General features: G+C 58.6%; 108 protein-coding genes (1 of these 108 cut by a window edge). 48 read left to right on the top strand and 60 right to left on the bottom strand.

Annotated features, from left to right (window positions below):
• The 4 genes in view from dnaA to gyrB are tightly spaced (at most 39 nt apart) and all read left to right on the top strand, a layout consistent with a single transcriptional unit that may run on beyond the window.
• On the top strand, positions 1 to 748 hold the final stretch of the coding sequence (gene dnaA / locus FHW68_RS12200) for a chromosomal replication initiator protein DnaA (protein ID WP_095632764.1). Its footprint begins 773 nt before the window's first position; only the last 748 of its 1,521 coding nucleotides appear in the window; its start codon lies off the left edge, out of view; its stop codon occupies positions 746 to 748.
• Positions 749 to 787: 39 nt separating this feature from the next.
• Positions 788 to 1,891, top strand: a complete 1,104-nt coding sequence (dnaN, locus tag FHW68_RS12195) for a DNA polymerase III subunit beta (RefSeq protein ID WP_183680559.1) — start codon at positions 788 to 790, stop codon at positions 1,889 to 1,891.
• A gap of 20 nt (positions 1,892 to 1,911) precedes the next feature.
• The gene (gene recF, locus FHW68_RS12190) at positions 1,912 to 3,015 is read left to right on the top strand and encodes a DNA replication/repair protein RecF (RefSeq protein WP_095632763.1); all 1,104 of its coding nucleotides are present in this window, start codon (positions 1,912 to 1,914) and stop codon (positions 3,013 to 3,015) included.
• Positions 3,016 to 3,020: 5 nt separating this feature from the next.
• Positions 3,021 to 5,438 (top strand): DNA topoisomerase (ATP-hydrolyzing) subunit B, encoded by a 2,418-nt coding sequence (gyrB, locus tag FHW68_RS12185; RefSeq protein ID WP_095632869.1) that lies wholly within the window; start codon positions 3,021 to 3,023, stop codon positions 5,436 to 5,438.
• A 71-nt stretch (positions 5,439 to 5,509) separates the two neighbouring features.
• Here the strand turns inward: gyrB and FHW68_RS12180 are convergent, their stop codons facing one another.
• Positions 5,510 to 6,229 carry a response regulator transcription factor gene (locus tag FHW68_RS12180; RefSeq protein WP_095632762.1) on the bottom strand — a complete coding sequence of 240 codons (720 nt, stop codon included), beginning with the start codon at positions 6,227 to 6,229 and terminating at the stop codon, positions 5,510 to 5,512.
• Positions 6,230 to 6,671: 442 nt separating this feature from the next.
• On the opposite strand from FHW68_RS12180, the gene FHW68_RS12175 reads away from it, so the two are divergent.
• Both FHW68_RS12175 and FHW68_RS12170 read left to right on the top strand, forming a co-directional pair.
• Positions 6,672 to 7,613, top strand: coding sequence for a FecR domain-containing protein (locus FHW68_RS12175; RefSeq protein WP_256582846.1), 942 nt, complete (start codon positions 6,672 to 6,674; stop codon positions 7,611 to 7,613).
• Positions 7,614 to 7,631: 18 nt separating this feature from the next.
• Positions 7,632 to 9,944: a CHASE2 domain-containing protein gene (locus tag FHW68_RS12170; RefSeq protein ID WP_095632760.1), complete on the top strand. Its 2,313-nt coding sequence runs from the start codon at positions 7,632 to 7,634 to the stop codon at positions 9,942 to 9,944.
• 181 nt (positions 9,945 to 10,125) lie between these two features.
• On the opposite strand, the gene FHW68_RS12165 is transcribed toward FHW68_RS12170, so the two are convergent.
• From FHW68_RS12165 to glyQ, 4 genes are all read right to left on the bottom strand, one after another.
• Entirely contained in the window at positions 10,126 to 10,905 is a 780-nt protein-coding gene (locus tag FHW68_RS12165) for a 1-acyl-sn-glycerol-3-phosphate acyltransferase (RefSeq protein WP_095632759.1), read from the bottom strand.
• Positions 10,906 to 10,986: 81 nt separating this feature from the next.
• Entirely contained in the window at positions 10,987 to 11,526 is a 540-nt protein-coding gene (gene gmhB, locus FHW68_RS12160) for a D-glycero-beta-D-manno-heptose 1,7-bisphosphate 7-phosphatase (RefSeq protein WP_168185091.1), read from the bottom strand.
• Positions 11,527 to 11,530: 4 nt separating this feature from the next.
• A complete protein-coding gene (gene glyS / locus FHW68_RS12155) occupies positions 11,531 to 13,585 on the bottom strand; it encodes a glycine--tRNA ligase subunit beta (RefSeq protein WP_095632758.1) in 2,055 nt (684 codons plus the stop codon).
• Complete coding sequence (gene glyQ, locus FHW68_RS12150; RefSeq protein WP_003213601.1) at positions 13,582 to 14,535, bottom strand: glycine--tRNA ligase subunit alpha; 954 nt, start codon at positions 14,533 to 14,535, stop codon at positions 13,582 to 13,584. Before glyQ ends, glyS begins: the two co-directional genes overlap by 4 nt.
• An 81-nt stretch (positions 14,536 to 14,616) precedes the next feature.
• Between glyQ and tag the strand changes: the two genes are divergently transcribed.
• Both tag and FHW68_RS12140 read left to right on the top strand, forming a co-directional pair.
• The gene (tag, locus tag FHW68_RS12145; protein WP_183680557.1) at positions 14,617 to 15,174 is read left to right on the top strand and encodes a DNA-3-methyladenine glycosylase I; all 558 of its coding nucleotides are present in this window, start codon (positions 14,617 to 14,619) and stop codon (positions 15,172 to 15,174) included.
• Positions 15,175 to 15,214: 40 nt separating this feature from the next.
• The gene (locus tag FHW68_RS12140; RefSeq protein WP_095632756.1) at positions 15,215 to 16,102 is read left to right on the top strand and encodes a lysophospholipid acyltransferase; all 888 of its coding nucleotides are present in this window, start codon (positions 15,215 to 15,217) and stop codon (positions 16,100 to 16,102) included.
• Positions 16,103 to 16,237: 135 nt separating this feature from the next.
• Here FHW68_RS12140 and FHW68_RS12135 read toward each other — a convergent pair whose 3' ends face one another.
• The 5 genes from FHW68_RS12135 to def all read right to left on the bottom strand — a co-directional run bounded on the left by FHW68_RS12135 (position 16,238) and on the right by def (position 20,927).
• Entirely contained in the window at positions 16,238 to 16,552 is a 315-nt protein-coding gene (locus tag FHW68_RS12135) for a tetratricopeptide repeat protein (protein WP_095632755.1), read from the bottom strand.
• A 136-nt stretch (positions 16,553 to 16,688) separates the two neighbouring features.
• A complete protein-coding gene (gene trkA / locus FHW68_RS12130; RefSeq protein ID WP_095632754.1) occupies positions 16,689 to 18,062 on the bottom strand; it encodes a Trk system potassium transporter TrkA in 1,374 nt (457 codons plus the stop codon).
• A 21-nt stretch (positions 18,063 to 18,083) separates the two neighbouring features.
• Positions 18,084 to 19,394 (bottom strand): 16S rRNA (cytosine(967)-C(5))-methyltransferase RsmB, encoded by a 1,311-nt coding sequence (gene rsmB / locus FHW68_RS12125; protein ID WP_095632753.1) that lies wholly within the window; start codon positions 19,392 to 19,394, stop codon positions 18,084 to 18,086.
• Positions 19,391 to 20,350, bottom strand: a complete 960-nt coding sequence (gene fmt / locus FHW68_RS12120; RefSeq protein WP_183680556.1) for a methionyl-tRNA formyltransferase — start codon at positions 20,348 to 20,350, stop codon at positions 19,391 to 19,393. The genes rsmB and fmt overlap by 4 nt, the downstream gene beginning before the upstream one ends.
• A 70-nt stretch (positions 20,351 to 20,420) precedes the next feature.
• Complete coding sequence (gene def / locus FHW68_RS12115) at positions 20,421 to 20,927, bottom strand: peptide deformylase (RefSeq protein WP_095632751.1); 507 nt, start codon at positions 20,925 to 20,927, stop codon at positions 20,421 to 20,423.
• Positions 20,928 to 21,096: 169 nt separating this feature from the next.
• On the opposite strand from def, the gene FHW68_RS12110 reads away from it, so the two are divergent.
• From FHW68_RS12110 to FHW68_RS12100, 3 genes are all read left to right on the top strand, one after another.
• Positions 21,097 to 22,122, top strand: coding sequence for a LysM peptidoglycan-binding domain-containing protein (locus tag FHW68_RS12110; RefSeq protein WP_095632750.1), 1,026 nt, complete (start codon positions 21,097 to 21,099; stop codon positions 22,120 to 22,122).
• 80 nt (positions 22,123 to 22,202) lie between these two features.
• Positions 22,203 to 23,309 (top strand): DNA-processing protein DprA, encoded by a 1,107-nt coding sequence (gene dprA / locus FHW68_RS12105; protein ID WP_183680554.1) that lies wholly within the window; start codon positions 22,203 to 22,205, stop codon positions 23,307 to 23,309.
• Between the two features lie 54 nt (positions 23,310 to 23,363).
• Positions 23,364 to 23,921 (top strand): L-threonylcarbamoyladenylate synthase, encoded by a 558-nt coding sequence (locus FHW68_RS12100; RefSeq protein WP_095632748.1) that lies wholly within the window; start codon positions 23,364 to 23,366, stop codon positions 23,919 to 23,921.
• Positions 23,922 to 24,053: 132 nt separating this feature from the next.
• On the opposite strand, the gene FHW68_RS12095 is transcribed toward FHW68_RS12100, so the two are convergent.
• Positions 24,054 to 25,031 (bottom strand): NADPH:quinone reductase, encoded by a 978-nt coding sequence (locus FHW68_RS12095; RefSeq protein WP_183680552.1) that lies wholly within the window; start codon positions 25,029 to 25,031, stop codon positions 24,054 to 24,056.
• A 158-nt stretch (positions 25,032 to 25,189) separates the two neighbouring features.
• On the opposite strand from FHW68_RS12095, the gene hemF reads away from it, so the two are divergent.
• Positions 25,190 to 26,104 carry an oxygen-dependent coproporphyrinogen oxidase gene (hemF, locus tag FHW68_RS12090; protein WP_183680550.1) on the top strand — a complete coding sequence of 305 codons (915 nt, stop codon included), beginning with the start codon at positions 25,190 to 25,192 and terminating at the stop codon, positions 26,102 to 26,104.
• A gap of 77 nt (positions 26,105 to 26,181) precedes the next feature.
• Complete coding sequence (gene aroE, locus FHW68_RS12085) at positions 26,182 to 27,003, top strand: shikimate dehydrogenase (RefSeq protein WP_183680548.1); 822 nt, start codon at positions 26,182 to 26,184, stop codon at positions 27,001 to 27,003.
• A 126-nt stretch (positions 27,004 to 27,129) separates the two neighbouring features.
• Here aroE and FHW68_RS12080 read toward each other — a convergent pair whose 3' ends face one another.
• From FHW68_RS12080 to betC, 3 genes are all read right to left on the bottom strand, one after another.
• Positions 27,130 to 28,698 carry a SulP family inorganic anion transporter gene (locus FHW68_RS12080; protein ID WP_095632744.1) on the bottom strand — a complete coding sequence of 523 codons (1,569 nt, stop codon included), beginning with the start codon at positions 28,696 to 28,698 and terminating at the stop codon, positions 27,130 to 27,132.
• Positions 28,699 to 28,795: 97 nt separating this feature from the next.
• The gene (choX, locus tag FHW68_RS12075; protein ID WP_183680546.1) at positions 28,796 to 29,716 is read right to left on the bottom strand and encodes a choline ABC transporter substrate-binding protein; all 921 of its coding nucleotides are present in this window, start codon (positions 29,714 to 29,716) and stop codon (positions 28,796 to 28,798) included.
• Between the two features lie 15 nt (positions 29,717 to 29,731).
• Positions 29,732 to 31,246: a choline-sulfatase gene (betC, locus tag FHW68_RS12070; RefSeq protein WP_183680544.1), complete on the bottom strand. Its 1,515-nt coding sequence runs from the start codon at positions 31,244 to 31,246 to the stop codon at positions 29,732 to 29,734.
• Positions 31,247 to 31,360: 114 nt separating this feature from the next.
• Here betC and FHW68_RS12065 point away from each other — a divergent pair, with 114 nt between their 5' ends.
• Positions 31,361 to 32,311 (top strand): choline sulfate utilization transcriptional regulator, encoded by a 951-nt coding sequence (locus tag FHW68_RS12065; protein ID WP_095632741.1) that lies wholly within the window; start codon positions 31,361 to 31,363, stop codon positions 32,309 to 32,311.
• A 20-nt stretch (positions 32,312 to 32,331) separates the two neighbouring features.
• On the opposite strand, the gene FHW68_RS12060 is transcribed toward FHW68_RS12065, so the two are convergent.
• Positions 32,332 to 32,994 carry an NAD(P)-dependent oxidoreductase gene (locus tag FHW68_RS12060; RefSeq protein WP_095632740.1) on the bottom strand — a complete coding sequence of 221 codons (663 nt, stop codon included), beginning with the start codon at positions 32,992 to 32,994 and terminating at the stop codon, positions 32,332 to 32,334.
• Positions 32,995 to 33,117: 123 nt separating this feature from the next.
• Positions 33,118 to 33,519, bottom strand: coding sequence for a GFA family protein (locus FHW68_RS12055; protein WP_095632739.1), 402 nt, complete (start codon positions 33,517 to 33,519; stop codon positions 33,118 to 33,120).
• A gap of 320 nt (positions 33,520 to 33,839) precedes the next feature.
• Between FHW68_RS12055 and FHW68_RS12050 the strand changes: the two genes are divergently transcribed.
• The 9 genes from FHW68_RS12050 to FHW68_RS12010 all read left to right on the top strand — a co-directional run bounded on the left by FHW68_RS12050 (position 33,840) and on the right by FHW68_RS12010 (position 44,273).
• On the top strand, positions 33,840 to 35,147 hold the full coding sequence (locus FHW68_RS12050; protein ID WP_095632738.1) for a CitMHS family transporter: 1,308 nt from the start codon (positions 33,840 to 33,842) through the stop codon (positions 35,145 to 35,147).
• A gap of 86 nt (positions 35,148 to 35,233) precedes the next feature.
• Complete coding sequence (locus FHW68_RS12045; RefSeq protein WP_095632737.1) at positions 35,234 to 36,001, top strand: TerC family protein; 768 nt, start codon at positions 35,234 to 35,236, stop codon at positions 35,999 to 36,001.
• Between the two features lie 369 nt (positions 36,002 to 36,370).
• Positions 36,371 to 38,029, top strand: coding sequence for a Na/Pi cotransporter family protein (locus FHW68_RS12040; RefSeq protein WP_183680542.1), 1,659 nt, complete (start codon positions 36,371 to 36,373; stop codon positions 38,027 to 38,029).
• A 56-nt stretch (positions 38,030 to 38,085) separates the two neighbouring features.
• On the top strand, positions 38,086 to 39,465 hold the full coding sequence (locus FHW68_RS12035) for a pitrilysin family protein (protein WP_183680540.1): 1,380 nt from the start codon (positions 38,086 to 38,088) through the stop codon (positions 39,463 to 39,465).
• 213 nt (positions 39,466 to 39,678) lie between these two features.
• On the top strand, positions 39,679 to 40,707 hold the full coding sequence (locus tag FHW68_RS12030; RefSeq protein ID WP_095632734.1) for a DUF5924 family protein: 1,029 nt from the start codon (positions 39,679 to 39,681) through the stop codon (positions 40,705 to 40,707).
• Between the two features lie 54 nt (positions 40,708 to 40,761).
• Positions 40,762 to 41,910: an ABC transporter permease gene (locus tag FHW68_RS12025; RefSeq protein ID WP_183680537.1), complete on the top strand. Its 1,149-nt coding sequence runs from the start codon at positions 40,762 to 40,764 to the stop codon at positions 41,908 to 41,910.
• Positions 41,907 to 42,710, top strand: coding sequence for an ABC transporter ATP-binding protein (locus tag FHW68_RS12020; protein WP_095632732.1), 804 nt, complete (start codon positions 41,907 to 41,909; stop codon positions 42,708 to 42,710). The genes FHW68_RS12025 and FHW68_RS12020 overlap by 4 nt, the downstream gene beginning before the upstream one ends.
• 1 nt (position 42,711) lies before the next feature.
• Positions 42,712 to 43,650, top strand: a complete 939-nt coding sequence (locus tag FHW68_RS12015; protein ID WP_183680535.1) for an MlaD family protein — start codon at positions 42,712 to 42,714, stop codon at positions 43,648 to 43,650.
• Complete coding sequence (locus tag FHW68_RS12010; RefSeq protein ID WP_183680533.1) at positions 43,647 to 44,273, top strand: ABC-type transport auxiliary lipoprotein family protein; 627 nt, start codon at positions 43,647 to 43,649, stop codon at positions 44,271 to 44,273. The genes FHW68_RS12015 and FHW68_RS12010 overlap by 4 nt, the downstream gene beginning before the upstream one ends.
• 117 nt (positions 44,274 to 44,390) lie before the next feature.
• Here FHW68_RS12010 and FHW68_RS12005 read toward each other — a convergent pair whose 3' ends face one another.
• The 4 genes from FHW68_RS12005 to FHW68_RS11990 form a co-directional block, all read right to left on the bottom strand.
• Positions 44,391 to 45,620 (bottom strand): nucleoside recognition domain-containing protein, encoded by a 1,230-nt coding sequence (locus tag FHW68_RS12005; protein ID WP_095632729.1) that lies wholly within the window; start codon positions 45,618 to 45,620, stop codon positions 44,391 to 44,393.
• Between the two features lie 221 nt (positions 45,621 to 45,841).
• The gene (gltP, locus tag FHW68_RS12000; protein WP_095632728.1) at positions 45,842 to 47,173 is read right to left on the bottom strand and encodes a glutamate/aspartate:proton symporter GltP; all 1,332 of its coding nucleotides are present in this window, start codon (positions 47,171 to 47,173) and stop codon (positions 45,842 to 45,844) included.
• Between the two features lie 754 nt (positions 47,174 to 47,927).
• The gene (locus FHW68_RS11995; protein ID WP_003177151.1) at positions 47,928 to 48,092 is read right to left on the bottom strand and encodes a DUF1328 domain-containing protein; all 165 of its coding nucleotides are present in this window, start codon (positions 48,090 to 48,092) and stop codon (positions 47,928 to 47,930) included.
• A gap of 81 nt (positions 48,093 to 48,173) precedes the next feature.
• Entirely contained in the window at positions 48,174 to 48,458 is a 285-nt protein-coding gene (locus FHW68_RS11990; RefSeq protein ID WP_095632727.1) for a hypothetical protein, read from the bottom strand.
• 430 nt (positions 48,459 to 48,888) lie between these two features.
• Here FHW68_RS11990 and algB point away from each other — a divergent pair, with 430 nt between their 5' ends.
• Positions 48,889 to 50,235, top strand: coding sequence for a sigma-54-dependent response regulator transcription factor AlgB (gene algB, locus FHW68_RS11985; protein ID WP_095632726.1), 1,347 nt, complete (start codon positions 48,889 to 48,891; stop codon positions 50,233 to 50,235).
• A gap of 10 nt (positions 50,236 to 50,245) precedes the next feature.
• Positions 50,246 to 52,036, top strand: a complete 1,791-nt coding sequence (locus tag FHW68_RS11980) for an ATP-binding protein (protein ID WP_183680531.1) — start codon at positions 50,246 to 50,248, stop codon at positions 52,034 to 52,036.
• Positions 52,037 to 52,048: 12 nt separating this feature from the next.
• On the opposite strand, the gene FHW68_RS11975 is transcribed toward FHW68_RS11980, so the two are convergent.
• From FHW68_RS11975 to FHW68_RS11945, 7 genes are all read right to left on the bottom strand, one after another.
• Positions 52,049 to 53,665 (bottom strand): EAL domain-containing protein, encoded by a 1,617-nt coding sequence (locus FHW68_RS11975; RefSeq protein ID WP_095632724.1) that lies wholly within the window; start codon positions 53,663 to 53,665, stop codon positions 52,049 to 52,051.
• Between the two features lie 73 nt (positions 53,666 to 53,738).
• Complete coding sequence (locus FHW68_RS11970; protein ID WP_095632723.1) at positions 53,739 to 54,518, bottom strand: N-acetylmuramoyl-L-alanine amidase; 780 nt, start codon at positions 54,516 to 54,518, stop codon at positions 53,739 to 53,741.
• Between the two features lie 105 nt (positions 54,519 to 54,623).
• Positions 54,624 to 56,657, bottom strand: a complete 2,034-nt coding sequence (locus FHW68_RS11965) for a GGDEF domain-containing protein (protein ID WP_183680529.1) — start codon at positions 56,655 to 56,657, stop codon at positions 54,624 to 54,626.
• On the bottom strand, positions 56,658 to 57,518 hold the full coding sequence (locus tag FHW68_RS11960; protein ID WP_095632721.1) for an endonuclease/exonuclease/phosphatase family protein: 861 nt from the start codon (positions 57,516 to 57,518) through the stop codon (positions 56,658 to 56,660). It abuts the gene before it with no gap.
• A 14-nt stretch (positions 57,519 to 57,532) separates the two neighbouring features.
• Entirely contained in the window at positions 57,533 to 58,174 is a 642-nt protein-coding gene (gene dsbA, locus FHW68_RS11955; RefSeq protein ID WP_095632720.1) for a thiol:disulfide interchange protein DsbA, read from the bottom strand.
• A gap of 197 nt (positions 58,175 to 58,371) precedes the next feature.
• Complete coding sequence (locus FHW68_RS11950) at positions 58,372 to 58,983, bottom strand: cytochrome c (RefSeq protein ID WP_095632719.1); 612 nt, start codon at positions 58,981 to 58,983, stop codon at positions 58,372 to 58,374.
• Positions 58,984 to 59,029: 46 nt separating this feature from the next.
• A complete protein-coding gene (locus FHW68_RS11945; RefSeq protein WP_038980343.1) occupies positions 59,030 to 59,320 on the bottom strand; it encodes a cytochrome c5 family protein in 291 nt (96 codons plus the stop codon).
• 191 nt (positions 59,321 to 59,511) lie between these two features.
• Here FHW68_RS11945 and yihA point away from each other — a divergent pair, with 191 nt between their 5' ends.
• Positions 59,512 to 60,153 carry a ribosome biogenesis GTP-binding protein YihA/YsxC gene (yihA, locus tag FHW68_RS11940; protein WP_095632718.1) on the top strand — a complete coding sequence of 214 codons (642 nt, stop codon included), beginning with the start codon at positions 59,512 to 59,514 and terminating at the stop codon, positions 60,151 to 60,153.
• 301 nt (positions 60,154 to 60,454) lie between these two features.
• Here yihA and polA read toward each other — a convergent pair whose 3' ends face one another.
• Positions 60,455 to 63,223, bottom strand: a complete 2,769-nt coding sequence (gene polA, locus FHW68_RS11935) for a DNA polymerase I (protein ID WP_183680527.1) — start codon at positions 63,221 to 63,223, stop codon at positions 60,455 to 60,457.
• 74 nt (positions 63,224 to 63,297) lie between these two features.
• On the opposite strand from polA, the gene FHW68_RS11930 reads away from it, so the two are divergent.
• Both FHW68_RS11930 and FHW68_RS11925 read left to right on the top strand, forming a co-directional pair.
• Positions 63,298 to 63,585: a DUF2782 domain-containing protein gene (locus tag FHW68_RS11930; protein WP_008076254.1), complete on the top strand. Its 288-nt coding sequence runs from the start codon at positions 63,298 to 63,300 to the stop codon at positions 63,583 to 63,585.
• A gap of 59 nt (positions 63,586 to 63,644) precedes the next feature.
• On the top strand, positions 63,645 to 64,595 hold the full coding sequence (locus FHW68_RS11925) for a homoserine kinase (protein ID WP_095632716.1): 951 nt from the start codon (positions 63,645 to 63,647) through the stop codon (positions 64,593 to 64,595).
• A gap of 130 nt (positions 64,596 to 64,725) precedes the next feature.
• On the opposite strand, the gene FHW68_RS11920 is transcribed toward FHW68_RS11925, so the two are convergent.
• The gene (locus FHW68_RS11920; protein ID WP_183680525.1) at positions 64,726 to 65,646 is read right to left on the bottom strand and encodes a metal ABC transporter solute-binding protein, Zn/Mn family; all 921 of its coding nucleotides are present in this window, start codon (positions 65,644 to 65,646) and stop codon (positions 64,726 to 64,728) included.
• A gap of 66 nt (positions 65,647 to 65,712) precedes the next feature.
• On the opposite strand from FHW68_RS11920, the gene zur reads away from it, so the two are divergent.
• The 4 genes from zur to FHW68_RS11900 are packed head-to-tail and all read left to right on the top strand — an operon-like array spanning position 65,713 to position 68,509.
• Positions 65,713 to 66,195 carry a zinc uptake transcriptional repressor Zur gene (gene zur, locus FHW68_RS11915; protein WP_095632715.1) on the top strand — a complete coding sequence of 161 codons (483 nt, stop codon included), beginning with the start codon at positions 65,713 to 65,715 and terminating at the stop codon, positions 66,193 to 66,195.
• Positions 66,195 to 66,974, top strand: coding sequence for a zinc ABC transporter ATP-binding protein ZnuC (gene znuC, locus FHW68_RS11910; RefSeq protein ID WP_095632714.1), 780 nt, complete (start codon positions 66,195 to 66,197; stop codon positions 66,972 to 66,974). Before zur ends, znuC begins: the two co-directional genes overlap by 1 nt.
• A complete protein-coding gene (gene znuB, locus FHW68_RS11905; protein WP_095632713.1) occupies positions 66,967 to 67,755 on the top strand; it encodes a zinc ABC transporter permease subunit ZnuB in 789 nt (262 codons plus the stop codon). Before znuC ends, znuB begins: the two co-directional genes overlap by 8 nt.
• A 37-nt stretch (positions 67,756 to 67,792) precedes the next feature.
• Positions 67,793 to 68,509: a PA5502 family lipoprotein gene (locus FHW68_RS11900; RefSeq protein WP_095632712.1), complete on the top strand. Its 717-nt coding sequence runs from the start codon at positions 67,793 to 67,795 to the stop codon at positions 68,507 to 68,509.
• A 121-nt stretch (positions 68,510 to 68,630) separates the two neighbouring features.
• On the opposite strand, the gene katE is transcribed toward FHW68_RS11900, so the two are convergent.
• A complete protein-coding gene (katE, locus tag FHW68_RS11895) occupies positions 68,631 to 70,769 on the bottom strand; it encodes a catalase HPII (RefSeq protein WP_183680523.1) in 2,139 nt (712 codons plus the stop codon).
• Between the two features lie 265 nt (positions 70,770 to 71,034).
• Here katE and FHW68_RS11890 point away from each other — a divergent pair, with 265 nt between their 5' ends.
• The 3 genes from FHW68_RS11890 (at position 71,035) to FHW68_RS11880 (ending at position 73,566) form a co-directional block, all read left to right on the top strand.
• Positions 71,035 to 72,042, top strand: coding sequence for a methionine ABC transporter ATP-binding protein (locus FHW68_RS11890; RefSeq protein ID WP_095632710.1), 1,008 nt, complete (start codon positions 71,035 to 71,037; stop codon positions 72,040 to 72,042).
• The gene (locus tag FHW68_RS11885; RefSeq protein ID WP_095632709.1) at positions 72,042 to 72,716 is read left to right on the top strand and encodes a methionine ABC transporter permease; all 675 of its coding nucleotides are present in this window, start codon (positions 72,042 to 72,044) and stop codon (positions 72,714 to 72,716) included. Before FHW68_RS11890 ends, FHW68_RS11885 begins: the two co-directional genes overlap by 1 nt.
• 76 nt (positions 72,717 to 72,792) lie before the next feature.
• Positions 72,793 to 73,566: a MetQ/NlpA family ABC transporter substrate-binding protein gene (locus tag FHW68_RS11880; RefSeq protein WP_183680521.1), complete on the top strand. Its 774-nt coding sequence runs from the start codon at positions 72,793 to 72,795 to the stop codon at positions 73,564 to 73,566.
• Positions 73,567 to 73,706: 140 nt separating this feature from the next.
• Here FHW68_RS11880 and FHW68_RS11875 read toward each other — a convergent pair whose 3' ends face one another.
• The 5 genes from FHW68_RS11875 to FHW68_RS11855 are packed head-to-tail and all read right to left on the bottom strand — an operon-like array spanning position 73,707 to position 77,615.
• Positions 73,707 to 74,342 carry an SCO family protein gene (locus FHW68_RS11875; RefSeq protein WP_095632707.1) on the bottom strand — a complete coding sequence of 212 codons (636 nt, stop codon included), beginning with the start codon at positions 74,340 to 74,342 and terminating at the stop codon, positions 73,707 to 73,709.
• Positions 74,339 to 75,238, bottom strand: coding sequence for a heme o synthase (gene cyoE, locus FHW68_RS11870; RefSeq protein ID WP_095632706.1), 900 nt, complete (start codon positions 75,236 to 75,238; stop codon positions 74,339 to 74,341). Before cyoE ends, FHW68_RS11875 begins: the two co-directional genes overlap by 4 nt.
• The gene (locus tag FHW68_RS11865) at positions 75,226 to 76,305 is read right to left on the bottom strand and encodes a heme A synthase (protein WP_095632705.1); all 1,080 of its coding nucleotides are present in this window, start codon (positions 76,303 to 76,305) and stop codon (positions 75,226 to 75,228) included. The genes cyoE and FHW68_RS11865 overlap by 13 nt, the downstream gene beginning before the upstream one ends.
• Positions 76,306 to 76,315: 10 nt before the next feature.
• Positions 76,316 to 76,909: a hypothetical protein gene (locus tag FHW68_RS11860; protein WP_183680519.1), complete on the bottom strand. Its 594-nt coding sequence runs from the start codon at positions 76,907 to 76,909 to the stop codon at positions 76,316 to 76,318.
• Positions 76,875 to 77,615, bottom strand: a complete 741-nt coding sequence (locus FHW68_RS11855) for an SURF1 family protein (RefSeq protein WP_095632703.1) — start codon at positions 77,613 to 77,615, stop codon at positions 76,875 to 76,877. The genes FHW68_RS11860 and FHW68_RS11855 overlap by 35 nt, the downstream gene beginning before the upstream one ends.
• 70 nt (positions 77,616 to 77,685) lie before the next feature.
• Between FHW68_RS11855 and FHW68_RS11850 the strand changes: the two genes are divergently transcribed.
• A complete protein-coding gene (locus tag FHW68_RS11850) occupies positions 77,686 to 77,889 on the top strand; it encodes a twin transmembrane helix small protein (RefSeq protein ID WP_095632702.1) in 204 nt (67 codons plus the stop codon).
• A 38-nt stretch (positions 77,890 to 77,927) separates the two neighbouring features.
• Here FHW68_RS11850 and FHW68_RS11845 read toward each other — a convergent pair whose 3' ends face one another.
• From FHW68_RS11845 to coxB, 4 genes are all read right to left on the bottom strand, one after another.
• Positions 77,928 to 78,815 carry a cytochrome c oxidase subunit 3 gene (locus FHW68_RS11845; protein ID WP_095632701.1) on the bottom strand — a complete coding sequence of 296 codons (888 nt, stop codon included), beginning with the start codon at positions 78,813 to 78,815 and terminating at the stop codon, positions 77,928 to 77,930.
• A gap of 33 nt (positions 78,816 to 78,848) precedes the next feature.
• Positions 78,849 to 79,406, bottom strand: coding sequence for a cytochrome c oxidase assembly protein (locus FHW68_RS11840; protein WP_183680517.1), 558 nt, complete (start codon positions 79,404 to 79,406; stop codon positions 78,849 to 78,851).
• 177 nt (positions 79,407 to 79,583) lie between these two features.
• Complete coding sequence (gene ctaD, locus FHW68_RS11835; protein WP_095632698.1) at positions 79,584 to 81,176, bottom strand: cytochrome c oxidase subunit I; 1,593 nt, start codon at positions 81,174 to 81,176, stop codon at positions 79,584 to 79,586.
• Positions 81,177 to 81,258: 82 nt separating this feature from the next.
• On the bottom strand, positions 81,259 to 82,386 hold the full coding sequence (coxB, locus tag FHW68_RS11830) for a cytochrome c oxidase subunit II (protein ID WP_183680514.1): 1,128 nt from the start codon (positions 82,384 to 82,386) through the stop codon (positions 81,259 to 81,261).
• A 370-nt stretch (positions 82,387 to 82,756) separates the two neighbouring features.
• Here coxB and FHW68_RS11825 point away from each other — a divergent pair, with 370 nt between their 5' ends.
• Positions 82,757 to 83,407 carry a hypothetical protein gene (locus tag FHW68_RS11825; RefSeq protein WP_095632696.1) on the top strand — a complete coding sequence of 217 codons (651 nt, stop codon included), beginning with the start codon at positions 82,757 to 82,759 and terminating at the stop codon, positions 83,405 to 83,407.
• A 122-nt stretch (positions 83,408 to 83,529) separates the two neighbouring features.
• Here FHW68_RS11825 and FHW68_RS11820 read toward each other — a convergent pair whose 3' ends face one another.
• The 3 genes from FHW68_RS11820 to FHW68_RS11810 all read right to left on the bottom strand — a co-directional run bounded on the left by FHW68_RS11820 (position 83,530) and on the right by FHW68_RS11810 (position 87,177).
• Positions 83,530 to 85,059 (bottom strand): SulP family inorganic anion transporter, encoded by a 1,530-nt coding sequence (locus FHW68_RS11820; protein WP_095632695.1) that lies wholly within the window; start codon positions 85,057 to 85,059, stop codon positions 83,530 to 83,532.
• An 84-nt stretch (positions 85,060 to 85,143) separates the two neighbouring features.
• Complete coding sequence (locus FHW68_RS11815) at positions 85,144 to 85,875, bottom strand: carbonic anhydrase (protein ID WP_095632694.1); 732 nt, start codon at positions 85,873 to 85,875, stop codon at positions 85,144 to 85,146.
• Positions 85,876 to 86,118: 243 nt separating this feature from the next.
• Positions 86,119 to 87,177 carry a PA0069 family radical SAM protein gene (locus FHW68_RS11810; RefSeq protein WP_183680512.1) on the bottom strand — a complete coding sequence of 353 codons (1,059 nt, stop codon included), beginning with the start codon at positions 87,175 to 87,177 and terminating at the stop codon, positions 86,119 to 86,121.
• Between the two features lie 208 nt (positions 87,178 to 87,385).
• Here FHW68_RS11810 and FHW68_RS11805 point away from each other — a divergent pair, with 208 nt between their 5' ends.
• The gene (locus FHW68_RS11805; RefSeq protein ID WP_095632692.1) at positions 87,386 to 87,691 is read left to right on the top strand and encodes a hypothetical protein; all 306 of its coding nucleotides are present in this window, start codon (positions 87,386 to 87,388) and stop codon (positions 87,689 to 87,691) included.
• A 163-nt stretch (positions 87,692 to 87,854) separates the two neighbouring features.
• On the opposite strand, the gene FHW68_RS11800 is transcribed toward FHW68_RS11805, so the two are convergent.
• Both FHW68_RS11800 and prlC read right to left on the bottom strand, forming a co-directional pair.
• The gene (locus tag FHW68_RS11800; RefSeq protein WP_095632691.1) at positions 87,855 to 88,142 is read right to left on the bottom strand and encodes a YheV family putative zinc ribbon protein; all 288 of its coding nucleotides are present in this window, start codon (positions 88,140 to 88,142) and stop codon (positions 87,855 to 87,857) included.
• Positions 88,139 to 90,229, bottom strand: a complete 2,091-nt coding sequence (prlC, locus tag FHW68_RS11795) for an oligopeptidase A (protein ID WP_183680510.1) — start codon at positions 90,227 to 90,229, stop codon at positions 88,139 to 88,141. The genes FHW68_RS11800 and prlC overlap by 4 nt, the downstream gene beginning before the upstream one ends.
• A gap of 62 nt (positions 90,230 to 90,291) precedes the next feature.
• Between prlC and FHW68_RS11790 the strand changes: the two genes are divergently transcribed.
• Positions 90,292 to 90,837, top strand: a complete 546-nt coding sequence (locus FHW68_RS11790) for a gamma carbonic anhydrase family protein (protein ID WP_095632689.1) — start codon at positions 90,292 to 90,294, stop codon at positions 90,835 to 90,837.
• Between the two features lie 45 nt (positions 90,838 to 90,882).
• Positions 90,883 to 91,533, top strand: a complete 651-nt coding sequence (locus tag FHW68_RS11785; RefSeq protein ID WP_095632688.1) for an HAD family hydrolase — start codon at positions 90,883 to 90,885, stop codon at positions 91,531 to 91,533.
• Between the two features lie 102 nt (positions 91,534 to 91,635).
• On the opposite strand, the gene FHW68_RS11780 is transcribed toward FHW68_RS11785, so the two are convergent.
• Positions 91,636 to 92,727, bottom strand: coding sequence for an aminopeptidase (locus FHW68_RS11780; protein ID WP_095632686.1), 1,092 nt, complete (start codon positions 92,725 to 92,727; stop codon positions 91,636 to 91,638).
• Between the two features lie 58 nt (positions 92,728 to 92,785).
• On the opposite strand from FHW68_RS11780, the gene FHW68_RS11775 reads away from it, so the two are divergent.
• Positions 92,786 to 93,202 carry a hypothetical protein gene (locus tag FHW68_RS11775; RefSeq protein ID WP_095632685.1) on the top strand — a complete coding sequence of 139 codons (417 nt, stop codon included), beginning with the start codon at positions 92,786 to 92,788 and terminating at the stop codon, positions 93,200 to 93,202.
• A gap of 40 nt (positions 93,203 to 93,242) precedes the next feature.
• Positions 93,243 to 93,662 carry a hypothetical protein gene (locus FHW68_RS11770; protein ID WP_095632684.1) on the top strand — a complete coding sequence of 140 codons (420 nt, stop codon included), beginning with the start codon at positions 93,243 to 93,245 and terminating at the stop codon, positions 93,660 to 93,662.
• Positions 93,663 to 93,668: 6 nt separating this feature from the next.
• Here FHW68_RS11770 and FHW68_RS11765 read toward each other — a convergent pair whose 3' ends face one another.
• Together FHW68_RS11765 and FHW68_RS11760 are read right to left on the bottom strand one after the other, a co-directional pair.
• On the bottom strand, positions 93,669 to 93,902 hold the full coding sequence (locus FHW68_RS11765) for a DUF1161 domain-containing protein (protein ID WP_095632683.1): 234 nt from the start codon (positions 93,900 to 93,902) through the stop codon (positions 93,669 to 93,671).
• Between the two features lie 166 nt (positions 93,903 to 94,068).
• Complete coding sequence (locus tag FHW68_RS11760) at positions 94,069 to 94,500, bottom strand: OsmC family protein (protein WP_095632682.1); 432 nt, start codon at positions 94,498 to 94,500, stop codon at positions 94,069 to 94,071.
• A 240-nt stretch (positions 94,501 to 94,740) separates the two neighbouring features.
• On the opposite strand from FHW68_RS11760, the gene FHW68_RS11755 reads away from it, so the two are divergent.
• On the top strand, positions 94,741 to 95,742 hold the full coding sequence (locus tag FHW68_RS11755) for an LLM class flavin-dependent oxidoreductase (RefSeq protein WP_095632681.1): 1,002 nt from the start codon (positions 94,741 to 94,743) through the stop codon (positions 95,740 to 95,742).
• A 63-nt stretch (positions 95,743 to 95,805) separates the two neighbouring features.
• Here the strand turns inward: FHW68_RS11755 and FHW68_RS11750 are convergent, their stop codons facing one another.
• Positions 95,806 to 96,030, bottom strand: coding sequence for a DUF1161 domain-containing protein (locus tag FHW68_RS11750; protein WP_095632680.1), 225 nt, complete (start codon positions 96,028 to 96,030; stop codon positions 95,806 to 95,808).
• Between the two features lie 129 nt (positions 96,031 to 96,159).
• On the bottom strand, positions 96,160 to 96,375 hold the full coding sequence (locus tag FHW68_RS11745; RefSeq protein ID WP_007902773.1) for a dodecin: 216 nt from the start codon (positions 96,373 to 96,375) through the stop codon (positions 96,160 to 96,162).
• Between the two features lie 153 nt (positions 96,376 to 96,528).
• On the opposite strand from FHW68_RS11745, the gene FHW68_RS11740 reads away from it, so the two are divergent.
• Positions 96,529 to 96,855 carry a YqjD family protein gene (locus FHW68_RS11740; protein ID WP_095632679.1) on the top strand — a complete coding sequence of 109 codons (327 nt, stop codon included), beginning with the start codon at positions 96,529 to 96,531 and terminating at the stop codon, positions 96,853 to 96,855.
• Here the strand turns inward: FHW68_RS11740 and FHW68_RS11735 are convergent.
• Positions 96,852 to 97,745 (bottom strand): LysR family transcriptional regulator, encoded by an 894-nt coding sequence (locus FHW68_RS11735; RefSeq protein ID WP_183680508.1) that lies wholly within the window; start codon positions 97,743 to 97,745, stop codon positions 96,852 to 96,854. The two genes, FHW68_RS11740 and FHW68_RS11735, sit on opposite strands and share 4 nt — an antisense overlap.
• 112 nt (positions 97,746 to 97,857) lie before the next feature.
• Between FHW68_RS11735 and trpB the strand changes: the two genes are divergently transcribed.
• Both trpB and trpA read left to right on the top strand, forming a co-directional pair.
• The gene (trpB, locus tag FHW68_RS11730; RefSeq protein ID WP_183680506.1) at positions 97,858 to 99,093 is read left to right on the top strand and encodes a tryptophan synthase subunit beta; all 1,236 of its coding nucleotides are present in this window, start codon (positions 97,858 to 97,860) and stop codon (positions 99,091 to 99,093) included.
• Positions 99,093 to 99,905 carry a tryptophan synthase subunit alpha gene (trpA, locus tag FHW68_RS11725; protein ID WP_183680504.1) on the top strand — a complete coding sequence of 271 codons (813 nt, stop codon included), beginning with the start codon at positions 99,093 to 99,095 and terminating at the stop codon, positions 99,903 to 99,905. Before trpB ends, trpA begins: the two co-directional genes overlap by 1 nt.
• A 173-nt stretch (positions 99,906 to 100,078) precedes the next feature.
• Here the strand turns inward: trpA and FHW68_RS11720 are convergent, their stop codons facing one another.
• The 10 genes from FHW68_RS11720 to FHW68_RS11675 all read right to left on the bottom strand — a co-directional run bounded on the left by FHW68_RS11720 (position 100,079) and on the right by FHW68_RS11675 (position 109,899).
• Positions 100,079 to 102,040, bottom strand: a complete 1,962-nt coding sequence (locus FHW68_RS11720) for a DUF4105 domain-containing protein (protein ID WP_183680502.1) — start codon at positions 102,038 to 102,040, stop codon at positions 100,079 to 100,081.
• Positions 102,037 to 102,357 (bottom strand): DUF2388 domain-containing protein, encoded by a 321-nt coding sequence (locus FHW68_RS11715; protein WP_095632674.1) that lies wholly within the window; start codon positions 102,355 to 102,357, stop codon positions 102,037 to 102,039. The genes FHW68_RS11720 and FHW68_RS11715 overlap by 4 nt, the downstream gene beginning before the upstream one ends.
• 28 nt (positions 102,358 to 102,385) lie before the next feature.
• Positions 102,386 to 102,703 carry a DUF2388 domain-containing protein gene (locus FHW68_RS11710; RefSeq protein ID WP_095632673.1) on the bottom strand — a complete coding sequence of 106 codons (318 nt, stop codon included), beginning with the start codon at positions 102,701 to 102,703 and terminating at the stop codon, positions 102,386 to 102,388.
• 108 nt (positions 102,704 to 102,811) lie between these two features.
• The gene (locus FHW68_RS11705; protein WP_008067730.1) at positions 102,812 to 103,129 is read right to left on the bottom strand and encodes a DUF2388 domain-containing protein; all 318 of its coding nucleotides are present in this window, start codon (positions 103,127 to 103,129) and stop codon (positions 102,812 to 102,814) included.
• A gap of 325 nt (positions 103,130 to 103,454) precedes the next feature.
• Entirely contained in the window at positions 103,455 to 103,670 is a 216-nt protein-coding gene (locus tag FHW68_RS11700) for a DUF1127 domain-containing protein (RefSeq protein ID WP_018927231.1), read from the bottom strand.
• A 319-nt stretch (positions 103,671 to 103,989) separates the two neighbouring features.
• Positions 103,990 to 105,483: an acetyl-CoA hydrolase/transferase family protein gene (locus FHW68_RS11695; protein ID WP_183680500.1), complete on the bottom strand. Its 1,494-nt coding sequence runs from the start codon at positions 105,481 to 105,483 to the stop codon at positions 103,990 to 103,992.
• A gap of 186 nt (positions 105,484 to 105,669) precedes the next feature.
• Positions 105,670 to 107,103 (bottom strand): NAD(P)(+) transhydrogenase (Re/Si-specific) subunit beta, encoded by a 1,434-nt coding sequence (locus tag FHW68_RS11690; protein WP_095632671.1) that lies wholly within the window; start codon positions 107,101 to 107,103, stop codon positions 105,670 to 105,672.
• Positions 107,103 to 107,426, bottom strand: coding sequence for an NAD(P) transhydrogenase subunit alpha (locus FHW68_RS11685; protein ID WP_007902743.1), 324 nt, complete (start codon positions 107,424 to 107,426; stop codon positions 107,103 to 107,105). The genes FHW68_RS11690 and FHW68_RS11685 overlap by 1 nt, the downstream gene beginning before the upstream one ends.
• Before the next feature lie 15 nt (positions 107,427 to 107,441).
• A complete protein-coding gene (locus FHW68_RS11680) occupies positions 107,442 to 108,563 on the bottom strand; it encodes a Re/Si-specific NAD(P)(+) transhydrogenase subunit alpha (protein WP_095632670.1) in 1,122 nt (373 codons plus the stop codon).
• A 436-nt stretch (positions 108,564 to 108,999) separates the two neighbouring features.
• Entirely contained in the window at positions 109,000 to 109,899 is a 900-nt protein-coding gene (locus FHW68_RS11675) for a LysR family transcriptional regulator (protein ID WP_095632669.1), read from the bottom strand.
• 157 nt (positions 109,900 to 110,056) lie between these two features.
• Between FHW68_RS11675 and FHW68_RS11670 the strand changes: the two genes are divergently transcribed.
• A complete protein-coding gene (locus FHW68_RS11670) occupies positions 110,057 to 111,238 on the top strand; it encodes an acyl-CoA dehydrogenase (RefSeq protein WP_095632668.1) in 1,182 nt (393 codons plus the stop codon).
• 13 nt (positions 111,239 to 111,251) lie between these two features.
• Complete coding sequence (locus tag FHW68_RS11665) at positions 111,252 to 112,472, top strand: CaiB/BaiF CoA-transferase family protein (protein WP_095632667.1); 1,221 nt, start codon at positions 111,252 to 111,254, stop codon at positions 112,470 to 112,472.
• Positions 112,473 to 113,029: the final 557 nt, after the last annotated feature.

Below are 113,029 nucleotides of genomic sequence, written 5' to 3'. Positions count from 1 at the left end.
CAACGAGTTCAAGCGTTTCTACCGCTCGGTGGATGCATTGCTGATCGATGACATTCAATTCTTCGCTCGCAAGGAGCGTTCCCAGGAAGAATTTTTCCACACCTTCAATGCGCTGCTTGAAGGTGGCCAGCAGGTCATTCTTACCAGTGACCGCTATCCAAAAGAAATCGAAGGTCTTGAAGAACGCCTGAAGTCACGTTTCGGCTGGGGCCTGACGGTTGCCGTCGAGCCGCCAGAGCTGGAAACCCGCGTGGCGATCCTGATGAAAAAGGCCGACCAGGCCAAAGTCGAGCTGCCCCATGATGCAGCGTTCTTCATTGCCCAGCGTATTCGCTCCAACGTTCGCGAACTGGAAGGCGCGCTCAAACGCGTGATCGCCCACTCGCACTTCATGGGCCGCGATATCACCATTGAGCTGATTCGCGAATCCCTGAAAGATTTGTTGGCGCTGCAAGACAAACTGGTGTCTGTGGATAACATCCAACGCACCGTCGCCGAGTATTACAAGATCAAGATCTCCGACTTGCTGTCCAAGCGTCGTTCACGCTCGGTGGCACGTCCGCGTCAGGTCGCCATGGCGTTGTCCAAGGAACTGACCAACCACAGCCTGCCGGAAATCGGCGATGTGTTTGGCGGCCGCGATCACACGACTGTTTTGCACGCCTGCCGCAAGATCAACGAGCTTAAGGAATCCGACGCGGACATCCGCGAGGACTATAAGAACCTGCTGCGTACATTGACTACTTGATGAACACCAGCGCAGCTTATTAAGGCAAGGGACTAGACCATGCATTTCACCATTCAACGCGAAGCCCTGTTGAAACCCCTGCAACTGGTCGCAGGCGTCGTCGAGCGCCGACAGACCTTGCCGGTGCTTTCCAACGTGCTGCTGGTTGTCGAAGGCCAGCAACTGTCGCTGACCGGTACCGACCTGGAAGTCGAGCTGGTCGGTCGTGTACAACTCGAAGAGCCTGCGGACCCGGGTTCCATCACTGTGCCTGCGCGCAAGCTGATGGACATCTGCAAGAGCTTGCCGAACGATACGCTGATCGACATCAAGGTCGATGAGCAGAAGCTCGTGGTGAAGGCCGGCCGTAGTCGCTTTACCCTGTCGACCCTGCCGGCCAATGACTTCCCGACGGTGGAAGAAGGCCCAGGCTCGCTGACTTGCAGCCTTGAGCAAAGCAAATTGCGTCGTTTGATCGAACGCACCAGCTTCGCCATGGCGCAGCAAGACGTACGCTACTACCTCAACGGCATGCTGCTGGAAGTCTCCGCTGGCGTCATCCGCGCCGTGGCTACTGACGGTCACCGTTTGGCGATGTGCTCGATGCAGGCCGATATCGGCCAACCGGATCGTCATCAGGTGATCGTACCGCGCAAAGGTATTCTGGAATTGGCGCGTTTGCTGACCGAGCCGGACGGTAATGTCAGCATCGTCTTGGGCCAACACCACATCCGCGCGACCACCGGCGAATTCACCTTCACCTCGAAACTGGTCGACGGCAAATTCCCTGACTACGAGCGTGTTCTGCCAAAAGGTGGCGACAAGCTGGTACTGGGCGATCGCCAGGCCTTGCGTGAAGCGTTTAGCCGTACCGCGATCCTTTCCAACGAAAAATACCGGGGTATCCGCCTGCAGTTGGCCAATGGTCAGTTGAAGATCCAGGCGAACAACCCGGAACAGGAGGAAGCGGAAGAAGAAGTGGGTGTTGAGTACAACGGCGGCTCTGTGGAAATCGGCTTTAACGTGAGCTACCTGCTCGACGTACTGGGCGTGATGACCACCGAGCAGGTTCGGTTGATCCTGTCCGACTCCAACAGCAGTGCGCTGGTACAAGAGTCCGACAACGACGACTCGGCCTATGTTGTCATGCCGATGCGTCTGTAATCATGCTCAGCAGAACCTAGATGTCCTTAAGTCGCGTCTCGGTCACCGCGGTGCGCAATCTGCACCCGGTGACCTTCTCCCCCTCTCCCCGAATCAACATTCTTTACGGCGCCAACGGCAGCGGCAAAACCAGTGTCCTGGAAGCCATTCATCTGCTGGGGCTTGCCCGTTCGTTTCGCAGTAGCCGTCTGTTACCCGTCATCCAATACGAGCAATTGGCGTGTACGGTGTTTGGCCAGGTTGAACTGGCCGAGGGTGGACAGAGCGCGTTGGGGATATCTCGTGACCGGCAGGGTGAGTTCCAGATCCGGATCGACGGGCAGAACGCCCGCAGTGCTGCGCAACTTGCAGAAATCCTGCCGTTGCAGCTGATCAACCCGGACAGCTTCCGCCTGCTGGAAGGGGCTCCGAAAATTCGCCGACAGTTTCTCGACTGGGGTGTGTTCCACGTGGAACCCCGATTCATGTCTACGTGGCAGCGCTTGCAGAAGGCCTTGCGCCAGAGAAACTCTTGGCTGCGACATGGTACACTTGACGCCGTTTCGCAAGCGGTTTGGGACAGGGAACTGTGTCAGGCCAGCGCTGAAATAGATGAATACCGCCGCGCTTACATCAAAGCCTTGAAACCAGTCTTTGAACAGACCTTGAGCGAACTGGTTGAGCTCGAAGGCTTAACGCTCAGCTATTACCGAGGTTGGGACAAAGACCGTGAGTTGAGTGCAGTGCTCGCCGGGTCCCTTCAACGGGATCAGCAAATGGGTCATACCCAAGCGGGACCACAACGTGCTGATTTGCGTCTTAGACTGGGCGCACATAATGCTGCGGACATCTTGTCTCGTGGTCAGCAAAAGTTGGTGGTCTGTGCATTGCGGATCGCCCAAGGGCACTTGGTTAGCCAGGCCCGTCGCGGCCAGTGTATTTATCTGGTGGATGACCTGCCGTCTGAACTGGACGAGCACCACCGTCGCGCGCTTTGCCGCTTGCTGGAAGACTTACGCTGCCAGGTCTTTATCACCTGTGTAGATCACGAATTATTGAGGGAAGGCTGGCAGACGGAAACGCCAGTCGCTCTGTTCCACGTGGAACAGGGCCGTATCACCCAGACCCACGACCATCGGGAGTGAAGGCATTGAGCGAAGAAAATACGTACGACTCAACGAGCATTAAAGTGCTGAAAGGCCTGGATGCCGTACGCAAACGTCCCGGTATGTACATTGGTGACACCGACGATGGCAGTGGTCTGCACCACATGGTGTTCGAGGTGGTCGATAACTCGATCGACGAAGCTTTGGCCGGCCATTGCGACGACATCAGCATCATTATCCACCCGGATGAATCCATCACCGTTCGCGACAACGGCCGTGGCATCCCGGTAGACGTGCATAAAGAAGAAGGCGTTTCCGCAGCCGAGGTCATCATGACCGTTCTGCACGCTGGCGGTAAGTTCGACGATAACTCCTACAAGGTATCCGGCGGTCTGCACGGCGTAGGTGTATCGGTAGTGAATGCCCTGTCTGAACAACTGGTACTGACCGTTCGCCGCAGCGGCAAGATCTGGGAGCAAACCTACGTTCACGGCGTTCCGCAAGAACCGATGAAGATCGTCGGCGACAGCGAAACTACCGGCACCCAGATTCATTTCAAGGCTTCCAGCGAAACCTTCAAGAACATCCACTTCAGCTGGGACATCCTGGCCAAGCGGATCCGTGAACTGTCTTTCCTCAACTCCGGTGTCGGCATCGTCCTCAAGGATGAGCGTAGCGGCAAGGAAGAACTGTTCAAGTACGAAGGCGGTCTGCGTGCGTTCGTTGAATACCTGAACACCAACAAGACTCCGGTCAACCAGGTGTTCCATTTCAATATCCAGCGTGAAGACGGCATCGGCGTAGAAATCGCCTTGCAGTGGAACGACAGCTTCAACGAGAACCTGTTGTGCTTCACCAACAACATTCCACAGCGTGATGGCGGTACTCACCTGGTGGGTTTCCGTTCCGCACTGACGCGTAACCTGAACACCTACATCGAAGCTGAAGGCCTGGCGAAGAAGCACAAGGTTGCGACTACCGGTGACGATGCCCGTGAAGGCCTGACCGCGATCATTTCGGTGAAGGTGCCGGATCCGAAGTTCAGCTCCCAGACCAAGGACAAGCTGGTGTCTTCCGAAGTGAAGACCGCGGTCGAACAGGAAATGGGCAAGTACTTCTCTGATTTCCTGTTGGAGAACCCGAACGAAGCGAAGCTGGTCGTCGGTAAGATGATCGACGCGGCGCGTGCGCGTGAAGCGGCGCGCAAGGCCCGTGAGATGACTCGCCGTAAAGGCGCGCTGGACATCGCCGGTCTGCCGGGCAAACTGGCGGACTGCCAGGAAAAAGACCCTGCCCTCTCCGAGCTGTACCTCGTGGAAGGTGACTCTGCTGGCGGCTCCGCCAAGCAGGGACGCAACCGTCGCACCCAAGCCATCCTGCCGCTCAAGGGCAAGATTCTGAACGTCGAAAAGGCACGCTTCGACAAGATGATCTCTTCGCAGGAAGTGGGCACCTTGATCACCGCGCTGGGCTGCGGCATTGGCCGCGACGAGTACAACATCGACAAGTTGCGTTATCACAACATCATCATCATGACCGATGCTGACGTCGACGGTTCGCACATCCGTACCCTCTTGCTGACCTTCTTCTTCCGTCAGTTGCCGGAGTTGATCGAGCGCGGTTACATCTACATCGCTCAGCCGCCGCTGTACAAGGTCAAGAAAGGCAAGCAGGAGCAATACATCAAAGACGACGACGCCATGGAAGAGTACATGACGCAGTCGGCCCTGGAAGACGCGAGCCTGCACCTGAACGAAGAAGCCCCGGGTATCTCCGGCGAAGCCCTCGAGCGTCTGGTCAATGACTTCCGTCTGGTAATGAAGACCCTCAAGCGTCTGTCGCGCCTGTACCCACAGGAACTGACCGAGCACTTCATCTACCTGCCAGCGGTGAGCATGGAGCAACTGTCGGATCATGCAGCGATGCAGGATTGGATGGCTCAGTTCGAAGTTCGCCTGCGCACCGTCGAGAAATCCGGCCTGGTTTACAAAGCCAGCCTGCGTGAAGACCGTGAACGTAACGTCTGGTTGCCTGAGGTCGAGCTGATCTCCCACGGCCTCTCGAACTACATCACCTTCAACCGCGATTTCTTCGGCAGTAACGATTACAAGACGGTCGTGTCGTTGGGCGCTCAATTGAGCACCTTGCTGGACGACGGCGCGTACATCCAGCGCGGCGAGCGCAAGAAGCCGGTTACCGAATTCAAGGAAGCACTTGAATGGCTGATGGCGGAAAGCACCAAGCGTCATACCATCCAGCGCTACAAAGGTCTGGGCGAAATGAACCCGGATCAGCTATGGGAAACCACCATGGACCCTAGCCAGCGACGGATGCTCAAAGTGACCATCGAAGACGCCATTGGCGCCGACCAGATCTTCAACACCCTGATGGGTGATGCGGTCGAACCTCGTCGTGACTTCATCGAAAGTAACGCTCTGGCGGTTTCCAACCTGGACTTCTGATCCGGCAGGACTGCTCCAACAAAAAAGGCCAACGCTTAGCGCTGGCCTTTTTTGTGATCGCCGAAAAGACATCAGGCGTTAGCGTTGGCGACCCTCTCAAGCCGATACCCATACCCGTAAATCGTCAGCAGTTGCCAACCGCGATCAGCCGTCAGGCCCAGCTTGTTGCGCAGGCGATAGATATGCGTATCCAGTGGGCGGGAAGATGTTATTTCTTCGTGGGTCCAAAAGCGTTCATATAAGTATTCACGGGACAAAGGTCGGCCCAGATTGGCGAACAGGCAGCGAGCGAGACGGTATTCCCGTTCGGTCAGGCTGATGGGGATGGCGGCGCGGGTGACGGTGAGTTCGGCGTCGTCGAATTCGAGGTCATTGAAGGTCAGTATTTCGGTAGCCGCGGCGCGTTGCAGCCCATGCCGGCGAAGCACCGCGCTGACCCGCGCCATCAGCTCGTTAGGACGAAACGGTTTGCTCACGTAATCATCGGCCCCGGCGTTCAACGCCTGGACGATATCGCTTTCGGTATCGCGACTGGTGAGCATGATCGCGGCGGGTGGCACGTCCATGTGTTCGCGGGTCCAGCGCAACAAAGCGAGGCCGCTGATATCGGGCAGTTGCCAATCGAGGATCAGCAGATCGAAGGTCTCCCGCCGAAGTTGGCGTCGCAAGTCCTCTCCCCGCTCGAAACAATGCAGCGTCCACGCTTGTTCACCCGTGACGGAGATCTGTCGCAGTGTCTGTTCAACCCGGCGCAGTTCAGCGGGCTCGTCATCCAGTATTGCGACACGCATGCCGAGTAGTTCCTTCATCTCGTGGTGCAAAGTAAAAATCCTGCGGGAGTTTAGGCTGATTGATGGAATCTGAACAATTGTGGCGAATTGCTGCAAAGGTCACTTATATCGGTAAATTCGTTGTCGCTGAGCGGCACAGGGGCATTGGGATGTGCTCCGGCGCAGGGAGCGCCAAGTCAACTTTACAGGACCGTCGATTGCCGGTTTTCGGCGGTACCCTGTTCAGGGGAAATACACGGAGTGCCTGCTCGGTGCCGACACAAGGATGTGTCATCTTCGATATCCTTTGCTTCATGGCTATCTGCCAGAGCATCCGCTCAGGTATCGTGCGTCGAATACGCGTGTGCGTTATCCGGCGTGATTTTCATCAGAGCATAAAAGCCAATCCATGAACCCCATGACCTTATTGCTCCCACGCCGTTCTGGCGTCTGTCTTTTACTAATGGCTGGCCTGGCGGGATTGTTCGCCCACAGTGCATCAGCCGCTGTCGCCTCGGCAAAACGTCTGCCTTATATCGATCAGAACCAACAATGCCGTGGTCAACCGCTGCCGGCAACGGTCGAACATCTGACCGGCGAAGCCTGGAAACTGGATGTCAAAGGCAAGCAGACGCCGTTGCAGGAAGGTATGTCGATCGACGAGCAGGAAGGCGTCAAAACCTCGCCTTCGGCATTTGTCAGCCTGTCCCTGGGCGATGGGGCGCGGGTGGTGTTGCCCTCCAGTTCCCACATCACCCTGCACCTCAATGAAGAACATTCGATCCCTCAGGTCATTCTTGAGCAGGGCCAGGTTGAGTCGTATGTGATCAAACGTGCCAGCGACCATGATCGCTTTCAGATTGTCACTCCGGTCGGTGTCCTGGGCGTACGGGGTACGCATTTTCGGGTGCGCAACGATGACACTGGTCAGTCATTGCTTGAGGTTCTGAATGGACAAGTGGCGGTCAATCGTGATGAACAAACGTCGGGGCCCCGCCCTGCCCGGCCCGTTGCCAAACGCCCCAAGGGCGTTGAAGCTGACGAAGTCCAGGTCATGGCCCGCCAGGGGTTGCGAATTCAGAAACAAGGCGTGCTGACGCCAACCGACTTGTTACCCGCTCCACGTTTGTTGGGGCAGGCCGGTCAGAGGGGGAATGTGCCTGTCTGGCAATTGATCATGAAACCCATCGAAGGGGCAACGCGTTATCGGGCTCAAGTAGCCACCGACGCAGCCTTTCTGGACATCAAGCAAGAGCAGTTTTCCAGCACGCCAGAGGTCAAGTTCAGCGGGCTGAAAGCGTTTTTTTACCATGTTCGCCTGTCGGCCTTTGACGCTCAGGGGTTAGAGGGTGAGACCGGGGTGTATGACATTTTCTATCACCCCAGGACCCCACGTGTTCAATAGCATCTCGGTCGACGGCCGATGAAGGGCCGGCCAAGGAAGGATGGCCGCGAGCCGACCCAGGCTCAGCGGCTGTTTCGGCGGATAGTCCGTGAGTGGCTGTGGGTCTGTCTGATCCTGCTGCCGCTGACGGCGATGCTGTCCATGTATCAGGGCTTGGCCCTGAGCAATCTGCTGTATGACAACCTGCGCCGCCTGAGTCCGCTGCCAGTGGACCGGCGAATACTCATTGTTACGATCGATGACTACAGCTTGCAGCAGCTTGGCCGATGGCCGTGGTCGCGAGCCATGCACGCGCAACTGCTGGATCGGCTCAGCGCAGCGAACGTTAAAGGTGTTCTATTCGACGTTATTTTCAGCGAGCCCGATAGCCAGCCCGCCAACGATCAGCTTTTAGCCCAGGCGACCTGTCGGGCCGCAAATGTATTTGTGCCGTTGCTGCGCGAAGGCGTCGCCCGTTATGGGCAACCCTTGGGGGAAATCGAACCGGTGGCTGCGCTGAGCCATTGCGCTAAAGGTGTCGGGCACATCAATGCCGAAGCGGACGCTGATGGGGTCGTGCGCAGCGTGTATTTAAGCGAAGGCCCGGCGCAAAAAGCACGCCCGCAACTGGCCTGGCTGCTGTACGAAGAAACGCTTTCCGACAAGGGAAATGCACCGATGCCCGGCACCCCGGCCTCGCCATTGGAGCAAGGCTGGCAGCGAGCCCATGAAATACGGATTCCTTTCATCCATTCCGACGCAGGCTTTCCTACGGTGCCCTACGTCAGCGTATTGCGCGGCGAAGTTCCGCCCGAATTGCTGCGTGATCGCTTGATTCTGATCGGCTCGACCGCTGCCGGCCTGGGGGATCGCTACGTGACCCCGCAATCGGCCAGCATCGGCACTACACCGGGTGTTGAGATTCAAGCGAATATCCTCAACGGGCTGCTTCAACAGCGCAACATCGTGGAGCTTGATCAACGCTTGGCGGCATTGCTGTCGATGATGATCGTTGGTGAGTTACTGGGCCTGTTACTGGTACGTCCGCGTCGTGCCTTATGGCTGACCCTGGGTGCAATGGCAGCCGCTCTGCTGGGCTCGGCTGTACTGTTGCGGCTTGGCTGGTGGTGGTCACCGGCCGCAAGCCTGTTGGGGATGATGCTGGGCTACCTGATCTGGAATTGGCGAAGGCTGAACGCGGTGCTCGCCTATTTCGGCTGGGAACTGGCGCGCCTGGACAGCGAGCCAAAAGTCTTTCCTGAACGTCGTCGCACCCAGGCCCCGGCCGGTGATGTGTTGCAAGGGCAAATCGTCGCGCTGGAGCAGGCCATGAGCCGAACCCGCGATACCCGGCGATTCATTGCCGACGGGCTTGAATACCTGCCCGTGGCGACGCTGATCAGCGATCCGCACGGGCGTATTCTGCTGGCCAACCGTAAGGCTCGAGAGGTATTTGGTCGTGGTCTGGTGGGTGAGGACGTGCTCGAGCAACTGAATGACCTGGGGTACCCGGTGCCGTCCGATGGAGCGTCATCTGCGTTGTCGACCCTGGAACCCTTGGAGTTTCGTGACACCCAGGCACGCAGCCTGCGTCTGGACCTGGCACCGCTGTTACCGGCCGAGGGTGACTCCGTGATTGGCTGGCTGCTGAGTCTCACTGACTTGAGCGTGGAGCGCGACACCGAAGAACAGCGAGCCGTATTGCTGCGCTTTTTGTCCCATGACCTGCGGGCTCCCCATTCGGCGATACTCGCCTTGCTCGACGTTCAGCGGCATCAGGTGCCCGGTGATACTCAAGTGTTCAGCCAGATCGAGTTACAAGTGCGCAAGGCGTTGAACCTGACCGAGGCTTTTGTGCAGTTGGCAAAGGCCGAGTCCGAGGCCTATCAGTTTCAGCCGAGCATGTTCGCGATGTTGTTGCTCGATTCTTTCGACCAAGCCTTGAGTATCGCTTACCTGAAAAACATTCAGTTGCTGCATGACCTCGACGAAAACGCTGAAGCGCAGGTCCTGGCGGATCAATCACTACTGACACGGGCACTGTTCAACCTGTTGGAAAACGCCATCAAGTACAGCCCGGCGGGGTCGCGGATATCGGTGCGGGTGAGTTATGCCGAAGGCTGGTTGCTGTGCGAGATCGTCGATCAGGGCCGAGGGATTGCCGTCGAAGAACTTCCTGAGTTGTTCAGCCAGTATCGGCGTTTTACTTCAGCTCAGGGCACCGATGGCCTGGGACTGGGTTTGTCCATGGTCAAGGCGGTGGTGGATCGTCATGGCGGAAGGATTTCCTGTCGTAGCGTGGTGGGGCAAGGCTCGACGTTCAGCATTCAGTTACCGCTATTGAGCGAGTGATCCAGATGTTTTCAGCGCGCATAAAAAACCGGCTATATCAGCCGGTTTTTTTAGGTCAGAAATAAACTTATGCACCTTTTCGGATTTTTTTCTTTCCCAAGAAATATGTATGTAAATCAAAAACTTAATAGCTAATTGAAGCGCTTTTCAACAAAACGACACACAGGTTATCCACAGAATCTCAGACAGCCACTTGATCGGTCGCACTTGGCGCCGCCGGGGCTGCTGGCAGCGAGCCCATTTCGCGCTGCATCTGTTCGTTCCAGGCTTGGACCCGATCATTGAGGTCGGCGATCGCTCGCGGCCCACTGCCCTCGGCGTACATCGGCGCGCCAATGATCACCGTGATCACGCCCTGCTTTTTTGCCCAACCGGTTTTTGGCCAGAACTTGCCGGCATTGTGCGCAATCGGCAGTACCGGCAATGACGCATTGACAGCCAACGCGGTGCCACCCCGGGAAAACTTGCCGATGGTGCCATAGGGAACGCGAGTCCCTTCCGGGAAGATCAGTACCCAGACCTTGTCCTTGAGCAGCTCATCGCCCTTCTTCGCCACATGCTTGAGTGCAGCTTTCGGGTTGCCACGGTCGATGGCGATCGGTCGCAGCATCGCCATGGCCCAGCCGAAGAACGGAACGTAGAGCAGTTCGCGCTTGAGCACCTGGCTCAGCGGCTCGAAGTAGGCCGAGAGAAAAAAGGTCTCCCAGGTGCTCTGATGGTTCGCCTGAATCACGCAGGGCTGGTCAGGTACATTCTCGGCACCCTTCACTTCGTAACGGATACCCAGAAAGACTTTGCTCAGCCATAAGGCACAGCGGCACCAGTACACGTTGATAAAGCGATAGCGCGCCTTGAATGGCAGAAACGGCGCGATAAAAAAGCTCAGGGTGCACCAGAGTAAGGAACTGGTGCCCAGCAGCAGGTAAAAGAGGAAAGTTCTGATGGCCTGCAGTATCGACATGGCGACATTTACCGTTGCGGGCATTGCCCGCCTATTCAAACGCACTCCCGATCAGTCCTTGGCCAGGATGTCAGAAGAGCCTTAGTTGTGGATAAGTTCCGCGGCAATCGCCGCCAGATCGTCAAAAATCAAGGTGCCTGCCGGTAGGGTCTTGCCCTGAGTCTTTTCGCCTTTCCCGGTCTTTACCAAAACTGGCTGACAGTCGACGGCTTTGGCGGCTTCCAGGTCACCGAGAGTATCGCCGACGAACCATAGATTCGTCAGCGAAACGTTGTAATGCGCGGCGATGGCTTTCAACATCCCGGGTTTTGGCTTGCGGCAATCGCAGCCATCGTCGGGCCCATGCGGGCAATAAACGATCAGCCCGACTTCACCACCCTGCTCCGCCACCAGTTCGCGCAAGCGAGCGTGCATGGCCTCCAGGGTGGTGATGTCGTAATAGCCGCGAGCGATGCCCGACTGGTTAGTAGCGACCGCCACCGTCCAGCCGGCCTTGCTCAACTGCGCGATCGCTTCGATCGAACCGGGCAGCGGAATCCACTCCTCCACCGACTTGATGTACGCGTCGGAGTCGTAATTGATCACTCCATCCCGATCGAGAATCAGCAGTTTCAACAGCAGCCCCTCAGCCCAGCAACGAAATGTCGGCGACGCCGAGGAACAGCCCACGCAGGCGCGCCAGCAGTGCATAGCGGTTGGCTCGTACCTTGGCATCTTCGGCGTTGACCATCACTGCTTCGAAGAACGCGTCCACCGGCTCGCGCAAGGCGGCCAGACGTGCCAGCGATTCGCTGTACTGACGAGCAGCGGCCATCGGCTGGACAGCCTGGTCAGCCTGCTGGATCGCCGAATACAGCGAAAACTCGTTGGCGTTGTCGAAGTATTTGGCTTCAACGACCGTCGGCACGGAGCCTTCGATCTTGCTCAACAGGTTGGAAACGCGCTTGTTCACGGCGGCCAGCGCAGCGGCTTCCGGCAATTTGCGGAACGCTTCTACCGCTTGGACACGCTGATCGAAGTCCAGCGCCGAACCCGGCTTCAGGGCACGGACCGACAGGTAAGTCCCGACATCAACGCCTTCGTCTTCATAACGGGCACGCAGACGATCGAAGATGAATTCCAGCACCGAGTCATTAAGGCCGGCAGCCTTGACCTTGGTACCGAACGCATTCACGGCGAACGCCACGGCGTCGTTCAGGTCGAGGTCGAGCTTCTTGTCGATCAGGATGCGCAATACACCCAGCGCAGCACGGCGCAGGGCGTACGGGTCTTTGCTCCCGGTTGGCAACATGCCGATACCGAAAATACCCACCAACGTATCGAGCTTGTCGGCGATGGCCACGGCCGCACCGGTGAGGGTGGTCGGCAATTCAGCGCCGGCACCGCGCGGCATGTACTGCTCGTTCAGCGCCAGTGCAACTTCTTCTGGCTCGCCGTCGTTAAGGGCGTAGTAGTAACCGGCGACACCTTGCATCTCCGGGAACTCGCCAACCATTTCGGTCGCCAGGTCGCACTTGGACAGCAGGCCGGCACGGGAAGCCCATGCAGCGTTGCCGCCAATGCGTTGAGCAATGAATGCAGCGAGTCTGGAAACACGTTCGGCCTTGTCGAAGACGCTGCCGAGTTTTTCCTGGAACACCACATTCTGCAGGCGCAGATTGAACGCTTCGAGTTTTTGCTTCTTGTCTTGCTTGAAGAAGAACTCGGCGTCGGTCAGGCGTGGGCGAACCACTTTCTCGTTACCGGCGATGATCTGCTGCGGGTCTTTGCTTTCGATGTTGGCCACGGTAATGAAACGAGGCAGCAACTTGCCGTCGGCATCCAGCAGGCAGAAATACTTCTGGTTGTCCTGCATGGTGGTAATCAGCGCTTCTTGCGGCACGTCGAGGAAACGTTCTTCGAACGAGCACACCAGCGGCACCGGCCATTCGACCAGCGCGGTCACTTCATCGAGCAGGTTCGGCGGCACGATGGCCGTACCTTCCTGCTGCGTCGCCAGCTCTTCGGTGCGCTTGCTGATCAGCTCGCGACGCTCGTTGGCGTCGGCCACCACGTAAGCGGCACGCAGATCGTTCAGGTAGTTGGCCGGCGAGGTGATGCGCACGCTTTCAGGGTGGTGGAAGCGGTGACCACGGGAATCGCGACCGGACTTCTGGGCGAGGATGGTGCAGTCGATGACATGGTCACCGAGCAGCATCACCAGCCATTGGGTCGGGCGAACGAATTCTTCCTTGCGAGCACCCCAGCGCATGCGCTTGGGAATAGGCAGGTCGTTGAGGGAGTCTTCCACGATGGTCGGCATCAGGTTCGCGGTCGGCTTGCCGGCGATGCTTTGGCTGTAGCGCAGCTTTGGACCGCTCTGATCGATCTCGCTCAGGTCGACGCCGCACTTCTTGGCAAAGCCCAGGGCAGCTTGAGTCGGGTTGCCTTCGGCATCGAACGCGGCCTGGCGTGGCGGGCCGTCGAGGTTGATGCTGCGATCCGGCTGCTGGGTCGCCAGTGCGGTGATCAGCACGGCCAGACGACGTGGCGCGGCGTAGACGGTTTTGGTTTCGTAGTTCAGGCCGGCAGCTTGCAGGCCTTTGTCGATACCGGCCATAAACGCTTCGGCCAGGGTATTCAGGGCTTTGGGTGGCAGTTCTTCGGTGCCCAATTCAACCAGAAAATCTTGAGCACTCATTGTGCAGCCTCCAGCTTGGCCAATACTTCATCACGCAGGTCCGGGGTCGCCATCGGGAAGCCCAGCTTGGCGCGAGCCAGCAGGTAGGCTTGCGCAACGGAACGCGCCAGGGTGCGGACCCGCAGGATGTATTGCTGACGCGCGGTCACCGAGATCGCCCGGCGCGCATCCAGCAGGTTGAAGGTGTGGGAAGCCTTCAACACCATTTCGTAGCTCGGCAACGGCAATGGCTGATCGAGTTCGATCAGGCGCTTGGCTTCGCTTTCGTAGAAGTCGAACAACTCGAACAGCTTCTCGACGTTGGCGTGTTCGAAGTTGTAGGTCGACTGCTCCACTTCGTTCTGGTGGAACACATCGCCGTAAGTCACTTTGCCGAACGGACCGTCAGCCCAGACCAGGTCATAGACCGAGTCGACGCCTTGCAGGTACATCGCCAGACGTTCCAGACCGTAAGTGATCTCGCCGGTCACCGGGTAGCACTCGATGCCGCCCGCTTGCTGGAAGTAAGTGAACTGCGTCACTTCCATGCCGTTGAGCCAGACTTCCCAGCCCAGACCCCAGGCGCCCAGCGTCGGCGATTCCCAGTTGTCTTCGACGAAACGGATGTCGTGCACCAGCGGGTCGAGGCCCACGTGCTTGAGGGAGCCCAGGTACAGTTCCTGGAAGTTGTCCGGGTTCGGCTTCAGGACTACCTGGAACTGGTAGTAATGCTGCAGACGGTTCGGGTTTTCGCCGTAGCGGCCGTCAGTCGGGCGACGACTGGGCTGCACATAAGCGGCGTTCCAGGTTTCCGGGCCAATGGCGCGCAGGAACGTGGCAGTGTGGAAAGTGCCGGCGCCTACTTCCATATCGTAGGGCTGAAGTACCACACAACCTTGCTCGGCCCAGTATTGCTGGAGGGCGAGGATCAAGTCTTGGAAGGTACGCACGGCTGGCGTAGGCTGGCTCACGAAATTCACCTGTTTCTTGGGCTGCGATTTAAAGAGCGGGAGTATACCCGATTCGAACCTGCGCACGCCCCCTGGAGCCTTATGCCACGCTGCTTTTGGTGTACCGAAGATCCGCTGTACATGGCTTATCACGATCAGGAGTGGGGGACGCCGTTGCGCGATGCGCAGGGTTTGTTCGAGTTGCTTTTGCTCGAAGGGTTCCAGGCCGGGCTTTCCTGGATCACCGTGTTGCGCAAACGAGAGCGTTATCGCGAAGTGATGTTTGGCTTCGACGTACAGCGGGTGGCACAGATGAGCGATGCGGAAATCGATGAATTGATGCTCGATCCGGGGATCATCCGCAATCGTCTCAAACTCAATGCCGCCCGACGCAATGCTCAAGCCTGGCTGGCGCTGGAAGATCCGGTGGCGTTTCTCTGGTCGTTCGTCGGCGGCACGCCGGTGATCAATCATTTCAAGGATCGCAGTGAAGTGCCGGCCGTGACGCCGGTCGCCGTCGAGATGAGCAAAGGCCTGAAAAAAGCCGGATTCACGTTCGTCGGCCCGACCATTTGTTACGCGCTGATGCAAGCTTCCGGCATGGCCATGGACCACACTCGCGATTGCGATCGCTACGCCACCTTGGCGAACGGCGGTTAGAATAACCGCCTCGCGCACAGCACAAGATCAGGAGTGACCTGTGGATAAGTTGAAAGGCGCCTTGCTGGTAGGCGCTCTGCGGTTGTTTGCGTTGCTGCCATGGCGGGCAGTGCAGGCGGCAGGTTCGGCCATTGGCTGGATCATGTGGAAAACCCCCAACCGTTCCCGTGAAGTGGTACGGATCAACCTCGCCAAGTGCTTTCCGCAAATGGACCCCGCCGAACGCGAGCGTTTAGTCGGACAGAGCCTGAAAGACATCGGCAAGTCCTTGACCGAGAGCGCCTGCGCATGGATCTGGCCGGCCCAGCGCTCCATTGATCTGGTGCGCGAAGTCGAAGGTCTGGATGTGCTTAAAGACGCCCTCGCCTCCGGCAAAGGCGTGGTCGGCATCACCAGTCACCTGGGCAACTGGGAAGTGTTGAACCATTTCTATTGCAACCAATGCAAACCGATCATTTTCTACCGTCCGCCCAAGCTCAAGGCGGTGGATGAATTGCTGCGCAAGCAGCGGGTGCAATTGGGCAACCGGGTGGCCGCTTCCACCAAGGAAGGCATCCTCAGCGTGATCAAGGAAGTGCGCAAAGGGGGGGCCGTGGGCATTCCGGCTGATCCGGAGCCGGCCGAATCCGCCGGAATTTTCGTGCCGTTCTTCGCCACCCAGGCCCTGACCAGTAAATTCGTGCCGAACATGCTGGCCGGCGGCAAAGCGGTCGGCGTGTTCCTGCATGCCCTGCGGCTACCGGACGGTTCGGGTTACAAAGTAATCCTCGAAGCCGCGCCCGAGGCCATGTACAGCACCGATACCGAAACCTCCTGCGCGGCGATGAGCCAGGTGGTCGAGCGCTATGTGCGGGCTTATCCGAGCCAGTACATGTGGAGCATGAAACGCTTCAAGAAGCGTCCGCCGGGCGAAGAACGCTGGTATTGATGCCGCTGTGGATAACCCCCGGTAAAAATCAAAAGATCGCAGGCTTCGCCAGCTCCTGCAAAAGGCGCGGTGTACACCCCGTAGGAGCTGGCGAAGGCTGCGATTTTTTTGATCTTTGGCCTGAGTTGCCTCTGATCAGTGCGCCTGACGCTCAAGCTTTTTAAGAAACACCGTCATTTCCTTCTCGGCCTGCTTGTCGCCATGGTTGCGGGCCGCTTCCAGGCCCTGTTCCCAGGCCTGACGCGCCGCTGCGTAATTCGCCAGTGCCAGATGCGCCTTGCCCAATAGTTTCCAGGCTGCCGAATACTTCGGGTCGATCTCGACGCAGCGCTGGAAATGCTCTGCGGCCTTGGCATTTTCACCCAGATCCAGATAACCCTTGCCCAGACCAAAGCGCAGCAGGGAGTTATCCACACCCTTGGCGAGCATCTTTTCCAGGGATTCGATCATTGATGACACCTTTGGTTTTTGGGTGAATTCGAAATCGCTTTCGCGGGCAAGCCTCGCTCCTACAGTGGATCACGCATGACCCGTAGGAGCGAGGCTTGCCCGCGAAGAGGGCCGTCCAGCCACTGCAAGTGCCGGATCAGAAGAAGCTCAACCCCACATGGAACAGCTTTTCCACATCCCGAATATGCTTTTTATCCACAAGGAACAGAATCACATGGTCGCCGGCTTCGATCACCGTGTCGTCGTGGGCGATGATCACTTCTTCGTCGCGGATGATCGCGCCGATGGTGGTCCCTGGCGGCAGGCCGATGTTTTCAATGGCCTTGCCAATCACCTTGCTCGACTTTTCATCACCGTGGGCGATGGCCTCGATGGCTTCTGCCGCACCTCGACGCAATGAGTGCACGCTGACGATATCGCCACGCCGCACGTGAGCCAGCAAGGTGCCGATGGTCGCCAATTGCGGGCTGATGGCGATGTCGATGTCGCCACCCTGGATCAGGTCGACGTAGGCCGGGTTGTTGATGATCGTCATCACCTTCTTCGCACCCAGGCGCTTGGCCAGTAGCGACGACATGATGTTGGCTTCGTCGTCGTTGGTCAGCGCCAGGAAGATATCGGCGTCGGCGATGTTTTCCTCGATCAGCAGGTCACGGTCGGAGGCACTGCCCTGCAACACCACGGTGCTATCGAGGGTGTCCGAGAGATGGCGGCAGCGGGTCGGACTCATCTCGATGATCTTCACCTGATAGCGACTTTCGATGGCCTCCGCCAAACGCTCGCCAATCTGCCCGCCACCAGCGATGACGATACGTTTGTAGCTCTCATCGAGGCGGCGCATTTCGCTCATCACCGCGCGAATGTTCGCTTTGGCGGCGATGAAAAATACTTCATCGTCAGCCTCGATCACCGTATCGCCCTGGGGCAGGATCGGCCGGTCACGACGGAAAATCGCCGCAACGCGGGTTTCGACGTTCGGCATGTGTTCACGCAACTGGCGCAATTGCTGACCCACCAGCGGACCGCCGTAATAGGCTTTCACTGCCACCAGTTGCGCCTTGCCTTCGGCGAAGTCGATTACTTGCAACGCACCCGGATGCTGGATCAGGCGCTTGATGTAGTTGGTAACGACTTGCTCCGGGCTGATCAGCACGTCGACTGGAATCGCTTCGTTATCGAACAGTTCGGCACGGGTCAGGTACGCGGCTTCGCGGACCCGGGCGATTTTGGTCGGTGTGTGGAACAAGGTGTGAGCGACCTGACAGGCCACCATGTTGGTTTCGTCACTGTTCGTCACGGCCACCAGCATGTCGGCGTCATCCGCGCCGGCCTGACGCAGGATGGTCGGCAGCGAACCGCGACCTTGCACGGTGCGGATGTCCAGGCGATCGCCCAGATCGCGCAGGCGTTCGCCATCGGTGTCGACCACGGTGATGTCATTGGCTTCACTGGCCAGATGTTCTGCCAGCGAACCGCCGACTTGCCCTGCGCCGAGGATGATGATTTTCATCCATTCACTCCTTAAAACCGGTTAACCGCCTGCGGCGGCAATCTTGATCAGCTTGGCGTAATAGAACCCGTCGTGGCCACCTTCCTGGGCCAGCAATTGGCGACCATGGGGCTGTTTGATGCCGGCCTGACTGGCGATATCGAGTTCACGGGCACCCGGCGTGCGAGCGAGGAATGCTTCGATGACCTCGGTGTTCTCGGTCGGCAGCGTGGAGCAGGTGGCGTAAAGCACAATGCCGCCCACCTCCAACGTTATCCACAGGGCGTCGAGTAGCTCGCCCTGAAGCACCGCCAACGCGGCGATGTCGTCGGGTTGGCGGGTCAGCTTGATATCCGGGTGACGACGAATCACCCCGGTGGCCGAGCACGGCGCATCCAGCAGAATGCGTTGGAATGGCTTGCCGTCCCACCAGCTCGCGGTGTCGCGGCCGTCGGCGGCGATCAGTTCGGCGCTCAGGCCCAGGCGTGCAAGATTTTCCCGCACTCGAACCAGGCGCTTGGCTTCCAGATCCACCGCCACCACGCCAGCCAGTTGGGGCTCGGCTTCAAGGATGTGGCAGGTTTTCCCCCCCGGTGCGCAGCAGGCGTCCAGCACCCGCTGGCCAGGCGCCAGCTCCAGCAGATCGGCGGCCAGTTGCGCGGCTTCGTCCTGCACGCTGATCCAGCCTTCGGCGAAACCTGGCAGGCTACGCACGTCCGCCGCTGCGTCGAGGATGATGCCATCCCGACTGTAAATGCACGGCGTGGCCGCGATGCCCGCTTCAGTCAGCAACCCGAGATAAGCGTCGCGGGTGTGGTGGCGACGGTTGACTCGCAAAATCATTGGCGGGTGAGCGTTGTTCGCCGCGCAAATGGCCTCCCATTGTTCAGGCCAGAAGGCTTTGAGGGATTTTTGCAGCCAGCGCGGGTGAGCGGTGCGCACCACCGGGTCGTGTTCCAGCTCAGACAGCAGCGCTTCGCTTTCCCGTTGGGCACGGCGCAAAACGGCGTTGAGCAAGGCTTTGGCCCACGGTTTTTTCAGTTTGTCGGCGCAACCCACGGTTTCACCGATGGCCGCGTGGGCCGGAACCCGGGTGTAGAGCAGTTGATAGAGACCGACCAGCAACAGCGCCTCGACATCGGCATCAGCCGCCTTGAACGGCTTTTGCAGCAACTTGGCCGCTAGCGCCGACAAACGTGGCTGCCAGCGCGCCGTGCCGAATGCCAGGTCCTGGGTGAAGCCGCGATCGCGATCTTCGACCTTGTCCATTTGCGTCGGCAGAGAACTGTTGAGCGAGGCTTTTCCGTTAAGAACAGCGGCCAATGCCTTGGCGGCAGCCAGACGTGGATTCATTGAGCGTCCGCCGTTTGACCAAGCACGGTACCGACGGCGAATTTCTCACGACGGCTGTTGTACAAATCGCTGAAGTTCAGCGCCTTGCCGCCGGGCAATTGCAGACGGGTCAGGCACAGCGCCTGTTCACCGCAGGCGACGACCAAGCCGTCCTTGCTGGCACTGAGGATTTCACCCGGTGCGCCCTGCCCTTCGGCCAGGCTCGCAGCCAGCACTTTCAGCGCTTCGCCGTTCAGTGTGCTGTGGGTGATCGGCCAAGGATTGAAAGCGCGAACCAGGCGCTCCAGCTCAACCGCCGGGCGGCTCCAGTCGATGCGTGCTTCGTCCTTGTTCAGTTTATGCGCATAGGTGGCGAGGCTGTCGTCCTGCACTTCGCCTTCCAGAGTACCTGCCGCCAGGCCGGCAATCGCCTGCACCACGGCCGGCGGGCCGATCTCTGCAAGACGATCGTGGAGGCTGCCGCCAGTGTCTTGGGCGCTGATCGGCGTGGTGACTTTCAGCAGCATCGGCCCGGTATCCAGACCCAGTTCCATGCGCATCACAGTCACGCCACTTTCGCTGTCGCCCGCTTCCACAGCGCGCTGGATCGGCGCCGCACCGCGCCAGCGTGGCAGCAACGAAGCGTGGCTGTTGATGCAGCCCAGACGCGGAATATCCAGCACCGCTTGCGGCAGGATCAGGCCGTAGGCGACCACCACCAGCAAGTCCGGTTTCAGGGCGGCGAGTTCAGCCTGAGCGTCTTCGTTGCGCAGGGTTGGCGGCTGCAACACCGGGATGTTGTTTTCCAGTGCCAACTGCTTGACCGGGCTGGGCATGAGCTTCTGCCCACGACCCGCCGGACGGTCCGGTTGGGTATAAACCGCAATGATTTCGTAAGGACTGTCGAGCAGGGCCTTGAGGTGTTCGGCGGCGAATTCCGGGGTACCGGCAAAGACAATGCGCAATGGCTCAGTCATGAGAACTCTCGATTACAAAGCGTCTTGAAAAGAAAAAGGCTTGCCGCAGCAAGCCTTTGAAAGAAGGGCATCAAGCGTTCTGGCGATGGAGCTTCTCCAGTTTCTTCTTGATCCGGTCGCGTTTGAGCGTGGACAGGTAATCAACGAACAATTTGCCGTTGAGGTGGTCGCATTCATGCTGGATGCAGACCGCGAGCAAGCCTTCGGCGACCAGTTCGTACGGTTGGCCGTCGCGGTCCTGGGCCTTGATCCTGACCTTTTGCGGGCGATCGACGTTTTCGTAGAAACCCGGCACCGAAAGGCAGCCTTCCTGATACTGGTCCACCTCGTCGGTGAGGACTTCGAACTCGGGGTTGATGAACACCCGCGGTTCGCTGCGGTCTTCGGAGAGGTCCATTACGACGATACGTTTGTGCACGTTGACCTGGGTCGCGGCGAGGCCGATGCCTGGCGCTTCATACATTGTTTCAAACATGTCATCGACCAACCGACGCACTTCGTCGTCCACTACAGCCACGGGTTTGGCGATAGTGCGCAGGCGCGAGTCGGGGAATTCGAGGATGTCTAAAATGGCCATAAGCTCAATTGCTGCACGTGTGAGGTAAAGTCGGGTCGATGGCCTGGCGAGTCCGAGGATGCAGGCTACCGTTGTGAACGTAGCTTCCCGCTTTTCAATAATGAGCCGGAAGCGAGCCACGAGGGCTCTGGCGTTTCACGCGAACGTACATAATAAAGGGATTCACCGCATGAGGAAATCACTACTCGCCTTGCTCCTTCTGGCCTCGGCCGGTTTTGCGCATGGGCAAGTGCAACTCAGGGAAGGTTTTCCACAGCAATACACTGTAATGGCAGGGGACACACTCTGGGACATTTCCGCCAGATACCTGCGTGAACCGTGGGAGTGGCCGCAGCTTTGGCAGGCCAATCCACAGATCGAAAACCCCAATCTCATCTATCCCGGCGATACGCTGTCGCTGGTCTACGTCAACGGTCAGCCACGCCTGACCCTCAATCGCGGCGCTTCCCGGGGCACCATCAAGCTTTCGCCACGAGTCCGCAGCTCGCCGGTGGCCGATGCCATTCCGAGCATTCCGCTGAAATCGATCAACAGCTTTCTGCTGAGCAATCGCATCGTCGACAAGGCTGAGGATTTCGACAAGGCGCCCTATATCGTTGCTGGCGATGCCGAACGGGTACTTAGCGGCACCGGTGATCGAATATTCGCGCGCGGCCACTTCGATCCGGCACAACCGGTGTACGGCATCTTCCGTCAAGGCAAGGTCTATACCGATCCGCAGAGCAAGGAGTTTCTGGGAATCAATGCCGACGATGTCGGTGGCGGCGAGATCATTGCCACTGAAGGCGACGTCGCCACCCTCGCCTTGCAACGCACCACTCAGGAAGTACGACTCGGCGACCGGTTGTTCGGCGGCGAGGAGCGCTCGATCAATTCGACTTTCATGCCCAGTGCCCCGACAACCGAAATCAACGGTTTGATCATCGATGTGCCGCGTGGGGTCACCCAGATCGGCGCGCTGGATGTCGTCACGCTGAACAAGGGCCAGCGCGATGGCCTGGCTGAAGGCAATGTGCTGGTGGTGATGAAAACCGGTGAAACCGTGCGCGACCGGATCACCGGCCAGCCCTTGAAAATTCCCGACGAGCGGGCCGGTTTGCTGATGGTATTCCGCACTTACGACAAGCTCAGCTACGGGCTTGTCCTTAACGCATCGCGCTCCCTGGCGGTGATGGACAAGGTGCGAAATCCTTAAGCCTGCTCACAAGTTACCAACAGAGTTATCCACAGCTTATTCCCGATTCGACGGGACCTTATAACGATCAAGGATGATCCATGTCGCTGCCTGCCTGTACGTCCGTTTCCCCCGCGGAACTGGAAGCCCGTTTACGTCTGCACCGTTTGCCGGAACTCGGCCCTGCACGTTTCAAGAAATTGCTTGAGGCCTTTGGTTCTGCCTCCAAAGCCATCAGCGCACCGGCCAGCGCGTGGCGTGCATTGGGCCTGCCTCACACCTGCGCGCAAGCCCGGCGCTGCAGCGAAATTCGTGACGGGGCCAGTCATGCATTAGCCTGGTTAGAGCGCCCGGGCCAGCATTTACTGATGTGGGACCAACCTGACTACCCTGCGCTGCTGGCGCAAATCAGTGATGCGCCGCCGCTGTTATTTGTGGCGGGCGATCCGGGCATTCTGGAAAAACCACAGCTGGCGATGGTCGGCAGCCGTCGTGCTTCGCGACCGGGCATGGACACTGCCGCCGCGTTTTCTCGCACACTGGCCGGTGCCGGTTTTGTCATCACCAGCGGTCTGGCCCTGGGCATCGATGCTGCCGCGCACCAGGCGGCTCTGGACGTTGGCGGGCAAACGGTGGGCGTGTTGGGCACGGGGCTGGAAAATTTTTATCCACAGCGCAATCGACGACTGGCGGACGCGATGATCGCTTCGGGAAGCGCAGTACTTTCGGAGTTCCCGCTGGACGCCGGCCCTTCCCCCGGCAACTTCCCCCGACGCAATCGAATCATCAGCGGTTTGTCCCTTGGCGTGCTAGTAGTCGAGGCGAGTGTGGCCAGTGGTTCGTTGATCACCGCCAGGCTGGCGGCGGAACAGGGACGAGAGGTGTATGCGATACCCGGGTCGATCCATCACCCCGGCGCAAGGGGTTGCCATCAGTTGATCCGCGACGGTGCGGTGCTGGTGGAAACCATCGAGCACATCCTCGAAGCGTTGCGCGGCTGGCAACGGCTGCCATTATCCTCAGCAACGGCGCAAACGACAGAGACTCATCCGCTGCTCGTATTGCTCCACGCGGCGCCCCATACCAGCGAAGCCTTGGCGATCACCAGCGGCTGGGCGTTGTCGAAAGTGTTGGCAGCGCTGACGGAACTGGAAATGGACGGCCGCGCGGTCTGTGAAAGTGGCCGCTGGCTTGCGCGGGGACGCTAGGTTTTGCATGGAAGATCGGTAAACTGCGCAGAGCCCTATTCCGGAGAGTCATTCATGGTTAACAGTTGGCGTGTGCAACAAGCCGCACGAGAAATTCGCGCTGGGGCGGTCATTGCCTATCCAACCGAAGCTGTCTGGGGCCTGGGTTGCGACCCGTGGAACGAAGAGGCGGTGGATCGTCTGCTGCTGATCAAGGGGCGATCTGTGGATAAAGGCCTGATTCTGGTGGCCGATAATATTCGTCAGTTCGACTTCCTCTTCGAAGACTTCCCAGAATTGTGGATGGACCGCATGGCCAGCACTTGGCCGGGGCCCAACACCTGGCTGGTGCCGCATCAAAACATGTTGCCCCAGTGGATTACCGGTGTGCACGAAACCGTGGCATTGCGGGTTAGCGATCACCCACTGGTACGGGATTTGTGTGCGTTGGTCGGGCCGCTGGTGTCGACTTCGGCCAACCCTCAGGGGCGGCCAGCGGCACGGACGCGGATTCGCATAGAGCAATATTTCCGTGGGCAGCTTGATTGGGTGCTGGGCGGCAATCTGGGCGGGCGGAAGAATCCGAGCGTGATCCGCGACTTGGCCACCGGCCACGTGGTGCGCCCGGATTAATGTGGTGAGGGGGCTTGCCCCCGTTCGGGTGCGAAGCACCCGCCATTTGAGCGATGTGTTTTAAATGACAGACCGCATCGTCAGTTGGGGGGACTGCTGCGCAGTCCAACGGGGGCAAGCCCCCTTACCACATCAAGGCAACAAAACGGTCGAGCCAGTCGTGCGCCGCGCCGACAATTCGGTCTGCGCTTTGGCCGCTTCAGCCAATGGATAGCGCTGGCTGATGTCCACCGTAAGCTTGCCGCTGATGATCATCTCGAACAGTTCATCGGCCATGCTTTGCAGGTTTTCAGCGTTGTTGGCATAGGTCGCCAGGGTCGGTCGGGTCACGTACAGCGAACCTTTCCCCGCGAGAATCCCCAGGTTCACGCCATCCACTGCACCTGAAGCATTACCGAAACTCACCACCAGCCCCCGAGGTGCGACGCTGTCGAGTGACGTCAGCCAGGTATCTTTGCCTACACCGTCGTACACCACCGGCACCTTTTTACCGTCAGTCAATTCCAGCACGCGTTGTGCGACGTTTTCATGGCTGTAATCGATGGTCGCCCAGGCTCCGTTGGCTTTTGCCAGGGCGGCTTTCTCCGTTGAGCTGACCGTGCCAATCAATTTCACGCCCAAGGCTTTGGCCCATTGGCAGGCCAGGGAACCGACACCTCCGGCCGCAGCGTGGAACAGGATGGTTTCGCCACCCTTGAGTTCATACGTCTGACGCAGCAAGTACTGCACGGTCAGGCCTTTGAGCATCACGCCGGCGGCTTGCTCGAAGCTGATGGCGTCCGGCAGATGTACCAGATTGGCTTCCGGCAATACATGAACGTCGCTATAAGCACCCAATGGGCCGCTGCCGTACGCCACGCGATCGCCGATCTTGAAGCGGCTGACTTCGCTGCCGACGGCTTCGACCACGCCCGCGCCTTCAGCGCCCAGGCCCGATGGCAAGGCGGGTGGCGCATAAAGGCCACCGCGGTAATAGGTATCAATGAAGTTCAGGCCGATGGCTTTGTTGGTCACGCGCACCTGCAGCGGGCCGGGTTCGGCGGGCTGGTAATCGACATGCTCGAGGACTTCGGGGCCGCCATGGGCGCGGAACTGGATACGCTTTGCCATCTGCACTCTCCTAAGATCATTTTTCCAAGCGCCCTATCGGACGCTTAAGCTTGACCTTCGTCAACTGCGACGGCACAAGGTGCAGTGTTATCCTACGCAGCAATTTGCCGCCGGCCTGTATGAGCGCCGCGTAGCTTTGCCCGATTCAAGGTGATGCCATGACTACCCGCACCGAGGCCGTAAAAGCCTACCTGCTCGACCTGCAAGACCGCATTTGCGCTGCTTTGGAAGCTGAAGACGGCGGCACACGTTTCGTCGAAGACGCCTGGACCCGCCCTGCCGGCGGTGGCGGTCGTACCCGGGTGATCGAAAACGGCGCGGTCATCGAAAAGGGCGGCGTCAACTTTTCCCACGTCTTTGGCAGCGGTCTCCCACCCTCCGCCAGCGCTCATCGGCCAGAACTGGCCGGCCGAGGTTTCGAAGCCTTGGGTGTGTCTTTGGTCATCCACCCGCACAACCCCCATGTACCGACGTCCCACGCCAACGTGCGCTTTTTCATCGCGGAAAAAGAAGGTGAAGAGCCGGTCTGGTGGTTCGGTGGCGGCTTCGACCTGACCCCTTACTACGGCAACGAAGAAGATTGCGTGCACTGGCACCGCGTTGCCGAACAGGCCTGCGCACCGTTCGGCCCAGACGTCTACCCGCGCTACAAAGCCTGGTGCGACAGTTACTTCCACATCAAGCATCGCCACGAGCCGCGTGGCATCGGCGGCCTGTTTTTCGATGACTTGAACGAGTGGGACTTCGACACCAGCTTCGCCTTCATGCGTGCCATCGGCGATGCGTTTATCGACGCGTACCTGCCAATCGTGCAGCGCCGCAAGAACGATGCGTTCACGGCCAAACAGCGTGAATTCCAGGAGTTCCGCCGTGGTCGTTACGTCGAGTTCAACCTGGTCTATGACCGCGGCACGCTGTTCGGCCTGCAATCAGGCGGGCGTACCGAGTCGATCCTGATGTCGCTGCCGCCGCAAGTGCGCTGGGCCTACGACTGGAAAGCCGAGCCGGGCAGTGAAGAAGCACGCCTGACCGAGTACTTCCTGCAAGATCGCGATTGGTTGGCCAAGGCCTGATTCCAGGGTTTGAGTTTTGCATCGTCGGGGCTGCCGTCAAGATCGCAGCCTTCGGCAGCTACGGTTGAGGAATGTAGATGGATCGTTACGTCGTATTCGGTAACCCGATTGGCCACAGCAAGTCGCCGCTGATCCACCGTTTGTTCGCCGAGCAGACGGGACAAAAGCTCGACTACAGCACTTTGCTGGCGCCCCTCGATGATTTTTCCGGCTGTGCCCGCACATTTTTCCGCGAAGGGCGTGGGGCGAATGTGACGGTGCCGTTCAAGGAAGATGCCTATCGTTTGGCAAACAGCCTGACCAAGCGAGCGCAGCGGGCGGGTGCGGTGAATACCCTGAGCAAACTGGCCGATGGCAGTTTGCTGGGCGACAACACTGATGGCGCCGGGCTGGTGCGGGACCTGACGGTCAATGCCGGTTTCAGTCTCAAGGGCAAACGCATCCTGCTGCTCGGGGCCGGCGGTGCGGTGCGCGGGGCGCTGGAGCCGCTGCTGGCGGAGCAACCGGCGTCGGTGATCATTGCCAACCGCACCGTGGAAAAAGCCGAATTGCTGGCCGAATTGTTCGCGGATCTGGGGCCGGTGTCGGCCAGTGGTTTCGATTGGTTGAAGGAACCGGTGGACCTGATCATCAACGCTACGTCCGCCAGTCTGTCAGGCGATGTTCCGCCGATTGCCAGCAGCTTGATCGAGCCGGGCAAGACAGTTTGCTACGACATGATGTACGGCAAAGACCCGACATCGTTTTGCCGCTGGGCCAGCGAACACGGCGCGGCGGTGGCGATGGATGGCTTGGGAATGTTGGCCGAGCAGGCGGCGGAAGCTTTTTACCTGTGGCGCGGCGTGCGGCCGGATACGGCACCGGTGCTGGCCGAACTCCGTCGGCAATTGGCGCTCTAGGCTTTTGTGGCGAGGGGGCTTGCCCCCGTTCGGCCGCGCAGCGGTCGTGGCAGTTTTGGGACGGCTTCGCCGTCCAACGGGGGCAAGCCCCCTCGCCACAGGTGGGTTTATTCCAGGGTGAATGTTTCAATCCTCGAAGCGAATCGGGCATTTCTCCGCGCCTTCGAGTTTTCTCAATTCTTCCACCACCTGCGGCCGCGCCCGCCGCAGGGTCAGGCTGCGATCCTGGCGCAGCAGCCGTCGCGCTTCCTGGTGCAGCATTTCCACGCCCGAATAGTCGATGAAGTTAATCTGCTGCGCCTCGATCACGACCCGTGCGCCGTGCATCCGTTGCAAGCGCACTTGCAGGTAATGGCTGGCGCCGAAAAAGATTGAACCGCCGACTCGCAGAATGTCTTCGTCGCCTTCACGCCAATGCTGCACCCGAGGTTGCGAAGTGCGTTTGAGGTAGAAGAACAGCGACGCCAGCACGCCGGCGTAGATCGCCGTTTGCAATTCCAGCAACAACGTCGCGACACAGGTCAGCGCCATGACCAGAAACTCGGCACGGCTGACCCGCAACAAGGCGCGAATGCCGCGATGGTCGACCAATCCCCAAGCGATCAGCAAAATGCTGCCGGCCATGGCCGGGATTGGAATGTGCGCGATCAATACCGCACCGAAGATAGCGAACAAGGCTACCCACACCGCGGAAAAAACGCCTGCCAACGGTGAGCAGGCACCGGCGTCATAGCTCAAGGCCGAGCGGGTGAAGGAACCGGCGGACAGCGAGCCGGAGAAAAACGCACCGACCATGTTCGAAAAACCCTGGGCGCGGACTTCTTGATTGGCGTCGAGCAACTGCTGCGAGCGCGCCGACAAGGAGCGGGCAATCGACAGGCTCGTCACCAGCCCGAGCATCCCGACCGCCACCGCGCTGGGCAGCAAGCGCAACACCAGGTCCAGATCCAGCGGCAGCGGGCTGAAGGGCGGCAGCCGTCCGACAAAGGCGCTGACCAACCGCACATGACCGAACATCGACGGCCACAGCCATACCAGCAACCCGCTCAAGGCCAGAGCGATCAACAGCGTCGGCCAGCGCGGCACCAGCAGTTTCAGCACGATGCCCAGGCCGACCGTGGCCAGGCCCAGTACCAGCGAGGGTTTGTCTACCTCACCGAGATGACTGAACAGCAGCATCAGGCTGTTCAGCGCTGTAGCCTGGTTGGGCACATCCAGCCCCAGCAAGTTCGGCAGTTGCCCGATGGCAATCACCACCGCTGCACCCAGGGTGAAGCCCAGCACCACCGAGTGAGAGACGAAATTCACCAGGGCGCCGAAACGCAGCAAACCCAGCAGCCACTGGAAAATCCCCGCAAGGAGTGTCAGAAGCAGGATCAGCGTGACGTAGTCCTGCGATCCGGGAACGGCCAGAGGACTGACGCTGGCGTACAGGACAATGGAAATGGCCGCCGTAGGGCCGCAGATCAAATGCCACGACGAACCCCAGAGGCAGGCGATCAGCACCGGGATGATGGCGGCGTACAAGCCGTATTCCGGTGGGAGACCGGCAATCAGTGCGTAGGCAATGGATTGTGGCAACGCGAGAATCGCACCACTCAGGCCGACAATCAGGTCACGGCCGACGCTGGCGCGGGTTTGCCGGGGCAACCAGGTCAGGAAGGGAAAGAGTGAATGGCGGCTGGGGAAGGCCATGGGTCCTCTCGGGTGGGAGTTTGCGCAAGGGTAGCAGGACGAGACACCGATCGCTGATCGTTCCCACGCAGAGCGTGGGAATGATCGGCGCAGGGAGTTAGAGCTTGGCTTTCACCGCCGGCAACGCATCCTTCCCGTCCACGGTCTTCACGCCGTCCAGCCACTTATCCAGCACCGCCGGATTGGCCTTGATCCACGCCTTGGCCGCCTCGGCATTGCTGATCTTTTTGTTCATCACCTCGGCCATGATGCTGTTCTCCATTTCCTGGGTAAAACTCAGGTTGGTGAGCAGTTTGCCGACGTTCGGGCAGGCCTGTGCATAACCTTTGCGGGTCAGTGTATAAACGCTGCCAGTGTCACCAAAGTATTTCTCGCCGCCCTTCAGGTAATGCATTTTCAGCTGCACGTTCATCGGGTGCGGCGTCCAGCCGAGGAAGGTCACGAACTTCTGTTTCTTCACCGCCCGAGACACTTCGGCCAGCATTGCCTGTTCACTGGACTCGATCAGTTTCCACTGACCCAGATCGAAGTCGTTCTTCTTGATGATCTCTTGCAGCGAAATGTTCGCCGGAGCACCGGAGCCGATGCCATAGATCTTCTTGTCAAACTTGTCCGCGTACTTGTTCAAGTCATTGAAGTTATGCACACCCGCGTTCCAAACATAATCCGGAACCGCCAGCGTGAACTCGGTGCCGTCGAGGTTTTTCGCCAGTTGCGTAACGTCGCCATTGGCCACGAATTTGTCATAGAAGCCCTGCTGTGCGGGCATCCAGTTACCCAGGAACACGTCCACCTGGCCATCCTTCAGACCGCCAAAAGTGATCGGCACCGCCAGCGTGTCGACCTTGGCCTTATAGCCCATGCCGTCCAGCAGAAACCCGGTGATGGCATTGGTGGCAGCGATGTCGCTCCAGCCAGGGTCGGCCATTTTCACCGTCTCGCAGCTTTGCTCGGCATAGGCCGAGGCACTGCCCAGAGCCAGAAGCCCGACCGTCAGTACTGTGGATAACCTTTGCATGGACTTCCCCTTACGTTATTGGTTTTGGCAGGGTTGTGGATAACGTGCTTTGCGTTCCAGATCGTCGAGGTCGATGTGGTTGCGCATGTACTGCTGGCTGGCGTCCACCAGTGGCTGGTGATCCCAGCTCTTCAGCTTGCCGATGGTCAGGGCATCGGCGACGAAACGCCGACGGCGTTGACTGGCGAGCACCTGTCGGTGGATCGCCGGGATGTCCCATCTGGCCCGCGCTTCGGCGAGAAACTCCTCGAAAAGCTGCCGATATTGCGGCGACTGGCTGAGTTCTTCCTGTTCCTTCGGATCGTTATGTACATCGAAGAGTAGGCAAGGGTCGTCTTCGCTGTAGATGAATTTGTAAGCGCCGCGGCGAATCATCATCAACGGGCTGATAGTGCCTTCGGCCATGTACTCACCGAACACTTCGTCATGACCGCCCTGCCCTTGCAGATGCGAAACCAGCGAGCGGCCGTCCAGCGGCAGACCGGGTTCCAGCGAGCCGCCGGCCAATTCGACAAAGGTCGGCAGCAGGTCGGCAGTGGACACCGCCGTGCTGACGCGCCCAGCCCCGAATTGCCCGGGCGCATGGATCAGCAATGGAACCCGGGCCGCCATTTCATACCAATGCATTTTGTACCAGAGGCCACGCTCGCCGAGCATGTCGCCGTGGTCACCGGAGAAGACGATGATGGTGTCATCGATCAGCCCGGTTTCCTCAAGTGTTTGCAGAAGTTTGCCGACGTTGCTATCGATATAGCTGCATGCACCGAAATAGGCACGGCGCGCATCGCGAATCTTGTCCACAGGCAGCGGCTTGTCCCACAGGTCATAGACCTTGAGCAAACGCTGGGAATGAGGATCAAGTTGATCCTGTGCAGGTGTTTCGGGCAAAGGGATGTCAGCGTCGTCGTACATATCCCAAAAAGCCTTGGGAATTGTGTACGGGTCGTGTGGGTGAGTCATCGACACGGTCAGGCAGAACGGCTGATCGCCTTCCTCGCGAATGTGATCGAACAGGTATTGCTGGGCCTTGAACACCACCTCTTCGTCGAAATCCAGTTGATTGGTGCGTACACACGGTCCGGCTTGCAGCACCGACGACATATTGTGGTACCAGCTCGGACGTACGTCCGGCTCATCCCAATTCACTGCCCACCCATAATCGGCCGGGTAGATGTCGCTGGTGAGGCGTTCTTCATAGCCGTGCAACTGGTCCGGGCCACAGAAATGCATCTTGCCCGACAGCGCGGTGCGATAACCCAGGCGACGCAGGTAATGGGCATAGGTCGGTACGTCGGCGGGGAAATCGGCCGCATTATCGTAGGCGCCGATCTTGCTCGGTAACTGACCACTGACCAGCGTAAAACGCGACGGCGCGCAAAGCGGACTGTTGCAATAAGCGGCGTCGAACACCACGCCTTCGGCGGCGAGGCGGCTGAGATTCGGCAGTTTAATCGGCGAAGGACCGTAGAACGGCAACATTGGCGCGGCCATTTGATCGGCCATGATGAAAAGAATATTTTTGCGCTTCATGTGATCGCGGCATTCCATAGTGGATATTTATGCGAGAGTGCTGTGATCGAGCATGGATTCCATCATCTTTGTGGTAAAGCCCATGCCAGGCAATGACTAGGATAAGCACAGCTTATGTATGACGCCCTCGGTGATTTGTCTCTGGACCTGTTGCGTGCCTTTGAAGCCGCTGCCCGGCACCACAGTTTTACCGCCGCTGCGGTGGAGCTCGGCACCACGCAACCGGCCATCAGCCAGCAGATCAAACGACTGGAAGAACAACTGGCTACACGGTTATTCGACCGCATCTATCGTGGGATCGAACTGACCGAGGCCGGCGCCATCCTCTTTGAGCAAGTTCAGCTCGGTTTACAGAATATAGAGGCAGGATTAAGCGCAATCAGCGCACAGCAACAGCACGAAGTGCTGCAAGTGGCCACCGATTTTGCCTTCGCGGCGTACTGGCTGATGCCGCGTCTGCACCGCTTCCATACCGCCAATCCGCAAGTGGACGTCAGCCTGGTCACCAGTGAACGCAGTCACAACATGCTGCGAACCGATATTGATGTGGCGGTGCTGTTCGGCGATGGCCGGTTCAAGCAAGGCGAAAGCCATTGGCTGTTCAGCGAAGAGGTGTTTCCGGTGTGCAGCCCGCTGCTGTTGAAGGACCGTCCCCTGCCCTTGCCGGCTCAGGCATTGCTGGAATTCCCGCTGCTGCACCTGCGAGGCGAACACAGCAGCAACTGGTTCGACTGGAGCGGCGTGTTTCGTGAGTTGGGAATCACCTCGGCCCCGGCCCCGGGCCAGCTGCGCTTCGACAATTACACCTTGCTGATTCAGGCGGCGATTGGCGGTCAGGGCGTTGCGATCGGTTGGCGACACCTTGTGGATAACTTGTTGGCGCAAGGTCTGTTATGTCGCCCGATCGCCGAGACGGTGATTTCCCGGCTGGGGTATTACGTGGTCCTGCCCCAGCGCAAACGGCGTGGGGCGTTGATTCAGCTGTTTGTGGATTGGTTGATGGCCGAACAGGCCAGCAGTGCGCAATCGCTCAATGGTCTCCCTTTACCTTCGATTGCGGTGTAGACGGGTTCGGGCGATTTCTATTATTCCGACGTCGCAATAAAACTCACATGTTCACCCACGTGCAGGTTCAGGTGCAGCTCATCGGCAATCCCTGTGGCAACCCTGTTCAATTGTTCCAGCGCTGCGGCCATGCCAGGTTCCAGGCTACTGCTGACGTGACTGAAATGCTCGATGGTCAGCCCGGGCACGCGCCGGGGTGCATTCACCAGGGTCCATTGCAAAGCGCTGCTTTGCAGCGCCTCGCGAATTTCCTCGGCGGCGTGGCGTTGCAACGGGTCGTCTATTTCCGGGTCATCCAGCACCTCGAAGTCGCCCACCACAAACAGGCGGGCAATGCCTGCGGCCTGCATGCCGTCGATCAGTGCATCGATTGCCAGTACCTCCTCGACCGGGCCGGGCACAAAGTTCTTTTCGATGTGCTTGCTGTTCATGGGCAACCCTGGCGCATCGAGCAGGCAAATCACCGCCGAACAGCCGGCCACGCTCTGCTTGACTCGATTGGCATCAAACAGATCCCCGGTCTTGGTACGTAAACCCGGGCGCGGTGCGAGCGCGGTCAGGTCATCGAGAATCGCGATGACTTCATGCTGGCGCCGTAGCATTTCAGCCATCAGCGCACTGCCCAGGCTACTCATGGCTCCATAAAGCACTACCTTCACCACCGGGGTTTCGGCATTTTTCATGGCCGTGCTCCCTACATTCCTGCCTATATGGTGTGTGACCTGCGGGAAGCGGCGACGGTTCGACAAGGTTCAGAGGGGGGCCAGGTGCAAACGATCAAGGGTTACCACGCCCGTTTGTCCTGATCAGAGTTGTTCCTCTGCTTCGCCGGGCAAATGTTCGTCCAGATGCAGCCACGGCAAACGACTGTCGGTCCAGATATGCCGCTTGGCCGGTGCCTGCTCGGGATGGTCGAGGGTGGCGATGGTCACGTCGATGCTCTCGGGACTCAGCTGCGTCACCAGCGCCAGTTGTGCCCCACAGTTCGGGCAGAAATAACGCACGCAGGTGGACGAGGATTCATACCGCGATGGCGTACCTTTCAACCAGGTAAATGCCGACGCGGGCACGGTGATCCAAGTGGTCACGATTCCTCCGCTGACCCGTCGGCAAATCGAGCAATGGCAGTGAGCGATGTCATGCAATGGCCCGCTGAATCGATAGCGCATTTGTCCGCAGTGGCAGCCGCCGGTGTGAAATTTGCCCATGTCTCTTGCTCCCGATCCCGTGGTTACGGACTCTCAACCCGGCCGACGACCGGTTGTACATTCGGTCAATGCTTTTACTCGCGAAAGCTGGCTGAAAGCTTCCCCGATTAGGATCGCCCTCACTGCCGGCAACAGACCGGTTGGCCAATGCGAGTGTTTTATCGCCCGCCCGGTCCATTAAACAACAACAATGGTGATTCTGATGTCCGCTACTATCCGCCTCTTCGCTGTCACTCCGCCCGTACGTCTCGTGCTTCCCGTTCTGCGCTGACCCCATCCGGTTCGCCATTTCCTAGTCGCGCTACGCCTGGAGTATTCCTATGCTGACTTTCCTTGGCTTCGCCATGGTCATCACGTTCATGTTCCTGATCATGACCAAGCGCCTGTCCGCGCTGATCGCCCTGATCATTATCCCGATCATCTTCGCCCTGTTCGGCGGCTTCTCGCCCAAGATCGGCCCGATGATGCTCGAAGGCATCACCAAACTCGCGCCAACCGGCGTGATGCTGATGTTCGCCATTCTCTACTTCGCTCTGATGATCGACTCCGGCCTGTTCGACCCGGCCGTGCGCAAGATCCTCAAACTGGTCAAGGGCGACCCGTTGAAAGTTTCGGTCGGCACCGCCGTTCTGGCGCTCGTCGTTTCCCTTGATGGTGACGGCGCGACCACTTATATGATCTGCGTGGCCGCCATGCTGCCGCTCTACAGCCGCATTGGCATGAGCCCACGGATCATGGCCGGTCTGATCATTCTCGCTGGCGGCGTGATGAACATGACCCCTTGGGGCGGCCCGACGGCTCGTGCGGCCAGCGCGCTGCATGTCGATCCGTCCGACATCTTTGTGCCAATGATCCCGGCGATGCTGGCCGGCGTGGTGGCGATTCTGGCGATCGCCTACTTCTACGGTAAACGCGAGCGTGCCCGTCTGGGTGAACTGCACCTGGTCGGTGATGAAGTCGATCATAGCGAAATCAGCGTTTCGCAGTTCCCGGATGCCCGCCGTCCAAAGCTGATCTGGTTCAACGGCGCCTTGACCCTGGCACTGATGTGCACGCTGGTCGCCGGCCTGTTGCCGCTGCCAGTGCTGTTCATGGTGGCGTTCAGTATCGCGATGATCGTCAACTACCCTTGCCTGCAAATGCAGAAAGATCGCGTTGCAGCCCATGCCGGTAGCGTGCTGGCGGTGGTCGGGTTGATCTTTGCCGCGGGTATCTTCACCGGTATCCTGTCGGGCACCGGCATGGTCGATGCCATGTCGAAAAGCCTGCTGGCGGTTATCCCGGATTTCCTCGGGCCGTACCTGGCTGTGATTACCGCGCTGGTGAGCATGCCGTTCACGTTCTTCATGTCGAACGATGCATTTTATTACGGCGTATTACCGGTGCTTGCCGAAGCCGCCAGTCATTACGGTATAACCGCGGTGGAAATGGCACGTGCCTCGATCGTCGGTCAGCCCGTCCACTTGCTGAGCCCGCTGGTACCATCGACTTACCTGTTGGTGGCCCTGGCCGGTATCGAATTCGGTGATCATCAGCGGTTCACCTTGAAGTGGGCAGTGCTGGTTTGCCTGTGCATACTGGTCGCTGCATTGCTGATGGGGATTTTCCCGCTGTTCAGCACTCTATAAGCCCAAGACTTACCATAACGGGTCCAGGCTTTGTTGTTTGAAGCCTGGGCCCTTTGTGGTTTAAACACTCGCTCAAAGGAATACACATGGAATGGCTGACCAACCCTGAAATCTGGGTTGCCTTCTTCACCCTGACTGCCCTGGAGATTGTCCTGGGCATCGATAACATCATCATGATCTCGATCCTGGTCAGCCGCATGCCCAAACATATGCAGGCGCGCACCCGGATTTTCGGCCTGGCGCTGGCCATGATCACGCGGATCCTGTTGCTGCTGTCGATCACTTGGGTCATGCGCCTCACAACCGATCTGTTCGAAGTATTCGGCCAGGGTATTTCCGGACGTGACCTGATCCTGTTCTTCGGTGGTCTGTTCCTGCTGTGGAAAAGCTCGCAAGAGATGTACCACGCGCTGGAAGGTGAAGACGAAAGCGGCGACGAGCCTGCAGGCAAGGGCGGCAATTTCCTGTACACCATCATCCAGATCGCGATCATCGACATCGTGTTCTCGCTGGACTCGGTGATCACCGCGGTGGGCATGGTGTCCCACGTACCGGTGATGGTCGCGGCGATCGTTGTTGCCGTACTGGTGATGATGATGGCCTCGGGCACCATCAGCGCGTTCATCGACAAGCACCCGTCGCTGAAGATGCTGGCGCTGGCGTTCCTGTTGCTGGTGGGCACCGTGCTGATTGCCGAATCGCTGGACGTGCACTTGCCAAAAGGCTACGTCTACTTCGCCATGGCGTTCTCGCTGGCGGTGGAAGCGATCAACATCAAGATGCGCACCGCCATGGCGAGAAAGCGCAAACAGCAAGAGCCGGTGAAACTGCGCAAGGATGTTCCGGGGCAGTAACCCGACTCTGTGCACTGACGAATGTCAGTCAGTGCACAAAACCTGTGGGAGCTAGCCGGCCTGTAGGAGCGAGGCTTGCCCGCGAAGGCAGTGTGTCAGTCGACATTGTTGTTAACTGACACACCGCCTTCGCGGGCAAGCCTCGCTCCTACGGGCCGGTTCGCTCCCACATTTGTTTGCTCAATGTGCTATCTGTACGCCCCCCTTTCTCTAACTGTTTTCATGACAGTTTTGTTTCAATCGTCTCTTTAGCTATGCGATGCTGGCGTCCAGACCGTTAGCCAACTACAGCTTATGTACAGAACGTAGAAGAACGCGCGGCACCATCGACTTGCCCCACTGGGGCGGCTACCACCACAGGGGGCCTGTATGCTCACCCTGCTCAATCTGCTATCCGCCGTGGCCCTTTTGATCTGGGGCACGCACATCGTTCGAACCGGCATTTTGCGGGTTTATGGCTCCAATTTGCGCCATGTGATCGCTCATAACATGTCCAGGCGCTGGCTGGCGTTTCTCGCCGGGATCATGGTGACCGCCATGGTCCAGAGCAGTAATGCCACTGCCATGCTCGTGACCTCCTTTGTCGGTCAGGGCCTGATGGCGTTGACGCCGGCGTTGGCGACCATGCTCGGTGCCGACGTCGGTACCGCCCTGATGGCGCGGGTACTGACCCTCGACTTGTCGTGGCTGTCGCCGCTGCTGATTTTCCTTGGGGTGATTTTCTTTTTGTCGCGCAAGCAGACCCGGGTCGGACAAATGGGCCGGGTCAGTATCGGACTGGGGCTGATCATCCTGGCGCTGCAACTGATCGTCGAGGCCGCCGCGCCGATCACTCAGGCGCAAGGGGTGAAGGTCATCTTTGCCTCCCTGACCGGCGACATTCTGCTCGATGCCTTGGTCGGCGCGCTGTTCGCGATGGTTTCCTATTCCAGCCTGGCGGCCGTTTTGCTGACCGCGACCCTCGCCGGTGCCAACGTGATCAGCCTGCCGGTGGCCATCGGCCTGGTGATCGGCGCCAACATCGGCAGCGGCATTCTCGCCTTTCTCAGCACCAGCATGCAGAACGCGGCTGGCCGTCAGGTGGCGCTTGGCAGTCTGCTGTACAAACTGATTGGCCTGCTGCTGATCATTCCGGTACTCGATCCGCTGGTGCACTGGATCGACAGCCTCGACTTCAGCCCTCAGGAAATGGTCATCGGCTTCCACCTGCTCTACAACACCGCGCGTTGCCTGGTCCTGTTGCCCAGTGTCGGGCCGATGGCCAAGCTCTGTGCGTGGTTGCTGCCCGAGCGGCCAGACTTCAACGGCACGGCCAAACCGCGGCATCTTGACCCGACGGCATTGGTCACCCCGAGTCTGGCGCTGGCCAATGCTGCCCGGGAAACCCTGCGCATCGGCGATCTGGTGGACAGCATGCTCGAAGCCATGCTCGCCGTGCTACGCGGCAATCAAAGCGCTCTCACCCAGGAAATTCGTCGCCTGACCGATGATGTTGAAGTGCTCTACAGCGCCATCAAACTTTATCTGGCACAAATGCCCCGTGAAGACCTCAGCGAGCAGGACAGTCGGCGCTGGGCGGAAACCATCGAGCTGGCGATCAACCTGAAACTGGCCAGCGACTTGATCGAGCGCATGCTGCGCAAGGTTCAGCAACAGAAAACCGCGCAGCGCCGATCGTTTTCCGAGGTCGGTCTGGAAGAGCTGGCGGGGCTGCACAGTCAGTTGATTGCCAACTTGCGTCTGGGCTTGTCGGTGTTCCTCAGTTCCGACCCGCAAAGTGCCCGTCAGTTACTGCGTGAGAAACGTCGCTTCCGCGCACAGGAACGCCGCCTGGCCCACGCTCATGTCAGCCGTTTGCACCGTAAGATCGTGCAAAGTATCGAGACCAGTTCGCTGCATCTGGAATTGATTGCTGACATGAGACGCTTGAATTCGCTGTTCTGCAGCAGCGCCTATGCCGTATTGGGCACCTCGGACACTGGCGCGCTGGCGGTCGACGATATGACTGACATCACTCATTCACCCTGAACGTCCATAGTTGGCTGAAGTCTGTTGAACTTACGCGGGTCGTACGGAAATTCGTTATGCGTTGTCTGCTGTTCGCTTGTCTGTTGCTCTGTTCACTGCCTTCAATTGCCCTGGATCGCTTTCAGGTCGAGGGCTACACGTTGCGCAACGGCCTGCAATTGGTCCTCAAACCGGGCACGGAGCGCGGGCATGTAGCGATCCGGTTGGTGGTTGGCATAGGCCGGGATGATTTCAGCTGTGCCGACAAGGAACTGCCCCATCTGCTCGAACACTTGCTGTTCAGCGGCATCGACGCCACCGGCGAAGGCGGTCTGGAGGAGCGCATGCAGGCCCTGGGCGGCGAGTGGAATGCTTACACGAACAATGCGGACACGACCTTCGTCATCGAAGCTCCGGCGAAAAACCAGCGCAAGGTCCTCGACCTGCTGTTGGCGCTGTTGACTCAGACCCGTATCGACGAGTCGGCGATCAACGTCGCCAAGCAAGTGGTCGAGCGCGAAGACGGTGGGCATTACTCGCACCTGCAACGCTGGCTGGATCGCCAGGACCTGGGCCACACCGCGAGTAATCAGTTGGCAGTGGAACTGGGCCTCAAATGCCCCGAGCGCGCGCAAGTCGATCACCTGACCCGCGAGCAATTGGAAACGGTGCGCAAGGCCTGGTACGCGCCCAACAACATGACCCTGATCGTGGTCGGCGACCTCGACCGCCTGCTGCCGGCCTATCTGGAACGGGCCTATGGCGCACTCGAGGCAGTAGAACCTAGCGCTCACCCGCCATTGCCAGACATTCAGGCCAGTGCGGCCCACGAGCGCAATGTGAGTAACGGTTTCGTCGGCGGCGATGCCAAATTGCATTGGCTGGTGCCGGAACCGGTGCTCGAAGACCGGCATGACGAAACCTTCGACCTGCTCAAGGACTATCTGGACTGGGCGCTCTATCGCCAATTGCGCCTGGCCCATGGGTTGTCCTACGGTCCCTCGGCCGAGCGCGAGGTATTTGGCGCAGTGGGTTTCATGAGCCTGAACGCCGACCTCGATCGCGACGCCGTGCCGACAGCGAAACAAATACTGGATGAGCTTAAAGCCGATCTGCTCAAGAACGGCCTCGATGCCGCCACCTTTGCCCGTCTCAAGCAAGCCGCCATCGCTCGCCAGGCCTGGGCGGTGCAAGGCAACAGCGCCCTGGCGGACTATTACTGGAGGGCTCTTGGCGATTACGAGGATGGCCATTTCGGCAACCCGGCCGAGGCGCTGCAAGAGGTGACACTGGCCGAGGCGAACAAGGCGATGCGCGAATTGCTGCTGCAACCGGGGTATGTGCGGATCGAGAAGCCGCTGATGAGTTATGACCAGCTGATGTGGACGATTGTCGGGGGATTTGCACTGATGGTGCTTGGAATATCGGGTTGGCGCGTCCATCGCAGAAAGAAATGATTTTCCTGTGGCGAGGGGGCTCTGTGGCGAGGGGGCTTGCCCCCGTTCGGCTGCGTAGCAGTCGCAATATCGGTGGACGCGGTTTGCCCGAAAAACCGGGGTGCCATTTTTTAGGGCCGCTTCGCAGCCCAACGGGGGCAAGCCCCCTCGCCACAGGGCCTTGCGGGCGGTACCCTGTCGAGGATTTTCCCCACGACCATTGTGAATCGCCGAATGCCGAACCTGACCCTGTACGTACAGCGCCTTCTGGAATTGATGAAGCGCTATCCCGGGGTCATTGCGCTCGGTGGTTTCATTTCAGGGGTCGGCAGCTTCATGCTGGTGGATCGCCAACAAGGTTTGGCGACATGGATCACTGCCATCATGCTGATCAGCTGGGTGTGGTTGATGCTGGAAAACAGCCTCACCAAGCTGTTTGCCAGGGTTTTCAAGCGCGAAATACCTCAGCCACTGCTGCGTTATGCGACGCAGATGATCCATCAGGAAAGCCTGTTCTTCGTCCTGCCATTCTTTTTGATCACCACCACCTGGAACAGCGGCCAGTTGTTTTTCACGGGATTACTGAGCATGGCGGCGCTGATTTCGATCATCGACCCGCTCTACTACAAATGGCTGGCTCCGCGCCGCTGGGCGTTCCTGGCGCTGCACACCCTGACCCTGTTCGCGGCCTTGCTGACCGCCCTGCCCGTCATCTTGCACCTGACCACCGCCCAGAGCTTCAAACTGGCGCTGGGCATAGCCATGTTGATGTCATTCCCCAGCCTGGCCTCGATCTTCCCGATTCGCACTGTGCGCAATGCGCTGGCGATCCTCAGCATCACCGTCGGCATCGGCGCCGCCGGTTGGGTGCTGCGCTCCTGGGTGCCACCGGCGACGCTGTGGATGACCGATGTGGCGATCAGCACGCAAATGCAGGATCGAACACCCGGCAAGAGCCTGGAAGAAGTCAGCGCCGAACAGATTCGCGGAGGTGGGCTGTATGCATACACGGCGATCAACGCTCCGCGGGGGCTGGCCGAGCGGATTTATCACGTCTGGATATTCAACGGTAAAGAGGTCGACCGTATTCCCCTGGACATCCACGGCGGGCGCAAGGAAGGCTACCGCGCCTGGACCCACAAGCAGAACTTCCCCGGCAACCCCGCTGGCAAATGGCAGGTTCGGGTGCTGACTGAAGACGGTCAGTTAATTGGCGTGTTGCGCTTCAAGATCATGGACAGCACACCCGTCAAAGAAAAGTAACGCGGTTCGTGTTATTAGTCAGATCTGCGTAACAGCCGAACAAGCACGGAGCTTATGACTAGCAGCACAATGCCTGGCAGTGCCCGACTGGACACCTCGCACAGCCCTGCCCTGTTGCGGGTCACGGGTGACTGGACGCTCGCCCATTACGCCGATCTCAGCCGCCTGAGTGAAAAGCTCCGTGGCCAATACGACAACAACACCCGCATCGATCTCAATGGCCTCGGCGCGCTCGATACGGCGGGTGCGTCATTATTGGTGGAGCTACTGGGGGCCGAGCGTCTGGGCAAATCTGCCGAACACCCCGATTGCACCCTTTCCTCTGCGGATCGCGCCTTATTGCAGACGGTGTACTGCTCGCTGACTGATTTTTGCGTGCCGATCAAAGAACCGGAAATCAGCGTCGGCATTCAACTGCTGACCCGCATCGGCCGCGCGGTCGATGCGGTCTGGCAGGACACGTTGCAATTGTTGGGTTTCGTCGGTCTGATCCTGGAAACCATCGCCCGCGGGTTGTTTCGGCCCAAACGCTGGCGCCTCACGCCGATGGTCGCCCACATCGAACAGACCGGCCTCGACGCTGCCCCCATCGTCGCCTTGCTGACCTTTCTGGTGGGTGCTGTGGTGGCGTTTCTCGGGGCGACGGTGCTGGCGAGTTTTGGCGCGAGTATTTTCACCGTGGACCTGGTGGCGTTCTCTTTTCTGCGGGAGTTCGGCGTGTTGCTCACGGCGATCCTGATGGCGGGTCGCACCGCCAGCGCGTTCACCGCGCAGATCGGTTCGATGAAGGCCAACGAAGAAATCGACGCGATCCGCACCCTCGGCCTCGACCCGATGGAGTTGCTGGTAGTACCCCGCGTCCTGGCGTTGCTGGTGGCGCTGCCGATGTTGACCTTTCTGGCGATGTTGTCCGGGATTGTCGGCGGTGGCGTAGTCTGCGCGCTGTCGCTGGATATCTCGCCGGCGATGTTCCTGTCACTGCTGCAATCGGACATCGGCGTTCAGCACTTTCTGGTGGGGATCGTCAAAGCGCCGATTTTTGCATTCCTGATTGCCGCCATCGGCTGCCTCGAGGGCTTCAAGGTCAGCGGCAGCGCCGAGTCCGTCGGCGCGCACACCACGTCCAGTGTGGTGCAGTCGATTTTCGTGGTGATCGTGCTCGACGCCGTGGCTGCGTTGTTTTTCATGGAGATGGACTGGTGAGTCGTTTACCCCGAGCGCCTTCAGAGGCAGTAATCGAAGTCCGTGGGCTGTGCAATCGCTTCGGCCGCCAGAGCGTGCACGAGAACCTCGACCTGGACTTGTACAAAGGCGAGATTCTGGCGGTGGTCGGCGGTTCCGGCAGCGGAAAATCGGTGCTGCTGCGCAGCATTGTCGGCCTGCGTCAGCCCAGCGAAGGGCTGGTGAAGGTCTTCGGCAAGAACTTGCCGAGCCTGTCGGAATACGAGCGCTCGCTGGTCGAACGGCGATTCGGTGTGTTGTTCCAGAAAGGCGCCTTGTTTTCTTCGCTCACCGTGACCGAGAACGTCGCCCTGCCCCTGATTGAACACGCCGGCCTGAGCCGTGCCGACGCCGAGCACCTGGCGGCGGTGAAACTGGCGTTGGCCGGGTTGCCGTTGTCGGCGGCCGACAAATACCCTGCTTCACTGTCTGGCGGCATGATCAAACGCGCAGCCCTGGCCCGAGCACTGGCGCTGGACCCGGACATCCTGTTTCTCGACGAACCCACTGCCGGCCTCGATCCGATTGGCGCCGCAGGCTTTGATCAACTGATCCTGACCTTGCGCGATGCCTTGGGCCTGAGTGTGTTTCTGGTGACCCACGACCTCGACACGCTCTACACCATCACCGACCGGGTGGCAGTGCTGGCGCAGAAGAAAGTGCTGGTGGCGGACGCCATCGACAAGGTCTCGGAAACCGATGATGCGTGGATTCACGAATACTTCCATGGCCCTCGCGGCCGCGCGGCGCTGACGGCCGCTAACCAGCTCAACGAGGTCTGACATGGAAACCCGAGCGCATCACGTATTGATTGGCCTGTTCACCGTCATAGTGGTGGCAGGCGCCCTGCTCTTCGGTCTGTGGCTGGCCAAATCCAGCGTCGATACCGAATTCAAGGATTACGAAATCGTCTTCAACGAGGCGGTCAGCGGCCTGTCCAAGGGCAGCGCCGTGCAGTACAGCGGGATCAAGGTCGGCGACGTGGTGATGCTGCGTCTGGACCCGAACGATCCGCGCCGGGTTTTGGCGCGGATTCGCCTGGGCGGAGAGACTCCGATCAAAGAAGACACTCAGGCCAAGCTGGCGCTGACCGGGATCACCGGGACCTCGATCATCCAGCTCAGCGGCGGCACGCCACAAAGTCCGACGCTCAAGGGTAAGGACGGCAATTTGCCGACAATCGTTGCATCGCCCTCGCCCATTGCCCGGTTGATGAATGACAGCAACGATCTGATGGCGGGCGTGAACGTGTTGATGCACAACGCCAATCAGTTGTTTTCCTCGCAGAACGTCGCGCGTATCAGCAGCACCCTGGAGCACTTGGAGCAAACCACCGGCACCATTGCCGATCAGCGCGGCGATATTCGTCAGGCGATGCAGCAACTGGCTTCGGTTGGCAAGCAGGCCAGCGCCACCCTGGAACAGACCACCGCATTGATGCGCAACGCCAACGGCCTGCTCAACGACCAGGGCAAGCACATGTTCGGCAGTGCCGAGCAAGCCATGAAGTCCCTGGAACAAAGCAGCGCGACCATCAACACGTTGCTCTCCGCCAATCAGGATTCCCTCAACAGCGGCATGCAGGGCCTCAATGGCCTGGCGCCGGCGGTGCGTGAGCTGCGCGATACCTTGAGTTCGTTGCGGACCATTTCCCAGCGGCTTGAGGCCAACCCCAGCGGTTACCTGCTGGGCAGCGACAAAAACAAGGAGTTCACACCATGAAGCTGGCTCATCTCGCCCTCCTCGCCGGCTTTGCGTTGGTCGCTTCCTGTTCGATTTTCCCCAAGACCGAGCCGTCCGATGTCTATCGACTGCCGTCGGCACAGCGCGACGCATCGGCCCATCACGGCACGCCGCAGCGCTGGTCGTTGCGGCTGGCCAAGCCTCAAACCAGCGAAGCCTTGAACAACCCGAAAATCGCCGTAATCCCTCAGGGTGATCTGATCAGCAGCTACAAGGCTTCACGCTGGAGCGATCCGGCACCGGTGCTGTTGCGCAATCGTCTGCTCGATGGTTTCCAGCGTGACGGTCGAGTGCCGTTGCTCAGCACCGATGACAGTAATTTCCAGGCAGACCTGGAACTGGGCGGCAACCTGCAAGCGTTCCAGACCGAGTACCAAGGCACGGCGGCGAGCGTGGTCGTGCGCCTGGATGCATTGTTGGTGCGTGGGTATGACCAGCGAATCCTCGCCAGCCGACGCTTTGAAGTGCGTCAGCCGTTGAGCGATGTGAAGGTGCCGGCGGTGGTGACCGGTTTTGGTCAGGCCAGCGATCAATTGACGGCGCAGGTGGTGGCTTGGACGGTGGAGCAAGGTCAGAAGGTTGTGCCGCCGCTGAGGCCTTGAGGCCACCGCTGAACCCCTGTGGGAGCGGGCTTGCCCGCGATGAGGCCGGAGCATTCAACATTTCTGTTAACGGTTAGACCGCCATCGCGGGCAAGCCCGCTCCCACAGGATTTTCGGTCAACCGAAGAACCAGTAGCAAACCCCGATGGCCCCCAACACCCCCGCCAATTCCGCCAGCAACGCACACCCCACCGCATGCCGCGCGCGCTGTATGCCCACCGCGCCGAAGTACACCGCCAACACATAGAAGGTCGTTTCGGTACTGCCCTGGACCGTCGCCGCCACCAGCGCCGGGAAGCTGTCGACTCCGGAGGTTTTCATGGTTTCGATCAGCATCGCCCGAGCGGCGCTGCCGGAGAAGGGTTTGACCATGGCCGTTGGCAGCGCGTCGACGAAGCGGGTGTCCCAACCGGCCCATTCCACCAGATGACGAATCCCGTCCAGACCGAAATCCAGTGCCCCGGATGCTCGCAGCACACCCACGGCGCAGAGCATCGCCACCAGATACGGCAGCAGGTTCCTGGCCACGTCGAAGCCTTCTTTGGCGCCTTCGATGAACGTCTCGTAGACCTTCACTTTGCGTAATGCGCCGATCACCAGAAACAGCATGATCAGCCCGAACAGCGTCAGGTTACCGAGGATCGATGACAGGCTCGCCAGCGCGGTCGCCGAGAGCGTCGCCAGCAACGCCATGAACGCACCGAGTGCCAAGGCACCGGGAATGAAGTAGGCGAGCACCACCGGGTCCCACAGCCGAAGACGTTGCATGAACGCCACCGACAACAAGCCCACCAGGGTCGAACAGCTGGTGGCCAGCAGGATGGGCAGGAACACCAGGGTCGGATCGGGCGCGCCTTGCTGGGCGCGGTACATGAAGATTGTCACCGGCAGCAGAGTCAGGGACGAAGCGTTGAGCACCAGAAAGAGGATTTGCGCGTTGCTGGCGATGGTGTCGCTGGGGTTGAGCTCTTGCAACGCCTTCATGGCTTTGAGGCCGATCGGTGTGGCGGCGTTGTCCAGGCCCAGGCCATTGGCGGCGAAGTTGAGGGTGATCAGGCCGATGGCCGGATGCCCGGGCGGCACCTCCGGCATCAGGCGCAGGAACAGCGGCCCCAACGCCTTGGCCAGCCATTCGACGATTCCGGCTTTTTCCGCGATCCGCAAAAAACCCAACCAGAGGGTGAGGGTGCCGAACAGCAGGACCATGACTTCGACCGACAATTTGGCCATGGCGAAAATGCTCTCCACCATCGCCGCAAAGATCCCGGCGTTGCCGCCGATCAGCCATTGCGCGAGCGCCGATACGGCCGCCACGATGAAGAAGCCAAGCCACAGGCCATTAAGCATCAGTCAAATCCCCCGGAAGATGCGGCGAATGATAGCGGGGTAGCCAGAAACGACAAACCCCGGATTTCTCCGGGGTTTGTCTGTGGTCCCTGTGGGGGCTATGTGGCGAGGGGGCTTGCCCCCGTTGGGCCGCGCAGCGGACCCGCATTTGCGAGCGCTGCGCACTCGAACGGGGGCAAGCCCCCTCGCCACATAGCCATGCCCCTACAAAGGGTTATGCGTTAGTTGCTGGAAACTTCGCCAACCGGCAGCTTTTCCTTGCTGCGCCAGTGCGGCAGGGAGTTCCAGTAGCGCTCGCCCTTGGCGTCGTCGTACATACCTTCCCAACGTGCGATGACCAGCACGGCCAAGGCATTACCGATCACGTTCAGCGCGGTACGGGCCATGTCCATGATGCGGTCGACACCGGCAATGAACGCCAGGCCTTCCAATGGAATACCGACGCTGCCCAAGGTGGCCAGCAATACCACGAAGGACACGCCCGGTACGCCGGCGATGCCTTTGGAGGTGACCATCAGTGTCAGCACCAGCAGCAACTGTTGGCTGATCGACAGGTCGATGCCGTAGAGCTGGGCAATGAAGATTGCCGCGATGCTCTGGTACAGGGTCGAACCGTCGAGGTTGAAGGAGTAGCCGGTCGGCACCACGAAACTGCAAATGGCTTTCGGCGCGCCGTAGGCTTCCATCTTCTCGATCACGCGCGGCAGCACGGTTTCGGAACTGGCGGTGGAGTAGGCCAGCACCAGCTCATCCTTGAAGATGCGCATCAGCTTGATCACCGAGAAGCCGAACAGGCGAGCGATCAGGCCCAATACAACGAAGGCGAAGAAGGCAACGGCGAAGTAAACCAGAACCACCAGTTTGGCCAGCGGCAGCAAAGAGGCGAAGCCGAAGTTGGCCACGGTCACCGCGATCAATGCGAACACGCCGATCGGGGCGTAGTTCATGATCATGTGGGTGACCTTGAACATGCTTTCCGATACGCCCTGGAACATCTTCACCAGCGGCTCGCGCAGGTCCGATTGCAGGCTCGACAGACCGAGACCGAACAACACGGAGAAGAAGATGATCGGCAGCATCTCGCCGCGGGCCATGGCCGCGAAAATGTTCGACGGGATCAGGTTGAGGATGGTCTGGATGAACGCATGTTCATGCTGAACTTCGGCGGCAGTGGCCTGGTACTTGGAAATATCCACCGTCCCCAGGGTGCTCATGTCGATGCCGCTGCCCGGGTGGACCACGTTGGCCAGCACCAGACCGACCAGAATGGCGATGGTGGTGACGATCTCGAAGTAAATGATGGTCTTCAGACCGATGCGACCGAGTTTCTTCGCGTCACCCACGCCAGCAATGCCGACGATCAGCGAGGAGATCACGATCGGGATCACGATCATCTTGATCAGACGGATAAAGATATCGCCTGCCGGTTGCAGTACGTTGCTGATCCACCAGGCTTTTTCGGCACTGAAATGGTTGAGCAGTGCACCAATTGCTATCCCCAGAACCAGACCGATGAGGATCTGCCAGGCGAGGCTAAGCTTTGCCTTCTTCATATCTTTACCCTTACTTGCGTTTGACTCAGGCTGATGCATGAACTGAAACGCGCAATGGCGAACAAATCTTGCATCGGCCCCCGTATAAGGTCCCCGCGACCGAGCAATTACAGCTCTCAGGCAGCGAAAAAGGCGCAACTATTCCGATGCAGCGAAGCGCCGTCTAATGCCGTAAACGCCTACCCTATGCCGAATCGGCATGAGATTTTCCAACTGAAACCCGCGTCCCAACCGGTTTGAATACGACATTCAGGCGGGCATAAGTGCCGTGTGCCGGCCATTTCAGCGCAGGGCGAAGGTTTTTAAATAAGCGGAAATTTAGGAAAAAGCCTACGTTTGGCTGCGAATTCTCTTATCGGGAAAGTCGGAGCTTTCTCGATATACGGTCACGAAGAAACACCGCGAAACGGTTTTGCGGGGAATATGCACCAAGAACAGATGAGCCGAATGCTCTAGATCAACGTTTTGCACGTTGAAGCTCTCCGCAGGTTCGTCGAGCCGCTCCGGCCTCGACGAACTTGCGGCGCAGCTTGCCTGACCCGGCCCTTGCGCGGGTACTCCCTGTACCCGTAGGTCACTCCGACCCTGAAACAGTCAGAACGTCCCGGCCCCTTGGTCATGCGCTTACCGTCCTCGGGTAGCGCAGTGGAAAAAGGCGCTGAGGCCTCTTTCGTGTTTCGAAACTCAATAGCCGTCCGGCTCTTTTTAATGGGCTTCGCACCCAGCAGCAGGGCGGCCAATCAAATACTCATGCTTAGCCTCGACCGCGGCGGCCAAAGAAGAAGGAAGCAATGAACATCACCAGGAATACGACAAAGAGAATCTTGGCGATACCCGTGGCGGTGCCCGCGATACCACCGAAGCCCAATACTGCAGCGATGATGGCAATGATCAGGAATGTGATTGCCCAGCTCAACATGGTGATTCTCCTTACGGCTTCTATTAAAAGTGTTGCCTGTGGTGCTTATCCCGGCGCGTTGAGCGCGCCAAGTTCGTTTGCTTAAAACACCCAACGTTCCTGAGGCGTCTCATCCACAGGCCGGGCCTGGTCGACGTCCATCATTCGCATCGAGTCGCTGTCAGCCAGGTTGCTGCTGGCCGCGCTGAAATGGGTTTGGGGTGCGTGTGGAATCGACAGGTGTGGCGTCTCTGGCTGCTGGCTCTGTTCCCAGCGCAAGAACTGCTGGCCGCCAATCAGGGTGATCAACAAGGCCAGCAGGGCAAGCAAACCTTGCTGGATATGCAGTGGCGAAATACGCAATCGGGCGGCTCCTTGGCGATTCATCCTGAAGTTCCTCCCTCTGGGTAGGTTGGCGGGCAGTGATTTAAATGCCCTGATTACCCAGGTACCTGCAGCCTGCATGCCACCTTTTCCTCAGGATTAATCCCATTTGAATCAATGGGTTAAATGGCTTTTGAAAATGGGCTTGGACGCATCCTGCACGATGGCCCATTCCAGACCGTGCGTTATGCACGATGGGCTCGCCAAAACTTTCAATATTTTTGGAATTGAAGGAAGGGCGCGGATGTCAGAAAGGGACGCAGGCAATTGCCGAAGGGCGATTCATTAATAAAAAGCCAGGTAAATCAGCTGGTTATCTTGTTATGAAGTCGGTAGCCCTACTGTCTTGGCTGAAATCGGCCACAATGAATCATGCAACTTGCCCGATTTTCCGGGCCTAACCCAATTTCAACAATTAAAGGAGCGTAGGAACATGGAATCAGCCACTGAGCATCAAGGCCGCATTCTGCTGGTGGACGACGAGTCCGCCATCCTTCGAACCTTTCGCTATTGCCTCGAAGATGAAGGCTATAGCGTGGCTACGGCGACCAGCGCGGCTCAGGCTGAAGCCTTGTTGCAGCGCCAGGTTTTTGATTTGTGCTTCCTGGATTTGCGTCTGGGCGAAGATAACGGCCTGGATGTGCTGGCCCAGATGCGCATCCAGGCGCCCTGGATGCGGGTGGTGATCGTCACTGCTCATTCGGCCGTGGACACTGCCGTGGATGCGATTCAGGCCGGTGCCGCCGACTATCTGGTCAAACCTTGCAGCCCTGATCAGTTGCGTCTGGCCACTGCCAAACAGCTGGAAGTACGGCAACTCTCGGCGCGCCTGGAAGCCCTCGAAGGTGAAGTGCGTAAACCCAAGGAGGGCCTGGATTCCCACAGTCCGGCGATGAAAGTGGTGCTCGAAACCGCACGCCAGGTCGCCAGTACCGATGCCAATATCCTGATTCTGGGCGAGTCCGGTACCGGTAAAGGCGAACTGTCGCGGGCCATTCACGGCTGGAGCAAACGCCAGAAGAAATCCTGCGTCACCATCAATTGCCCGTCCCTGACTGCCGAATTGATGGACAGCGAGCTTTTCGGCCACAGCCGCGGGGCGTTCACCGGAGCCAGCGAAAGTACCTTGGGGCGGGTCAATCAGGCCGACGGCGGAACATTGTTTCTCGATGAGATAGGCGATTTTCCCCTGACCTTGCAGCCAAAATTGCTGCGTTTCATTCAGGACAAGGAATATGAGCGCGTGGGCGACCCGGTGACCCGTCGCGCCGATGTGCGGATCCTCGCCGCCACGAACCTCAATCTGGAAGACATGGTTCGCGATGGTCGCTTTCGTGAAGACTTGCTCTATCGTCTGAACGTCATCACCTTGCACCTGCCGCCGCTTCGCGAGCGCAGGGAAGATATTTTGAACCTGGCTGATCGCTTTCTGGCGCGCTTCGTCAAGGAATACTCGCGTCCAGCCCGGTGTTTCAGCGACGAGGCGCGCGAAGCGCTGCTCAGCTATCGCTGGCCGGGCAACATTCGCGAGCTGCGCAACGTGGTGGAGCGCGCGAGCATTATTTGTCCGCAGGAGCGGGTAGAGCTCAGCCACTTGGGTATGGCCGAAACTGCGACCAACCACACGCCGCGCATTGGTGCTGCGCTGAGCCTGGATGAATTGGAGAAAGCTCACATTGGCGCGGTTCTCGCCACTGCCGACACGCTGGATCAGGCGGCCAAAACCTTGGGTATCGATGCCTCGACCCTGTACCGCAAACGCAAGCAGTACAACTTGTGAGTGGTAACCGATGAAACTGGCGATGACGTTGCGCACCCGGCTGTTTCTGAGTATTTCCGCACTGATTACTGTGGCACTGCTGGGGCTCTTGCTCGGGCTGGTCAGCGTGATGCAGATGGCAGGGACTCAGGAAGCCCTGATCCGTGACAACTTCATCACGCTGGACCTGGGATTGAAGCTGCGTCAGACCCTGGGTGATCAATTGATCATCATGCTCGACGAGCACCCGGATGCTGCGGCGTTCGAGGCATCCAAGCAGCATTCCCTTGAACTGTTCGACGAAGGCATTGCTCGCCAACCGTCCAGAAGGGGGGGCCAATACGGTTTCAAAAAGGCCAAGGCTGATTATCAGGACCTGCTGCAGTCCCTCGATCTTTCCAGTGCTCCCATACAAGTCGTCAGTGGTGACGTGGGTCTCACGGAAAAATTCAACGCGTTGCGTAACGGTTTGATTGCTGAACAAAAACGCACACTGGATGACATCGCTGAGATCGAACGCAAGGCCCGGAAACGAGCACTGTTGATTGCCGGCCTGCTTGGGTTGGTGGGGGTGGCGGTGCTGTTCATCGGCTTCATTACCGCTCATGCGATCGCCCGGCGGTTCGGGGCTCCGATCGAGGCCTTGGCCGCAGCAGCTGACAATATCGGCCAAGGTAATTTTGAAGTGACCCTGCCGATTTCTTCGGCGGTGGAGATGAACCAACTGACCCGGCGTTTCGGCATCATGGCCGAGGCCTTGCGTGAGCACCAGGCTACCAATATCGACGAACTGCTCGCCGGCCAGCAACGCTTGCAAGCGGTGCTCGACAGCATCGACGACGGTTTGCTGATCATCGATCGCCAAGGTCATCTCGAGCACCTCAATCCGGTGGCTCAGCGTCAGTTAGGCTGGAACACTGATCGTCTCGGCCAAGGTTTGGGCACGGCGCTTGAGCGTCCCGAGCTGGATGAAGAACTGCAACTGGTATTGCGCGGTGGCACCCTGGAACGAGCGCCGGACGACCTGAGCATCGAGGTCGATGGCGAGTCGCGATTGCTGACCTATAGCCTGACGCCGGTCAGCCATACCCAGGGTCATATTCTCGGCGCCGTGATGGTGTTGCATGACGTCACCGAACAGCGTGCCTTCGAACGGGTACGCAGTGAATTCGTCTTGCGCGCCTCCCATGAGTTGCGCACACCGGTTACCGGGATGCACATGGCATTCGGCTTGTTCCGCGAACGCACGCATTTTGCCGCAGACTCCCGCGAAGCTGACCTGCTGGACACCGTCAACGAAGAAATGCAGCGCCTGATGCAGTTGATCAATGACTTGCTGAATTTCTCTCGTTATCAGAACGGCCTGCAAAAACTCACCCTGGCCCCTTGTTCCATCGAAGACTTGCTGGATCAGGCCCAGACACGTTTTGCCCGCTCGGCGCAGGAAAAAGGAATCGAGCTGCTGGTGGAAGTGCAGGGGCCATTGCCGCGCTTGCAAGCCGATCAGGCGCAACTGGAACGGGTGCTCGACAACCTGATCGACAACGCCTTGCGCCATACCTCCCACGACGGACAGATACGTTTGCAGGCCCGGCGCCATGGTGAACGGATGATTATCAGTGTCGAGGACAACGGCGAAGGCATTGCCTACGGCCAACAGGGACGGATCTTCGAGCCCTTCGTTCAGGTGGGTCGCAAAAAGGGCGGTGCCGGGCTGGGTCTGGCGCTGTGCAAGGAAATCGTGCAGTTGCACGGCGGGCGGATGGGTGTCTATTCGCGGCCGGGGCAGGGGACGCAGTTCTACATGGCGCTGGCAATATAAACCGGTGTCCTCTCAGGCTTCGTCGTCCTGGCGTCGTGCAGTCAGTCGGCGGCCACGGGTAATCAGTTCAATGAACTGTACGGCGCTCAGGGCGTGGGCGAACAGCCAGCCCTGACCGAATTTCACTCCTTCGCTGCTCAGAAACACCGCTTGGGCTTCATGTTCGATGCCTTCGGCAATCACCTTGAGTTGCAGGGCCTGAGCCATGCGAATGATGTGCGGTGCCACGCCGCTGCTGGCGGCGTCATGGCCCAGCGCGTCGATAAACGCCTTGTCGATTTTCAGGCAGTCCACCGGTAGGGTTTGCAGGTAGGCGAGGCTGCAATAACCGGTACCAAAATCGTCGATCAGCACTTGATGCCCGACATCCCGCAGGGCTTGCAGGTTTTCCCTGGCCACCATCACGTCCACCAATCCACGCTCGGTCACTTCAAAGGCAATTTGCCTGGCCGCCACCCGGTGCATGCTCAGCAGACGCGCTATCACCTGACCGATACGCGGCACCATGACATCGCAGGCCGCCAGGTTGACCGAGATATATAGCTGCGGATTTGACCGCAACAGCTGCCCGAGCTGTTCCAATAGGCGCTGTAACACGAAGTCGGTCATCTGACGAATCTGGCCGGTATTCTCCGCCATCGGAATGAACAGGTCGGGACTGGTCAGCGTGCCGTCCGGCCTGCGCCAGCGCAGCAGGGCTTCAGCGCCGACGCAGTTGCGGCTGTCGAGGTCGAAGATCGGTTGATACAGAACCTGTAACTCACCTCGCCGCATGGCGCCTTGCAGTTCGGCATCCAGCGATTGACGCTGGCGTACCAGCAAAAACACCAGAATGCCTACGCAGGCACTCAGCGCCAGGCTAGCCGGCAGTAGCCACCACCATACCGCCGGTACATGCATTGCGGTACGTGGGGTGATCAGTACCAGCTGGTATTCGCGGGTGTTAGTGGGCATTCGGTAAATCAGGCGGGTAGGGGTGACTTGCAGCGCATGGGGGCTTTTCGGGGGCCAGGGCTCCGCAGGGGGCCAAGGCTGCGCGACACCGAGCACCGGAATGGCCCGGGTGCCGTGGTCGAGCACCACCAACAGGCTGCTGCCCGCAGACAGATCGACCATATCGGTCAAATGCCCGCGCGACGTTGCAACCCGGAAATTGCCACGACCAAGCATCAGTGCGGCGCGGTTCTCATCGGGTTCGGTGGTGGTGTTCAGCCAATAGCTGTAAGTGGGGCCCTTGATGTCCGGCGGCCGGATCAGCGATACCCCTTCCTGGCGGGGGCGGTTGGAGCAGGTTCGCGAAGTGTCCATATAAACGGCTTCATAAACGAAGCGGTAATTGAAGCTGACCTGCTGCAGGGTGGCGATCATTTCGTCATCGCAACCTCGCAGCGGTTGGGCTTCCAGGTCATCGAGGCTTTCGCGCAATTGCCCGAACAGCTGCTCCAGCCGGACCAGAAAGCGTTCTCCCTGGGCATTCATTTCCCGGCTTTCGTTTTGCTCGACCTGATGCATTGCCACGAACAAACTGCCGACCGTTAAAAGTGTTGCGCTCAAGGCAGTAGCCAGCATCGCCAAAAACCAGGGGCGATAGAACCAGCTATGCAGTCTCTCCCGAGCAGCAGGCATCATGGAATATCCGAAGAATTACCAATGAGTTATAGCTGCTGATTTGGAAAAAGCGCTGACCGTCGGGCGGGCGTCATTATTTTGTCTGATTCAACACCTGAAGAATCGCCGCGGTCTGGGCGTCCGGTGTGCCGTCGAAACGGGAAGGGCGAAAATGCAGCTGGAAGGCCGCCAGCACATTGCGTGTCGCGACATCCAGTTCGCCGGTTTGCGGCGTGGCATAGCCTACGCGGGCAAGCTGTGCCTGGAACCAACTGATGCTGGGTAATTGCACGGTGAACTGCGCTTGCTGCCGCGCCACAGCCTGCTCGTTCGGCCATATTCCCAGGCCTTCGGCAGCCAGGCGCTTCCAGGGAAACAGAGGGCCGGGGTCGAGTTTGCGCATCGGGGCGATGTCGCTATGGCCAATGATATGGCGGGGGTTGATGCCTTGGCGCTTGCTGATGTCTTTGAGCAGGAAAATCATCGATTGGATCTGGGCTTCGCTGTAGGGATACCAAAGACGCCCGTTCGGGGTGTCCTCAAAGCCCTGATTGACGATCTCGATACCAATGGAACTGGAGTTCAGCCAGGTCCGGCCTTGCCATTCGCTTTCGCCTGCGTGCCAGGCCCGGAAATTTTCATCTATCAGCTTATAAATAGTGGCGCGTTTGTCGTCGCCAATCAGGTAATGACTGCTGACCTCGCCCTGGGTCAGCAATTGAAGCGAGGTTTCCAGGGATGCGGAGGTGTAATGCATCACCACGAATTGAATACGATTATCGTAATTGGCTGAACGGTGGCTGGTATCGATTCGGGGGCCGCTGGCACAACCAGCCAATAGAAGCAGCGAAGTAATAAGGGCAAGAAATTTCATGGTGGGGGGCAGTACACGCAAGACAATAATGCAACAGTGTAACGGTATTGCCTTGCGCGCAGATCGCAAAAAATACTGTTTTAAACAAAATGGAACAATTAGCTATCAGCCCGCTTCAACTCGATTCCGGCCATTGTTTTTCGCCCTATACAGCGCCTGATCGGCTCTTTTAAGTACCAGATCGCTATGTTCGCCCGGTCTGAAGGCGGTCAGCCCCATGGAAATAGTGATGGTGACTCGCTCGCCCTTGAAGTGGAACGGGCAGGCTTCGATCGATGCGCGCAAGGTTTCCAGCAGTTTCGCGCCGACCATAGGCAGTGTGGCGGGCATCAATAGCACAAACTCCTCACCGCCAAACCGGGCAATGAAATCAGTGCCACGCAGACGCTTGCTCAGCACGTTGGCGATGATTTTCAGTACCTTGTCGCCCGCTAGATGACCATAGTTATCGTTGATGCGTTTGAAGTGGTCGAGGTCGAGCATTGCCAGCAACAACGTATTGCCCTGTTGTTGCCATTGACCGATTTCATGCTCCAGGCGTTCGCTCCAGGCTGCTCGATTCGGTAGACCCGTCAATGGATCGATCAGCGCCTTCTGACGCTGTTCTTCAAGATGCTCACGGTAACCCAGGGCTTCCTGCTCCATGTGGGCAACCCTTTCGGCCAGGCTTTGCAGGCGGGCCGCGACTTCCTGCTCACGCTCATCGCGTTGCTTCTGGTGTTGGTCCATGGTGCCGAGCAGGCCTTCGAGATGGTTTTCCAGCACATGCTTGAGATCATCGAGGTCCGCCGCTTCCTGCATGCTGCTTTGCAAGCCATCGACTTGCTCACGAATCTGCGTGTCCATATCCCGCGCGGCCGAGCGGTTGTCGGCGTGGCCTTCACTCGCGGCTTGCAGGTTGCTCTGGAATGACTCGAGGCGTTCGTTGAGTTGCTTCAGATAGGCTTCGAATTCGTGCTGGCCGCTGTCGGTAATTGCCAGCATCAAGGTAGCCAGGTCATCGAGGATGGGTAGCAATTCGTACCAGTTCAAGCCATTTTGAAGACGATCGCGCATTGCCTCGGCTTGCGGGCGATGGCGCTCAGGCAGCGCCAGGTCATCGAGAAGGCCCAGCAGGGTGTCTTCGATATGTTTGGCAACAGAGCTATAGGACGGCTCCGGCGAGTCCGGCAGGGCATACAAAATATCGTGCGCGGACGGCTCTGGATCGATGGGCCCCGCACAGAGCTCATCGGGATTGCCTGCCGACAGAATCTGAGTGGCCGGCAGGGCGATCGCCGGAACCGGCTCTTGTGGTTGCTCGAGATCGGCTCGGGGTTGTAGCTGCGGGACCGGGCTGCTCGTGGTTTGCGGCTCAAGGACCGGCGGCTCGAATGCGACGACTTCAGCCGCAGGTGCCATGGCTGCTGGCGCCTCAATTTGTGCTGGCTCGGTGAGCGCAGCGGCGGATGTCGTGGCTGCGACGGTTGGCAATACCCCTTTTGGTTTATCGGCGGCTGGCGCGAGATGAACCGTCGTTTGTGGGGGCTTGATCGGCGAGGCTCCAACCGCTTCGACGAGTTTCGGAGCGGGTATTGGCGATTCGGGGAGGATGAGCGGTGGTGCGGTCTCTTCCGTTTCCCGACTGAACAACCGTTGCAGAAAACCCGGGCGATCAGGTTCGGCAGGGTTTTCCAGCAGGTTCAAGGCTTTGCCTTGCAGGCCACTCAGCTCGCTAAGTAGCAACGGGATTTCGCGAGCCTGGCTTACCCGTCCATCCAGTTGCTTGGCGAAATGCTTCAGTGGCCGGCTCACTTCCCGGGGCAGCGGTAACGCTTGCAACTGCGAGACCAGCGCTGTCAGGGCGGCGCTGACTTGATTGGCCCGGGTTTCCCGGCGCTGCTCGGAGTCGAGCACGGCTTTTTCCAGGCGCGGCAGCAGGGCAGCCAGGCCGGCGTCCATGTCATCGGTGCGTACGACCTCACGCATTTCCTTCATGCATTGATCAACGGCGCGATCGGTACCTTCTGCGGCAAGGGTGCTGCGCACCAGCCCACGACGCAGCAGATCAAGCCGGGCGTCCCATCGACGTTCCAGTTTTTCTTGTTGTTCGATGCTTTTGAGGTATTTCTCTTTCCAGCGCTGTGCTTCATCGCTCATTCAGGCAGGACTCAACGCGGGCAATGCATCGGCCGTGAGCGAACCCGGCAGACGAATCTCTACCGCGACCGGCAGGTGATCGGAAATGGGCTGTGCCAGCACTTCGACCTTTTCAAGGGTCAGGGTAGGGCTGAGCAGAATATGGTCCAGGCAACGTTGCGGGCGCCAGCTGGGAAAGGTCGCTTCCAGTTGCGGCGCGAGCAGGCCCAGATCACGTAACGGGGAATTTTGCAGCAAGTCGCTGGCATGGGTATTCATGTCACCCATCAGCACCTGGTGTTTATAACCGCCAATCAACTCACGGATGTAGGCCAGTTGCAGGCTGCGGGCTCGAGCGCCCAGCGCCAGATGCATCATCACCACCACGAGCGCCTCCGGACCTTCGCCGAAGCGCACCAGAATGGCCCCGCGACCTTTGGGCCCCGGCAGCGGATGATCTTCAATCGCCCACGGGCGCAGGCGGCTGAGCACGCCATTGCTGTGCTGGCCGAGATGACCGAGGTTGCGATTGAGTTGTTGATACCAGTAGGGGAAGGCGCCGAGCTGCGCCAGGTGTTCGACCTGATTGACGTAGCCTGATCGCAGGCTGCCGCCATCGGCTTCCTGCAAGGCGACCAGATCGAAGTCGCCCAGCAGATTGCCGATTTTTTGCAGATTGTCGGCGCGCCCATTGTGCGGCAACAGATGCTGCCAGCCTCGGGTCAGATAGTGCCGATAGCGCTCGGTACTGATACCGACCTGGATATTGAAACTGAGCAGACGCAGACGGCTGTCCACGGGCAACCCCGTCGATTCCAGGTGATGCTCATTGACCTGCGGATCATGCAGGCCAACGATGCGTTCAGTTCCCCAGCGGCGCATGGCAGGTGCCGCGCTTAGTTGGCGACAGCCTTGGTTGCCGCTCGCTCTTTGGCGACCAGTTGGTCGGCCAGTTGCAGCGCTTGTTCGGCACCGCCGGCAGAGCCGATGTCAAAGCGGTACTTGCCGTTGACAACCATGGTCGGCACGCCAGAGATTTCATATTTCTTTGCAAGTTCTTTGGCTTTGTTGATCTGGCCCTTGATGGCGAAGGAATCGAAGGTGGCCAGGAACTTGTCCTTGTCTACACCTTGGGTCGCCAGGAAGTCGGCCATGTCTTCTTTGTCGGTAAGTTTTTTGCGTTCTTTCTGAATCGCTTCAAAAACTGCTGCGTGAACCTTGCTTTCGACGCCCATGGCTTCAAGTGTCAGGAACATCTGGCCGTGTGCGTCCCAAGGGCCGCCAAACATGGCCGGAATGCGTACGAAGTTCACATCGGCAGGCAGTTTTTCAACCCATGGGTTAATAACGGGTTCGAAGTCATAGCAATGCGGACAGCCATACCAGAACAGCTCCACGACTTCGATCTTGCCAGGCACGGCCACCGGGACCGGGTTGCTCAATTCGACATAGGGCGCTACAGGTTTTTCGGCGGCTTGGGCGGTCATGCCGAACAGGCTGGCAGCGACGAGCGCGGCGCTGATGATCAGATTACGCATGCTTTACTCCTGGACAATTGGGTCGCCTCGCGCAACCTGTTTTCAGACAGATCCTGGCGGGCTTGAGTTTGTAGTGTAACGGCAGCGGCCACAAAAAAGGGCGGCCTAAGCCACCCTTTTTATGTTTGCATCGACGGATTAATCGAGTGTTAACGTTGCAAGAGGCCTGTACCTCTCACAACGCTCCATCACAGGCCTTAGTGCAAGCCTTGAATATAGCTGGAGACTGCCGCGATTTCTTCGTCGCTCAGCTTTTTAGCGATGCTCTGCATCGGTTTGGTATCGCCGTCGTTGGTGCGGCCGCCTTCTTCCTTGCGGAAATCAGTCAGTTGCTTGACGACGTACTGAGCATGCTGCCCACCCAGATGCGGGAAGCCCGCAGCCGCGTTGCCCTTGCCGTCCGGAGAATGGCAGCCGGTGCAGGCTGGCAGGCCCTTGTCCAGGTTGCCGCCTCGGAACAACGCTTCACCGCGCGCCACGAGTTTCGGATCGGCGGCACCGATGCTGCCTTTCTGGCTGGCGAAGTAGGCGGAGATATCGGCCAGGTCCTGATCGCTCAGGTTGGTCAGCAGGCCGGTCATTTCCAGCACTGTGCGCTTGCCGGACTTGATGTCGTGCAGCTGTTTGTTCAGGTAACGCTCGCCCTGGCCTGCCAGTTTCGGAAAGTTAGGCGCCATGCTATTGCCATCCGGGCCGTGGCAAGCACCGCATACGGCGGCTTTCGCCTGGCCGGCGGCAGCATCACCAGCAGCATGGGCAATGCCGGAGATCCCCACGGTCAACAGCAGACTCACGATCAGTTTGTTCATCAGCTAATCCAACTACGGCTAAGGGTTGAAGAGTTATGGACCGGGTTTACTCGCTCATCCAGTGGATGATGGCTCGGTAATCCTCGGCACTGCAGTCCATGCACAAACCACGCGGCGGCATCGCCTTGAAACCCTGGGTCACGTGTTGCACCAGCGTCTCCATACCTTTCGCCAACCTCGGCGTCCAAGCTTCCTGATCGCCCTTGCGGGGCGCCATGGGTAGTTGGCCGGAATGACAGGCACCACAAACACGGTTGTACACAGCTTCCGGATCCTGTGTAGCCTGAGCGCTGTAAAGCGGCATCAAGACACCGGCAGCTAGCAGCCATTTCGTCATAAAACGACCTTTTCAGGGTTGAGAGCGTGCTGCGTTCTAATGCGCAATCAAGGTTAATCGCTCTCGTGAACTTCATCCTACGCTGGGACAAAGCGCACACAAAATCTGCGGCATTATATACTGGCGTCACTGAAACGGAAACGACACTGCTTGCCGCGTCCATTCCCGGCGCCGCCCACATCGGAAATCCCATGCAACTCAAGAACCCCATCCTCGGTCTGTGCCAACAGTCCACCTTCATGCTCAGCGCCGCCAAAGTCGATCAATGCCCCGACGACGAAGGCTTTGAAGTGGCCTTCGCCGGGCGTTCCAACGCCGGCAAGTCCAGCGCATTGAACACCCTGACACACGCTAGCCTGGCGCGGACCTCGAAAACGCCGGGTCGCACGCAGCTGTTGAACTTCTTCAAGCTAGACGATGAACGCCGTCTGGTCGACCTGCCGGGTTACGGTTACGCGAAAGTGCCGATCCCGTTGAAGCAGCACTGGCAGCGTCACCTGGAAGCCTATCTGGGCGGTCGCGAAAGTTTGAAAGGGTTGATTCTGATGATGGACATCCGTCATCCAATGACCGATTTCGACCTGTTGATGCTCGATTGGGCTGTCGCCAGCGGCATGCCGATGCATATTTTGCTGACCAAGGCAGACAAGCTGACCTACGGCGCGGCGAAAAATGCGCTGCTCAAGGTTCAGGCGCAAATCCGTAAGGGCTGGGGCGATACGATCACAATCCAGCTGTTTTCGGCACCCAAACGCATGGGGCTGGAAGACGCCTACACTGTACTGGCGGGCTGGATGGAATTGGCGGACAAGGGCAGCGAGGCTGCCGAGTAAAGCTGTCGAGATGAAAAGCCAGGCAAAAAAAACCCCGGACTTCATATGGGGAGGGAGAAGTTCCGGGGTTCAAGTTCCGGACCGCTAGGGCGGGGTCCAGATATCTGCCAACACTTAACACAACATAGGAGCATCGAAGGGCTTCACCAGCCATTCAGTATCTCTGAGTGGCGGTTCACGGATTTAGTTCAGACTATTTTCAAAAACCATTGGAAATAATCGAGATCATTTTCCGCACTAAAGCCCTTGGTTATTTTGTGCTGCGGCATAAGGCCGCAGCAGTGACATCGTTGCAGGCAACTCAGTGCGCCTCATCCCAGTTATTGCCTACGCCCACCTCCACCAAAAGCGGTACATCCAGTTGGGCGGCGCTGCTCATGTGCAGGCGAATGTCCTCGCGCACCTGGTCGATCAGGTCCTCACGCACCTCAAGCACCAGTTCATCGTGCACCTGCAAGATGACTTTGGCGTCCAGGCCTGACGATGTCAGCCACTGGTCCACCGCTACCATGGCTTTCTTGATGATGTCCGCCGCGGTGCCTTGCATCGGGGCGTTGATTGCCGTGCGTTCGGCTGCTTTGCGCAAGGCCTGGTTTTTCGAATTGATTTCCGGCAGGTACAGACGACGACCGAAGATGGTTTCGACGAAACCTTGCTCCGCGGCCTGGGTACGAGTGCGCTCCATGTATTGCAGCACGCCGGGATAACGGGCGAAGTAACGGTCGATGTAGGCTTGGGATTGTTTGCGGTCAACGCCGATCTGCTTGGCCAGGCCAAACGCGCTCATGCCGTAGATCAGACCGAAGTTGATGGCTTTCGCGCTACGACGTTGATCGTTGGTGACGGCGTCCAGTTCGACGCCAAACACCTCTGCGGCCGTGGCGCGGTGTACATCGAGGTTGTTGCGGAAGGCATGCAGCAAGCCTTCGTCCTTGGCCAGATGCGCCATGATCCGCAGTTCGATTTGCGAATAGTCCGCGGCCAGCAGCTTGTAGCCTTTCGGGGCGACGAACGCCTGACGAATGCGGCGACCTTCGGCGGTGCGAATCGGAATGTTCTGCAAGTTCGGATCGATCGATGACAAACGTCCGGTGGCGGCAACGGCTTGCTGGTAAGACGTATGAATGCGCCCGGTGCGAGTGTTGATCTGCTCTGGCAAACGGTCGGTGTAGGTGCTTTTGAGCTTGCTCAGCGAGCGGTACTGCATCAGCACCTTGGGCAGCGGGTAGTCCTGTTCGGCCAGCTCGGCCAGCACCGCTTCGGCAGTCGAGGCCTGGCCTTTGGCGGTTTTGCTGAGTACAGGCAAACCGAGCTTTTCGTAGAGGATCACACCCAATTGTTTGGGCGAACCGAGGTTGAATTCTTCGCCGGCGATGGCGAACGCTTCACGCTCAAGGGCGACCAGTTTCTCGCCCAGCTCGACGCTCTGGACGCCCAACAGGTTGGCATCCACGAGCGCGCCCTGGCGTTCGATTCGAGCCAGAACCGGCATCAGCGGCATTTCAATCTCGTTGAGCACTTTGCCCAGGGTTGGCGTTGCCGCCAGTTTTTCCTGCAATGCCAGGTGCAAACGGAAGGTGACGTCGGCATCTTCGGCAGCATAGGGGCCTGCCAATTCAAGAGAGATCTGGTCGAAAGTCAGCTGTTTGACGCCTTTGCCCGCGATCCCTTGAATGTCGCTCTTGCTTTGACCCAGGTACTTGAGCGCCAGGCTGTCCATGTCGTGGCGGGTGGCCGTCGAGTCGAGGACGTAAGACTCGAGCATGGTGTCGTAGGCAATGCCCTGGACAATAATCCCGTTGCTTTGATCGCCACCGATGGCGCAGTTGGCGAGAATGTTGGTTTCGAACTTGGCGTGTTGGCCGACTTTCAGCTTATTCGGGTTTTCCAGCAGCGGCTTCAACGCCAACAGTACGGTATCGCGGTCCAGTTGCTCCGGCACGCCCATGTAGGAATGGGTCAGCGGAATGTAGGCCGCTTCGTTGGCTGCGACGGAAAACGACAGGCCCACCAATTGTGCATGCTGGGCATCGCTGCCGTTGGTTTCGGTGACGAAGGCAATCAACGGCGCCTTGTCGAGCTTGTCCAGCCAGGCCTCGAAGTGCTTCTGGTCAAGGATGGTTTCGTACTTCGCTTCGGCGGCGCCTGGCTGTTCCTGGATGGCCTCGACAATGTCCTGGCCTGCGCGCTTGGCATCGCGCTGGTTCTCTTCGAACCAGCTCTTGAATTCCAGCAGGGAATACAGCTCGGCGAGTTTGTCGTGATCCGGTGCCCCCATATGCAGGTCATCGAGGCCGAAGTCCAGCGGTACGTCGATCTTGATGGTTGCCAAGCGATAAGAAAGAAAGGCCATTTCCTTATGTTCTTCAAGCTTGGCCGGCAGCGTCTTGGCGCCACGAATCGGCAGGGTCGGGACGATGTCGAGCTGCGCATAGAGCTCGGTCAGACCACCGTTCACGCCGACCAGTAGGCCGGAAGCGGTTTTCGGGCCAATACCCGGAACGCCTGGAATGTTGTCGGACGAATCGCCCATCAGCGCCAGATAATCGATGATCTGCTCGGGAGCGACGCCGAATTTCTCCTTCACGCCCTCAACGTCCAGTGTGCTACCGGTCATCGTATTGACCAAGGTAATGTGGCCGTCGACCAACTGCGCCATGTCCTTGTCGCCCGTGGAGATAATCACCGGACGGTCAGCCGCTGCACTGCTGCGGGCCAGGGTGCCGATCACATCGTCCGCTTCGACGTTGTCCACGCACAGCAATGGAAAGCCCAAGGCCTTGACGCTGGCGTGCAAGGGCTCGATCTGGACCCGCATGTCATCAGGCATGCTTGGGCGATTGGCTTTGTACTCGGCGAACATCGCGTCGCGGAACGTCCCGCCCTTGGCATCGAACACCACGGCGAACGGGCTGTCCGGGTACTGCTTGCGCAGACTCTTGAGCATGTTCAAGACGCCTTTGACCGCACCGGTCGGCAGGCCTTTGGACGTGGTCAGCGGTGGCAGCGCATGAAAGGCGCGGTATAGATAAGAAGAACCGTCCACCAGGACGAGGGGGGCTTGGCTCATGAGCAGGATCAACCTTTTCGGCGGGTCCGGCGCTAGAATAGCGGGACCGTTGACGACAAAGGGACAAGGTTATCATGCGCACACTAAATCGCTTGTTGCTGGCTGGCTTGTTTGCAATCACTCCATTGGCTGTCATGGCGGCGGACGATGCGCCTTCGGCAGACCCGGATGTAACCATTCGCACGGAAGGCGATAAAACCATTCAGGAGTATCGGCAAAACGGTTTTTTGTATGCCATCAAGGTGACCCCGAAAGTCGGCAAACCGTATTTCCTGGTGCGCGCTGATGGCTCCGACGGTAACTTCATCCGCTCGGATCAGCCGGATATGCTGATTCCGTCGTGGAAAATATTCGAGTGGTAAACCGCTCCTAACTTCAATCGGCGCCGGCAGTCGCGGCGCCCGTACTGGCAGTTTTAACCATGTCTGTGTTCACTCCCCTGGCTCGGCCCGAGCTGGAAACTTTTCTCGCCCCTTACGGGCTCGGCCGCCTGCTTGATTTCCAGGGGATTGCCGCCGGTAGCGAAAACACCAATTTCTTTATCAGCCTGGAGCAGGGCGAGTTTGTCTTGACCCTGGTCGAGCGCGGCCCGGTGCAGGAGATGCCGTTTTTCATCGAGTTGCTCGATGTACTGCACGACGCCAACCTGCCGGTGCCTTATGCCCTGCGCACCACCGACGGCGTCGCCTTGCGCGAACTCGCCGGTAAACCCGCGCTGTTGCAGCCCCGTCTGGCGGGCAAGCACATCAAGGATGCCAACGCCCAGCATTGCGCTCAGGTCGGTGAGCTGCTGGCGCATCTGCACCTGGCGACCCAGGCCAACATGATCAAACGCAAAACCGATCGCGGCCTGGACTGGATGCTGGAAGAGGGCACGCAGTTGCTTTCGCACCTGAATGCCGAGCAAAGCGATTTGCTGCAACGGGCACTGGATGAAATCACACTGCAGAAGACGAAAATTCTGGCGCTGCCGCGGGCTAACATCCACGCGGACCTGTTCCGTGATAACGCGATGTTCGAAGGCACTCACCTGACCGGGTTGATCGACTTCTACAATGCCTGTTCCGGGCCGATGCTCTATGACGTGGCGATTGCCCTGAACGATTGGTGTTCGGACGAGCAAGGGCAGCTTGATGGCGCTCGGGCGCGGGCATTGCTGGGCGCTTATGCTGCGCTAAGACCGTTTACCGCAGCCGAAGCCGAGCTATGGCCGACCATGCTGCGCGTGGCGTGCGTACGGTTCTGGTTGTCGCGGTTGATCGCCGCGGAGTCGTTTGCCGGGCAGGACGTGTTGATTCACGATCCGATGGAATTTCAGTTGCGCCTGGCACAACGGCAGAAGGTCCACACACCGCTGCCTTTCGCCCTTTAAATTGTGGTGAGGGGGCTTGCCCCCCGTTGGAGCGCGTAGCGCTCCCCCCAGCAATTTATTGAATGGCCCATTTGGGGCTGCTTCGCAGCCCGACGGGGGCAAGCCCCCTCGCCACAGTTCTGCGGGACGATTACAGCGACTCCAAACACCCCGCCAAATCATTCCCCAGCTTTTCCAGCAACTGCTCATACCCTTGTGCGGTCGCTGGGGTGTAGCCGCCCAGTGCATCCAGCTCCGCCAGTTTCACCGGCAGCCCGGCCACCAGGGTTTCTGCCAGACGCGGGCGCAGCGGTGGTTCGCTGAACACGCAGGTCTTGCCGACTTCCTGCAACCGCGTGCGCATCGCCGCGACGTGCTGGGCGCCGGGTTGTACTTCGGCTGCGACACTGAATACACCAGTATGCTTGAGGCCGTAAGCTTCTTCGAAGTAGTCGAAGGCTTCGTGAAACACGAAATAAGGTTTGCCCGCGATACCCGCCAGACGAGCCTTCAGGCGCAGGTCCAAAGCATCCAGACGCTCATTGAATGCCTTGAGGTTGCTCTGGTAGCGCGTTGCGTTGGCCGGATCGGCGGCACTCAGATCGGCAGCCATTCTGGTAGCGATCACGCGGGCGTTGATCGATGACAACCACAAATGCGCATCCAGGTTGCCGGGGCGATGATCGTGATCATGCTCGTCGGCTTCTTCAGCATGGGAGTCGTTATCTTCGGCGAAATGTCGCAGTTTCAGACCAGGCAAGTGCTGCACTGCAACGCTGGGCAGCGTACGACCTTTCAGCACGCGAGGCAGGAAACCTTCCATGTCGGGGCCGATCCAGTACAGCAGATCCACCGATTGCACTTTCCGTACGTCGGAAGGGCGCAAGGCGTAGTTATGGGGCGAGGCGCCGGGCGGCAGCAAGGCTTCCGGAACCGCTATGCCGTCCTGTACTGCCGCGGCTATCAGCTGCAGAGGCTTGACGCTGGTGAGGACTTTGACCTCGGCTTGAGCTGAGCCGATCAGCAGAAAAGTTGCGACAAATGCGACAAAGATAGAAAAAAGTCGGGACACGATGACCACTCGAAGAGGCGAGAACGGGTAACATAATAACGTCTCTCACAAAACTCGTCGCCGCTCATGCCTAAAACACCGATTGCCAGCCGTCCCCACGACCACTCTCATTGTGTGCATAGCGCATTGTCTGAGGCCGATGTCTTGTGCGCACGTCAGGGACTGCGTCTGACTGCTTTGCGCCGGCGAGTGCTGGAACTGGTATGGCAAAGCCACAAACCGTTGGGTGCCTATGACATTCTGGCGGTGCTCAGCGAGCAGGACGGACGTCGCGCGGCGCCTCCTACCGTCTACCGCGCGCTGGATTTCCTGCTGGAAAACGGCTTGGTCCATCGCATCTCCTCGTTGAACGCCTTTGTCGGCTGCAATCACCCGGAACACGCCCACCAAGGGCAGTTCCTGATTTGCCGCGAATGCCACGCCGCCATCGAACTCGAACAGAAATCCATCAGCGACGCGATTATCGAAAGCGCCAAAGATGTCGGATTTATCGTCGAAGCCCAGACCGTTGAAGTGATCGGTCTCTGCTCGGGTTGCCAGGGGGCTTGATGAGCAACGCGCTGATTCGACTCGAGCAGGTAGCGGTCACCTTCGCCGGGCAAAACGTGCTGGACAACATCGAGCTGAGTGTCGAACCGGGGCAGATCGTGACCTTGATCGGCCCCAATGGTGCCGGCAAAACCACACTGGTGCGCGCGGTGCTCGGCCTGTTGAAGCCGGACAGCGGCAGCGTCTGGCGCAAGCCAAAGCTGCGCGTCGGCTACATGCCGCAAAAACTCCATGTCGACTCGACCCTGCCGCTGTCGGTGCTGCGCTTCTTGCGTCTGGTGCCGGGCGTGGACCGGGCTCGAGCGTTGGCCGCCCTCAAGGAAGTCGGTGCCGAACAGGTCATCGACAGCCCGGTGCAAAGTGTTTCCGGTGGCGAAATGCAGCGGGTGCTGCTGGCGCGGGCATTGTTGCGCGAGCCGGAATTGCTGGTGCTCGATGAACCGGTGCAAGGCGTCGATGTGGCCGGTCAAGCCGAGCTCTACAGCCTCATCACGCGCTTGCGTGACCGTCATGGTTGTGGCGTTTTGATGGTTTCTCACGATTTGCATCTGGTGATGAGCACTACCGACCAAGTGGTGTGCCTGAACCGCCACGTCTGCTGTTCCGGGCATCCCGAGCAGGTCAGCGGCGATCCGGCATTCGTCGAGCTGTTCGGAAAAAACGCCCAAAGCCTGGCGATTTATCATCACCATCACGACCACGCCCACGACCTGCATGGCTCGGTGGTCAGCGCGGTCCCGTCCACTCACGTTCATGGAGATAGCTGCAAGCATGGCTGATTTTCTGCTCTTTGCCCTGCTTGCAGGTCTGGCCCTGGCGCTGGTCGCGGGGCCGTTGGGTTCGTTCGTGGTCTGGCGGCGCATGGCCTATTTCGGCGACACCCTGTCCCACGCGGCGCTACTCGGCGTGGCGCTGGGTTTTCTGCTGGATGTCAGCCCGACCGTTGCCGTCACGGTAGGCTGTTTGTTGCTGGCAGTATTGCTGGTGACGTTGCAGCAACGGCAGCCTCTGGCATCTGACACGCTTTTGGGAATTCTCGCACCCAGCACGCTTTCTCTTGGCCTGGTGGTACTAAGCTTCATGCATGAAGTGCGGATCGACCTGATGGCCTATCTGTTCGGCGACTTGTTGGCGATCAGTGCGACCGATCTGGCGTGGATTCTCGGCGGTAGCGCGGCGGTGCTGGTCTTGCTGGTCACGCTGTGGCGGCCTTTGCTGGCGATTACGGTGCACGAAGAACTGGCCAAAGTCGAAGGTTTGCCAGTAACGGGGTTGCGCCTGGCGTTGATGTTGCTGATCGCGGTGGTGATTGCGGTGGCGATGAAAATCGTCGGCGTGTTGTTGATTACTTCGTTACTGATTATTCCGGCGGCTGCGGCACAACGTCACGCCCGCTCGCCGGAGCAGATGGCACTGGGCGCGAGCCTGCTGGGCATGCTCGCGGTGTGTGGCGGGCTGGCGTTGTCCTGGTTCAAGGACACCCCGGCCGGCCCGTCGATTGTGGTGACGGCCGCCGCGCTGTTTCTGCTGAGTTTTGTCCTGCCCCGTCGAGGGGTGTAGACTTGCTCGTTTTTTGCGCAAATAGAGAGTCGCAGGAATGAAGCCGTTCGCCTCCCGTTATCTGCTCCTTGTCGCGTTTTCGCTGTTACTGGGTGCTTGCCAAAGCACGCCACCGGCGGCCACCGAGGCCCCCGATGCGCGAGCCTCGGCGATCGCACAGCTGGAACAAAGCCTGGCCAGCAGCGAACTGGCCACCGCCGAAGGACAATTGGCGGCTTTGCAGGCCGAGTCGCCCAACGATCAATCCCTCGAGCAATACCAGCGGCAACTGGCCGAAGCTTATTTGCTACGTAGCCAGATCGTGCTGCAAAAAGGTGATGTGAATGCAGCGGCCACGGCGCTGAGCCGTGCCCGGGTATTGATGCCCAAGGCCCCGGCGCTGACCGGTGGCGTCAACAGCGCCATTGTTCATGCGCGCAAGGCTGAACTGGATAAAGCCGAAGCCGCTCTCAAGGCTGCCGAAGCCAAACCTCAGGCCAAAGTCATCGACCCGACGGCTGAAAGTACTACGGTGGCGTTGAACCTCACCGATATGAGCAAGCTTCGTCGGCAACTGGATGCCATCGCCGCCGATGTGGTGAATTATCAGTGCGAGGTGAGCATTCAGGCGCCACGCACTCAGGATTACCCATGGCTGGCCACATTGCTGACCAAACGGGTGAAGAAACTGGATTCGGAGTTTGATCTGAAGTTGCAGAAGCAGATCTTGCGCCACATTCCCGCGCAGATGGTGTTGAGTCCGCGCAAGCCTTAAAAGCTTCGCGGGCAAGCCTCGCTTCTACAGGTTGGTATCGTTTCCATAATCAACGAACGGCACTAAACCTGTAGGAGCAAGGCTTGCCCGCGAAGGCGTCCTACTATTCGATACAAATCCTTTAAGCCGGAACCGCCTTGGCCTTAGGCTCCCTCTCCCAAATCCGATGCTGCCCGATCGCGGCAAAAAACGCCTCGAACAGCTTGGCATCGTTACCCACGATGACCCCCGCATCCACTTCCAGCTTCAACACATCCAACAACTGCCTGGCCTCGCCCTGCAGCGCAATCGCTTTCAAGTGCTTATAGGCTTCCAGCAGGTAATGCAGCGCTACACCATCCGTGCTCAGTGCCTTGATCGACGCCGCGCCACCCGGCACGAACACGGCGTCGAACGCTACAGAAGGCAGCCCTTCCATCGACGCATCCACCGGCAGCGCTTTGCCATTGGCGGTTGTCACGGGAGCCGAGGTCGGACCGAGCAATTTGGCGTGTGCGCCTTTGGCCATCAGAGCCCTCTTCATCCCATCAATCGCCGCGCCATCCACCCCGTTGGCCGCCAGAATGGCCACTTTTCGGGTTTTGATATCCCCTGACAGCAGATTGGCCTGGCTCAGGGCGGGGGACTGGTCGAGTGACATCTTGCGCACCTCGACCGTTCCGGCGTTCGGTACTGGCAAGCCCAGGTTCTGCGCCACACGTTTGGCCAATTCCAGATCAATATTGGCCAGGATCTCATTCACCTGCCGCGCGCGAATAAATTCGCGTTCGACTTTGCCCAGCTCGAAGCTGTAGGCCGCGATGATGTGTTCCTGCTCGTGCTTGCTCATGCTGTGAAAAAACAACCGCGCCTGAGAGAAGTGGTCGGCGAACGACTCGCTGCGCTGACGGATTTTCGCCGCCTCGACGCGTTCTGGATAAGTCTCGAAGCCGCCGTTCTGCGCGGCCGGTGGGGATTCTTTGGGCCAGCCGCTGTCGATGGAGTTTGGCTCGTAGGAAGCGCGTCCCTTGTCGATGGTGTTGCGATGTTGGGCATCCCGTTGACCGTTATGGAACGGTGCCACCGGGCGGTTGATCGGGATTTCATGAAAATTTGGCCCACCCAGTCGGCTGATCTGCGTATCGGTGTAGGAAAACAACCGGCCTTGCAGCAACGGGTCATTGGAGAAATCGATCCCCGGCACGATATGCCCCGGGCAGAAGGCAACCTGCTCGGTCTCGGCGAAGAAGTTGTCCGGGTTACGGTTGAGCACCATCTTGCCCAGCGCAGTGATCGGCACGATTTCTTCGGGAATGATCTTGGTGGGGTCGAGCAGGTCGAAATCGAAGTCATGTTCTTTTTCCTCCTCGATAACCTGTACGCCCAGTTCCCATTCCGGGTAGTCCCCTATTTCGATGGACTCCCAGAGGTCGCGACGGTGGAAATCAGTGTCTTTACCGGCGAGCTTCTGCGCCTCGTCCCACACCAGCGAGCAAGTGCCGGCAGCGGGGTGCCAGTGGAATTTGACGAAGCGCATCTTGCCTTCGGCATTGATCATGCGAAACGTGTGCACGCCGAAGCCCTGCATGGTGCGCAGGCTTTTGGGAATCGCCCGGTCGGACATGGTCCACAACACCATGTGCGCGGATTCCGGCACCAGAGAAACAAAGTCCCAGAACGTATCGTGGGCCGAACCTCCGGTAGGAATATCGTTGTGGGGTTCGGGTTTTACAGCATGTACGAAGTCAGGAAACTTGACCGCATCCTGAATGAAAAACACCGGTATATTGTTGCCCACCAGATCGAAGTTGCCCTCCTCGGTAAAAAACTTCACCGCGAAACCTCGTACGTCCCGTACGGTATCGCCTGACCCACGCGGACCCTGCACCGTGGAAAATCGCACAAACACTGGCGTTTTTTGGTTGGGGTCTTGCAGGAACCCGGCCTTGGTCAGCGAGGAATGGGCTTCGTATGGCTGGAAGTAACCGTGGGCACCGGTTCCGCGGGCATGGACGATGCGCTCGGGAATGCGCTCATGGTCAAAATGCGTGATCTTTTCACGCATGATGAAGTCTTCCAGCAATGAAGGTCCGCGAGCGCCGGCCTTTAACGTGTTCTGATTGTCTGCGACCTTCACACCCTGGTTGGTGCGCAAGGCCTGTTCGGTGGCATCGGAGCGAAATTTTTCCAGGCTGTCGAGCTTGGCATTGGTGTTACTGCGGTCCAGGGTAGCGGTCCCGGCGAGTGCGCTTTTGGGGGCGGCAGGCTTTTTAGTACTCATCAGACGTAAACTCCTCGTTGCGATTCCCGTCGTGGCCAAGGCTTATGAGCCATTGCGCAGACACGGCATCCAGGCATTCTCGAGTTGCTTAATCAGTGACCGATGGCATGTTGGCGCCGTTCCTTTTTTCTGACCTTTGATCGCGTTATTGCCAAATCTTCGGTTGAATGCGAAATAAATGCTAAGAGCCTCTATACGGACAGGCTAAAATGCGCGCCCGGCTAACCGCTGATCCTTTTCTAACGCGCCCCACAAGGTTCGCTACGTGATCGAGTTTCAAAACGTCCACAAAACCTACCGCGTCGCCGGTAAGGAAATTCCCGCCCTGCATCCGACCAGTCTGACGATTGAGAATGGTCAGGTCTTTGGCCTGATTGGCCATTCCGGCGCGGGAAAAAGTACCCTGCTGCGTCTGATCAATCGCCTGGAAAACTCCAGTGGCGGCAAGATCATCGTCGATGGCGAAGAAGTCACTGCGCTGGATGCCAATAGCCTGCGGCGTTTCCGTCAGCAGGTCGGGATGATTTTCCAGCACTTCAACCTGCTGGCCTCCAAAACCGTGGCCGACAATGTCGCGCTGCCGCTGACTCTCGCCGGGGAACTGTCCCGTAGCGAAATTGACCGGCGTGTGGCGGAGCTGCTGGCGCGGGTTGGCCTGGCTGACCATGCGAAAAAGTACCCGGCGCAATTGTCCGGTGGGCAGAAGCAGCGTGTCGGCATCGCCCGCGCTCTGGCGACCAAACCGAAAATCCTGTTGTGCGATGAAGCCACCAGTGCCCTGGACCCGCAAACCACGGCGTCGGTCCTGCAACTGCTGGCCGAGATCAACCGCGAACTGAAACTGACCATCGTCCTGATCACCCACGAAATGGATGTGATCCGTCGGGTCTGCGATCAGGTGGCGGTAATGGACGCCGGCAAAATCGTCGAGCAAGGTTCGGTGGCCGAGGTGTTCCTGCATCCCAAGCACCCGACCACCAAGCGCTTCGTGCAGGAAGACGAACAGATTGACGAAAGCGAACAGCGCGATGACTTCGCTCACGTACCAGGGCGCATCGTGCGTCTGACTTTCCAGGGCGAAGCGACCTACGCGCCGTTGCTGGGGACCGTCGCCCGGGAAACGGGCGTGGACTACAGCATCCTGGCCGGTCGTATCGATCGCATCAAGGACGTCCCTTACGGGCAATTGACCCTGGCCGTCACCGGCGGCGACATGGAAGCGGCGTTTGCCCGTTTCACCGCAGCTGATGTCCACATGGAGGTGCTGCGCTGATGGACGTCCTGATGAGTTTCTTTTCCAATATCGACTGGTACGAAATCTGGCTGGCTACCTGCGACACCCTCCTGATGCTTGGCGGTTCGCTGCTATTCACCGTGCTGTTGGGCTTGCCGCTGGGCGTGCTGTTGTTCCTGTGCAGCCCGCGCCAGTTGCTGGAAGCCAAAGGCGTCTACGCGATGTTGTCGCTGCTGGTGAACATTTTGCGTTCGCTGCCTTTCATCATTCTGTTGATCGTGATGATTCCGTTCACTGTATTGATCACGGGCACCTCTCTGGGCGTCGCCGGTGCGATTCCACCGCTGGTGGTGGGTGCCACGCCATTCTTCGCGCGACTGGTGGAAACCGCCCTGCGCGAAGTGGATCGCGGCATCATCGAGGCGACCCAGGCCATGGGCGCAACGACCCGTCAGATCATCATCAATGCCTTGCTGCCGGAAGCCCGGCCGGGCATCTTCGCGGCGATTACGGTGACAGCGATTACACTGGTGTCCTACACGGCAATGGCCGGTGTGGTCGGCGCTGGCGGCCTGGGCGACCTGGCGATCCGTTTTGGTTACCAGCGTTTCCAGACCGATGTGATGGTTGTGACGGTCGTGTTGCTGCTGATGCTGGTTCAAGTGTTGCAAACCGTTGGCGACAAATTGGTTGTCCACTTTTCTCGTAAATAAGCTTTTCTAAATAAAAGCATGAGCCGGCCATTCGCTGGCAGGCGCCAAAACGGGCGCCTCACAAGGAGTTAGCTGAATGAAAAAACTACTCGTCGCGTTCGCTGCCGTTGCAGCCTTTTCCGCACACGCTGCCGACACCTTGACCGTCGCGGCTACCCCGGTGCCTCACGCGGAAATCCTCGAGTTCGTTAAACCGGCCCTGGCCAAGGAAGGCGTGGACCTGAAGGTCAAAGTCTTCACCGACTACATCCAGCCGAACGTGCAGGTGGCCGAGAAGCGTCTGGACGCCAACTTCTTCCAGCACCAGCCGTACCTGGATGAGTTCAACAAGGCTAAGGGCACTAACCTTGTCAGCGTTGCCGGTGTGCACCTGGAACCGCTGGGCGCTTACTCCAGCAAATACAAAGCGCTGACCGAGCTGCCGGGCGGCGCCAACGTGGTGATCCCGAACGACGCCACCAACGGCGGGCGTGCGCTGTTGCTGCTGGCGAAGGCTGGCCTGATCAAGTTGAAGGATTCGAACAACATCCTGTCGACCGTGAAGGACATCACCGAGAACGCCAAGGACCTGAAATTCCGTGAACTGGAAGCCGCGACCATCCCGCGCGTGCTGACCCAGGTCGACCTGGCGCTGATCAACACCAACTACGCGCTGGAAGCCAAGCTTGATCCGTCCAAGGACGCGCTGGTCATCGAAGGCAGCGACTCGCCGTACGTGAACATCCTCGTTGCCCGTGCGGACGACAAGGACAGCGCGGCGATGCATAAACTGGTTGCGGCCCTGCGCAGCCCGGAAGTGAAAGCCTTCATTCTCGAGAAGTACAAAGGCGCGGTAGTGCCGGCGTTCTGATGTTGAAGGGGACGCAGAGCGTCCCTGGCTGCATTCCCACGCGGAGCGTGGGAACGATCAAAAACGGGGATGCATTGATTGCGTCCCCGTTTTTTTATGCCTGAAACACCAAGCCTGGCTCCTGGAGAGGGTGGTGTTGGTTATTCGCGCTTAAGCATCACCGGCAACTGCGTCACCAGTTTCTGGTTGTTCAACGGTGCACGAATGAACCCGCGTTGAGTCCCGTCCGGCCCGATCACCGCCAGGTTGCCGCTGTGGTCGACGGTGTAGTTCGGCTTACTGGTGTCCGCCGGAATGAACGGAATGCTCACCGCATTGGCCAGCTTCTGAAGGTCTTCGACCGAGGATGCGGTCAGCCCGATGAACTGTGGATCGAAGTAGCCCAGGTATTGCTTGAGTTGCTTGGGCGTATCGCGATTCGGGTCGACGCTGACCAAAACGACCTGCAACTTGTCCACAGCATCTGCCGGCAGTTCGCTCTTGATCTGCCGCAGTTGGGCGAGCGTAGTCGGGCAGATGTCCGGGCAGAAGGTGTAGCCGAAGAACAGCACACTCCACTTGCCTTTCAGCTCGTTGACCGCCACCGGCTGACCGTCCTGATCGGTCATCTTCACGTCCGGCAGGTTACGGCTTTGGGGCAACAGGATGATCCCTGCATCGATCAGTGCCGTCGGGTCTCCCTGGTTTTTTCCGGTCAGTACTTTGTTGATGGTCAGGCCCAGGATCAGCGCGATCAAGGCGACGAGAATGAAGACGGTTTTCTGGGTTCGAGTCATAGGTTCAACAGTAAGTAGTGGTCTATGAGCAGCGCGATAAACAGCAGGAACAAGTAGTAAATAGAGTACTTGAACGTGTTGATCGCCGCGTGCGGCTGAGTGCCACGGTACAGCACCACGGCCCATTGCAGAAACCTCGCGCCCAACAGGAGGGCGCAAATCAGGTAGAGCACGCCGCTCATGTGGATCACGTAGGGCATCAGGCTGACGGCTAGCAGCGCAAAGGTATAAAGCAGGATGTGGACTTTGGTGTAGTGCTCGCCATGGGTCACCGGCAGCATCGGAATGTCAGCCTTGGCGTATTCCTCTTTGCGGTGAATCGCCAGCGCCCAGAAATGCGGCGGAGTCCAGGCGAAGATAATCAACACCAGCAACAACGGTTCGGCAGTGACATGACCGGTGGCGGCGGTCCAGCCGAGCAGCGGCGGGGCGGCACCAGCGAGGCCGCCAATAACGATGTTTTGCGGCGTCGCGCGTTTCAGGAAGCCGGTGTACACCACGGCATAACCGAGTAAGGAGGCGAGGGTCAGCCATGCCGTCAACGGGTTGGTGAAAGTCAGCAGCAGAGCTTGGCCGAGCACTGCCAGCACCAGCGCGAACGTCAGCGCAGCGGTTGGAGAAACCCGGCCTTCGGCCAAGGGCCGCTTGTGGGTCCGGGCCATGACGGCGTCGATGCGCCGGTCCACTACATGGTTGACCGCCGCCGCACCGCCGGCACACAAGGCAATCCCCAGATTGCCGAACACCAGCACCGTCCAAGGCACCCCGGCACGGGTTGCGAGAAACATGCCGACCAGCGAAGTGATGAGCATCAGCACCACTACTTTCGGCTTGGTCAGCTCCAGGTAATCGCGCCAGATTGCCTGACGGTGACGTTCGCCGATCAGAGTCGCCATGGCATCTCTCCTTTTATTGTTATGGGCCCGGCCGAGTGTTTACGCAGGCTGAGACGCCAGCGTACTGGGGGCTGATGCTTGACCCGAACCAGGCTGGTTCGCGCGTGATAATTGACCAGCACCATCGTCAGCAACAGCGCTGCACCGCCGGCGTTGTGGGCGACGGCCACCGGCAGCGGCAAGTGGAACACCACATTGCTGATGCCCAGGGTGATTTGTGCGGCCAGGGCGATCAGCACCATGGCGGCCAGGCGTGTCATGCCGACGACCTTCAGTTGCCAGGCCAGGCCGAGCAGCACGAGAGTGACCAGCAATGCGCCGATGCGGTGCGTCAGGTGAATCGCGGTGCGGGCATCGCTGTCCAGTTGCCCGCCCAGGTAATTGGGGCCGATGTGTTGGGTCAGGTGAAAGCCGTTGGCGAAATCTGTCGGTGGTAGCCATTGCCCGTGGCAAGTCGGAAAATCGATGCAGGCCACTGCCGCGTAATTGGAGCTGACCCAGCCGCCAAGGGCAATTTGCAGAATCACCAGCAACAAGCCGGCGGTTGCCCAGTGCTGCAAACGTCGAGGCACGGTCAGCGCCGGCAACACGCCGGACAGGCGCAAGGTCAGCAGAAACAACAGGCTCAGGGTTGCAAAGCCGCCGAGCAAATGCACGGTGACGACTTGCGGCCAGAGCTTGAGCGTCACTGTCCACATGCCGAACGCCGCTTGGGCCAACACCACCGCCAGCACAAACAACGGTAATTTCACTGGCTGCCCCGGGTGATGACGATGGGTCCAGGCGCGGCCCGCCAGCACCGCGATCAGCAGCCCCAATGTGCCGGCGAAGTAGCGATGAAGCATCTCGTTCCAGCCTTTGTCGGCTTCCACCGGCGCGTCGGGAAAATGCAGTTCGGCATGGGCCAGTTGGGCTTCGCTGTTCGGCACGCTGATAAAGCTGTAGCAGCCGGGCCAGTCCGGACAGCCAAGGCCAGCGTGAGTCAGGCGGGTGTAGGCACCGAGCAACACCACAATCAGTGCCAGCAAGGTGGCAAACAGCGCGAGGCGAAATCCAGGTTTGGCCATGACGATGCCCTTATCCGATGTTCGACAGTTTCAGCAAATGGCGCAGGTCGTTGAGCAGGTCCTTGCCCTTCACCGTCGGGTCGTAGCGCAGCACCAGGTTGCCGTGAGGGTCGATGATCCACAGGTGCGGCATGTCATTGCTGCGAGCGCCTTTGATGTAGGTCGGCGGGTCCAGGGAATACCGTTGCAGCTGTGGGTACTCACGTTGAAGTTTAGTCTCGTAATCGCTGTTCAGCGGCTGTGCGATAGCCAGCGCATGGCTGGCGCGGGAGGCATCGCGACCGAGGCCGATCTGGATCTGGCGTGCCAGATACACCAGTTGCTGGCAGTCCACCGAACAGTCCTTGGGCGCTGTTACCAGTAATTGCCAGCGGTTTTCTTGGGCCGTTACGCCGATGTCGGCGCGGGTCTGGCCGTTGCCGATCAGTTCGCCGTGATAACTGCGGCCCTCCGGCACCCAGAACTGCAATTTGTACATGCCGGTGGCGAGGATCATCGGACCCACCACGCCCAACAGGATCAGTAACAACTGCAAACGCCCGCGCCGCCGATTAACCGGTGCTTTCGCCTCAGACATGCCGGGTGGATTCATGGCCGCTCCCATTATTGTTCTCCTTTGCGTTGTGCCAGCCGAGATAGAGGTAAAGGCCGAGCAGGGCTATCGACAGGGCGAACCACTGCACGGCATAAGCCAAGTGTTTTTCCGGCCCCATGGCCACCACCGGCCAATCGGCCTGGTAGGTCGCTGGACCGCTTTGCGCGCGTAATTCGTAGGCGTAGCCGTCACGGTCAAGCGCCGCCCAGAGCCTGGCCGGTTCAATGGCGGTGACCAGTTGTGGCCAGGCCGTGGTGTCTGGGTCGGCGTGCAACTGGAACGTTGCGCCGGGGGGGACGTAGACCCAGGCGTCGAGGCTCAATGCCTGAGTCGGAGTCGTAAATTGCGGCGGTATGCGTCGATCCGGCCACGGCAACCAGCCGCGATTGACCAGCAGCCAGAGCCCGGTTGCCCGGTCCTGAAACGGTTGCAGCAGCTCGACCCCGACCTTGCCATCGCGCTGACGGTTGTCCAGCAACAGGCTGTGTTCGGCATCGAACTGGCCGTGCAGGCGAACCCGACGGAAGGCAGGATCTTCGGTGTGTTGCAGGTCAGTGCTGGCCATCGGTTCGGCTGCCCGGCGCTCGGTGTAATTTTGCAGCAACGCACTTTTCTCCGCGCCCCGGCTCAACTGCCAGAACCCCAGTGACACCAGCAAAGGCAGCAGCATCGCGACCACCAGGGTCGGCACGAGGCCCGGCCGGAAGCGTTTCATGGCGTCGCCAGAAAGTCGGTCATCGCGATAGCTATACTCAAATGCATCGCCTGTCCCCCGGAGTGTCACCATGCTCAAAGCAGCCATCGTCCTGATGCTGATTGCCACGGTTGTCAGCCTGTTCAGCGGCCTGTTTTTTCTGGTCAAGGACGACAGCCACTCCAATCGCCTGGTCATCGCCTTGAGTATTCGTGTTGCGCTGGCCGCCACCACTATTGGCTTGATCGCCTGGGGGTTTTTCAGTGGCCAGTTGGTGTCTCACGTGCCTTGGTAAGGTGCACGAAGCGTGCAGCTTCAAGGCTTGTAGCTGCCTTAAAGCACATAGACGAAAACGAACAGACCGATCCACACCACGTCCACGAAGTGCCAGTACCAGCTCGCCGCCTCGAAGGCGAATTGATGGTCGGCATCGAAGTGCCCGCGCATGATCCGCATCAGCATCACGAACAGAATGATCGTGCCGATGGTCACGTGGGCGCCGTGGAAACCGGTGAGCATGAAGAAGGTCGCGCCATAGATGCCCGAACCCAGAGTCAGGCCCAGCTCATGGTAGGCGTGCAGGTATTCTTCGGCCTGGAAGCCGAGGAACGCGCAGCCGAGCAGCACGGTCAGCGCGAGCCAGATTTTCAGTGCGCCGCGGTGGCCTTTTTTCAAGGCGTGGTGGGCAATGGTCACGGTGACGCTGGAACTCACCAGCAGCACGGTATTGAGTAGCGGCAGGCCCCAGGGGCTGATGACTTCCTTGGGGGGTGGAAAAAGTTTCGGGTCCGGGTTGTTCAGCAGCGGCCAGGTGAATTCAAACGTCGGCCACAGCATGTGAGCAAGGCCTTTGGTGCCTTCACCGCCCAGTGCCGGGCCCGTGATGTTGCGCACATAAAACAGCGCACCGAAAAAGGCGATGAAGAACATTACCTCCGAGAAAATGAACCAGCTCATGCCCCAGCGGAACGAGCGGTCCATCTGTGCGCTGTACAACCCTGCGCGACTTTCCTTGATTACCGTACCGAACCAGCCGAACAGCATGTAGGCCAGCAGCAGGCTGCCGACGAAAAAGATCAGCGGGCCGTTGGATTCCGGCCGCGCAGCCTTCAGGTCGTTGAACCAGGTGCCCAGGCCGAACACCGTAACGAACATACCGACCGTGGCGATAATCGGCCATTTGCTCTGGGCCGGAACGTAATAATGTTCATGAGTTGCCATTTATTGTTCTCCTTATCGGGCACGCTTTAACGTCTAGCCGCCGGTGCTTGCTGCAACAGCCTCGGGCGGATGACGTGCGGTGATATCGAACAGCGTGTAAGACAGCGTCAGGTGCTTCACTTCCTTGGGCATGTCGCGGTCAACAATGAACCGTACTGGCATCTCGATTCGCTGACCGGGCTGCAGCACTTGCTGGGTAAAGCAGAAACATTCGGTTTTGTGGAAGTACGCCGCTGCGTTGCTGGGCGCGATGCTCGGTACTGCCTGAGCGCTCATCGGGCGATCAGTGGGGTTATGGGCGATAAAAATCATCTCGTTCACCGCCCCGGGGTGCGCGACCAGTTCATCGCCCTTGGGGTAGAAGTCCCAGGCCATGTCGGCGGCGTTGGTCGACAGAAACTGCACGCGAACCTGCCGCGAAACGTCGACCGTTTGCTCGCCTTCATACTGCCCGGAAGTTTTGCCATTGATGCCGAACGCCTGGCACATCACGTCGTAGATCGGCACCAGGGCAAAACCGAAGACAAACATCGCTACCACCACCAGCAACAGGCGGGTGACCAGTTTCTTCGTCGAAATCGAATCAGCCATGGCGCTCAACCTCTACCGGGATCTCTGTGGGAGCGGGCCTGTGGCGAGGGGGCTTGCCCCCGTTGGGCTGCGAAGCAGCCCCAACATCTCTGATGTTCCAGGATTTTGTGAGTGCTACGCACTCAAACGGGGGCAAGCCCCCTCGCCACGGGCAAGCGCCCACAAGGCCGAAGCGTTTCATTTCACTTCCGGCGGCGTGGTGAAGGTGTGATACGGCGCCGGCGACGGAATGCTCCACTCCAGGCCTTCGGCGCCATCCCACGGTTTGGCCGGTGCCGGCTCACCGCCACGGATGGTCTTGATCACGATGAACAGGAAGAAGATCTGCGTGGCCCCAAACATGAACGCACCGACCGACGACACCATGTTGAAGTCGGCGAATTGCAGGTTGTAGTCCGGAATCCGCCGCGGCATGCCCGCCAGGCCCACGAAGTGCATCGGGAAGAACGCCAGGTTCATGCCGATGAACGAGAGCCAGAAGTGCAGCTTGCCGAGGGTTTCGTCGTACATATGGCCGGTCCATTTTGGCAGCCAGTAGTAGGCCGAGGCGAAGATCCCGAAGATGGCCCCCGGCACCAGCACATAATGGAAGTGCGCGACCACGAAATAGGTGTCCTGGTACTGGAAGTCCGCCGGGGCGATGGCCAGCATCAACCCGGAGAACCCGCCGATGGAGAACAGGATGACGAACGCCACGGCGAACAGCATCGGCGTTTCAAAGGTCAGCGAGCCTTGCCACATAGTGCTGGCCCAGTTGAACACCTTGACTCCGGTGGGCACCGCGATCAGCAGCGTGGCGTACATGAAGAACAACTCGCCCACCAGCGGAATGCCGACCACGAACATGTGGTGCGCCCAGACGATGAACGACAGGAACGCAATACTCGCCGTGGCATAGACCATCGAGGTGTAGCCGAACAATGGCTTGCGCGAAAAGGCCGGAATGATCGAGCTGACGGCACCGAAGGCCGGCAGGATCATGATGTACACCTCGGGGTGACCGAAGAACCAGAACACATGCTGGAACAACACCGGGTCTCCGCCACCGGCGGCACTGAAGAAACTGGTGCCGAAGTGGATGTCCATCAGCATCATGGTCACGCAACCGGCCAGCACGGGCATCACTGCAATCAGCAGGAATGCGGTGATCAGCCAGGTCCAGACGAACAACGGCATTTTCATCAATGTCATGCCGGGGGCGCGCAGGTTGAGGATGGTCGCGATCACGTTGATCGCCCCCATGATCGAACTGATCCCCATCAAGTGGATGGCGAAGATGAAAAACGTCACGCTTTCCGGCGCGTAGGTCGTCGACAACGGGGCATAGAAGGTCCAGCCGAAGTTCGGCCCGCCGCCGGGGGTGAAGAGGGTCGATACCAGTAGCAGGAATGCTGCCGGCAACAACCAGAAACTGAAGTTGTTCATTCGCGGCAACGCCATGTCCGGCGCACCGACCATCAACGGGATCATCCAGTTGGCGAGGCCGACGAATGCCGGCATCACCGCACCGAATACCATCACCAGACCGTGCATGGTGGTCATCTGGTTGAAGAATTCCGGCTGGACGATTTGCAGCCCCGGCTGGAACAGTTCGGCACGGATTACCATGGCGAACGAGCCGCCCAGCAGGAACATGGAGAATGCAAACCACAGGTACAGCGTGCCGATATCCTTGTGGTTGGTGGTCAGCACCCAGCGCATCAGGCCTTTGGCGGGGCCGTGGGCGTGGGCGGTGCCGGTATGAACATGGTCATCGACTACAACTGTCATGTCCTGTCTCCTGCAAACGGATGGGCTGGGCGGAACGGGGCGTCATGCCCCGAGCGGTTCCTTACGCACGCAATAGACCGGATCATTTGCTTTCCGCCTGTTTCAGCTCCAGCACTTCTTTAGGGGTGACCATGTCGCCTTTGTTGTTGCCCCAGGCGTTACGTTCGTAGGTCACGACCGCTGCGATATCGACTTCCGACAGCTGCTTGCCGAACGCCGCCATGGAGGTGCCGGGCTTGCCGTGGAAGACAATGTTCAGGTGATCCTTGATCGGCCCGGTGGCGATTTTCGAGCCCTTGAGTGCCGGGAACATCGGCGGCAGGCCCTGGCCTTCAGCCTGGTGACAGGCCACACAGCTGGTGTGATAGACCTTGTCACCGCGCTCCTTGAGTTCGTCCAGGGTCCATTCCTTGCTGGTCAACTCTTTGAGTTGCGCAGCTTCCGCCTTGCGCTCGCCCAGCCAGGTTTCGTAATCGGCCTTTTCCTTGACCTCGACCACGATCGGCATGAAGCCGTGATCCTTGCCGCACAGTTCGGCGCATTGGCCACGGTAGATGCCGGGCTTTTCGACACGGGTCCAGGATTCATTGACGAATCCCGGGATAGCATCGCGCTTGACCGCGAAAGCCGGCACCCACCAGGAGTGGATGACGTCGGCCGAAGTCACCAGAAAGCGCACCTTGGCGCCGATCGGCAGCACCAGTGGCTTGTCGACTTCCAGCAGGTAATGCTCGCCCTTGGTTTCCTTGTTCTGGATCTGCTCGGCGGGAGTGGTCAGGTTGCTGAAGAATTCGACGTCCTGCCCCAGGTATTTGTAGTGCCACTTCCACTGATAACCGGTGACCTGGATATCGATATCCGGCTCCGTGTTGTCATACATCTGGATCAGCGTGGCGGTCGCGGGAACCGCCATGGCCACCAGAATGAGCAGGGGCACGATGGTCCATATAACTTCAACGGTAGTGTTTTCATGAAATTTGGCGGCCACCTGCCCGGTCGAGCGACGATGGACCATCATCGACCAGAACATGACGCCGAAGACGATGATGCCGATTACCACACAGATCCAGAAAATGATCATGTGCAGGTCGAATACTGCGTGACTGATTTCAGTCGCTCCAGGCGCCATATTCACAGTCCAGGCCGCTTGCGCCTGACTGAAAATCGACCACAACAGGAGGCCCATCCAGACATGTGGATGTCGCATCATTGCGGGTTCCCCTTATAGTTCTTTTTATCCCGCCGGCTTTCACCTGCGGCAAGGGAGCGGCTTTTTCAGACTACGAACTTGAATCGCCAAGCCTTGCTGCATATGCAGTCGGGCGTCATCAGCTAACTCCATTCAGATCCGAGTATAGACAGCGACTGCGACCTCGCAATGCGATGACGTAATTCGTCTGAAACAGGTTGGACTTGCGCTCCATGTCACGAATGGAGAAGGATGCAGACGAATGGTGGCAAATCGATATAACGTAGACGTCTCAAGGATGAAATAATTATGACAAATGCGTCTTAGGCTTTTTAATAAGCCAGCTAAGTTATGTCTTCCCTATTTCATTGCCTTGTTTCCTGGAGTTTTCATGAACACCGCCGCATTGCGCGAGCAGATCCAAAAAGCCCAACAACACGAGGCCGAGACTGGCCTGTTAACTCGACAACTGGAAACCCAATTGCCGCACCTTCACTCCGCCATCCAATTGCCGGAGGTCGATGCCAAGGGCGTGATGACCCGTTTTGTAGCCGCGTATATAGAACAAGTACCGGACCTGCTGGACGCAGCCAATGAAGTCGCCAGGGAAGCGGGCATCGAATCGCAGATCAAGCCGGTGCTGAAAATCGCTGAGCAGTTCTTCGTCCAGCCACCGGCAATCATGGCCGGTCACATCGGCCTGGACAGCCTGCTGGACGAAGCCTATCTGGCGCATCGGTTGGTCGAAGAGGTCAACGATCTGTATATCAAGCATTTTGGCCAGCCTTTGATCCCGTTGGACATGACGGTTGCCAATCTGATTGCCCACCAACTGATCGGCGAAGAATTTGCCAATCAACTGGATGAGGCGGTGCATCACGCTGTGGACGAGATGCTAAACGATGAAAGTTTTGCGCTGGAGTCGGTAGAAGCCTACCGCGAGAAACTCAACAGCCCGGACACCGGCGCCGCGTGGAAGCGCTGGCCATGCCTGTCGCGCCAATTGGGCGTGGGCCTGGAACTGGATCAGCCAGCGGCGTAACTGACTGTGTAACCCTTGTACGAACGAGACTTGCCCTCTGTAGGAGCGAGGCTTGCCCGCGAAGGCGTCCTCGAGTACGCCAAAAGCTTCGCGGGCAAGCCTCGCTCCTACAGAGGTTTGCTTCAACCCGCCGTTGAGCCAATGCCAGCGGTGGTACGCAAACGCCCTTCCAATCTGCGCTTCAACCCCCGCGCTTCAATCAGCAGCTTCGAGCCCTTGGCCGCATTGGCCCGGCCCCACTCTTCCAACAACTCAAGACACGAATGATCGATGTAACTCAGGTTATTGAGCGGCACATGCACCGTCGCGCCAGCCGGAATGCTTCCCAGCACTTGGGTCAGCGCCGGTACCTTGAGGAAGGTCGCTGCCCCCACCAGCCGCAGCTCCATCTCGCCGTCCGTCGGCAGATCGATCAGGCTGATTTTCAAGCGCGAAGCCTTCCAGGCCAATTTGGCCAGCGTCAGGCCGAAGCCAATCAGTACACCAGTCAGCAGGTCGGTGAAGATGATTGCCAGTGCGGTCGCCGCGTAGGTGAACATCGGCATCCGGCCATAACGACCCAGACCGCGAAAAGCCTTGAGGTCCACCAGTTTGAAGCCGGTGTAAACCAGGACGCCTGCCAGGCTTGCCACCGGAATGCTTTGCAGCACGCTCGACAGCAGCAGCACGAACGCCAGCAACCACAGGCCATGAAACACCGTCGACAGTCGGGTAGTGGCGCCGGCCTGAACGTTGGCCGAGCTGCGCACGATCACCCCGGTCATCGGCAGCGCACCGAGCAACCCGCAGAGCATGTTGCCCACACCTTGCGCCGACAATTCACGGTCGAAATCCGAGCGTTGGCCATTGTGCATACGGTCCACGGCAGCGGCCGAGAGCAGGGTTTCGGCGCTGGCGATAAAGGCCACGGCGAAGGCCGCGATCAGCACGGCCGGGTCTGCGAGATTGAGCAAGTCTGCCGGGCGTAGCCAGTCGATGGCTTGCGCCAGGTTAGCGGGGACTTCCACGCGTTTGACCTGCAATGCGAGCATCAGGCTGGCAATCGTTGCCAGACCGACCCCCAGTAATGCTCCCGGAACGAAACGCAGAGCGTGCGGGCGAAACTTTTCCCACAGCCACATCACGGCAATGGTCGACAACCCGAGCAAACCCGCTTGCCAGCCAAACGACGGCAAAGCCTGAATCACCGCAGCAGGGAAGGCTGCCAGATTATCCAGCCCCGAAGGCTTGGGCACGGCATCGAGCATCACATGCACCTGTGACAGCACGATCAACACCCCGATCCCGGCGAGCATGCCATACACCACCGCGGGGGCGGTGACCCGAAACCAGCAACCGAGCTTCAAACGCCCGGCCACCAGTTGCAGAAAACCCGCCAACAGCAGGATCGGCCCAAGCATCGCGATACCGTGCTGGCGCACCAGTTCGAACACCAATACCGCCAGACCCGCTGCCGGGCCGCTGACTTGCAGCGGCGAACCGGCCAGCCAGCCCACTACCAGCCCACCGATGATGCCCGTGATCAGGCCTTTGGCCGGCGGTAGCCCCGAGGCGATGGCGATGCCCATGCACAAGGGCAGGGCGACCAGAAATACAACCACCGAAGCCAGCAGCTCCCGTGGCAGAACAGCTTTTAATTGAGCGGCACGCATTGTGGCTCTCCCGGAGTTTTTTTCAGGCGTGGCAAAGCCGTGCCGCCAGATCGGCAGCCTCGGCTAAACCATACTTAGGAGGATTTAGAAGCGCGCTTTGGGCGTCGCCATCGGAATGGGATGGCTGCCATCGAGCGGCAGGAAACAACCCTGATCCGCATCGTAAGCCTGGATTTCGCTGGTTTCGATGTTGTAGACCCAGCCATGGATAAACAATTGACCGTTTGCCATGCGCGAAGCTACTGATGGGTGCGTGCGTAAATGTTGCAACTGAGCAATCACATTCTCTTCGGTGAGGATGTGCATGCTCTCGTTTTCATCCCTGCAATGGCAGTTGTCCTGGACCATGGTTTTCGCCACTTCGGCATGACGCAGCCAGGCTTTGACCGTCGGCATCTTTTCCAGGCTCTGCGGGTTGAGCACCGCGCGCATGGCACCGCAGTCGGAATGCCCACAGATGATGATGTGCTGAACGCCGAGGGCCAGCACCGCATATTCGATGGCCGTGGAAACACCGCCATTCATTTGCCCATAAGGTGGCACGACATTGCCGACGTTGCGGGTCACGAACAGGTCGCCGGGGGCGCTTTGGGTAATCAGTTCTGGAACGATGCGCGAGTCGGCGCAAGCGATGAACATCGCCCGGGGCCGTTGGGCCGTGGCGAGTTTTTTGAAGAGTTCTTCCTGCTGCGGAAAGATCTCGTGATGAAAGTGCAAAAAGCCGTCAACGATATGCTGCAGCGCTGCATCGGCGGTTTCCGCCTCGGGTTGGGCTGAAGCCGACACAGCCATCGGCTGTTTATCCTTGTCACTCATGATTCATCCTCTTTGGCGGATTCAGGGGAATTTTCCCGTTTTGTCCGGTGTGAAGCCAGTGGCTGTTTAAAAAACATCCAGGTCAAGAATCCAGACCCGTCAGTCACTCGATGAACAAGGTAGCCGTTGAAACTTAACTCAAACTGAATAAAGCGCTCTAGAACGAGTGTTCCAGGTCATAAAAACGTGACCGACGTGGAACGCGGTGTGGTGTTCACTACTCAACCATAGGGCCAATTATCTTTAAATCAACGACATTTGGCGGCCCGGCGGACAAAAGGGGTCGCAATCCAGATTGAAACCTTCCCGCCGATTGAGTCCCAGGCGTTTGATGGTTTTGGCAAAGCGTTGCGCGAGCAGGTCGGCAAACGGACCTTCGCCGCGCATCCTGACACCGAACCGGCTGTCGTAGAGCTCACCCCCACGGCTTTGCCGAATCAGGCTCAACACATGGGCTGCACGCTGAGGATAGTGGGCCGCCAGCCACTCTTCGAACAGCGGCGCCACTTCCAGCGGCAGGCGCAACATCATGTAGGCCGCGCTTTGCGCGCCGGCCGCATGGGCTTCGGTCAACAGATTTTCGAGTTCGCTGTCGTTGATCATCGGAATCATGGGGGAGCACAAAACGCCTACCGGAATTCCCGCTTCGCGCATCACCCGGATCGCCCGAAGCCGTGCCTTGGGCGCTGCGGCGCGCGGTTCGAGGATACGTTTGAGTTCATCATCCAGCGTGGTCAGGCTGATCATTACCGCCACCAGCCTTTGCTCGGCAAGTTCAGCCAGCAGGTCCAGATCGCGCAGAATCAGCGAGCCTTTAGTGATGATGGTCACCGGATGGCGGTAACGCAGCAGCACTTCGAGGGTTTTACGGGTGATTTTGTGTTCGCGCTCGATCGGCTGATAAGGATCGGTATTTGAGCCAAGGTTGATCGGCGCGCATTGATAGCCGCGTTTGGACAGTTGTTCTTCCAGCACATCGGCGGCGTTGGTCTTGGCGATCAGTCTGGTTTCGAAATCCAGTCCCGGCGACATGTCCCAATAGGCGTGGCTGGGCCGGGCGTAGCAATAAATACAGCCATGCTCGCAGCCGCGGTACGGATTGATCGAGCGGTCGAAGGGCAAGTCGGGCGAGTTGTTGCGGGTGATGATGGTTTTAGCCTTCTCGATACGCACTTCAGTGCCTTGGGTGATTGGCGCTTCCTGATACCAGCCATCATCCTCGGCCACCGAGCGGTTCGGTGCAAAACGGTTGTGCGGATTGGTCGCGGTGCCGCGGCCGCGAGGTGGCAATGGCATGTGCATGAGAGAATCCTGTTGGCTGTATGCATGTACAGTATCGCGCTAACGCTCGCTCGACCAGTGCCGTTCGGCATTTTTTTGTTGGCTGTGATTCTAACTTTAGTTATGAAACTGGGAGACACATATAAGGAGTGGTTGTTACATGGGAAGTATCGGTAATATTTATCCGCTGCAAACATAAACCCAGGATATTTACTAAAAGGAATTAACTATGTCGTTTTTTAATAATCGCGGTATCTTTCTACAGAAACTTGGTCCTACTATCGTTGACCCGGATGAAGTACTCGTCTCTATGCAGTTCGCATTGAAGGAAGAGGGTTGGGATGCTAAAAATTCCAAGCTCACTCATGCATTGCTGGATTCCAAAATAATCATCGCATCCTCATATGATGGAGGTATGTCCTTTAGTCTTGAAGATGTCAATAAAGATGTTGATGGTGACGGTGATATCGATGCCGACGATAAGGAAAAGTTGCTGGCCCTGGCCAAAGCTTATGCGAGTATCGCCAATCCATAATTGCTGAGCTTCGATATTAAAATGTAAAAAGTCTGCTGCGCTTGGGGACCCCAGACGCAGCAGACTGATAAAGTGACGTTGTTATGTGGACACTACTTCTTGACTCGCATCTGCAGTAGCAAAGCCTTCCATTGCGGCGCGCAATGGCAGGCTTTTTTGCTATTTAATGCTGCTCGTCAGGCTTTTTCTTCAGCTTCGGGTTCGGGAAGAACTGCACCGCCTGAACCTTTGCATCGGGCACTTTCAATGCCGAAGTATTGACCCGCGTGCCCAACTCCTTGGGCACCGACAGCCCTTGTTCATTCAGCGTGTCGGAATAACCGCAAGCCACACACTCGCGATGCGGAACGGCGTCTTCGCTCCACATCATCAACTTGTCCGGCTCGCTGCAGGCCGGGCAGACCGCGCCGGCGATAAAGCGTTTTTTGGTGATCACAGATTCCTCACTCATGCTGCCGCGTCCTCACTCAGGCCGCTATGGCGCAAGAGTGCGTCAATCGATGGCGCACGGCCACGGAAGTCGACGAACAGCACCATTGGCTCCTGGGAGCCGCCTCGCGCCAGAATCGCTTCACGGAAGGCGCGACCGGTCTCGGCATTGAGCACACCCTCTTCTTCAAACTTCGAGAAAGCATCAGCCGACAATACTTCTGCCCACTTATAGCTGTAGTAGCCCGCCGCATAACCACCGGCAAAGATGTGGGCGAAGCTGTTGGGGAAGCGGTTGTAGGCCGGCGGACGCATGACCGAGACTTCGTCGCGCACGCTTTCGAGCACTTGCAGCACACTACGGCCATCGCCATGGGTGGCATGGAGTTCGAAGTCGAACAACGAGAACTCCAGCTGGCGAACCATCATCAGGCCGGACTGGAAGTTTTTCGCCGCGAGCATTTTCTCCAGCAGATCCTGAGGCAACGGCTCGCCGGTTTCGTAGTGGCCGGAAATCAACGCCAGACCTTCCGGCTCCCAGCACCAGTTTTCCATGAACTGACTTGGCAGTTCGACCGCATCCCAGGCCACGCCGTTGATGCCAGACACGCCTGCATGCTCGACGCGGGTCAGCAAGTGATGCAGGCCATGACCGAATTCGTGGAACAGGGTGGTCACTTCATCGTGGGTCAGCAGGGCCGGCTTACCGCTGTCGGCCGGGGTAAAATTGCATACCAGATTCGCCACCGGGGTTTGCAGCACGCCATTGATCGTACGGCGATGATCGCGGGCGCCGTCCATCCAGGCCCCGCCGCGCTTGTTGGCGCGGGCATACAGGTCGAAGAAGAAACGACCGACATGCTGGCCCTTTTCCTTGATTTCGAACAGGCGGACATCCGGGTGCCAAGTGTCGAAGCCCTTCAGCTCAGCGATCTCGATGCCGTACAGGCGCTGAACGATGCTGAACAACCCAACCAGAACCTTGTCGATCGGGAAGTAAGCGCGAAGGGTTTCCTGGGCGACGCTGTAGCGTTGTTCGCGAAGTTTTTCACCGTAGAAACCGCTGTCCCAGCTTTGCAGGTCCGGGCAACCTTGTTCGGCGGCGTAGGCCTTGAGCTGTTGCAGATCCTTTGCGGCGAACGGCTTGCTGCGTTTGGCCAGGTCGCGCAGAAAACTCAGCACCTGATCGCTGGACTCGGCCATTTTGGTGGCCAGGCTCAGCTCTGAGAAGCTGGCGAAGCCCAGCAGTTTTGCCAGTTCCTGACGCAGGTCGAGAATTTCTTCCATGACCGGGCCGTTGTCATTCTGACCGGCATTCGGGCCTTGGTCCGACGCACGGGTGCAGTAGGCGGCATAGACTTCTTCACGCAGGGCGCGGTCCTGGGCATAGGTCATCACCGCGTAGTAACTCGGGAATTCCAGGGTGATCAGCCAGCCGTTCAGGTCCTTGGCTTGCGCGGCGGCGGCCATTTGCGCCTTGGCCGAATCGGTCAGGCCGGCGAGGGCGGCTTCGTCGGTGACGTGCTTGGTCCATGCCTGCGTAGCGTCGAGCAACTGGTTGGAAAAGCGACTGCCCAGCTCCGATAGCTTGCTCTGCACATCGGCATAGCGCTTTTGTTCGGCTTCAGGCAGGTCGATACCCGACAGACGGAAGTCGCGCAAAGCGTGTTCCAGGATCGTTTTCTGCGCCACATCGAAACGGGCCGCTTCAGGGCTGTTGGCCAGCGCTTCATAGGCTTGAAACAGTTCACGGTTCTGGCCCAGCTCGGTGGCGTAGGCGCTCAGGGCCGGCAGGCAAGCCTCGTAGGCTTGGCGCAACTCGGCGCTGTTGCACACGGCATTGAGGTGGCTGACCGGGCTCCAGGCGGCGCCCAGACGATCGTTGAGCTCATCCATCGCCAACACCAGGCCGGCCCAGGTCGGTTGTTTACCCTGGGTCTTGAGGATGTCGACAATGGCGGCGCGGTTGTCAGCCAGGATCTTTTCAATGGCCGGTTGCACGTGTTCGGCACGGATCGCCGAAAACGGCGGCAGGTCGTAGGACTGCAGAAGAGGGTTGTTCACGCTCACGGTTGGCACCTTGGCTGGAAAACATGCGGGAAGAAACATGGCCCCATCTTAATTACAATCGACGCTCACCGCAGCTATCAGCAAAAGAGAGAGAGCCTATCGTGACCCTTCGCAAGTATCAGAACCACACGCCGCTGCTGGGCAAAGGCGCCTTTGTCGACGGCTCGGCGGTGGTGATCGGCGACGTCGAAATCGGCGAAGACAGCTCCGTCTGGCCACTGACAGTGATCCGCGGCGACATGCATCGCATCCGGATCGGTGCGCGCACCAGCGTGCAGGACGGCTGCGTATTGCACATTACCCACGCCGGGCCATTCAATCCCGATGGCTTCGCGCTGCTGATCGGTGATGATGTGACCATCGCGCATAAAGTCATGCTTCATGGTTGTGCCGTGGGCAACCGGATTCTGATCGGCATGGGCAGCATCGTCATGGACGGTGCGGTGGTCGAGGACGATGTGATCATCGGCGCTGGCAGCCTGGTGCCGCCGGGCAAGCGCCTGGCAAGCGGTTTCCTCTACGTTGGCAGCCCGGTGAAACAGATCCGACCGCTGACTGACAAGGAAAAAGCCTTTTTCACCTACAGCGCAGCGAACTACGTGAAGCTCAAGGACCTGCATCTGGCCGAAGGCTACGACCAGCTCTAGACCGCTTGATAAAGGAAAGTGCCTCTCTACTGCTCAGGAATTTTCATGCATTACCAAACCGTACTGTTCGACCTCGATGGCACGTTGACCGACCCGCGCGAAGGCATCACCCGCTCCATTCAGTTCGCCCTGAGCAAACTGGGGATCGATGAACCGGACTTGACCAGGCTCGAGCACTTCATCGGCCCGCCATTGTTGCAGGCGTTCATGAAGTTCTACGACTTTGACGAGCCCAAGGCCTGGGAAGCGGTGAATTTCTATCGCGAGCGCTTCAAAGTCACCGGTCTGTATGAAAACCGCGTGTTCGATGGCGTCACGCCGTTGCTGGAAACCCTCGGTGGGCAAGGACGACAGCTGTACATCGCAACGTCCAAGCCATGGGTTTTCGCCCGGGAAATCGCCCGGCATTTCGACTTCGCCAGGCATTTCAAAGTGATTTACGGCAGCGAGCTGGATGGTACGCGAACCGACAAGGTCGAGCTGATTGCGCACTTGATGAGCGAAGAAGGCCTGGACCCGGCCAATACCCTGATGATTGGCGACCGTAAACACGATCTGATCGGTGCACGTAGTAATGGGCTGGACGCGGCGGCGGTGGGTTATGGATTTGGCAGTCGGGAAGAACTGAGCGCTGAAGCCCCGGCTTACCATTTTGAGACGCTAGAGGAGATGCATCAGGCGTTTTTGCAGCGTTAGTTGCATTGCCTTCGCGGGCAAGCCTCGCTCCTACAGAATGTACGTCGCCTGCACCGTCGTCGCCCGACTGTAGGAGCGAGGCTTGCCCGCGAAGAGGCCCTTTCAGCCATCGCCACTTTTTGATCCTGCCAACACTTTCAACGCCGCCTTACGCTCCTCAAGCGGTAAAGCGCCCAATTTCTCCACCGCCGCATAAAACCTCAGCCAATCTCCATCGACCTGTTTGAACAACGCGGCAAACGCCGGCACCCATTGGTCATACAAACCAAACGGCAACAGCCGGGCATTGTTCATTGGGCTGTTGATCCAGGCGTCGAAGCGTTTGTTCCCGCCCCATTGAGCGTCGCGTAGCGTCCGGTAATCACGGCGCAATTGTTCGAACTCTGCTGCTTTTCGCTCACGCATTTGCTCGGCAGGAAGCGGCAAGGCGTAAAGCTGTTCCAGTCGCTTGCGGGCGTTCAAAACCAATTGGATGAACTGGTCGCGTTGCTTCACCAACGCTCGGTTATCCGGTGGCAGGCCCCGGGATGCGCGCCATTGGCGAGTGCCCTCCTGCTCGACGAAGGTCGCGAAGGACTCGTTGAACTCGGTGTCGTCCTTCACATAAAAACGTTGATGGGCGAGTTCGTGAAATATCAGCGTGGCTAACCGTTCGTCGCCCCAACCCATCATCGAGCTCATGATCGGGTCGTTGAACCAACCGAGCGTCGAATAGGCCTCGACGCCGCCAATCGACACGTCCATACCTTGCAGACGCTGCAACGCGGCCTCACCGCGGGCAGCACTCTGGCTGTAATAACCGCGATAGGCGACGCAGCCAGCGATGGGGAAGCAATGGTTCTGCGGCTTCAGCGAAAATTCCGGCGTGGCAAAGACGTTCCAGACTACAAACGGTCGGCCAATGTCGGCGTACAGGCGGTAGCTCTGATTGTCCGGCAAATGCAGGTGCTGGCTGGCAAATGTCCGGGCCTTTTGTGATTCGGCCAGATGCGCGCGCAATTGCTGATCGCGGCCTGGATCGGCGATCACACTGGAAACCGGCTCTCGGGCTCGCAGCAATTGCAACTGACCACTGGCCAGTTGGCCGTAATAGCTGATGCTGGCGCAGCCGTTAAATAACAAAAGACATAACCCCGGAAACAAAATGCGTAAAACGCGATCAAGTAACCCAAGGCTTTTACGCGGCCTGATCAAAATAAATCATCCCTGGAAAGTCTGCCCGCAAGACTATCCCGCCTATTGGAGCTCCGCTATGCGCAAGTTGATGCTGACGGGAGGCCTGCTGATGCTGGCCGGTTGTGCTGGATTGCCTACTCCTGATCCTTCACAGGCATGGATCGATCTGGATACACGACAGGAAGACACCGCGCTGCAAGCGATAGAAGTCGATGACAAGGCTTCCATCGACAAGCGCTATTTCGAGGTACAACCCGGTAGCCATAAGCTGACGGTTCGCTACTTGTTCGCAGTCCAGCCAACCAACATTGGCCCCAACGCGCAACCGCTGTGGCGCGACTGCCAGCTGAATGTGAAATTCAAGGACTTCAACGCCGGTCAGCGGTATCAGCTGCAAGCCGGGAATATCGGCTTTCGGCCATGGGCGAAGCTCTACGATCAGCAGCGAAAAGTGATTGGACAGGGCACACCGGCAGGCTGCCAACGTACCTGATCGAGGCTATGCTGAATAATCAGTCCTTGGGATATTCATCATGCGCAGGTTGTTGCTGTTGCTCGCAGCAGGCGTTTTCGTCGGTTGTACGAGCCCGTTACCGGCGGTCAATCCGCAAATGGCCTGGGTCGACTTCGCCACGCCGAGCCCCGGCGGGAAACTGCTGATGGCCGACCGGCTCGATAACCAGCGGCTGAGTGACGGGAGATACTTCCAGGTCACCCCGGGTAGCCATGAACTGAGAGTGCGTTTCGATTTTGAAGTGTTTGGTGGAGGCTCGGGCCTGATGAATGCTCCGCTGGAGCGGCTGTGCTACCTGACCATCAACTACGACCATTTCGAGGCCGGCCAGCGTTATCTGCTGGAAGCCCGTTCTATAGCGTTCACCCCCAGCGCCCGGCTCTACAATGCCAAGCGGGAAATTGTCGCCGAAGATCGGCTGGCCAACTGCGTCATATGAGGCGAATCAGCGATCATTTTTTTGATAAATGATTTTCTTGGTGCCGTATTCGCATGAACCCACGACCATGTTCTGATCGTGGACTTCGTCATTGGTGACGATTTCCAGGGTATAGGACGAGACGTTGTTGGCTTGAATCTTGGCTTCGATCTCGGCCTTGAGTTCCTCACAGGATTTCGGTGCCGCGAGGGCCGATGTGGCCAGCGTGCAACAGATAATCGCGAAGGCAAAACGTTTCATGGTTGAAGCTCCCTTGAGGCAGCGCGCACGGTAATGCGCTCAAGCTGCTGTCGTTTATTCGACCACAGTTTTGTCTGTCAGATTATGTTTCAGGGCAAAAAAAGACCGCAACCTGCGCAAGGGAGCCCGCGAAGGCCGCGATCTTTTACCCCGTATCAACCCATGATCAGCTGACCAAGGTCGCATCCAGGCTGATTTTTGCATTCAGTACTTTGGATACCGGGCAGCCTTCTTTGGCTTTGTTGCTCAGCTCCTCGAATTGCGCCTGATTCGCCCCGGGGATTTTCGCCTTGAGAATCAGTTTTACCGCCGTGATCGCAAAGCCGCCTTCTACCTGGTCCAGGGTGACCTCGGCATTGGTGTCGATGCTGTCAGCCTTGAGGCCCGCCTCGCCGAGAATCATTGAAAACGCCATGGAAAAACAGCCCGCGTGAGCCGCGCCGATCAGTTCTTCCGGATTGGTGCCTTTACCGCCCTCGAAACGAGCCTTGAAACCGTAGGGCGCATCCCTGAGAACGCCGGTTTCAGTGGAAATCGAGCCAATACCGGTTTTCAGATCACCTTCCCAATGAGCCGATGCTTTCTTCGTGATAGCCATATCTGCCTCCTCAAGATTCGGCGCGCAACGTCGCGCCTTCGTGGTTTTCGGTTGCCAGGGTTCTGAGGATAGACCGTCAGGCAAAGTTCATCTCATCTGATCAGTCTTCTAATGGCGCAGGAATTTTGTCCCTCCTATTGAAACTCGGGTATATGCCCTCATTGCATGGAACACGCTTATAGACTCGGCAGGTTTTCGTTCGTGACAAAACCTGCTTACCCCATTTGGAGAAGCAGGTTTATGAAACGACTATCCGATATCAAGTTCTCGGCCCTTGATCTGGTGCCCGTGCGGGAAAACGGCAGTGCGGCCCAGTCCCTGCACAATTCCCTGGACCTGGCGCAGCATGTGGAAAAATTCGGCTACAACCGCTTTTGGGTCGCCGAGCACCACAACATGGACGGGATCGCCAGTTCGGCGACCTCGGTCCTGCTGGGTTATCTGGCTGGCGGCACTTCGACCATTCGTGTCGGTTCAGGTGGCGTGATGCTGCCCAACCACGCGCCACTGGTGATCGCCGAACAGTTCGGCACCCTTGAAAGCCTGTATCCGGGGCGGATCGATCTGGGCCTGGGACGCGCGCCTGGCTCCGATCAAATGACCGCCCGTGCCCTGCGCCGTGAACGCTCCGGCAGCGCCGATGATTTTCCGCAGGATGTAACCGAACTGATGAGCTACCTTGGCCCACGTACGCCAGGCCAGCGGATAATTGCCATGCCGGGTACCGGCACGAATGTCCCGATCTGGTTGTTGGGTTCGAGCCTGTTCAGTGCGCAGTTGGCGGGTGAGCGCGGTTTGCCCTACGCGTTCGCCTCACATTTCGCACCGCGCTTCATGCATGAGGCGATTCGCGTCTACCGCAACCACTTCAAGCCTTCAGCGGTATTGGATCAGCCTTACGTGATGCTCGGCGTGCCACTGGTGGCCGCGGACACCGATGAGCAAGCCGATTATCTGGCCACTTCGGTCTACCAGCGGATTCTCGCATTGATGCGTGGCCAGAGCCTGGTGCAACGCCCGCCCGTGAAGACCATGGACGGTCTGTGGCTGCCTCATGAGAAAGAAGCGGTCGGTGATTTCCTGGGTCTTGCCATGGTCGGCAGCCCGCAGAAAATTCGCGCCAAACTGGAAGTGCTGATCGAACAGACACAGGCCGATGAGCTGATTTTTACCTGTGACCTGTACGAACATGCCGATCGCCTGCATTCCTACGAGTTGCTGGCCCAGGTCATGAAGGGCTGAGACGCAAACAGCGCCTACAAAAAAGCCGACGCCATTGCGTCGGCTTTTTCATTTTCGAAGGCGTCAGCCCTGTTTGTAGACGATTTGCCTGGCGCCTTTTTCGCAGGTGCCAACAACTTTTCCGTCAGCAGCAGCACCTTTGTCGACGATCTCCAGTGTGTAATCGGAAACCCCCTTGGCATCCAGTTTCGCCGAGATCTCGGCTTTCAGCTCGTCGCACGATTTGCCCTGGGCAAAGGCTGTTCCCGCAAGGCTCAACAAACCTATCGCCAGAATAAACTTCTTCATGGGTTGCACCCCCTGGTCGGATCAATAGAGGGAGCGCATCCAGCGATCGGCCGGAGGCACTCACCACGTAGCTTTGCCATTCCCTATGGCATTCGGCCGGCGCGCAAGTTCAGAAGGCGGACTTCAAACTCAGCTACTGGCAATCCGGAATCCGACCTTGAGCGTCACTTGAAAGTGTGCCGCTTTGCCGTCTTTTATGTGCCCCCGGGTTTCGGTCACTTCGAACCATTCCATGTATTTCAGACTTTTGTTGGCTTCGGCCAGTGCATTATTGATGGCATCTTCAATGCTGGTGGTGGATGAGCCGACCAGCTCGACTTTCTTGTAGGTGTGATGGTCAGTCATGGCGTTCTCCTAAGGATGTGAAATACAGCCTAGCAGTGATTTTTCTTATTTCTTCCGTCGACCAATCCGAGGCGAAATTCAGATTTACTGCACTTTCTGGAACCCCTGAAGTCCCAACCAACACACGCAACTCAACAATGCAGGAGATTCACCATGGCCAACACCTCGTTACGTAAAGCCTCATTGCAAAGCATGGAAGCCGAGATCGAGAGTCTGCTGAAATCGTTGGAAAGCCTGAAGGACGACGCCTCGGACGAATCGCGTAAAACCCTTAAAACGCTGAAAATCAACGCCGAGAACGCGCTGAAGCATTCGCGCCATCTGCTCTCCGATGCCTATGAAGAGGTCAAGGTCAAAACCCGTGAAACCGGGATCGCGACACGTGACTACGCCCAGCAACACCCTTGGACTACAGCCGGTGTCGCAGTCGGTGCGCTGGGTCTTTTGGCCGCCTATCTGCTGTGCAAGCGCGGTAACTAAGGTGCCTGACGCAGTTCGTTTTTAAGCCACTGCGCCAATTGCCGAGCGCGTCCGTCTGCGGCGCGCTTGGGTAGCCACAATGCCAGTTGCGCCGGGGTTTCACAGAAACCCCATGGCGCAACCAGGCGGCCGGCCTTCAAATCTTCTGCCACCAGCGGCTCAGGCGCGATGGCCACGCCCAGTCCGGCCACTGCGGCCTCCAGCAAATAATACAAATGCTCGAAACCCTGTCCGTACTTCAACGCCTTGGCGTCGAGGCCACTTTGCTGCGCCCAACTCGGCCAGGCTTGCGGCCGTGAGGTGGTGTGCAGCAAAGGCTCGGTCAGCAGGACGTTGGCCGGTGCGCTGCGCAGTCTTTCGTAACCGACGAATCGTGGGCTCATGACCGGACCAATGCGTTCACTGGCCAATTCATAAACTTGCATGTCCGCCGGCCATGGTGGCTCGGCAAACACCAGCAAGGCATCCAGGCCAGGCCGCCGTGGATCGAGATCGCCTTCGCCGGCCGACAGGTGCAAACGCAGATCCGGCAGGTCCGCATTGAGCCGCCCCAAACGCGGAATGAACCAGCGCGCCAGCAGGCTGCCCGAGCAGCCGAGCACGAACGGCGCATCGGCGGTGCTTTGGGTCAATTCGGCGCAAACGCTGCGCAAACGCTCGAAGGCATCGCTGCTGACATCGCGTAAACGAACGCCCGCATCTGTGAGTTTAAGGCCACGTCCATCCTTGATGAACAGGCTCACGCCGAGGTGTTCTTCCAGCACCTTGAGTTGTCGGCTGACCGCGCCATGAGTCACGTGCAGCTGTTCGGCAGCGTGACTGACGCTGTTCAGACGGGCAGTGGCTTCGAAGGCGCGAAGAGCGTTCAGCGGAGGAAGGTCGTGGCTCATGGTATCTGTGAGTTTTCCTGACAGGTTGTGGCGATCTTATCGGTTTTCAGTGCGGGATGTCAGAGGTAGAGTGAACCCCATCGTCACCTCTCAAATACCACTGGAGCGACCCATGACCCAGACTAACCTGCGCAATGGCCCCGACGCCAACGGCCTGTTCGGCGCGTTCGGTGGCCGTTACGTTGCCGAAACCCTGATGCCGTTGATCCTCGATCTGGCCCGCGAATACGAAGCGGCCAAGGATGATCCGGCGTTCAAAGAAGAATTGGCTTACTTTCAGCGTGATTACGTCGGACGTCCAAGCCCACTGTATTTCGCAGAGCGTCTGACAGAGTTCTGCGGCGGTGCGAAGATTTACCTCAAGCGCGAAGAGCTGAACCACACCGGCGCGCACAAGATCAACAACTGCATCGGCCAGATCCTGCTGGCGCGGCGCATGGGCAAGAAGCGCATCATCGCCGAGACCGGCGCTGGCATGCACGGCGTGGCGACCGCCACCGTGGCTGCGCGTTTCGGCCTCGATTGTGTGATCTACATGGGCACCACCGACATTGAACGTCAGCAAGCCAACGTGTTTCGCATGAAGCTGCTGGGCGCTGAAGTGATCCCGGTGGTCGCCGGCACCGGCACCCTTAAAGATGCGATGAACGAAGCCCTGCGTGACTGGGTGACCAACGTCGACAGCACCTTCTACCTGATCGGCACCGTCGCGGGCCCGCATCCATATCCCGCCATGGTTCGTGATTTCCAGGCTGTGATCGGCAAGGAAACCCGTGAGCAGTTGCAAGCCCAGGAAGGCCGTCTGCCCGACAGCCTGGTGGCGTGCATCGGTGGAGGTTCCAATGCCATGGGCCTGTTCCACCCGTTCCTCGATGACAAGAGCGTCGAGATCATCGGCGTTGAAGCCGCCGGTTATGGCATCGAAACCGGCAAGCATGCGGCCAGCCTGAACGGCGGCGTACCGGGCGTGCTGCACGGCAATCGTACTTTCCTGTTGCAGGACGATGACGGCCAGATCATCGACGCTCATTCGATCTCCGCTGGCCTCGATTATCCGGGCATCGGCCCGGAACACGCCTGGTTGCATGACATCGGCCGCGTCCAGTACACCTCGGTGACCGACGACGAAGCCCTCGATGCGTTCCACAAATGCTGCCGCCTGGAAGGGATTATTCCTGCACTGGAAAGCGCCCATGCCCTGGCCGAAGTGTTCAAACGCGCACCGACCCTGCCGAAAGATCACCTGATGGTGGTCAACCTGTCCGGTCGTGGCGACAAAGACATGCAGACCGTGATGCATCACATGGAACAGTCTCAACAAGAGCAATCCAAGCAGGAGAAACACTGATGAGCCGCCTGCAAACGCGTTTTGCCGAACTCAAGGAACAGAACCGCGCCGCCCTGGTGACCTTCGTGACCGCCGGCGATCCGGGCTACGACACGTCTCTGGCGATCCTCAAAGGCTTGCCGGGAGCGGGGGCCGACGTGATCGAGTTGGGCATGCCTTTCACCGATCCGATGGCCGATGGCCCGGCGATTCAACTGGCCAACATTCGTGCCTTGGGCGCCAAACAGAACCTGGCGAAAACCCTGCAAATGGTGCGCGAGTTCCGCGAAGGCAATAGCGACACGCCGCTGGTGCTGATGGGTTACTTCAACCCGATTCACATGTACGGTGTGCCGCGTTTCATCGCTGAAGCCAAAGAGGCGGGTGTCGATGGCCTGATCGTGGTCGACTTGCCGCCCGAGCATAACGCCGAGCTGTGCGAGCCGGCACAGGCAGCGGGCCTGGACTTCATTCGCCTGACCACGCCGACGACGGATGACGTGCGCCTGCCGACTGTATTGAACGGCAGCTCCGGCTTTGTTTATTACGTGTCAGTAGCAGGTGTGACCGGTGCGGGCGCAGCGACTCTGGAACATGTCGAAGAAGCCGTCACCCGTCTGCGTCGGCATACCGATCTGCCGATCAGCATCGGTTTTGGTATCCGCACACCGGAGCAAGCGGCGTCCATCGCTCGTCTGGCCGACGGTGTGGTGGTGGGCTCGGCGCTGATCGATCACATCGCCAATGCCTCGACACCGGATCAGGCTGTGGAGGGCGTACTCAGCTTGTGCGCAGCCTTGTCCGAAGGTGTGCGTAAAGCGCGGGTCAGCTGAAGGTAAAGCTGCTGATGCAAAGGAATTAGAGCCTCGCAGCACAGACTGAACAGCAAGACCGGGGGCTTCAGGGCTACGTTCTGAAACCCTCAAAAAGATCGCAGCCTTCGGCAGCTCCTACAGTGGAATGCGATACCTCTGTAGGAGCTGCCGAAGGCTGCGATCTTTTGCTTTCAGGGCAACTCCAACCCACCTGCAGCCTTGTGCAGCTTGCGCAAATGCTCGCCAACCTGCTTCAGATTGGCTTCGTTGGCGGCCATTTCAGCGGCGCGACCTGGATCGAGCAGTGCTCTGACTTCTTTGTCCAGATCGCCGGTCAGCGCTTGTAGCTGCTTCTGGCGCAGACTGCTTTGCGACTCAAGGCGCGTCCACTCATTCGGTTGCGGCAAACCATAGCCACCGCTGCCGAGCAGTTCGGCCGGACGGCTAAGGAAACCGCTGCTGGCGAGAATCTGCTGCAAGGTCGCATTGGCCTTGTCCATGCTCCCATTCTTCAATTCTCGAGCACCCAGATAACGTTGCTTCACTTCGTCCTGGGCCAGCACCATCTGCTGACGGAAACTGGCCTGCTCCAGCAGCAGCAATGCCGCGCTGGTGCGTAAGTCAGCCTGATCAATCCATTTGCGGCGTTCCTCAGCTTTCAAGGACAGCCAGTCCTCGACCTTGTCCTGCTTGATCGGCAAATGCTTTTTCAGCACTTCGAACATCGCTTGATAACGATCGCGGAAGGAGTCGAAACGATAGCCCAGACGCAACGCTTCGCGGGGATCATCCAATACGCTGGTATCTGCCAGCCCGCGGCCCTTGAGCACTTCCAGCAAACCGTTGGGCATGATGCTGTCGAGGCCGACCAATTGCGCATTGTTGGTGCTGCTGCGCAGCAATTTCAGGCCCTCTACCGCGCAGTTGTTGGACAGGAAAAAATAGTTGCCGTCGTAACTCCAGTGCATTTCCGCAGCGTGTTCCACCACGTCTTCGACCTCACTGGGCGACAGGTTCAGCGGCACGGAAGCCAGGCTGCGCAGTTCGGTCTTGGTGTATTCGTCGATCACCTGGGCCAGCGGCAAGACAAACAGGCGCGAGGGGTATTTACCCACCAGCCCGTCCCAGCTCGACAGCTGTACGTCCCCGACGAAGGCGCGGTAGGACAACACCAGATGTTGATCCAGATCCAGTCGACAATCCGGCCCACGAGGCCGACCCGGCGCACAGATCACCAGTCGCAACATGCTGTGGCCCCAGCGGCTGACCCAGTTCTGGTTGGCTTCGGCCAAAAGATAGTCAACGGCATAAACCCGTTTCGGATCGACCTGGCCCAAGGGCAGCTTGGCAAAGTCGTTACCCGCATTAAGGAAGGCGAATGATTGGGCGCATGTGTCTTTGGCGGCTGGCGCCCAGCCGAAATGTTCCTTGTAGTAGCGATACAGCGCAGGACGACGGCAGGCATAGCTTGGGTCGAGAAGGAAATACTCCATGTTGACCGCGACGAACTCTTTGGGGCTGCTCGTCTCGTAGATGTCCGGGCTGCGCGCAATCTGCCGGTTGTGCTGTTCACGCTCGCCGCGCCGACCGACGTATTGCGGCCAGCCGGCCAAATCTAGCAGGCGAGGGTCATCGCTGAGGGTCCAGCGTCGCTCTGTCTGCCCACGGCATTGGTCGGGGATGCCGATCAGCCCGGAGCTGTTGTTACGTTGTTTGCAGCGCTGGATCAGCGTGCGCTCGGCGTCTGGCCACAGACGCGCCCGGTCATAAATATGGGTGAGTTCGTGTAGCACCGTGGCGAGCATTTCCCGGCGGACGGTGCCGTGGGGGCGATACGTCTTTTGGGTTGCGGCGCTGCCGTTGGTGAGGCTGGCGAGCAGATTGCGATTCAGGTCGAGCTCAGGCACCAGTGACGCCTGGCCGTAAGCATCACTTGGCATGTTGTCGGTCCAGCCAACGTCAATGCGCCGGTCCAGTTGCTCGATGAAACGCGGCGGTAACGCCTGCATGGCTTCATCAATCAGCGCCTGAGTGGCCTGCTGTTGCGCTGGGCTCAGACCGTCGGTCTTGAGTCGTAGTTGCAGGCCGGCCTGAGCTGTGTTGCCAAGCAGCAACACAACCCCGGCCAGCAGCCAGGCGCCTAGGGACTTCACAGTGCGAGGATGGCTTCGGCGAGAACCTGATCACTGGCGTCGCGGGCTTGCGGTACGCGAGTGCGCAAGGTGTCGAAGGCCGCTTCCAGGTGCGCACCACGTATTTCACCGTCGCTGGCGACGAAACTGGCCGCATCGTCGTGGGCTTCACGAACGATCTTCGAATCGCGAATGGAAGTGGTGGTGTCGGAAGTGAAATCAAGCGTGCGTTCGGAAGCACGAATGATGATGTTACTGGTGGCTACCAGGGTTTGCGCCTGGGCCACATTGGCCAACAACAGCAGGCCAAGGGTGGCAGCAATCAGCGGGCTACGCATGGAACGACTCCGGAGGAACAATGGATAACTATTGGACGAGAATTGCTTGCGCCAGTTCAAGGTCGCTGGCATGAAGTTTTGGCTGGGTCCGGCGCAGGTAAATCAACGCGGCCTCCAAGTGTGATCCTCGCAGCTGACCGTCACTGGCAATGAACGCGGCAGCGTCATCCCGGGCGGCGATCAGCAGTTTATGGTCGAAGGGCGCGGAGGTCACCATGCTGGAGGCGTAACCACTGGCCACAGTGCCTTGTGTAGACAGATTGAAAGCATCGAAGGCGTGGGCCGAACCCGACCAGCAAGCCGCAAGAAAAACCGCAGTGATCGAAAGGCTTGGAAGAAAACGCATGAGACTCGATGGCTGAAAGCGAGTCCCAAGGCTAGCGCAATGCCCGGGCTAGAGCCAGCGCCGAAACATGGGGACACGACGGGCGTGCCCCCGCTTCTGAGCTGTCGCTTAGATCGTCAGGATGGCCTGGGCCAGCTGTGCGTCAGTTGCATTCAGTTGTGGAGCTTGTTGGCGGATATGGTCGAGAGCGCTTTCCAGTTTCACGCCACGAATGGCGCCTTCACTGGCGACGAAGCTAGCGGCATCGTCACGGGCTGCACGGACGATTTTGTCGTCGCGAAAAGAAGACGATACATCCGACGTTGCGTCAGAGGACGCCTTCAGTCCACCAACAATGGAATCGGTGGTCACGATAAAGCTGGTGGCGTGGGAATTGGCAGCAACGGCAAGCAGAGCGGCAGCACTGAGCAGGCGAAGACGGGACATGGGGTAGCTCCTTTGGATAGACCGATTTAGAAGTGGCTCGGGATCAGATGCCTGTTTTAAAGCGATCGCCACGTTCTATCTGGATATTAGGCCTGTGCCTATCGGTTAGAACAGCCCCTGTCTGCCAAGAGAGGATGTTAATGCCGAAACTGTACTGGTTTAACTCATCTGAACTATAAACTGTACCTGTTGGTGGCTTTTGTTCTGTCGGTCAAATATCAGCTCCAAAACGACAAAACCCGTCGTGGTTTCCCACGACGGGTTTTGTTTGTTCGATTCGGGTTGCTGGCGGTGGATCCGGAGGATCAGAGCCAGCGACGCTAACTTAGCGCCAGAACGGCTTGCTCAGCTCTTCGTAGCGTTGTGCTTCGCTAATCCCTGCGTCAGCCAGCAGACGCGAATCCAGGCGAGCCAGTTGATGGCGGCTGGAGATGCGGCGCTGCCACAGCATCAGGTTGGCGATAACGCGCAGAGGCAGGGAAGCCTGGGTTTTTGCAGCAGTATCTTCGAAAAACAGCTCGGAACTGAGTGTACGTTCCATGGTTGACATCCTTCCGCTTATGGCGGGATTAGGTAGTGGTTTAACTGATGCCAATGATCCTCTCGTTTGGCCAGTCTCTGTAGATACAGTTCACCTGTATTGTGAGAGACCAGTTAACTGTTAAAGGGTGGTGTACTGGTCAAAATTGAGGCAACTGTACCTATCTGCACCGTTGTGGTGCATTTTTGATCGTTTGGTTTGAAAAGGTAGGCAATTACGGTAGGAAAAGACCCATACAGCAGTACAGTTTTTGACGGTATCGAGGGTTTTCACAGGGAGCTGACGAAACTGTGTTTGCGCCAGCTCCAATCTGTATCAATTACATCGCCAGCATACGCCCGGTTTCTTCCAGGTTTATGTGCCAACTCAGGGCGTCGCGAAGAATGTGCGGGGTATGCCCGCCGACTGCGCAGGCGGCAGTGAAGTAGTCATTCAAGGCTTGGCGATAGTCCGGATGAACGCAGTTGTCGATGATGGCCCGGGCGCGTTCACGCGGTGCCAGGCCACGGAGGTCGGCCAGGCCAATCTCGGTCACGAGAATGTCGACATCATGTTCTGTGTGGTCGACGTGGCTGACCATGGGGACCACGCTGGAAATCGCGCCGCCCTTGGCAATCGACTTGGTGACAAAGATCGCCAGGTGCGCATTGCGCGCAAAATCGCCGGAGCCGCCGATCCCATTCATCATCCGGGTGCCGCAGACGTGGGTGGAATTGACGTTGCCGTACAAGTCGAACTCCAGCGCCGTGTTGATACCAATGATGCCCAGGCGCCGTACCACTTCGGGATGGTTCGAGATTTCCTGGGGGCGCAGCACCAGCTTGTCCTTATAGTGCTCCAGATTCCCGAATACATCGGCATTGCGCCGGCTCGACAAGGTGATCGAACTGCCCGAAGCAAAGCTCAGCTTGCCAGCGTCGATCAGATCGAAAGTCGAGTCCTGCAGCACTTCGGAGTACATGGTCAAGCCTTCGAACGGCGAGTCGATCAAGCCGCACATCACCGAGTTGGCGATTGTGCCGATACCGGCTTGCAGCGGGCCGAGTTGGTTGGTCATGCGCCCGGCAGCCACTTCTTGTTTGAAGAAATCGATCAGATGGTCAGCGATGGCCTGGGTGTCGGTGTCTGGCGGCAGGACAGTGGATGGCGAGTCGGACTGGTTGGTGATCACGATCGCGACAATTTTCTCTGGCGGTATCGGGATGGCGGTGCTGCCGATGCGGTCGTCGACTTTCACCAATGGAATCGGGGTGCGGGTCGGCCGGTAGGTCGGGATATAAATGTCGTGCAGACCTTCCAGATTCGGGTTGTGAGCCAGGTTGATCTCAACGATCACGTGTTTGGCGAAAATCGCGAAGCTGGCCGAATTGCCTACCGACGTGGTCGGCACGATATGACCCTGCTCGGTGATTGCCACGGCTTCGATCACCGCGATGTCCGGTAGCTTGAGTTGTTGGTTACGCAGTTGCTCTACGGTTTCCGATAGATGCTGGTCAATAAACATGACTTCGCCGGCATTGATCGCTTTACGCAAAGTGCTGTCCACCTGGAACGGCATGCGTCGCGACAGTACGCCGGCTTCAGTCAGTTGTTTGTCGAGGTCGTTGCCCAGGCTGGCACCGGTCATCAGGGTGATTTTCAGCGGCGCTACCTTGGCGCGCTCGGCCAGGGCATGAGGCACGGCCTTGGCTTCGCCGGCTCGGGTAAAGCCGCTCATGCCGACGGTCATGCCATCCTGAATCAGAGCGGCAGCGTCGGCGGCGCTCATCACCTTGTCCAACAATGAAGGCAAGCGAATACGGTCACGGTACATAGTTGTTTTCTCGGGGCAACGGAAGCAGGTGCGCAGTCTAGTGAATTTGATCAGCGTCCGTCCCGCTACCAAGGTCGCATTCGAGGCTTCTATTCTGGGCCTTTCAGACAAAACACCGTTACAGGATCGGTAACAGCCACAAACAAAAACGCCCCGACGAGTCGGGGCGTTCAGGTTATCGAAGGGTTACTCGACGGCTTTGACCATGTCTTCGATGACTTTCTTGGCGTCGCCGAAAACCATCATGGTCTTGTCCAGGTAGAACAGTTCGTTGTCCAGACCGGCGTAGCCGCTGGCCATCGAGCGCTTGTTGACGATGATGGTCTTGGCTTTGAACGCTTCGAGAATCGGCATGCCGGCAATCGGCGATTTCGGATCGTTCTTGGCCGCCGGGTTAACCACGTCGTTGGCGCCGAGCACCAGCACCACGTCAGCCTGACCGAACTCGGAGTTGATGTCTTCCATCTCGAACACCTGGTCGTAAGGCACTTCGGCCTCGGCCAGCAATACGTTCATGTGGCCAGGCATCCGACCCGCCACCGGGTGAATTGCATACTTCACGGTCACGCCGCGGTGGGTCAGCTTCTCGGTCAGCTCTTTCAAGGCATGCTGCGCCCGAGCCACTGCCAGGCCGTAACCTGGAACGATGATAATGGTGTCGGCGTTAGTCAGCAGGAAGGTCGCATCGTCAGCCGAACCGGATTTCACCGGGCGGGCTTCCTGGGCGCCTGCCGGACCTGCGTCAGCGGTATTGCCGAAACCGCCGAGCAGCACGTTGAAAAACGAACGGTTCATCGCCTTGCACATGATGTACGAGAGGATCGCACCGCTTGAGCCCACCAGCGAGCCGGCAATGATCAGCATCGAGTTGTTCAGCGAGAAGCCGATACCCGCTGCTGCCCAGCCGGAGTAGCTGTTGAGCATCGACACCACGACGGGCATGTCTGCGCCACCGATCGGGATGATGATCAACACACCCATCACGAAGGCCAGGGCCAGCATCAGTGCGAAAGCGCTTAGACTGCCGGTCAGCATGAAGGTGATGCCCAGTGCCAGTGTCGCCAGGCCCAGCAGCAGGTTCAACTTGTGCTGACCGCTGAACTGTACGGGTGCGCCCTGGAACAGGCGGAACTTGTACTTGCCCGACAACTTGCCAAACGCGATTACCGAACCAGAGAAGGTGATTGCACCGATGGCGGCACCGAGGAACAGTTCCAGGCGGTTACCGGCAGGAATCGAATCCCCCAGTTCCTTGACGATGCCCAGTGATTGCGGCTCAACAACAGCAGCGATGGCGATGAATACTGCAGCCATACCGATCATGCTGTGCATGAAGGCGACCAGTTCCGGCATTTTGGTCATTTCAACGCGCTTGGCCATGATCGAGCCAGCGGTGCCGCCGACCAGCAGGCCGACGATGACGTAACCGATGCCGGCAGTAGCAAGTTCAGCGCCCAGCTTATAAATAAGGCCGACCGTGGTGACGATTGCCAACGCCATGCCAAGCATGCCGTAGACATTGCCGCGCCGCGATGTGGTTGGGTGCGACAGGCCTTTGAGGGCCTGGATGAAGCAGATCGACGCGATCAGGTAGAGCGTCGTTACCAGATTCATGCTCATTACTGGGGCGCCTCTTCTTTTACGGCTTTCGGGGCTTTTTTCTTGAACATCTCAAGCATTCTGCGCGTTACGAGGAAGCCGCCGAACACGTTCACTGCCGCCAAAGCCACCGCCAGGGTGCCCATGGTCTTGCCCAGTGGGGTTACGGTCAAAGCGGCGGCCAACATGGCGCCGACGATCACAATCGCGGAAATGGCATTGGTCACCGCCATTAACGGCGTGTGCAATGCAGGTGTAACGTTCCAGACCACGTGATAACCGACATAAATCGCCAACACGAAGATGATCAGGTTGTAGATACCGGGGGAGATAAGCTCTTCCATCGTCTGAATCCCTGCTTAGGCGTTTTTGCGGATGACTTGGCCATCGCGGCACATCAGGCACGCGGCGACGATGTCGTCTTCGAGGTTCACTTCAAACTGGCCTTCTTTGTTGAAGACCAGCTTCAGGAAGTCCAGCAGGTTGCGCGCGTACAGGGCCGAAGCATCGGCCGCGACGGCACCGGCCAGGTTGGTCGGGCCGCAAATGGTCACGCCATTCTCGACGACCACCTGATCGGCCACGGTCAGCGGGCAGTTGCCGCCCTGGGCTGCCGCGAGGTCGATGACCACGGAGCCTGGCTTCATCTGCGCCACGGTTTCCGCGCTCAATAGCGTCGGTGCCTTGCGGCCCGGGATCAGCGCCGTAGTAATGACAATGTCAGCCTGCTTGGCGCGTTCATGCACGGCCAAGGCCTGGCGCTGCATCCAGCTGGCAGGCATGGGGCGCGCGTAACCACCGACACCGACGGCGCATTCGCGCTCTTCATCGGTTTCGTAAGGCACGTCGACGAACTTGGCGCCGAGGGATTCGATCTGCTCTTTTACCGCAGGACGTACGTCAGACGCTTCGATCACGGCACCCAGACGTTTTGCTGTAGCAATCGCCTGTAAACCGGCCACGCCAGCACCGAGAATCAGCACGCGTGCCGCTTTCACGGTACCCGCAGCAGTCATCAGCATCGGCATGAAGCGAGGATAGTAGTGAGCGGCCAACAACACGGCTTTATAGCCGGCAATGTTCGCCTGAGAAGACAGCACATCCAGGCTCTGAGCGCGTGAGGTACGCGGCGCAGCCTCTAGCGCAAATGCGGTAATACCGCATTCAGCCAGCTTGGCAATGGTTTCATTGCTGAACGGGTTGAGCATGCCCACCACAACGGTGCCGCTCTTTATCAGCGTCAGCTCGCTGTCGCTGGGGGCGACCACCTTGAGAATCAGCTCGGCACCAAACGCATCGTTGGCGCTGCCAATGGTTGCGCCTGCCGCTGCATAAGCACTGTCGACAACGCTGGCATTAATGCCGGCGCCGCTTTGCACAGTGACCTTATGACCTTGGCCGATCAGCTTTTTGATGGTTTCCGGGGTTGCAGCAACCCGTGTTTCACCCGTCTGGGTTTCGAGAGGAACACCAATGTGCACGTCAAATCTCCTGCGTGATCTTATTGAGTAAACCCAGGCACTTCGGGTGGTGCGGCTGGGGCGGCCGATCAGCACGATCCCGCCAAATCAGGGCGGGGCGCGGCATTTTGCAGGCGAACTTTGTGCCCTTCAAGGGATTATGACGGGTGACGGAAAATTAACTACAAGTCACCCTGTGACCGAATGTCGCAACCTACCGGTTCAGTCCCTTGCAGGCCGTGCCTTGTAAGGGTTTCGTTAAAATTTTAATAATTTGTTATATCTGCATGATGAATGAGGAGTCATCGCTGGCCGATAGAGGCTCAAAGCCACGTATTCAGGCCTTTGTGGGACGTTTGTACTGCTCCTCAGTACAGTCTGCAGAAATGCGACAAATACTTATATCTGTAGTGCTTCCGTATTTCTGACTACGTAATCAACTAACAGGTGTAAGCCTTTATCCTTCTAGGTTGTAGCTTTGTGCCTGATTCACCAGCCAATCGCGAAAGGCCCTTAAAGATGCTGATTCGACCTTTCGCTCCGGAATCATCAGGTAGTAAGCCTTGATGCTCGAAAGTGCCTGAGCGTTGGCAATCACTAAACGTTTCTCAGCCAATTCGCGTTGAATCAGAAACGGTGGAATCAGCGCGATCCCCATATCGTGCATCGCGGCTTGAGCAAGCATGGAGAATAGCTCGTAACGCGGTCCTGTCATGTCACGCGGGATATTCAGGTTTTGAGAGTTGAACCATTGGCGCCAGGCATACGGGCGAGTGGTCTGCTGAAGCAAGGGCAATTCGGCTATTTCACCGGCGCTCAGATTGTTTTTTTTGCCCAGTAACGTGGGGCTGCACACCGGCATCGGATTTTCGCCCATCAGCCTGTGGGATTCGGTACCCGACCAGTCGGCATCGCCGAAATAGATCGCGGCATCGAAATCGGTATCGGCGAACAGGAAGGGGCGGGTGCGGTTGGTGAGGTTGACCGTCACTTCGGGGTGTTTGTGCTGAAAGTCCTTGAGTCGCGGCAACAGCCATTGAGTGCCGAAAGTAGGGACCACCGCCAGCTCGATCACGTTGGTGCCCTGCTGGCCCATCACTGACAAGGTGTCTCGTTCAACTGCATCGAGTTGGGTCGCCACTCGGCGACTGTAGGAAAGCCCGGCCTCCGTCAGCTTCACTCCGCGCCGCGAGCGGCGGAACAGTTCGACGCTGAGGAACTCCTCAAGGCTGGCGATCTGTCGGCAAATCGCTCCCTGCGTGAGGGAAAGTTCCTGGGCGGCCTTGGTAAAGCTCTCGTGGCGCGCTGCAGCTTCAAAGCTGATCAGGGCGGTTGTGCTGGGGATCTTCCTGCGCATGTACGTCAACCTCACTAATACATCGCCAATAAGCTATTTTGCGATGTTTCGAAGTGAGAAATTAGCACAACAGTATGCAAAATCCTCGTTTGTCGTGAAGCCGAACCGGGCCTAGGATCACTCCACGTTATTTGACCCGATTCGAGAGGACTCACTCATGGGCGGTAAAGCTAGCTTCAACTGGATCGATCCCCTGCTGCTGGATCAACAGCTCACTGAAGAAGAGCGCATGATTCGCGACACGGCTCAGCAATTCGCTCAGCAGAAGCTCGCGCCCCGCGTTCTCGAGGCTTTCCGTCATGAGAAGACCGACCCGGCGATTTTCCGCGAGATGGGTGAAGTGGGTCTGTTGGGTGCGACCATTCCTGAGCAATACGGTGGCAGCGGCCTTAACTACGTCAGCTACGGTCTGATTGCCCGTGAGGTCGAACGTGTCGACTCCGGCTATCGCTCGATGATGAGCGTGCAATCCTCGCTGGTCATGGTGCCAATCAACGAATTCGGTACCGAAGCACAGAAGCAGAAATACCTGCCGAAACTGGCTTCGGGTGAATGGATCGGTTGCTTCGGTCTGACCGAGCCTGACCATGGTTCCGACCCGGGCGCGATGATTACTCGTGCACGTAAAGTGGAAGGCGGCTACAGCCTCACCGGCAGCAAAATGTGGATCACCAACAGCCCGATCGCCGATGTGTTCGTGGTTTGGGGTAAGGATGACGCGGGCGACATTCGTGGGTTCGTTCTGGAGAAGGGCTGGAAAGGCCTTAGCGCTCCGGCGATTCACGGCAAGGTTGGCCTGCGCGCATCCATCACCGGTGAGATCGTCATGGACAACGTATTTGTCCCTGAAGAGAACATCTTCCCGGATGTCCGTGGTTTGAAAGGTCCGTTCACCTGCCTCAACTCCGCACGCTATGGCATCTCCTGGGGAGCATTGGGTGCGGCTGAGTTCTGCTGGCATACCGCGCGCCAGTACACCCTGGATCGCAAGCAGTTTGGTCGTCCATTGGCAGCTACACAGTTGATCCAGAAAAAACTGGCCGACATGCAGACCGAAATCACCATGGCGCTGCAAGGCTGCCTGCGACTGGGGCGTATGAAGGATGAAGGTATTGCTGCGGTCGAAATTACTTCGATGATGAAGCGCAACTCCTGCGGCAAGTCCCTGGACATCGCTCGCATGGCGCGCGACATGCTCGGCGGCAACGGTATCTCCGATGAGTTCGGTGTCGCTCGGCACCTGGTCAATCTGGAGGTGGTGAATACCTATGAAGGTACGCATGACGTCCACGCGCTGATCCTGGGTCGCGCGCAGACCGGCATTCAGGCGTTCTATTAATAGGAGAACGGTCATGGGCGCGCTTTCGCATCTACGGGTACTGGATTTATCGCGGGTGCTTGCCGGGCCTTGGGCCGGGCAGATCCTGGCGGACCTTGGCGCCGAAGTCATCAAGGTCGAGCGCCCGGGCAATGGCGATGACACGCGCGCCTGGGGCCCTCCGTTCCTTAAAGACGCCTATGGCGAGAACACCAGCGAGGCGGCCTATTACTTGTCCGCCAACCGCAACAAGCAATCAGTGACCATCGACTTCACGCGGCCAGAGGGTCAACAGTTGGTGCGTGAGCTGGCGGCGAAGTCAGACATTCTCATTGAAAACTTCAAGGTCGGTGGTCTGGCGGCTTATGGGCTGGACTATGAGTCGCTCAAGGCGATTAATCCGAAGCTGATCTATTGCTCGATCACTGGATTCGGGCAGACAGGTCCGTATGCCAAGCGTGCGGGTTACGATTTCATGATCCAGGGCTTGGGCGGTCTGATGAGTTTGACCGGTCGTCCCGAAGGAGATGAAGGCGCGGGTCCGGTGAAAGTCGGTGTAGCGCTGACAGATATCTTGACCGGTCTCTATTCCACGGTAGCGATCCTGGCGGCCTTGGCTCATCGGGATCAAGGCGGTGGCGGTCAGCATGTAGACATGGCGTTGCTGGATGTTCAGGTGGCTTGTCTGGCCAATCAGGCGATGAATTACCTGACTACCGGCGTTGCGCCTAAACGCCTGGGCAATGCTCATCCGAATATCGTGCCTTATCAGGACTTTCCTACGGCCGATGGCGATTTCATCCTCACCGTGGGTAACGATGGGCAGTTCCGCAAGTTTGCGCAGGTGGCTGGTCAGCCACAGTGGGCAGATGACCCGCGTTTTGCGACTAACAAATTGCGGGTAGCTAACCGAGCAGTGTTAATTCCGCTGATACGCCAGGCGACCGTGTTCAAGACTACTGCCGAATGGGTGGCGCAGCTGGAGCAGGCTGGCGTGCCATGCGGGCCGATCAATGATCTGGCGCAGATGTTTGCCGATCCTCAGGTTAAAGCGCGGGGCCTGGCCATTGAGCTGCCTCATGCTTTGGCTGGGAAGGTCCCGCAGGTTGCAAGCCCGATTCGTCTGTCCGAGACTCCGGTGGAGTATCGTCATGCGCCTCCCTTGTTGGGGGAGCACACGCTGGAAATTCTGCAGCGGGTATTGGGTCTGGATGCTGATGTCGTTGCAGGGTTAAAAGCGTCTGGGGTGCTATGAGCATTCCTTCTATATATAGCGGGGCTAATGTGATCTCTCTATATAGAGGGGAATGTATGGTTTTCAGGCTTTCTGCAAGTTATTGATAGAAAAGCGCAATCAGGGGTTGACGGCAGATTTTGAAGGCCTATAATTCGCCCCACTTCCGGCGCAGTCGAAACGGAAAACTCCTTGGTAAACAATGAGTTACGCGGTTTTCGGCAGCGGTTACGCTTCAGTTCATCGAAGCCAGAAGGAGTTGAAAGAGCGGTGATGTTAAGCTCTTTTAACGGTTCGATCTTCTCGGTCGAAAGCGGAGAAAAAGAGGTGTTGACAGCAGCGAGTAACGCTGTAGAATTCGCCTCCCGCTAACGAGAGATCGGAAGCGCAAGTGGTTGAAGTTGTTGAAGATTCCCAAGCGAAACTTTGAAAACTTCTGAAAATAACCGCTTGACAGCAACAGAGGCTGCTGTAGAATGCGCGCCTCGGTTGAGACGAAAGATCTTAACCAACCGCTCTTTAACAACTGAATCAAGCAATTCGTGTGGGTGCTTGTGGAGTCAGACTGATAGTCAACA

It is taken from the genome of Pseudomonas sp. Tn43 (genome assembly GCF_014192635.1).
In the GTDB taxonomy this organism is placed as follows: Bacteria; Pseudomonadota; Gammaproteobacteria; order Pseudomonadales; family Pseudomonadaceae; genus Aquipseudomonas.
The sequence above is the reverse complement of the archived record's forward strand: the minus strand, read 5'-3'. Positions and strand labels throughout refer to the sequence as shown.

Bases quoted from the DNA above. Each gene is read 5' to 3' on its own strand.
- FHW68_RS12045 (WP_095632737.1), top strand. From the start codon at position 35,234: ATGGAATGGCTGACCAACCCTGAAATCTGGGTTGCCTTCTTCACCCTG.
- FHW68_RS11775 (WP_095632685.1), top strand. From the start codon at position 92,786: ATGCGCAAGTTGATGCTGACGGGAGGCCTGCTGATGCTGGCCGGTTGT.
- fmt (WP_183680556.1), bottom strand. From the start codon at position 20,350: ATGACTGAGCCATTGCGCATTGTCTTTGCCGGTACCCCGGAATTCGCC.
- FHW68_RS12165 (WP_095632759.1), bottom strand. From the start codon at position 10,905: ATGTCGATACTGCAGGCCATCAGAACTTTCCTCTTTTACCTGCTGCTG.
- FHW68_RS11670 (WP_095632668.1), top strand. From the start codon at position 110,057: ATGGGCGGTAAAGCTAGCTTCAACTGGATCGATCCCCTGCTGCTGGAT.
- FHW68_RS11755 (WP_095632681.1), top strand. From the start codon at position 94,741: ATGAAACGACTATCCGATATCAAGTTCTCGGCCCTTGATCTGGTGCCC.
- yihA (WP_095632718.1), top strand. From the start codon at position 59,512: ATGCAACTCAAGAACCCCATCCTCGGTCTGTGCCAACAGTCCACCTTC.
- betC (WP_183680544.1), bottom strand. From the start codon at position 31,246: ATGAAGCGCAAAAATATTCTTTTCATCATGGCCGATCAAATGGCCGCG.
- recF (WP_095632763.1), top strand. From the start codon at position 1,912: ATGTCCTTAAGTCGCGTCTCGGTCACCGCGGTGCGCAATCTGCACCCG.
- FHW68_RS12175 (WP_256582846.1), top strand. From the start codon at position 6,672: ATGGCTGGCCTGGCGGGATTGTTCGCCCACAGTGCATCAGCCGCTGTC.
- FHW68_RS12010 (WP_183680533.1), top strand. From the start codon at position 43,647: ATGAAGCTGGCTCATCTCGCCCTCCTCGCCGGCTTTGCGTTGGTCGCT.
- FHW68_RS12055 (WP_095632739.1), bottom strand. From the start codon at position 33,519: ATGGGCAAATTTCACACCGGCGGCTGCCACTGCGGACAAATGCGCTAT.
- FHW68_RS11875 (WP_095632707.1), bottom strand. From the start codon at position 74,342: ATGACTCGAACCCAGAAAACCGTCTTCATTCTCGTCGCCTTGATCGCG.
- katE (WP_183680523.1), bottom strand. From the start codon at position 70,769: ATGAGTACTAAAAAGCCTGCCGCCCCCAAAAGCGCACTCGCCGGGACC.
- FHW68_RS12050 (WP_095632738.1), top strand. From the start codon at position 33,840: ATGCTGACTTTCCTTGGCTTCGCCATGGTCATCACGTTCATGTTCCTG.
- FHW68_RS12015 (WP_183680535.1), top strand. From the start codon at position 42,712: ATGGAAACCCGAGCGCATCACGTATTGATTGGCCTGTTCACCGTCATA.
- FHW68_RS12040 (WP_183680542.1), top strand. From the start codon at position 36,371: ATGCTCACCCTGCTCAATCTGCTATCCGCCGTGGCCCTTTTGATCTGG.
- rsmB (WP_095632753.1), bottom strand. From the start codon at position 19,394: ATGAATCCACGTCTGGCTGCCGCCAAGGCATTGGCCGCTGTTCTTAAC.
- FHW68_RS11760 (WP_095632682.1), bottom strand. From the start codon at position 94,500: ATGGCTATCACGAAGAAAGCATCGGCTCATTGGGAAGGTGATCTGAAA.
- FHW68_RS12065 (WP_095632741.1), top strand. From the start codon at position 31,361: ATGTATGACGCCCTCGGTGATTTGTCTCTGGACCTGTTGCGTGCCTTT.
- aroE (WP_183680548.1), top strand. From the start codon at position 26,182: ATGGATCGTTACGTCGTATTCGGTAACCCGATTGGCCACAGCAAGTCG.
- FHW68_RS12095 (WP_183680552.1), bottom strand. From the start codon at position 25,031: ATGGCAAAGCGTATCCAGTTCCGCGCCCATGGCGGCCCCGAAGTCCTC.
- FHW68_RS11690 (WP_095632671.1), bottom strand. From the start codon at position 107,103: ATGAGCATGAATCTGGTAACGACGCTCTACCTGATCGCGTCGATCTGC.
- dnaN (WP_183680559.1), top strand. From the start codon at position 788: ATGCATTTCACCATTCAACGCGAAGCCCTGTTGAAACCCCTGCAACTG.
- dprA (WP_183680554.1), top strand. From the start codon at position 22,203: ATGTCGCTGCCTGCCTGTACGTCCGTTTCCCCCGCGGAACTGGAAGCC.
- hemF (WP_183680550.1), top strand. From the start codon at position 25,190: ATGACTACCCGCACCGAGGCCGTAAAAGCCTACCTGCTCGACCTGCAA.
- FHW68_RS11995 (WP_003177151.1), bottom strand. From the start codon at position 48,092: ATGTTGAGCTGGGCAATCACATTCCTGATCATTGCCATCATCGCTGCA.
- FHW68_RS11745 (WP_007902773.1), bottom strand. From the start codon at position 96,375: ATGACTGACCATCACACCTACAAGAAAGTCGAGCTGGTCGGCTCATCC.
- FHW68_RS11740 (WP_095632679.1), top strand. From the start codon at position 96,529: ATGGCCAACACCTCGTTACGTAAAGCCTCATTGCAAAGCATGGAAGCC.
- FHW68_RS11750 (WP_095632680.1), bottom strand. From the start codon at position 96,030: ATGAAGAAGTTTATTCTGGCGATAGGTTTGTTGAGCCTTGCGGGAACA.
- gltP (WP_095632728.1), bottom strand. From the start codon at position 47,173: ATGAAGAAGGCAAAGCTTAGCCTCGCCTGGCAGATCCTCATCGGTCTG.
- polA (WP_183680527.1), bottom strand. From the start codon at position 63,223: ATGAGCCAAGCCCCCCTCGTCCTGGTGGACGGTTCTTCTTATCTATAC.
- ctaD (WP_095632698.1), bottom strand. From the start codon at position 81,176: ATGACAGTTGTAGTCGATGACCATGTTCATACCGGCACCGCCCACGCC.
- def (WP_095632751.1), bottom strand. From the start codon at position 20,927: ATGGCCATTTTAGACATCCTCGAATTCCCCGACTCGCGCCTGCGCACT.
- FHW68_RS11695 (WP_183680500.1), bottom strand. From the start codon at position 105,483: ATGTACCGTGACCGTATTCGCTTGCCTTCATTGTTGGACAAGGTGATG.
- FHW68_RS12180 (WP_095632762.1), bottom strand. From the start codon at position 6,229: ATGCGTGTCGCAATACTGGATGACGAGCCCGCTGAACTGCGCCGGGTT.
- choX (WP_183680546.1), bottom strand. From the start codon at position 29,716: ATGCAAAGGTTATCCACAGTACTGACGGTCGGGCTTCTGGCTCTGGGC.
- FHW68_RS11900 (WP_095632712.1), top strand. From the start codon at position 67,793: ATGAAGCCGTTCGCCTCCCGTTATCTGCTCCTTGTCGCGTTTTCGCTG.
- FHW68_RS12025 (WP_183680537.1), top strand. From the start codon at position 40,762: ATGACTAGCAGCACAATGCCTGGCAGTGCCCGACTGGACACCTCGCAC.
- FHW68_RS12135 (WP_095632755.1), bottom strand. From the start codon at position 16,552: ATGATCGAATCCCTGGAAAAGATGCTCGCCAAGGGTGTGGATAACTCC.
- FHW68_RS12030 (WP_095632734.1), top strand. From the start codon at position 39,679: ATGCCGAACCTGACCCTGTACGTACAGCGCCTTCTGGAATTGATGAAG.
- FHW68_RS11765 (WP_095632683.1), bottom strand. From the start codon at position 93,902: ATGAAACGTTTTGCCTTCGCGATTATCTGTTGCACGCTGGCCACATCG.
- FHW68_RS11785 (WP_095632688.1), top strand. From the start codon at position 90,883: ATGCATTACCAAACCGTACTGTTCGACCTCGATGGCACGTTGACCGAC.
- znuB (WP_095632713.1), top strand. From the start codon at position 66,967: ATGGCTGATTTTCTGCTCTTTGCCCTGCTTGCAGGTCTGGCCCTGGCG.
- FHW68_RS11810 (WP_183680512.1), bottom strand. From the start codon at position 87,177: ATGCACATGCCATTGCCACCTCGCGGCCGCGGCACCGCGACCAATCCG.
- FHW68_RS11815 (WP_095632694.1), bottom strand. From the start codon at position 85,875: ATGAGTGACAAGGATAAACAGCCGATGGCTGTGTCGGCTTCAGCCCAA.
- trkA (WP_095632754.1), bottom strand. From the start codon at position 18,062: ATGAAAATCATCATCCTCGGCGCAGGGCAAGTCGGCGGTTCGCTGGCA.
- FHW68_RS12060 (WP_095632740.1), bottom strand. From the start codon at position 32,994: ATGAAAAATGCCGAAACCCCGGTGGTGAAGGTAGTGCTTTATGGAGCC.
- FHW68_RS11710 (WP_095632673.1), bottom strand. From the start codon at position 102,703: ATGCGTTTTCTTCCAAGCCTTTCGATCACTGCGGTTTTTCTTGCGGCT.
- FHW68_RS11965 (WP_183680529.1), bottom strand. From the start codon at position 56,657: ATGAGCGATGAAGCACAGCGCTGGAAAGAGAAATACCTCAAAAGCATC.
- FHW68_RS11990 (WP_095632727.1), bottom strand. From the start codon at position 48,458: ATGAATCGCCAAGGAGCCGCCCGATTGCGTATTTCGCCACTGCATATC.
- glyS (WP_095632758.1), bottom strand. From the start codon at position 13,585: ATGAGTGCTCAAGATTTTCTGGTTGAATTGGGCACCGAAGAACTGCCA.
- FHW68_RS11925 (WP_095632716.1), top strand. From the start codon at position 63,645: ATGTCTGTGTTCACTCCCCTGGCTCGGCCCGAGCTGGAAACTTTTCTC.
- trpA (WP_183680504.1), top strand. From the start codon at position 99,093: ATGAGCCGCCTGCAAACGCGTTTTGCCGAACTCAAGGAACAGAACCGC.
- FHW68_RS11960 (WP_095632721.1), bottom strand. From the start codon at position 57,518: ATGCGCCGCTGGGGAACTGAACGCATCGTTGGCCTGCATGATCCGCAG.
- FHW68_RS11970 (WP_095632723.1), bottom strand. From the start codon at position 54,518: ATGAAATTTCTTGCCCTTATTACTTCGCTGCTTCTATTGGCTGGTTGT.
- FHW68_RS12080 (WP_095632744.1), bottom strand. From the start codon at position 28,698: ATGGCCTTCCCCAGCCGCCATTCACTCTTTCCCTTCCTGACCTGGTTG.
- FHW68_RS12170 (WP_095632760.1), top strand. From the start codon at position 7,632: ATGAAGGGCCGGCCAAGGAAGGATGGCCGCGAGCCGACCCAGGCTCAG.
- FHW68_RS11930 (WP_008076254.1), top strand. From the start codon at position 63,298: ATGCGCACACTAAATCGCTTGTTGCTGGCTGGCTTGTTTGCAATCACT.
- FHW68_RS11860 (WP_183680519.1), bottom strand. From the start codon at position 76,909: ATGGGAGCGGCCATGAATCCACCCGGCATGTCTGAGGCGAAAGCACCG.
- FHW68_RS11825 (WP_095632696.1), top strand. From the start codon at position 82,757: ATGAACACCGCCGCATTGCGCGAGCAGATCCAAAAAGCCCAACAACAC.
- FHW68_RS12100 (WP_095632748.1), top strand. From the start codon at position 23,364: ATGGTTAACAGTTGGCGTGTGCAACAAGCCGCACGAGAAATTCGCGCT.
- prlC (WP_183680510.1), bottom strand. From the start codon at position 90,229: ATGTTTCTTCCCGCATGTTTTCCAGCCAAGGTGCCAACCGTGAGCGTG.
- cyoE (WP_095632706.1), bottom strand. From the start codon at position 75,238: ATGGCGACTCTGATCGGCGAACGTCACCGTCAGGCAATCTGGCGCGAT.
- zur (WP_095632715.1), top strand. From the start codon at position 65,713: ATGCCTAAAACACCGATTGCCAGCCGTCCCCACGACCACTCTCATTGT.
- trpB (WP_183680506.1), top strand. From the start codon at position 97,858: ATGACCCAGACTAACCTGCGCAATGGCCCCGACGCCAACGGCCTGTTC.
- FHW68_RS11685 (WP_007902743.1), bottom strand. From the start codon at position 107,426: ATGGAAGAGCTTATCTCCCCCGGTATCTACAACCTGATCATCTTCGTG.
- FHW68_RS11880 (WP_183680521.1), top strand. From the start codon at position 72,793: ATGAAAAAACTACTCGTCGCGTTCGCTGCCGTTGCAGCCTTTTCCGCA.
- FHW68_RS11770 (WP_095632684.1), top strand. From the start codon at position 93,243: ATGCGCAGGTTGTTGCTGTTGCTCGCAGCAGGCGTTTTCGTCGGTTGT.
- FHW68_RS11975 (WP_095632724.1), bottom strand. From the start codon at position 53,665: ATGATGCCTGCTGCTCGGGAGAGACTGCATAGCTGGTTCTATCGCCCC.
- FHW68_RS11840 (WP_183680517.1), bottom strand. From the start codon at position 79,406: ATGGCTGATTCGATTTCGACGAAGAAACTGGTCACCCGCCTGTTGCTG.
- tag (WP_183680557.1), top strand. From the start codon at position 14,617: ATGCCACGCTGCTTTTGGTGTACCGAAGATCCGCTGTACATGGCTTAT.
- FHW68_RS11735 (WP_183680508.1), bottom strand. From the start codon at position 97,745: ATGAGCCACGACCTTCCTCCGCTGAACGCTCTTCGCGCCTTCGAAGCC.
- FHW68_RS11850 (WP_095632702.1), top strand. From the start codon at position 77,686: ATGCTCAAAGCAGCCATCGTCCTGATGCTGATTGCCACGGTTGTCAGC.
- FHW68_RS11705 (WP_008067730.1), bottom strand. From the start codon at position 103,129: ATGTCCCGTCTTCGCCTGCTCAGTGCTGCCGCTCTGCTTGCCGTTGCT.
- FHW68_RS11855 (WP_095632703.1), bottom strand. From the start codon at position 77,615: ATGAAACGCTTCCGGCCGGGCCTCGTGCCGACCCTGGTGGTCGCGATG.
- FHW68_RS11665 (WP_095632667.1), top strand. From the start codon at position 111,252: ATGGGCGCGCTTTCGCATCTACGGGTACTGGATTTATCGCGGGTGCTT.
- FHW68_RS11715 (WP_095632674.1), bottom strand. From the start codon at position 102,357: ATGCGTAGCCCGCTGATTGCTGCCACCCTTGGCCTGCTGTTGTTGGCC.
- FHW68_RS11885 (WP_095632709.1), top strand. From the start codon at position 72,042: ATGGACGTCCTGATGAGTTTCTTTTCCAATATCGACTGGTACGAAATC.
- znuC (WP_095632714.1), top strand. From the start codon at position 66,195: ATGAGCAACGCGCTGATTCGACTCGAGCAGGTAGCGGTCACCTTCGCC.
- FHW68_RS11950 (WP_095632719.1), bottom strand. From the start codon at position 58,983: ATGAACAAACTGATCGTGAGTCTGCTGTTGACCGTGGGGATCTCCGGC.
- FHW68_RS11945 (WP_038980343.1), bottom strand. From the start codon at position 59,320: ATGACGAAATGGCTGCTAGCTGCCGGTGTCTTGATGCCGCTTTACAGC.
- FHW68_RS12005 (WP_095632729.1), bottom strand. From the start codon at position 45,620: ATGCTTAATGGCCTGTGGCTTGGCTTCTTCATCGTGGCGGCCGTATCG.
- FHW68_RS11845 (WP_095632701.1), bottom strand. From the start codon at position 78,815: ATGGCAACTCATGAACATTATTACGTTCCGGCCCAGAGCAAATGGCCG.
- FHW68_RS11980 (WP_183680531.1), top strand. From the start codon at position 50,246: ATGAAACTGGCGATGACGTTGCGCACCCGGCTGTTTCTGAGTATTTCC.
- dsbA (WP_095632720.1), bottom strand. From the start codon at position 58,174: ATGCGTAATCTGATCATCAGCGCCGCGCTCGTCGCTGCCAGCCTGTTC.
- FHW68_RS11675 (WP_095632669.1), bottom strand. From the start codon at position 109,899: ATGCGCAGGAAGATCCCCAGCACAACCGCCCTGATCAGCTTTGAAGCT.
- FHW68_RS11865 (WP_095632705.1), bottom strand. From the start codon at position 76,305: ATGGCCAAACCTGGATTTCGCCTCGCGCTGTTTGCCACCTTGCTGGCA.
- algB (WP_095632726.1), top strand. From the start codon at position 48,889: ATGGAATCAGCCACTGAGCATCAAGGCCGCATTCTGCTGGTGGACGAC.
- FHW68_RS11805 (WP_095632692.1), top strand. From the start codon at position 87,386: ATGTCGTTTTTTAATAATCGCGGTATCTTTCTACAGAAACTTGGTCCT.
- FHW68_RS11820 (WP_095632695.1), bottom strand. From the start codon at position 85,059: ATGCGTGCCGCTCAATTAAAAGCTGTTCTGCCACGGGAGCTGCTGGCT.
- coxB (WP_183680514.1), bottom strand. From the start codon at position 82,386: ATGATGCGACATCCACATGTCTGGATGGGCCTCCTGTTGTGGTCGATT.
- FHW68_RS11800 (WP_095632691.1), bottom strand. From the start codon at position 88,142: ATGAGTGAGGAATCTGTGATCACCAAAAAACGCTTTATCGCCGGCGCG.
- FHW68_RS12110 (WP_095632750.1), top strand. From the start codon at position 21,097: ATGAGGAAATCACTACTCGCCTTGCTCCTTCTGGCCTCGGCCGGTTTT.
- FHW68_RS11700 (WP_018927231.1), bottom strand. From the start codon at position 103,670: ATGGAACGTACACTCAGTTCCGAGCTGTTTTTCGAAGATACTGCTGCA.
- FHW68_RS12035 (WP_183680540.1), top strand. From the start codon at position 38,086: ATGCGTTGTCTGCTGTTCGCTTGTCTGTTGCTCTGTTCACTGCCTTCA.